The sequence below is a fragment of the Brevibacterium sediminis genome (assembly GCF_013623905.1).
Taxonomy (GTDB): domain Bacteria; phylum Actinomycetota; class Actinomycetes; order Actinomycetales; family Brevibacteriaceae; genus Brevibacterium; species Brevibacterium sediminis.
The window spans coordinates 1-113,054 of record NZ_JABKDD010000011.1 but is presented as its reverse complement, the minus strand read 5'-3'; the positions used below and the strand labels follow the sequence as shown (position 1 = coordinate 113,054).

Annotated in this window: 93 protein-coding genes and 1 pseudogene; 33 read left to right on the top strand and 61 right to left on the bottom strand. The window is 63.5% G+C overall.

All coding sequences use genetic code 11. The features are described from left to right. Window positions 1–193: 193 nt before the first annotated feature. Window positions 194–2,014, bottom strand: a complete 1,821-nt coding sequence (locus tag HK108_RS14225; RefSeq protein ID WP_181271993.1) for an NAD(P)/FAD-dependent oxidoreductase — start codon at window positions 2,012–2,014, stop codon at window positions 194–196. A gap of 156 nt (window positions 2,015–2,170) precedes the next feature. Between HK108_RS14225 and HK108_RS14220 the strand changes: the two genes are divergently transcribed. Then, window positions 2,171–3,331 carry a GAF domain-containing protein gene (locus HK108_RS14220; RefSeq protein ID WP_229664161.1) on the top strand — a complete coding sequence of 387 codons (1,161 nt, stop codon included), beginning with the start codon at window positions 2,171–2,173 and terminating at the stop codon, window positions 3,329–3,331. A gap of 3 nt (window positions 3,332–3,334) precedes the next feature. Here HK108_RS14220 and HK108_RS14215 read toward each other — a convergent pair whose 3' ends face one another. Together HK108_RS14215 and HK108_RS14210 are read right to left on the bottom strand one after the other, a co-directional pair. Beyond that, a complete protein-coding gene (locus tag HK108_RS14215; RefSeq protein ID WP_181271991.1) occupies window positions 3,335–4,381 on the bottom strand; it encodes an NAD(P)-dependent alcohol dehydrogenase in 1,047 nt (348 codons plus the stop codon). A 152-nt stretch (window positions 4,382–4,533) separates the two neighbouring features. Then, window positions 4,534–5,187 (bottom strand): hypothetical protein, encoded by a 654-nt coding sequence (locus HK108_RS14210; RefSeq protein WP_181271990.1) that lies wholly within the window; start codon window positions 5,185–5,187, stop codon window positions 4,534–4,536. A gap of 128 nt (window positions 5,188–5,315) precedes the next feature. Between HK108_RS14210 and HK108_RS14205 the strand changes: the two genes are divergently transcribed. Next, window positions 5,316–5,918 carry a TetR/AcrR family transcriptional regulator gene (locus HK108_RS14205; RefSeq protein ID WP_181271989.1) on the top strand — a complete coding sequence of 201 codons (603 nt, stop codon included), beginning with the start codon at window positions 5,316–5,318 and terminating at the stop codon, window positions 5,916–5,918. Window positions 5,919–5,938: 20 nt separating this feature from the next. Here the strand turns inward: HK108_RS14205 and HK108_RS14200 are convergent, their stop codons facing one another. The 4 genes from HK108_RS14200 to HK108_RS14185 form a co-directional block, all read right to left on the bottom strand. Then, window positions 5,939–6,346: a VOC family protein gene (locus HK108_RS14200; RefSeq protein WP_181271988.1), complete on the bottom strand. Its 408-nt coding sequence runs from the start codon at window positions 6,344–6,346 to the stop codon at window positions 5,939–5,941. A gap of 80 nt (window positions 6,347–6,426) precedes the next feature. Next, window positions 6,427–7,278: a helix-turn-helix domain-containing protein gene (locus HK108_RS14195; RefSeq protein ID WP_181271987.1), complete on the bottom strand. Its 852-nt coding sequence runs from the start codon at window positions 7,276–7,278 to the stop codon at window positions 6,427–6,429. 115 nt (window positions 7,279–7,393) lie between these two features. Further along, on the bottom strand, window positions 7,394–8,803 hold the full coding sequence (locus HK108_RS14190) for an amidase (protein ID WP_181271986.1): 1,410 nt from the start codon (window positions 8,801–8,803) through the stop codon (window positions 7,394–7,396). Continuing rightward, window positions 8,793–10,250, bottom strand: a complete 1,458-nt coding sequence (locus tag HK108_RS14185) for a purine-cytosine permease family protein (protein WP_181271985.1) — start codon at window positions 10,248–10,250, stop codon at window positions 8,793–8,795. The genes HK108_RS14190 and HK108_RS14185 overlap by 11 nt, the downstream gene beginning before the upstream one ends. Window positions 10,251–10,696: 446 nt before the next feature. Between HK108_RS14185 and HK108_RS14180 the strand changes: the two genes are divergently transcribed. Continuing rightward, a complete protein-coding gene (locus HK108_RS14180; RefSeq protein ID WP_181271984.1) occupies window positions 10,697–10,975 on the top strand; it encodes a hypothetical protein in 279 nt (92 codons plus the stop codon). Window positions 10,976–11,061: 86 nt separating this feature from the next. Here the strand turns inward: HK108_RS14180 and HK108_RS14175 are convergent, their stop codons facing one another. The 6 genes from HK108_RS14175 to HK108_RS14150 form a co-directional block, all read right to left on the bottom strand. Further along, window positions 11,062–12,348, bottom strand: a complete 1,287-nt coding sequence (locus HK108_RS14175) for an adenylosuccinate synthase (RefSeq protein WP_181271983.1) — start codon at window positions 12,346–12,348, stop codon at window positions 11,062–11,064. Window positions 12,349–12,509: 161 nt separating this feature from the next. Further along, entirely contained in the window at window positions 12,510–15,056 is a 2,547-nt protein-coding gene (locus tag HK108_RS14170) for an ABC transporter permease (protein WP_181271982.1), read from the bottom strand. After that, complete coding sequence (locus HK108_RS14165) at window positions 15,053–15,979, bottom strand: ABC transporter ATP-binding protein (protein ID WP_181271981.1); 927 nt, start codon at window positions 15,977–15,979, stop codon at window positions 15,053–15,055. The genes HK108_RS14170 and HK108_RS14165 overlap by 4 nt, the downstream gene beginning before the upstream one ends. A 191-nt stretch (window positions 15,980–16,170) precedes the next feature. Beyond that, on the bottom strand, window positions 16,171–17,097 hold the full coding sequence (locus HK108_RS14160) for a response regulator transcription factor (protein ID WP_181271980.1): 927 nt from the start codon (window positions 17,095–17,097) through the stop codon (window positions 16,171–16,173). Continuing rightward, window positions 17,094–18,710, bottom strand: coding sequence for a sensor histidine kinase (locus tag HK108_RS14155; protein ID WP_181271979.1), 1,617 nt, complete (start codon window positions 18,708–18,710; stop codon window positions 17,094–17,096). Before HK108_RS14155 ends, HK108_RS14160 begins: the two co-directional genes overlap by 4 nt. Before the next feature lie 171 nt (window positions 18,711–18,881). Further along, window positions 18,882–19,421, bottom strand: a complete 540-nt coding sequence (locus HK108_RS14150; RefSeq protein WP_229664162.1) for a DinB family protein — start codon at window positions 19,419–19,421, stop codon at window positions 18,882–18,884. Between the two features lie 204 nt (window positions 19,422–19,625). Between HK108_RS14150 and HK108_RS14145 the strand changes: the two genes are divergently transcribed. Beyond that, window positions 19,626–20,906, top strand: a complete 1,281-nt coding sequence (locus HK108_RS14145) for an aminotransferase-like domain-containing protein (RefSeq protein ID WP_229664163.1) — start codon at window positions 19,626–19,628, stop codon at window positions 20,904–20,906. Window positions 20,907–21,032: 126 nt separating this feature from the next. On the opposite strand, the gene HK108_RS14140 is transcribed toward HK108_RS14145, so the two are convergent. Continuing rightward, window positions 21,033–21,719, bottom strand: a complete 687-nt coding sequence (locus tag HK108_RS14140) for a TetR/AcrR family transcriptional regulator (protein ID WP_181271978.1) — start codon at window positions 21,717–21,719, stop codon at window positions 21,033–21,035. A gap of 63 nt (window positions 21,720–21,782) precedes the next feature. Here HK108_RS14140 and HK108_RS14135 point away from each other — a divergent pair, with 63 nt between their 5' ends. The 5 genes from HK108_RS14135 (at window position 21,783) to crcB (ending at window position 24,570) form a co-directional block, all read left to right on the top strand. Next, window positions 21,783–22,538: an SDR family oxidoreductase gene (locus tag HK108_RS14135; protein WP_181271977.1), complete on the top strand. Its 756-nt coding sequence runs from the start codon at window positions 21,783–21,785 to the stop codon at window positions 22,536–22,538. 69 nt (window positions 22,539–22,607) lie between these two features. Then, entirely contained in the window at window positions 22,608–22,937 is a 330-nt protein-coding gene (locus tag HK108_RS14130) for a nuclear transport factor 2 family protein (protein WP_181271976.1), read from the top strand. 234 nt (window positions 22,938–23,171) lie between these two features. Further along, entirely contained in the window at window positions 23,172–23,765 is a 594-nt protein-coding gene (locus tag HK108_RS14125) for a universal stress protein (protein ID WP_181271975.1), read from the top strand. Further along, entirely contained in the window at window positions 23,762–24,196 is a 435-nt protein-coding gene (locus tag HK108_RS14120) for a fluoride efflux transporter FluC (RefSeq protein ID WP_181271974.1), read from the top strand. Before HK108_RS14125 ends, HK108_RS14120 begins: the two co-directional genes overlap by 4 nt. Continuing rightward, complete coding sequence (gene crcB, locus HK108_RS14115) at window positions 24,193–24,570, top strand: fluoride efflux transporter CrcB (RefSeq protein WP_181271973.1); 378 nt, start codon at window positions 24,193–24,195, stop codon at window positions 24,568–24,570. Before HK108_RS14120 ends, crcB begins: the two co-directional genes overlap by 4 nt. A 183-nt stretch (window positions 24,571–24,753) precedes the next feature. On the opposite strand, the gene HK108_RS14110 is transcribed toward crcB, so the two are convergent. After that, the gene (locus HK108_RS14110) at window positions 24,754–25,830 is read right to left on the bottom strand and encodes an NADH:flavin oxidoreductase/NADH oxidase (protein WP_181271972.1); all 1,077 of its coding nucleotides are present in this window, start codon (window positions 25,828–25,830) and stop codon (window positions 24,754–24,756) included. A 199-nt stretch (window positions 25,831–26,029) separates the two neighbouring features. On the opposite strand from HK108_RS14110, the gene HK108_RS14105 reads away from it, so the two are divergent. Then, window positions 26,030–26,374 carry an ArsR/SmtB family transcription factor gene (locus HK108_RS14105; RefSeq protein WP_139469891.1) on the top strand — a complete coding sequence of 115 codons (345 nt, stop codon included), beginning with the start codon at window positions 26,030–26,032 and terminating at the stop codon, window positions 26,372–26,374. Window positions 26,375–26,629: 255 nt separating this feature from the next. On the opposite strand, the gene HK108_RS14100 is transcribed toward HK108_RS14105, so the two are convergent. From HK108_RS14100 to HK108_RS14080, 5 genes are all read right to left on the bottom strand, one after another. Further along, a complete protein-coding gene (locus tag HK108_RS14100; RefSeq protein ID WP_181271971.1) occupies window positions 26,630–28,099 on the bottom strand; it encodes an MFS transporter in 1,470 nt (489 codons plus the stop codon). Window positions 28,100–28,202: 103 nt separating this feature from the next. After that, window positions 28,203–28,664 (bottom strand): DUF3151 domain-containing protein, encoded by a 462-nt coding sequence (locus HK108_RS14095; protein WP_139469889.1) that lies wholly within the window; start codon window positions 28,662–28,664, stop codon window positions 28,203–28,205. Window positions 28,665–28,753: 89 nt separating this feature from the next. After that, a complete protein-coding gene (locus HK108_RS14090) occupies window positions 28,754–29,671 on the bottom strand; it encodes a hypothetical protein (RefSeq protein WP_229664164.1) in 918 nt (305 codons plus the stop codon). Then, the gene (locus HK108_RS14085; RefSeq protein WP_229664165.1) at window positions 29,668–30,747 is read right to left on the bottom strand and encodes a glycosyltransferase family 2 protein; all 1,080 of its coding nucleotides are present in this window, start codon (window positions 30,745–30,747) and stop codon (window positions 29,668–29,670) included. Before HK108_RS14085 ends, HK108_RS14090 begins: the two co-directional genes overlap by 4 nt. 141 nt (window positions 30,748–30,888) lie before the next feature. Next, window positions 30,889–31,776 (bottom strand): CoA transferase, encoded by an 888-nt coding sequence (locus HK108_RS14080; RefSeq protein WP_229664166.1) that lies wholly within the window; start codon window positions 31,774–31,776, stop codon window positions 30,889–30,891. Between the two features lie 320 nt (window positions 31,777–32,096). Between HK108_RS14080 and HK108_RS14075 the strand changes: the two genes are divergently transcribed. The 4 genes from HK108_RS14075 to HK108_RS14060 are packed head-to-tail and all read left to right on the top strand — an operon-like array spanning window position 32,097 to window position 36,589. Further along, window positions 32,097–33,761, top strand: coding sequence for a sodium:solute symporter family protein (locus tag HK108_RS14075; RefSeq protein WP_181271968.1), 1,665 nt, complete (start codon window positions 32,097–32,099; stop codon window positions 33,759–33,761). A gap of 10 nt (window positions 33,762–33,771) precedes the next feature. Beyond that, entirely contained in the window at window positions 33,772–34,689 is a 918-nt protein-coding gene (locus HK108_RS14070; RefSeq protein ID WP_181271967.1) for a dihydrodipicolinate synthase family protein, read from the top strand. After that, window positions 34,686–35,903, top strand: a complete 1,218-nt coding sequence (locus HK108_RS14065) for an ROK family protein (RefSeq protein ID WP_181271966.1) — start codon at window positions 34,686–34,688, stop codon at window positions 35,901–35,903. The genes HK108_RS14070 and HK108_RS14065 overlap by 4 nt, the downstream gene beginning before the upstream one ends. Then, window positions 35,903–36,589 (top strand): N-acetylmannosamine-6-phosphate 2-epimerase, encoded by a 687-nt coding sequence (locus HK108_RS14060; RefSeq protein ID WP_181271965.1) that lies wholly within the window; start codon window positions 35,903–35,905, stop codon window positions 36,587–36,589. The genes HK108_RS14065 and HK108_RS14060 overlap by 1 nt, the downstream gene beginning before the upstream one ends. A 123-nt stretch (window positions 36,590–36,712) precedes the next feature. Here the strand turns inward: HK108_RS14060 and nagB are convergent, their stop codons facing one another. Both nagB and HK108_RS14050 read right to left on the bottom strand, forming a co-directional pair. After that, window positions 36,713–37,495, bottom strand: coding sequence for a glucosamine-6-phosphate deaminase (gene nagB, locus HK108_RS14055; protein ID WP_181271964.1), 783 nt, complete (start codon window positions 37,493–37,495; stop codon window positions 36,713–36,715). A 76-nt stretch (window positions 37,496–37,571) separates the two neighbouring features. Continuing rightward, entirely contained in the window at window positions 37,572–38,270 is a 699-nt protein-coding gene (locus HK108_RS14050) for a FadR/GntR family transcriptional regulator (RefSeq protein WP_181271963.1), read from the bottom strand. A gap of 364 nt (window positions 38,271–38,634) precedes the next feature. Between HK108_RS14050 and HK108_RS14045 the strand changes: the two genes are divergently transcribed. From HK108_RS14045 to HK108_RS14035, 3 genes are all read left to right on the top strand, one after another. Beyond that, a complete protein-coding gene (locus tag HK108_RS14045) occupies window positions 38,635–39,804 on the top strand; it encodes an SPFH domain-containing protein (RefSeq protein ID WP_229664167.1) in 1,170 nt (389 codons plus the stop codon). A gap of 243 nt (window positions 39,805–40,047) precedes the next feature. After that, complete coding sequence (locus HK108_RS14040) at window positions 40,048–40,521, top strand: MarR family winged helix-turn-helix transcriptional regulator (protein ID WP_181271962.1); 474 nt, start codon at window positions 40,048–40,050, stop codon at window positions 40,519–40,521. Window positions 40,522–40,639: 118 nt separating this feature from the next. Next, the gene (locus HK108_RS14035) at window positions 40,640–41,062 is read left to right on the top strand and encodes an organic hydroperoxide resistance protein (protein WP_181271961.1); all 423 of its coding nucleotides are present in this window, start codon (window positions 40,640–40,642) and stop codon (window positions 41,060–41,062) included. Window positions 41,063–41,251: 189 nt separating this feature from the next. Here HK108_RS14035 and HK108_RS14030 read toward each other — a convergent pair whose 3' ends face one another. Continuing rightward, window positions 41,252–42,457, bottom strand: a complete 1,206-nt coding sequence (locus tag HK108_RS14030) for an NAD(P)-dependent malic enzyme (RefSeq protein ID WP_181271960.1) — start codon at window positions 42,455–42,457, stop codon at window positions 41,252–41,254. Between the two features lie 651 nt (window positions 42,458–43,108). On the opposite strand from HK108_RS14030, the gene HK108_RS14025 reads away from it, so the two are divergent. After that, window positions 43,109–45,628 (top strand): HNH endonuclease signature motif containing protein, encoded by a 2,520-nt coding sequence (locus HK108_RS14025; protein WP_181271959.1) that lies wholly within the window; start codon window positions 43,109–43,111, stop codon window positions 45,626–45,628. A 212-nt stretch (window positions 45,629–45,840) separates the two neighbouring features. Here the strand turns inward: HK108_RS14025 and HK108_RS14020 are convergent, their stop codons facing one another. From HK108_RS14020 to HK108_RS14010, 3 genes are all read right to left on the bottom strand, one after another. Beyond that, the gene (locus HK108_RS14020; RefSeq protein ID WP_229664168.1) at window positions 45,841–47,172 is read right to left on the bottom strand and encodes an MFS transporter; all 1,332 of its coding nucleotides are present in this window, start codon (window positions 47,170–47,172) and stop codon (window positions 45,841–45,843) included. A 158-nt stretch (window positions 47,173–47,330) separates the two neighbouring features. Continuing rightward, on the bottom strand, window positions 47,331–48,167 hold the full coding sequence (locus tag HK108_RS14015) for a CoA-transferase subunit beta (protein WP_181271957.1): 837 nt from the start codon (window positions 48,165–48,167) through the stop codon (window positions 47,331–47,333). Next, window positions 48,164–49,078: a CoA transferase subunit A gene (locus HK108_RS14010; protein WP_181271956.1), complete on the bottom strand. Its 915-nt coding sequence runs from the start codon at window positions 49,076–49,078 to the stop codon at window positions 48,164–48,166. The genes HK108_RS14015 and HK108_RS14010 overlap by 4 nt, the downstream gene beginning before the upstream one ends. Window positions 49,079–49,236: 158 nt before the next feature. Between HK108_RS14010 and HK108_RS14005 the strand changes: the two genes are divergently transcribed. Continuing rightward, window positions 49,237–50,136 (top strand): LysR substrate-binding domain-containing protein, encoded by a 900-nt coding sequence (locus HK108_RS14005; RefSeq protein WP_181271955.1) that lies wholly within the window; start codon window positions 49,237–49,239, stop codon window positions 50,134–50,136. A gap of 63 nt (window positions 50,137–50,199) precedes the next feature. After that, entirely contained in the window at window positions 50,200–50,853 is a 654-nt protein-coding gene (locus tag HK108_RS14000; RefSeq protein ID WP_181271954.1) for a histidine phosphatase family protein, read from the top strand. A 74-nt stretch (window positions 50,854–50,927) separates the two neighbouring features. Here HK108_RS14000 and HK108_RS13995 read toward each other — a convergent pair whose 3' ends face one another. Genes HK108_RS13995 through arsB form a run of 3 tightly spaced genes read right to left on the bottom strand, consistent with a single transcriptional unit; the run spans window position 50,928 to window position 53,936 of the window. Then, window positions 50,928–52,367 (bottom strand): NAD(P)-binding domain-containing protein, encoded by a 1,440-nt coding sequence (locus HK108_RS13995; RefSeq protein WP_181271953.1) that lies wholly within the window; start codon window positions 52,365–52,367, stop codon window positions 50,928–50,930. After that, window positions 52,360–52,827, bottom strand: a complete 468-nt coding sequence (locus tag HK108_RS13990) for an arsenate reductase ArsC (RefSeq protein WP_139469932.1) — start codon at window positions 52,825–52,827, stop codon at window positions 52,360–52,362. The genes HK108_RS13995 and HK108_RS13990 overlap by 8 nt, the downstream gene beginning before the upstream one ends. A gap of 11 nt (window positions 52,828–52,838) precedes the next feature. Further along, window positions 52,839–53,936, bottom strand: coding sequence for an ACR3 family arsenite efflux transporter (gene arsB, locus HK108_RS13985; RefSeq protein ID WP_181271952.1), 1,098 nt, complete (start codon window positions 53,934–53,936; stop codon window positions 52,839–52,841). 99 nt (window positions 53,937–54,035) lie between these two features. Between arsB and HK108_RS13980 the strand changes: the two genes are divergently transcribed. Continuing rightward, complete coding sequence (locus HK108_RS13980; RefSeq protein WP_181271951.1) at window positions 54,036–54,407, top strand: ArsR/SmtB family transcription factor; 372 nt, start codon at window positions 54,036–54,038, stop codon at window positions 54,405–54,407. 34 nt (window positions 54,408–54,441) lie between these two features. Here HK108_RS13980 and HK108_RS13975 read toward each other — a convergent pair whose 3' ends face one another. After that, complete coding sequence (locus HK108_RS13975; RefSeq protein WP_181271950.1) at window positions 54,442–54,993, bottom strand: DUF2000 domain-containing protein; 552 nt, start codon at window positions 54,991–54,993, stop codon at window positions 54,442–54,444. Between the two features lie 49 nt (window positions 54,994–55,042). Between HK108_RS13975 and HK108_RS13970 the strand changes: the two genes are divergently transcribed. Continuing rightward, window positions 55,043–55,822, top strand: coding sequence for an AraC family transcriptional regulator (locus tag HK108_RS13970; protein WP_181271949.1), 780 nt, complete (start codon window positions 55,043–55,045; stop codon window positions 55,820–55,822). Window positions 55,823–55,881: 59 nt separating this feature from the next. Here the strand turns inward: HK108_RS13970 and HK108_RS13965 are convergent, their stop codons facing one another. Beyond that, window positions 55,882–58,014, bottom strand: coding sequence for a SpaA isopeptide-forming pilin-related protein (locus HK108_RS13965; protein ID WP_181271948.1), 2,133 nt, complete (start codon window positions 58,012–58,014; stop codon window positions 55,882–55,884). A gap of 533 nt (window positions 58,015–58,547) precedes the next feature. On the opposite strand from HK108_RS13965, the pseudogene HK108_RS19210 reads away from it, so the two are divergent. After that, window positions 58,548–59,090: pseudogene (locus HK108_RS19210) on the top strand (RNA polymerase sigma factor); the annotation flags it as partial. Between the two features lie 132 nt (window positions 59,091–59,222). Then, window positions 59,223–60,293 carry a hypothetical protein gene (locus HK108_RS19250; RefSeq protein WP_507134176.1) on the top strand — a complete coding sequence of 357 codons (1,071 nt, stop codon included), beginning with the start codon at window positions 59,223–59,225 and terminating at the stop codon, window positions 60,291–60,293. Window positions 60,294–60,404: 111 nt separating this feature from the next. On the opposite strand, the gene HK108_RS19135 is transcribed toward HK108_RS19250, so the two are convergent. From HK108_RS19135 to HK108_RS13895, 13 genes are all read right to left on the bottom strand, one after another. Then, a complete protein-coding gene (locus HK108_RS19135; protein WP_219922446.1) occupies window positions 60,405–62,696 on the bottom strand; it encodes a helix-turn-helix transcriptional regulator in 2,292 nt (763 codons plus the stop codon). Between the two features lie 179 nt (window positions 62,697–62,875). Beyond that, window positions 62,876–63,577 (bottom strand): response regulator, encoded by a 702-nt coding sequence (locus tag HK108_RS13950; RefSeq protein ID WP_268236681.1) that lies wholly within the window; start codon window positions 63,575–63,577, stop codon window positions 62,876–62,878. A 242-nt stretch (window positions 63,578–63,819) separates the two neighbouring features. Then, the gene (locus tag HK108_RS13945) at window positions 63,820–66,300 is read right to left on the bottom strand and encodes a helix-turn-helix transcriptional regulator (protein WP_181271945.1); all 2,481 of its coding nucleotides are present in this window, start codon (window positions 66,298–66,300) and stop codon (window positions 63,820–63,822) included. Window positions 66,301–66,436: 136 nt separating this feature from the next. Beyond that, window positions 66,437–68,059, bottom strand: a complete 1,623-nt coding sequence (locus HK108_RS13940; RefSeq protein ID WP_181271944.1) for a sigma factor-like helix-turn-helix DNA-binding protein — start codon at window positions 68,057–68,059, stop codon at window positions 66,437–66,439. 523 nt (window positions 68,060–68,582) lie between these two features. Next, window positions 68,583–70,007 carry a copper amine oxidase gene (locus HK108_RS13935; RefSeq protein ID WP_181271943.1) on the bottom strand — a complete coding sequence of 475 codons (1,425 nt, stop codon included), beginning with the start codon at window positions 70,005–70,007 and terminating at the stop codon, window positions 68,583–68,585. 50 nt (window positions 70,008–70,057) lie between these two features. Next, window positions 70,058–73,591 carry a choice-of-anchor G family protein gene (locus tag HK108_RS13930; protein ID WP_181271942.1) on the bottom strand — a complete coding sequence of 1,178 codons (3,534 nt, stop codon included), beginning with the start codon at window positions 73,589–73,591 and terminating at the stop codon, window positions 70,058–70,060. Window positions 73,592–74,141: 550 nt separating this feature from the next. Next, a complete protein-coding gene (locus tag HK108_RS13925) occupies window positions 74,142–75,137 on the bottom strand; it encodes an HTTM domain-containing protein (protein ID WP_258233354.1) in 996 nt (331 codons plus the stop codon). A gap of 241 nt (window positions 75,138–75,378) precedes the next feature. Then, a complete protein-coding gene (locus HK108_RS13920) occupies window positions 75,379–76,095 on the bottom strand; it encodes a DUF5819 family protein (RefSeq protein WP_258233357.1) in 717 nt (238 codons plus the stop codon). Between the two features lie 213 nt (window positions 76,096–76,308). Next, window positions 76,309–78,795 (bottom strand): choice-of-anchor G family protein, encoded by a 2,487-nt coding sequence (locus tag HK108_RS13915; RefSeq protein WP_181271941.1) that lies wholly within the window; start codon window positions 78,793–78,795, stop codon window positions 76,309–76,311. 436 nt (window positions 78,796–79,231) lie between these two features. Further along, window positions 79,232–79,975, bottom strand: a complete 744-nt coding sequence (locus HK108_RS13910; RefSeq protein WP_181271940.1) for a response regulator — start codon at window positions 79,973–79,975, stop codon at window positions 79,232–79,234. Continuing rightward, window positions 79,923–81,656 carry a sensor histidine kinase gene (locus tag HK108_RS13905; RefSeq protein ID WP_181271939.1) on the bottom strand — a complete coding sequence of 578 codons (1,734 nt, stop codon included), beginning with the start codon at window positions 81,654–81,656 and terminating at the stop codon, window positions 79,923–79,925. The genes HK108_RS13910 and HK108_RS13905 overlap by 53 nt, the downstream gene beginning before the upstream one ends. Further along, window positions 81,656–82,084, bottom strand: a complete 429-nt coding sequence (locus HK108_RS13900) for a hypothetical protein (protein WP_181271938.1) — start codon at window positions 82,082–82,084, stop codon at window positions 81,656–81,658. The genes HK108_RS13905 and HK108_RS13900 overlap by 1 nt, the downstream gene beginning before the upstream one ends. Window positions 82,085–82,186: 102 nt before the next feature. Further along, a complete protein-coding gene (locus tag HK108_RS13895) occupies window positions 82,187–82,843 on the bottom strand; it encodes a TetR/AcrR family transcriptional regulator (protein ID WP_181271937.1) in 657 nt (218 codons plus the stop codon). A 338-nt stretch (window positions 82,844–83,181) separates the two neighbouring features. On the opposite strand from HK108_RS13895, the gene HK108_RS13890 reads away from it, so the two are divergent. The 4 genes from HK108_RS13890 to HK108_RS13875 all read left to right on the top strand — a co-directional run bounded on the left by HK108_RS13890 (window position 83,182) and on the right by HK108_RS13875 (window position 86,880). Beyond that, window positions 83,182–83,397, top strand: a complete 216-nt coding sequence (locus HK108_RS13890) for a CsbD family protein (protein WP_181271936.1) — start codon at window positions 83,182–83,184, stop codon at window positions 83,395–83,397. A 122-nt stretch (window positions 83,398–83,519) separates the two neighbouring features. After that, window positions 83,520–84,911 carry an alpha,alpha-trehalose-phosphate synthase (UDP-forming) gene (locus HK108_RS13885; RefSeq protein ID WP_258233353.1) on the top strand — a complete coding sequence of 464 codons (1,392 nt, stop codon included), beginning with the start codon at window positions 83,520–83,522 and terminating at the stop codon, window positions 84,909–84,911. A gap of 38 nt (window positions 84,912–84,949) precedes the next feature. Beyond that, window positions 84,950–85,255, top strand: a complete 306-nt coding sequence (locus tag HK108_RS13880) for a hypothetical protein (protein WP_181271935.1) — start codon at window positions 84,950–84,952, stop codon at window positions 85,253–85,255. 311 nt (window positions 85,256–85,566) lie between these two features. Further along, window positions 85,567–86,880 (top strand): cation:dicarboxylate symporter family transporter, encoded by a 1,314-nt coding sequence (locus HK108_RS13875; RefSeq protein WP_229664176.1) that lies wholly within the window; start codon window positions 85,567–85,569, stop codon window positions 86,878–86,880. 142 nt (window positions 86,881–87,022) lie between these two features. Here HK108_RS13875 and HK108_RS13870 read toward each other — a convergent pair whose 3' ends face one another. The 8 genes from HK108_RS13870 to HK108_RS13835 form a co-directional block, all read right to left on the bottom strand. Further along, window positions 87,023–88,276 (bottom strand): glycoside hydrolase family 1 protein, encoded by a 1,254-nt coding sequence (locus HK108_RS13870; RefSeq protein ID WP_181271933.1) that lies wholly within the window; start codon window positions 88,274–88,276, stop codon window positions 87,023–87,025. Window positions 88,277–88,362: 86 nt separating this feature from the next. Continuing rightward, window positions 88,363–89,655: an MFS transporter gene (locus HK108_RS13865; protein WP_139469857.1), complete on the bottom strand. Its 1,293-nt coding sequence runs from the start codon at window positions 89,653–89,655 to the stop codon at window positions 88,363–88,365. 33 nt (window positions 89,656–89,688) lie between these two features. Continuing rightward, the gene (locus HK108_RS13860; RefSeq protein WP_180345681.1) at window positions 89,689–92,406 is read right to left on the bottom strand and encodes an alpha-L-rhamnosidase; all 2,718 of its coding nucleotides are present in this window, start codon (window positions 92,404–92,406) and stop codon (window positions 89,689–89,691) included. A gap of 70 nt (window positions 92,407–92,476) precedes the next feature. Next, on the bottom strand, window positions 92,477–93,541 hold the full coding sequence (locus HK108_RS13855) for a cupin domain-containing protein (protein ID WP_181271931.1): 1,065 nt from the start codon (window positions 93,539–93,541) through the stop codon (window positions 92,477–92,479). 48 nt (window positions 93,542–93,589) lie between these two features. Further along, window positions 93,590–94,567, bottom strand: a complete 978-nt coding sequence (locus HK108_RS13850) for an alpha/beta hydrolase (RefSeq protein WP_139469854.1) — start codon at window positions 94,565–94,567, stop codon at window positions 93,590–93,592. Next, entirely contained in the window at window positions 94,564–96,312 is a 1,749-nt protein-coding gene (locus HK108_RS13845) for an FAD-dependent monooxygenase (RefSeq protein WP_181271930.1), read from the bottom strand. Before HK108_RS13845 ends, HK108_RS13850 begins: the two co-directional genes overlap by 4 nt. Then, window positions 96,309–97,559, bottom strand: coding sequence for an MFS transporter (locus HK108_RS13840; protein WP_139469852.1), 1,251 nt, complete (start codon window positions 97,557–97,559; stop codon window positions 96,309–96,311). Before HK108_RS13840 ends, HK108_RS13845 begins: the two co-directional genes overlap by 4 nt. Before the next feature lie 36 nt (window positions 97,560–97,595). Then, window positions 97,596–98,450, bottom strand: a complete 855-nt coding sequence (locus tag HK108_RS13835) for a fumarylacetoacetate hydrolase family protein (protein WP_139469929.1) — start codon at window positions 98,448–98,450, stop codon at window positions 97,596–97,598. 62 nt (window positions 98,451–98,512) lie between these two features. Between HK108_RS13835 and HK108_RS13830 the strand changes: the two genes are divergently transcribed. Together HK108_RS13830 and HK108_RS13825 are read left to right on the top strand one after the other, a co-directional pair. After that, the gene (locus HK108_RS13830; RefSeq protein ID WP_139469851.1) at window positions 98,513–99,244 is read left to right on the top strand and encodes a FadR/GntR family transcriptional regulator; all 732 of its coding nucleotides are present in this window, start codon (window positions 98,513–98,515) and stop codon (window positions 99,242–99,244) included. A gap of 20 nt (window positions 99,245–99,264) precedes the next feature. Then, window positions 99,265–100,512, top strand: a complete 1,248-nt coding sequence (locus HK108_RS13825; RefSeq protein WP_139469850.1) for a DUF3500 domain-containing protein — start codon at window positions 99,265–99,267, stop codon at window positions 100,510–100,512. A 98-nt stretch (window positions 100,513–100,610) separates the two neighbouring features. On the opposite strand, the gene HK108_RS13820 is transcribed toward HK108_RS13825, so the two are convergent. The 8 genes from HK108_RS13820 to HK108_RS13785 form a co-directional block, all read right to left on the bottom strand. Then, entirely contained in the window at window positions 100,611–101,054 is a 444-nt protein-coding gene (locus tag HK108_RS13820) for a hypothetical protein (protein ID WP_139469849.1), read from the bottom strand. Between the two features lie 240 nt (window positions 101,055–101,294). After that, complete coding sequence (locus HK108_RS13815; protein ID WP_139469848.1) at window positions 101,295–102,251, bottom strand: alpha/beta fold hydrolase; 957 nt, start codon at window positions 102,249–102,251, stop codon at window positions 101,295–101,297. 109 nt (window positions 102,252–102,360) lie between these two features. After that, window positions 102,361–103,047 carry a TetR/AcrR family transcriptional regulator gene (locus tag HK108_RS13810; protein ID WP_139469847.1) on the bottom strand — a complete coding sequence of 229 codons (687 nt, stop codon included), beginning with the start codon at window positions 103,045–103,047 and terminating at the stop codon, window positions 102,361–102,363. Between the two features lie 48 nt (window positions 103,048–103,095). Next, window positions 103,096–104,118 carry a phosphotransferase family protein gene (locus HK108_RS13805; protein WP_139469846.1) on the bottom strand — a complete coding sequence of 341 codons (1,023 nt, stop codon included), beginning with the start codon at window positions 104,116–104,118 and terminating at the stop codon, window positions 103,096–103,098. Further along, window positions 104,115–105,338, bottom strand: coding sequence for an acyl-CoA dehydrogenase family protein (locus tag HK108_RS13800; RefSeq protein ID WP_181271929.1), 1,224 nt, complete (start codon window positions 105,336–105,338; stop codon window positions 104,115–104,117). Before HK108_RS13800 ends, HK108_RS13805 begins: the two co-directional genes overlap by 4 nt. A gap of 36 nt (window positions 105,339–105,374) precedes the next feature. Next, entirely contained in the window at window positions 105,375–106,382 is a 1,008-nt protein-coding gene (locus tag HK108_RS13795) for an NADPH:quinone oxidoreductase family protein (protein WP_139469844.1), read from the bottom strand. 131 nt (window positions 106,383–106,513) lie between these two features. Continuing rightward, entirely contained in the window at window positions 106,514–107,296 is a 783-nt protein-coding gene (locus tag HK108_RS13790) for an SDR family oxidoreductase (RefSeq protein ID WP_139469843.1), read from the bottom strand. Window positions 107,297–107,310: 14 nt separating this feature from the next. Continuing rightward, entirely contained in the window at window positions 107,311–107,790 is a 480-nt protein-coding gene (locus HK108_RS13785) for a MaoC family dehydratase (RefSeq protein ID WP_098730299.1), read from the bottom strand. Window positions 107,791–107,970: 180 nt separating this feature from the next. Between HK108_RS13785 and HK108_RS13780 the strand changes: the two genes are divergently transcribed. Further along, entirely contained in the window at window positions 107,971–108,930 is a 960-nt protein-coding gene (locus tag HK108_RS13780; RefSeq protein WP_139469842.1) for a phosphotriesterase family protein, read from the top strand. 69 nt (window positions 108,931–108,999) lie between these two features. After that, entirely contained in the window at window positions 109,000–110,385 is a 1,386-nt protein-coding gene (locus HK108_RS13775; RefSeq protein ID WP_139469841.1) for an MFS transporter, read from the top strand. 23 nt (window positions 110,386–110,408) lie between these two features. On the opposite strand, the gene HK108_RS13770 is transcribed toward HK108_RS13775, so the two are convergent. Beyond that, window positions 110,409–111,215, bottom strand: a complete 807-nt coding sequence (locus HK108_RS13770) for an SDR family oxidoreductase (RefSeq protein WP_139469840.1) — start codon at window positions 111,213–111,215, stop codon at window positions 110,409–110,411. A 147-nt stretch (window positions 111,216–111,362) separates the two neighbouring features. On the opposite strand from HK108_RS13770, the gene HK108_RS13765 reads away from it, so the two are divergent. Beyond that, a complete protein-coding gene (locus tag HK108_RS13765) occupies window positions 111,363–112,910 on the top strand; it encodes an AMP-binding protein (protein ID WP_181271928.1) in 1,548 nt (515 codons plus the stop codon). Window positions 112,911–113,054 lie beyond the last annotated feature (144 nt).

Genomic DNA, 113,054 nt, shown 5'->3' with positions numbered 1-113,054 from the left:
CTCAACCGCAGGCCGCGGAAGGTCCTCGGGTTCGCGACCCCGGCCGAGGTCCTGGCTGATCTGTTGCATGAGCAGGTAGCCTGAGACCAGCCCAATGTTGCACTAGAACCCTGAGACGGCCGCAACAGAACGTGACCATTTCGCCCACCTATGAGCGTCCACCCGACCTCAAAGAGCCGGGTTCACCCCGAGCTCAGCTCAGGTGATGAACCTCCTGCAGCCCATACACCGGAGTCTCGATGCCTTCGTGCCGGGCCTTGAGCTGCAGCGCCAGGTACAGCGAGTAGTGCCTGGCCTGGTGCAGATTGCCGCCCATGAACCACAGGTTCTCCTGCTGGGTGGGCTTCCACATATTGCGCTGCTCGCCTTCCCACGGGCCCGGGTCCTTCGTCGTCTCCGACCCCAGTCCCCAGCATTTGCCGACCTTGTCTGCGGTCTCCTGGTCGACGAGGTCCGCGACCCAGCCGTTCATCGAACCGTAGCCGGTGGCGTAGACGACGAGGTCGGCCGGCAGCTCAGTCCCGTCGGAGAGGACGACGGCATCCTCGGTGAGGTGGTCGACCTGGCCTTTGGCCAGCTTCACTTTGCCGTCGGCGACGAGCTCGGCGGATCCGACGTCGATGTAGTAGCCCGAACCCCGGCGCAGATACTTGAGGAACAAGCCGGACTCGTCGTCGCCGAAGTCGAGGTCGAACCCGGCGGCCTCCATCCGCTGGTAGAAGTCCTTGTCCGCTTCCTTGATCTGGTCGTAGAGCGGGATCTGGAACTCGTGCATGATCCGGTACGGCAGTGACGCGAAGATGAGATCTGCCTTCTCCGTCGTCACGCCGTTCTCCAGCGCGCGTTCGGAGTACAGGTCGCCCATCGCGATCTCCACGAGCGAATCGCTCTTGACGATGTGCGTGCTCGATCGCTGCACCATCGTGACATCGGCGCCGTTCTCGTACAGAGCACCGCAGATATCGAAGGCGGAGTTGTTGCTGCCGATGACGACGACTTTCTTGCCCGCATAAGCGTCGGGGCCCGGGTGCTGAGAGGAGTGCTGCTGCTCGCCCTTGAAGATGTCCGAACCCGGGAACGTGGGGATGCTCGGCTTGCCCGACATGCCCGTGGCCATCACCAGATGGGTCGGCCGCAGAGTGACCTTCTCCCCGTTCCGGTCGACCTCGACCGTCCACCGGCCTTCCGCTTCGTCATATTTCGCCGAGGCGGCTGTGGTCGATGACCAGTACGGAATCTCCATCACCTTCGTGTAGAACTCCAACCAGTCCGCGATCTTGTCCTTCGGCGCGAACACCGGCCAATTGTCGGGGAACTTCAGGTACGGAAGGTGGTCGTACCAGACTGGGTCATGCAGGCACAGCGACTTGTACCGCGACCGCCACTGGTCACCCGGCCGCTCCCACCGGTCGATGACGAGGGACGGCACCCCGAGTTGGCGGAGGCGAGCGCCGAGGGCGATCCCGCCCTGCCCCCCACCGACGACGAGGATGTAAGGGTCGGCGGTCGCGCCCCAGGCGGCGTCCTCCTCGGCGAGCTTCTCCGACCAGCTCTTCCGTTCGGGATCGACGCCGTGTTCGGCGCCCTTGACCCGGCGGGTGCCCCGCGGCTCTTCGTGTCCGGTGATCTCCTGCAGCGAGGTGAGCACGGTCCAGGCCTTGATGCCGTCTTCATCGATGAGGCGGACGAGTCCCTTGCCGCGCCCCACCGAGGTGGTGAAGGTGAACCATGCTTCCGTCACTCCGTCGGCGGTTGCCGCCGGTTCGCTGAGTTCGAATTCCTCCGGTGAGACCCGGTCGAGATTGTGGGTAAGCAGGTCGGTGACTCCGTCGGGGTTCTCCACCGTTTTGAGATTCCAGGTGAAGGACACGAGGTCCCTCCAATAGCTGTCGGTGGCGAACAGTCCGGCTGCGGCCGGGATGTCCCGGCGACTGAGCGCCGATTCGAAGTCCTGCAGCCACCTCATCGCGATGTCATCGGCGGTCAGCTGGGGACGGTCGAGCGTCGTTGTCATGTCACTCCTCCTCATTGAGTTCAGTGACTCCAAACTAGGCCGGGCTCTTACGGCTCGGAAGAGTTGCATCGGATTGCATGACCCTCGCTGTGCCGGGATTCTCACCAACGCTTCGACCCCATGGTCAGGGGTGCGTTCCCGGCTTATACTCAAGGCATGCTTCAGCCGGATCTGGCGCATCTCGCCAGAGATCTGACACGCATTCACGATGCTGTGATCACCGGGGCTTCGCCGCCGGTGCAACCGCGCGCGCTGGTCAGGCGCTCGTGGGATCGGATGCTGCGCTTGGGGCTGGACCCGGATGGTGCGAATGCACGGATCGTCGCCGATGAGGCCGAGCTGGAGACTCGACGCCGGAAGTCCCGGCTGCGACTGGTCGTCGATGAGATGCGCTCAGTGCTGTTGCGGGCTCCCGACGCCGCGCCGTTCATCCTCGTCGTCACGGATGCCGATGGAGTGATTCTGTGGCGAGATGGTGCGGCTTCCGCCAGACGGCAAGCCGATGAGCTCGGATTCGTCGAGGGAGCGCATTGGTCCGAAGCCAAGGTCGGCACGAACGCCATCGGCACGGCTCTGACCGAGGAGGCACCCGTCCAGCTCTTCTCCGCCGAACATTTTGAGGCGTCTCAGCACCCTTGGTACTGCAGTGCCGTGCCCGTCCACGACCCGCATGACGGGACCCTCTTGGGAGTCGTCGACATCAGCGGCCCGGCGATGACTCTTCATCCTGCGGTGCAGTCGTTGGTGACGACGGCGGTGCGTCTGGCCGAGGCCCGGCTGATGATCGCTCAGCAGGAAGCGTTGAACACTCTCCGCGATCGGATGTCGGCGATGCTCGCCGGCACGTCCGGTCCGGCCCTCGTCGTCGATGATGCAGGATGGGTGGCGTACCAGCAGGGAGTGCGCAGCCGCGACCGCATCGAGGCGCCGGCCGCCGACCGCTCGATCCTCATCCCCGGTGCCGGTCTGTGCCTGCCGGAGAAGATCACCGGTGGATGGCTGCTGCGACCCACCGGCGATCGTCGAGCTTCTGTGACTCTGCGGACGAAGCAAGATCCGCCCGTTCTGGATATCCATTCCGGCACCGAGCCTCTGGTCGTTCCGCTCACGCCACGGCGGGCGCAGATTCTGGCGGCGGTCACCTCGGCGGGAGTGGCCGGCATCAGTGCCACCGAACTCAGCCAGCGCCTCTACGGGGACGGCGACCATGTGGTCACCGTCCGCGCAGAGGTCTCGCGTCTGCGCCGATCGGTCGGAGCCCTCCTCGCCACCCGGCCCTATCGGTGGGCCGAAGGCGTCGACGCTCGAGTGGAGTGAGGGTCAGTTGCCGTGGGGGACGACGACCGCTCGACCGGAGAGCTCACCTGCCTGCAGCTTGCGATAGGCTTCCAGACCGTCGTCGAGGCTGTAGCGTTCGATTTCCGGCTTGATCTGACCTGCCCGGTACATGTCGACGACCTCGTGGAGGTCCTCAATCGTTCCCCAGTAGGTGTTCGTCAGCGTTGCCTCGTAGGGGTTGGTGAAGAACGACCATTCATACGCACCCCCGGCAATGCCGACGATTGTACAGCGGCCCATGCGGGCCATTGACTGCGCGGCGACCTTGACTGTCGAGGCGGCACCGACGAAGTCAAACGCGGCATCGACGCCCTTGCCGCCGGTTATCTCACGGATTCGTTCGACCTGGTCATCTCCTCCACCCACGGTGATGGCCCCGGCTGCTTGGGCCTTCTCCATCGCCTCAGGCTTCATATCTGTGGCGATGACCGTCGCGCCGGTGAGGGCCTTCAGGATCTGCACGCCGATTTGGCCCAATCCGCCGAGACCGATGACCAGGGCGTAGCGTCCGCCTCCCGCAAGATTCGGCAGCGAGTGCTTGATTGCGTGATAGGGAGTCAGCCCCGCGTCGGAGAGCGGTGCTGCGGCGACAGGGTCGGCGTCGCCGAGCGGGACGAGATTGCGCGCGGGAACCGTGACGTACTCGGCCATGCCGCCGTCACGCCCCAACCCGACGCCGAGGTAGGGATTGGTCGCGGCGTTCTCACAGTAGGTGTCCTGTCCACGCGAACATGCTCGGCAGCGGCCGCAGCCGATCGGGCCGTAGACGAGGTAGGCGTCACCCTTGTTGAATCCAGATACTCCGGGGCCGAGGTCTTCGACCCAGCCCGAATTCTCGTGTCCGAGGATGAATGGCGGCGGCACTGCGCCGGGGCCGCCCTCTTCGAATTCGTTGTACACGGCAACGTCTGAGTGGCAGGCTCCTGCTCCGGCAACCTTGAGCAGAACTTCACCTGGTCCTGGTGTGGGCTTCTCGACGTCTTTGAGCGTGGGAAAGGTCTTGAAGTCTTCGAATACGATCGCCTTCATGGTGCGAGTTCCTTTCGAATGAGTTGGGGCGGCGATCACCGCTCCGAGGCCCACGTTAGGCTCGCGCAACAGATAATTGAACCCTTATATCACCTGGTGAAACCCTATTTTCCACAACCGCGCGGCCCTGAAGGACTACTCCTACACGACAGTCAGTTCCCTGCCGCATCGAGCCACCAGCGATAGCGCATTCGCAGCGCCCGCTCGGTACTCGCCAGCGCTGTCACGACGCCGATGCCGATTGTGACCCACAGAGGCATCGTGAACAGAGGCTCGACAGGACCGATCCGCTCTGCGATCGGCGGAATTCGCAGCACCGGCACGGCGATCTCCTGCAGCAGCAGCGCAACCCCGACCAGCAGCACCAGAGCTGAAATGACGCCCATGGCGCGACTGAGGCGGGGTCGATGCTCATCGAGCCGTGCCCGGCGGCCCTCTGCGGATCGGTCGTTGGGCCGCAGCTGTTCCTCGGTCCCGTCGGCGGAGACGAAATGACATCGTTTCAACCCGAAATTGCTCGCGGCGACTTCGATATTGCCGCCTTCGACAGGGAAGACGGCGGGCACACGCGAGACCGCATATTGCCGGTCATTGCGATAGAGAAAGACCTTGAGGTAGCCGTTCTCATCGGTTCTCCATTGGCGCACGTCGATCGCGTAGCTGACGCGGCGGCCCTCGGCGTCGACCCGCTCGAGGTGGAACAGCGACCGCCCGAGCAGCTGCCACCATCGGAACGCCGGCAGAATCCTCCCGTCACCGTGCCCGATCCGCTCGATTGCTCGCCGACGCCTCCATTGTCGAAACATCTGGGTGCCCCCTCGGCACTCGACATAGGTCCAACACAGCGTGTTGGAATGGACACGAGTAGACTAACACGGTGTATTGGTCAGTGACAGAGGATCACGGAAGCACAAGAAGTGGAGATGACCGAAGCATGAGTGGTACCGAACGCAAGGACACCCGAGAGCGCATCCTTGCCGCCGCGGCGGACATCATCGCCGAAGAGGGAGTGACGGCCAGGTTGAGCGTGCGGGCGGTCGCTGCCCGAGTGGGCGTGAGCACCGGTTCGCTGCGGCACCACTTCCCCACCCAGCAGCTGCTTCGGGATGAAGTCATGCGACGTGTCTACGACTGGTATCTGCCGAGCACAGACATCCGCGACACTGCGGTTCCGCCCCGTGATCGCTTGGTCGAATGCCTCCGTCAGGTTCTGTCCATGACGGGGATCGGCGCCGAATCACGGGCAGCGATGACCACTGTCACCGAAAGCTTCATCTCCGCCGAACAGACCGACGATGTCCGTGAGACGTACTTGGCCATCCAGCGCGACGGACAGCGCCGGGTCGAAGCCTGGCTCCAGGTCCTCGCCGACGAGGGAGCCCTGACCGATACCGGCAGCATCCCTCGGTCGGCTCGTTTCCTCAACACCGTCCTCGATGGCCTCGCCCTCGAACGTGCTCTGCCGTCTGAGGACTCGCTGGCTCAGCTGGAGTCCGAAACGCTCAATATGGCCGCTGACGCCGTCCTCGGGAGCTGACTACGACCGGACAGCACATCCTACGCGGACGCCCCTCGGTAGCTCCCGACCGACCACAGCACGCCCTCGGGGTCTTGGATGGCGAAGTCGAGCGACCCGTAGTCCTGTTCGGTCAGTCCCATCACCTCGGTGGCACCGGCGGCGAGCGCACGCGCGTGGAGTTCGCGGACGTTGCCGGAGGCCAGATACACCGACCCCGAGGCGACTCCGGTTTTCGTCATGACCCCGCCGTCATCGCGGACGGACCCGAGCATCACTCCCCCGCCCTCTGGCCAGGCCAATTCGGCGTGATCGACGCGGTTCGGATCGTCTGCGTTCGTGTACTCGGCGACGATTTCGAAGCCGAGCGCCTCCTGAAGGAAGGCGATCGCGGCTTTGGCGTCGCGGTAGCGGAAGGTGGGCCAGACGTTGGCATGGTTCTCGGACATGGTCACTCCTGAGTTCGTCGAAGATGGAACTCCATCGTCGCGGAGCACCTCCCTCCACGTCTTGGACAAATGGGAACGGTTCATCCCCTCGCCGAGGCGACCCCCGCCGAATCTGTTCCCACCGTCCGTGACCGGGCCACGTCATCGGCGGCCAACCACCGCCTCGGGCTGAGACCGACGAAATCCCGGAAATCCCGGTTGAGGTGCGCCTGATCGGCATAACCGCAGCTCACAGCGATCTCCGCCAAACTGCCCCGACCGGCGGGGATGAGTCGCCGAGCTCGATCGAAGCGGACGATTCGTGCGGCATCCTTCGGCCCGATCCCGTATTCGGATCGGAACTGACTGCCTAGATAGCGTCGGCTCCATCCGACGTCGTCGGCGATGAGGGAGACGGGCAGACCGCCATGGCTGTCAGCGATCCGATGCCAGGCGGCGGCCACCTCGGCGCGGGGGCGATTCGCATCATCGACCGTGCGCATGAGCACGTCGTCGATGGCGGCGAAGCGGGCGGACCATTCGGTCTCGAGGTTGACCCGCTCTTGCAGTTCCGCGGCCAGCGGCCGGGAGATCCGAGCGACATCGACGCTGTGATGGGCGAACTCGGCGGCGGGGATTCCGAAGAACGCGCGCGGGGCCGACGGATTGAAGTTGATCTGGATTCCTGTCATCGCGCCAGGGTGCGCGATGAGCGTCGAGCGCAGGTGGAGGCCGGCTAGCAGCACATCGAAATGTTCGCGTCTGCCGGTGACCGCATCGACCTGGCACAGTGGTTCGTCGATCGAGACGATGAAGGTCAGCGTACCCGAGGGCAACCCGAGATGCGTCCCCGCGGGGACGCCGGAGATGTCATAGCCGGCGTAATCGCCCACGAATGATCGCAGTCTCGGGTGAGGCCGGCGGATCAGCTCGTCAGTGCGCGACGCGGACATGGCGCCAGTGTAGACCCGCAGGTGCAGGCAAAATAGATACAACTACATATGACCAGGCGGAGGAGACCAGCAAAGTCGCGTGGCCTCCTCCGCAGTGCTCAATCGGCATTGCTACTTAGAGGCCTTTTCCGACTTCAGGGTGCTTCCGGTGAAAATCGGTCACCTGCTGGAACGCATCGGCGATTCTCACCAGCTTCTTTTCGCTCAAAGCACCGCCGACTAATTGTCCAGCCACAGGAAGTCCTTCGGCCTCAGTAAAGCCGGTCGGGAACGTAATAGTCGGCATCTGACTCATTGTGAACGGAACGGTGTAGCGATGCACCTCAGCCAGCTGGTCGGCCCCCATCTTCATCATCTCTGCGGCCGGAGGCGCCTCAAAGGGCAGCCCTGGGATCAGCATGGCGTCGACAGTGGAAAGCACATGCGCGACATTGCCTTTGAAATCGTCGCGCCTCCTAAGCACCTCTTGATATTCAACTGCTGTGACGTTCCGCCCAATCTGGATCACCTCGGCGAGTGCGTCCCCGTACTGGTCGAGATGGGAGTCAAACCATCCGCCATGCGCACGAGCAGTCTGGACTCCGCAGACGGTAAACCAGTCTTCGTTGATCTCCTCGGGATCTGGAAAGCTGATTGGAACGATCAATGCACCTAATGCTTCGAAAGTGTCGATGGCAGACAGCAGGCTGCGATGAACACTGGGAGACACGTCGGTGAGCGCCCATGAATAGTCGACGCCGATCCTCAATCCACTCAGATCACGGCTGGCATGGAGACCGAAGTCGTCCACGGGTGCTGATAACGAAGTCGGATCCTTTGGGTCGAATCCGGCGATAGCTTCCAGCATTAGTCCCGCATCACGTGCCGATCGTGCCATCGGTCCAACGTGGTCGAGGGTGGCCGCAAGTTCAAAGACGCCATAGCGGCTGCAGCGGCCCCAGGTGGGCTTCAGGCCCGTCACGCCATTTGCCGAAGATGGCATGCGGATCGACCCGCCAGTGTCTGACCCCAAAGTAGCAATGGCCAGTCCTCCTGCAGTTGAGGATCCGCTACCGCTCGAGGAGACCCCAACCCACCGGTCAAGCCCCCAGGGATTGCGTGGAGGTTCGAAAGGCAGCGTATGTTCGCCATACACACCCTCAGTGGTGTGAACACGACCGAGGATGACCGCGCCCGCTTCCCTAAGACGGTCCACCACGGTTGCAGTGACCGGCGCGGTGAGACCTTGCCGACTCGGCATCCCGATCTCGAATGGGCGTCCCGCGTCTCCGTAGATATCTTTGACCGCTACGGGCACTCCATGCAACGGCCCTCTCCATCTGCCGTCCGCGTAGTCGCGATCCAACTGATCAGCTTCAACTCGGGCAGAATCGGAATTGATCGATGAGTAGGCGCCGAGGATTGGGTCTACTTCGCTGATGCGGGTGAACATGTGTTCAACAACTTCTCGCGAAGAGATTTCGCGCCGAGCAATTCGGCTCGAGATTCCTTCGATAGACTCGAAATGTAGCTGGTCAGTTGGCATTGGTTTCTCCTTCTAGAACCTGGTCACTTCTGCGTGAGGTCTTTGGGGAATAGAACCTGCCCCTAGTCAGAGCGGTCAAGAGAACGTGGATTATGGGTCCTGAAATCATTGCAATGAATGACGCGTAATAGATCGGGTAGAGACCAGCGAGTCCACAGGCTCCAAGAGCTACAGCAATCGCCATTGCAATCATCCCGCAAGGATTCCAATCGCGGATGACACGCTCGTCGTACTCAATCTTTTCCGCAGGTGCCAGCTTGAGACCCTTTCGGCAGATGAAGTAGTCCGCCAGGAGTATGAAGATCCACGTATTAGTCATGATCCCGGTAACAGCCAAGAAGGTGTCGGTGTACTGAAGGACGTTGACCGGGTAGAGGACGATGCCAAGCGCTAGCAGACCGACCATCCACCAATTCCGCCGAATCGGCTTCCTCGCAAAAGCGTCCCAGGTGTTCGAGAACGCCAGGGAGCCAGAGTAGAGGTTCATGACGTTAATTCTGATCTGAGTGATGATAGCGAAAATCACGCCAAGTAGACCCATAATGAGGGCGAATACGAAACCTGGGTCCGTCGAGTAAAGCACCGGGTCACCTTCTGTGATGCTCGGGTAGATGGTGAACGCAAGGAAGGAACCAAGCACCAGCACTACCGCGATCATCATCATTTCTCCGAACATGATCCCGGCGGTGCCTTTGTAGCCGATCTGCGGTCGCGAAAACCTTCCATAGTCGGTCGCAAGTAGGGCTTGGAAGACGATTTGCCCGTTCACAAGCGAGAAGGCCTGCCACATAACGGTCGGGTCACTGGGAGTCAGGGACTCCCACTGGCCGGGGCCGACCAGTGCGTGCCCCTGGGAGAGCATGAAAATGCCGACAGCAAACAGCATCAGAAAGATCGGCATCCCAAATCTCTGAAGAATGTTCATGGAATGCATTCCTCGCCAGGCGAAGAACAATGCAGCAGCTCCGACTAAAGCAAATATTGCGCTAGCAGTAATCGAGTTTTGCCCTACACCGAAGTATTGACTCAAAGCATGCGATACGATGCTTCCCTCAAAAATGAAGTAGAAAATGTAATTGATCCCGTAGATAAACGAGGCTACGGCAGAACCTTTCGCTCCGAACCCGAGACCTCGAGTCAGAAGCACAAGACTCAGGCCTTCCCTGGACGCAATTCTCATGATCAGCGATCCGAGGACAGTCGATACGATCACCAGGTATCCGATCGGAATGAGCATCAGGGGCCAGCCAACCAGGAACCCGATTTGCCCACCGAGAGTAAACCAGAACATTGCAGTGACGTTTCCGGTCAATATCAGCAGGATTGCAAAGGCAGGCCACCTTTGCGATCGGGGAACCCTTTCCGTTGCGTAACTTTCCATCTGGTCATCCAGCGACGTTGCTGGACTCCTAAAGGCATCTTTGAGCGCCAATTGGACCTCTTTCATAGAAGGTACCTGTCAGCCTCACATCACCACATTCTTCCCACAAGAGAAACAAAAGAATATCTCGCTTTCCAAGACTGCATTTTTACACACCAATTGTGCGCCGGCTTACATTACTGATGGGTAGACCACTCCAAGGCTTCTCGGACTGTCGAGCAGTTTACAATTCGAGTACCATCTCAAATCGATGGTCCACAGGGACACATGACACATTTCTTGGCAGAGCCACCATGATCGCCCAACTGAGGGCATTCTCGTCGTCTTCGGCCCTCAAACTCGACACGTGCCTGGCGAGAATCGGTGGCGTGCTCCGTTATTGGCCCCACTTCTGCCCGTCTGCCCAAGGGGTCGTAAGTCAGGTCTATGCTGAAATGTAGGAATCGACGCGTCCGAACTGGCCGCGCCGTCGGATGCGCCCGACCGCGCGCACCGAGCAGTGGGAGGTAGGAATGGCTGAAGAGAAGATCGACGTCGAGATGCAGGACACGGGCGAATTCCTGGCCCGAATGCACACGGCGACGGGAACCGACGAGATCGTTCTGATGTTCGACGATGCCGAAGACGTCTCCGACGGGGTCTTGGACAACGACGAGGCCACTGTCCGCGCGACCGTGGAATTCCTCCTCAGCCATCAGCCCTCCGGGGACTTGCCGGACCGGATCGACCTCGTCGACATCGCCGCCGCCTACGACGGCGCCATCGAGTCCATCAGCAAACTGCGGGGCTAGCGTCCCGCATCATTGTGCAGACAGCGAAGGGCGGGGCCGACATGATCTGTCAGTCCCGCCCTCAACTATTCAGTTCTGTCGCGTTCTCAGTCCAGGAGGTCGTGACGCACGATCGACTGTTCGCGATCGGGGCCGACGCCGATGACCGACATCCGGCAGCCCGAGAGCTCCTCGAGTGCGAGCACGTACTTCTGCGCGTTCTCCGGCAGGTCGTCGAAGGTCCGAGCCTTCGTGATGTCCTCGGTCCAGCCGTCGAAGTACTCGAAGATCGGCTTCGCATGGTGGAACTCGGTCTGCGACACCGGCATCTCGTCATGACGCTCGCCATCGACTTCGTAGGCCACGCACACGGGGATCCGCTCGATGCCGGTGAGCACGTCGAGCTTGGTCAGCACATAGTCGGTGAAGCCGTTGGTGCGGGCGGCGTAGCGGGCGATGACCGCGTCGTACCAGCCGCAGCGGCGTGGACGACCGGTATTCACGCCGAACTCTCCACCGACCTTCTGCAGGTATTCGCCCATCTCGTCGAAGAGCTCGGTCGGGAACGGTCCGGCGCCCACACGCGTGGTGTATGCCTTGACGATGCCGACGACGCGGTTGATCCGGGTCGGGCCGATGCCGGTGCCCACGCAGGATCCGCCGGCGGTCGGGTTCGACGAGGTGACGAACGGGTACGTGCCGTGGTCGACGTCGAGCATGGTCGCCTGACCACCCTCCATGACGACGACCTCACCGCGGTCGAGCGCCTCGTTGAGCATGAGCTCGGTCTCGGCGACGTAGGGGCGCAGGCGTTCGATGAAGGGTTCGAAGTATTCGACGATCTCTTCGACCGACACCGCCCGACGGTTGTAGACCTTGACGAGCAGTTCGTTCTTCTGCCGCAGCGACCCTTCGATCTTCTGACGCAGGATGGACTCGTCGAAGACGTCTTGGACGCGGATGCCCAGGCGACCGATCTTGTCCATATAGGCCGGTCCGATGCCGCGGCCGGTGGTGCCGATGGCCCGCTTGCCGAGGAACCGCTCGGTCACCTTGTCCAGCGTCTGGTGGTACGGAGCCACGAGGTGGGCATTCGCCGAGATCCGCAGCTTTGACGTGTCCGCGCCACGGGACTCGAGGGCATCGATCTCCTCGAAGAGCGCTTCGAGGTTGACGACGACGCCGTTGCCGATGACCGGGGTGACATTCGGCGAGAGGATGCCCGCCGGCAGAAGCTTGAGTTCGTACTTCTCTCCTCCGACGACAACCGTGTGGCCGGCGTTGTTCCCACCATTGGGCTTGACCACGTAGTCGACGCTGGTGCCGAGGATGTCGGTGGTCTTACCTTTACCTTCGTCGCCCCACTGAGCGCCGACGACAACGATTGCTGGCATGAGAGTGCTTCACCTCGAAGTGAAAAGGGGATGTCATTACTCCCCAAGTCTACTGGGTCACACCGACACAGCCGCCATCGGGAGCATTCCCTCACCGAGGCGGCCGCGGGCAGGAGACCCAAAGCTCCCACCCGCGGCCGCACCGAGACCCGACCCCGGTCTCACTCCATGCTCATCCCCTTGGCCGGGGCGATCCGCGACATCGACCTCGCCGGTATCGCCGAGGCGAGAACGGCGGCGAGCACTGCAGCGACGACGATCAGCCCGATCTGCGTCCACGGCACGAACAGCACCGGATTCGCCGAGGCAGGCATTATCGATGCCGTTCCGACCCAGCCGAAGAACGTCCCGACCCCGGCTCCGACGATCAGTGCGATGAGCGTCATGAGCAGCGATTCGATCGTGATCATCCGCGACATCGCAGCTCGGGTGAATCCCAGCGCCCGCAGCAGGGCACCCTCTCGGCGTCGTTCGATGACCGAGAGCGTAAGTGTGTTGCTCACTCCGATCACGGCGATGACCACCGCGGCCGCCAGCAGTCCGAGCACCACGCTCAGAGCGACCTGGAATATCGAGGCGAAATCTGCCCGATATTGTGCCGCAGTCGCATCGGCTGAGGCACCGACGGCGTCGAGTTCGGAGGTCAGGGCCTCGATCTGCGAGCTCGATGCGTCATCGGCGATCTTCGCCCACGTCTGTTCGGTAGCCGTGTCGCCGGCCGCACTGCCGCCAGGCCCCTCGAGGGTCTTCGCGTCGGCACCGCTGACCAGGGCCGTCCCCGCGGGGACGTCGTAGGAGGTCTCGATCGTCAGATCGAGATTCTGATCGCCGAGGCGGACGGTCGCGCTCTGACCGTCGACATCAGAATCCTCCTCGTCGAGTCCCACCGACGTCGGGTCGAGGAGGATCGTGCCCTCATCGACGTCATAGCCGTCGCTGCGCAGGACCGGGGAGTCGGCGGCCGCCTCGGCGCTGGTGATCGCCACATCACCTGAGCCGTCGGTCCCGCCGACGCTCACCGAGGCGGTGGGCGCCGAAACGTTCTCGCGTTCCTCGACGATCGGCGAATCATCGAGCACGGAGGCGATCTTCGCGTCGTCGGCACCGTCCTGCCCTGCCGTGGAGACCACGAGGTCGACCGGGGTGTCCTCGGCAGTGGCGAGTTCGAGGGTTCGCTGCAGGCTCGAGGAACCGACGACCACGGCTGTTACGAGGGTGATTCCGATGAGAAGGGCACCCGTCGTCGAGGCGGTGCGTCCTCCCGCTGTGCTCGCCGACCGTCCGGCCAGCTTCACCGCCGGCGAGCGCCGGGTGAGGAGGCCGACTGCGGCGGCGAACAGCGCCACCAATGGCGGCACGAAGATCTTCGCACCGACGAGGAGAGCGACGAAGAGCGCGAAGCAGCCGACGATGCCGAACAGTACGGACTGGCTCGTAGTCCCGAGCAGGCACAGACCGATTCCGCCGATGCCGAGCACAAGCGACAGGCTCAGTCGCACCCACCGGATGCGCGGGGCAGCCGCAGGCACATCGACCGGTCGGAGTGCCTCGATCGGGGACACCCGGGAGGCCCGGATCGCGGGGATCAACCCTGCCGCGAGGGTGACGAGGATGCCGACGACGGGCCCGACGACGAACGCCGAGACGGACGGTGACATCTGGGCGAATTCCGGCATCCAGAACGCTCGGACCACGGTTGAGAGTCCCCAACCGATGAGGAGACCGAGTCCGACGCCCAGCACGGATCCGACGATCCCGAGGCTGAGGCTCTCCACCACCGCGGCCGCGCGCACCTGCCTGCGTGAGGCACCGATTGCGCGGAAGAGCGCGAGGACTCTTGTGCGGGAGGCGACGAGGACGTTGAACGTGTTCGAGATGACGAGTGCCGCGACCCCCGCGGCCAGCAGGCCGAAGGCGATGCCGATGGTCGAGAGCATGTCGGAGGTCTTCGACAGCGACTCGATCTGCTCCTCGACGACCTGGTCAACGGTCCGGACCGACACGTCGGCGCCGGCATCGGCGAGAGCGGATTCGACCGCCTCGGCGAGCCCTGCGCGATCGCTCCCATCGTCGGCGACGACGCGGATGGAGTCGGGCACGAGCTCGCCCGGAGCCGTGGCCAGCCCGTCGTCGGTGAGGTAGAGGTTCATCCCCGCCGAGGAGGAGCCGGGCATGACGCCCGAGACGGTGTAGCTCGGGCCGTCGGCGGCGGAATGTCCCGGCCCGTCGAATTCGCCGAGGGTGATGGTGTCACCGACGCCGACCCCAAGGGTCTTCGCATCGGCTTCGCGGAGCATGAGTTCGTCATCCGAGTCCGGGACGGAGCCGTCCACGGTGTCGACCTGTCCCTGTGGGAGGTTCGTGGCCGACCCCGTCACCGAGGTGGACCCGGCCTCGACAGCGACGAAAGCGGACTGGGTGAGCTGGGCGGACTCGACCCCTTCGACGTCGGCCACCGTCTGACGCATGGTCTCGGTGAGCGGTGAAGCCTCATCGGCTGCAGCGGCCGGGTCCTCGGATGCGGCCGCGGTGATGGCGACGTCGGCACCGGCCCATTCGGCGCGGACCTGATTGCGCAGGGTGTCGCCGAACGCCTGGGAGAACAGGAGCGCCGCGACGATGAAGGCCACGGACACGGCGATCGCGATCATCGCCGCACTCAGACGACCGGAGGCGCTGCGGAGGTTGGACCAGGCGATGCGGATCATCGCGCACCTCCGTCCGTCGGCACTGTTGCGGCTGCAGACCCGGGCCCGGCCGAACCGCCGGCCGACTGGCCGGCAGGTGCTGCTCCCGAAGCTGCCGAGCCTGCCGTGACATTCATGAGCGCTGCGGCCACGGACTCCGGATCCGGTTGGGCGAGCTCACCGGCCAGCCGTCCGTCGGCGAGCAGCACGACACGGTCGGCACGGGCTGCAGCCCGGGGATCGTGGGTGACCATGACGACGGTCTGACCGAGTTCATCGACCGAGGCGCGCAGGATGTTCAGCACCTCTTCACCGGAGTTCGAGTCGAGGTTGCCGGTGGGCTCGTCGGCTACGAGCACATCGGGCTGGGCGACGAGTGCCCGAGCGACGGCGACTCTCTGCTGCTGTCCGCCGGAGAGCTCGTGCGGCCGGTGTCCCAGGCGCTCGCGCAGACCGAGCAGGTCGACCATGCGGTCGAAGATGCGGCGGTCGGTCTTCTGCCCCGACAGCTGGGAGGGCAGCAAGATGTTCTCCTCGGCACTCATCGCGGGCACGAGGTTGAAGGACTGGAAGACGAAGCCGATGCGGTCGCGGCGCAGCGCCGTGAGCTTGCGGTCGTTCAGCCGTGAGATCGCCGTGCGTCCGATGAAGACCTCTCCCGAGTCCGGGATGTCGAGGCCGGCGAGCATGTTGAGCAGCGTCGATTTGCCTGAGCCGGACGGTCCCATGATGGCGGTGAAGCGTTCGGCTTCGATGTCGAGGCTGAGGTCGTCGAGCGGCCTGACCTGCGCGTCCCCTTTTCCGTAGGTCTTGCGCAGTCCGATGGCTTGGATGGCCAGCCTCGGTGCGGAATTCGCACCCTGACCCGGGGTCGGGCCCTGTGCTGGGTTCGGAGGCGGAGTCTGGGACGGATGGGCATCGGTGTATGTCGCTGATGTGTTCATGCCTCCAGCTTCGTCGCCGACCCCACCCGCCCACATCGGACCTGAGGATGGTCTTCGCTGCAGGTCGCCGAGGCGGCCGTGGCCCGACCGTCATACCTGAGGATGATCTCGGATTCCCTAGAGCGACCTTGCTCGCCGACGATGAACCGGTCTCGAGCGGTCAGCCCGGGCGCGTGCGAGATGCTTCCGGCTCAGTCCCCTGCCCCGACGAGACCGGCTTCGTAGGCGAACACGACGGCCTGCACACGGTCGCGGGCCTCGAGCTTCATGAGGATCCGACCGACGTGGGTCTTCACGGTCGGCTGGGCGAGAAAGAGCCGCTCGCCGATCTCGGTGTTGCTCAGCCCGGTGGCAATGAGCACGAGAACCTCGGTCTCGCGCTGAGTCAGTGACTCCAACCGACGCATATCGGCCGCGTCGAGACGGCTCGCACCGGCCCGTCGGGACGCATCCGCGCTACCGTTGCTCTGCATCCCCCGTTCGCTCAGTGCAGAGGCGCTGCCCTCGGATGATGCAGACTCACCGTCCCCGGGCAGGGTGGGCGCAACGCCCCCGGCCGATGTCGCATCGGTTTCCGAGGCCTCCGACTGCGGAGCCGAATGGGGCGGATCCCCCGCGCCGAGGTGGGGCAGGAGTCGTGTCTCGAGCAGTCGCCTGGTGGTGGTGGGAGCGATGACGGCACCGCCGTCGACGACGGTGCGGATCGACTCGAGGAGCACCTCGGGCAGGGTGTCTTTGAGCAGAAAGCCTGACGCACCGGCCCGCAGCGCACGCAGGGCGTAATCGTCATCGTCGAAGGTGGTCAGCACGATGATCTTCGGGGGACGGATCGCCCCATCGTCGGCGAGAGCGAGGATCCGCTGGGTCGCTTCGATGCCGTCGATACGGGGCATCCGAACGTCCATGAGCACGACATCGGGTTGATCTTGCACGACGATGTCGAGACCTGCCGCACCGTCGCCGGCCTGTCCGACGACGGTGAGGTCCGGCTGGGAATCGATGACCATGGCGAAGCCCGCCCTCACGAGGGCCTGATCATCGACGAGGACGACGCGCAGCGGCCCGCTCGCCCGAGCATCGGTCCGACCGTGCACGGTCGCCTCGCCATCGGCGCTCATCGGCTGCTCTCCTCGATTTCGGCGATCTGATTCTCTCCCGCCTCGGCGGTCTGCCCTGCTGCGGCCATCTGCCCGGTTCCGGCAGACCCATTCTCCCCATGGTCGGACGGATCATGGGGGCTGGCGCCCGGAGTGACGCTGGGATCGGCTTCGGGTTCGGGACTGGGCACGGGAGCGGACAGCGGCAACCTGGCCTCGACGAGGAATCCCGTGGTCGTTCCGAAGGCGCTTATCATGACCGCGCCGGAGGAGAACCCGGGCTTCGCATCGGTGTGCCCTTCGGACCGGTCCTTCACTCCGGTCGAACGGATCGGCCGGGCCATGAGCGTTCCGCCGTAGAGCGCAGCGCGTTCCTGCATGCCGACGATTCCGTATCCACGGCCGTGGGTCGCATTCCGTGCCGGATCGTCGGCTCCGTGGCTGTCGGCTTCTCCGCTCCTGCGGCCTGTCGCGTTTCCGGTTCCGTTGTCGCTGATCCGGGCGACGAGCTCTGCGTCCTCGGTCAGCAGCTCGACATGTGCCCGGGCACCGTCCCCGGCATGTTTGAGCACATTCGTCAGCGCCTCCTGAACGATGCGGTAGACGGCGAGCGACGCTCCTTCGGCCAAGCGGCCGCGGTCGACGTCATCCAGTTCGGTCACCGAGACCGGAAGCCCCGCCGATCGCACATCGGCGATGAGGGAGCCGATGTCGGCGACGCCGGGCAGCGGCGACGAAGAGCGCTCGTCGTCCTCCTCGGCGCGGAGGAAGCCGAGCAGCGACCGCGTCTGTGCCAAGGCTTCCCGTCCGGTCTGTGCGATGGTCTCGAGGGCTCCGACCGCGACGGCCGGATCGGTCTTCGCCGCATAGCGTCCTCCGTCGGCTTGGGCGATGACGACGGACAGGGAATGGGCGATGACATCATGCATTTCGCGGGCGATGCGCATGCGTTCGGCATCGGCGGCCAGCCGGGTCTCGGATTCGCGTTCGCGCTCCAGCAGGCGGTTGCGCTCGCGGATGTCCTCGATCTCGCGGCGGCGACGGAATCCGACTCCGCCCAACAGCCAGGCGATGAGCACGATCGACGCGCACAGTGCCACGAGGACGACCAGCAGCACGTACTCACCGAATGCCAGGGGTCGCGGGTTCGCCCCGATCGTCGCCTGCAGGGACACGAGGTAGAGCCACCCGCCCAGGAAGAGTGCGCCGAGGAGGCCCAGGACGAGCACGATGCGACCGTGGTTGCGCGTCCCCCACGCTGTAGTCGAATACACGGTGATCGGCACGGCGACGATGCCGAAGGTCGGTCCCATCATCGTGAGCACGGTCAGCAGGCAGCCGACGGCGATGAGCGAAGAGCTCAGCAGCGGGGCAGTGCGTCGCAGTCCCAGCGGCAGCGTCTGGAGCAGAACGATGCCGACCTGCACTGCCACGGGCACCAAGGCGATCTCGCTCCGCTCGGCCTGGGAGGAGGTGAAGACGACAGTCAGATAAGTGATCGGCAGAGCCCAGAGCAGTGAGTCGACGATCCAAGGATGAGCGGTGAGGGTGCGACGGATGCGGTCGACGCGGTCGGGGGTGCGCTGCTGCGGCTCCGGGCGGTGGCCCTCGGTCCGGATCGATCGATTGCTCATGTCGGCCATGGTAGTTCTGCGCCGCCGGACTCACATCATACTCAGGGCTGATCCGCGCAGACGATGCCCGCCGCGGCGCTCGCCCACGGGACCGTACTCACTCGGGAGCGTCAGATCGCCGAGGCGGCTCCGCCGTCACGCACCACCCCGACTCGCCGAGGAGGTCCTTCCCTAGCGCGCGATCCCGGACCAGCCGCCGCGTCTCCCCCGTTCAGCGAGGATCTGCTCGCGGAGGATATCCGCGTGACCGCAGTGCTGGGCGAGCTCCCGCAGGACATGGAGAAGCACCCATCGCAGCGGCATCGGCCCGGCCCGATGACCGGTGAGCACGGAATCGAGGTCCATCCCCTCGATCGCCGAATGCGAGCGCTCCACGGCGGCCTGGTAGTCAGCCGAGACGCTGGCGATCGTGTCCGAGGAGTCGAGGAGGAAGGAGTCTTTTGAGTCGTGAGGCAGCCCGTAGTCGACCCGGCTCCGACCGGTGACTGCTTCACCGAACCAGACTGTTTCGACGAACACCGCATGTTTGAGCAGAGACAGCAGGCGGGTTCTGCTCGGTACCAGGGATCGCCTCGCTTCGTCTTCGCTCAGGTCGTCGAGGGTCCCGAGCAGATGCTGTCGGTGTTCGTCGATGAACGCTGTGAACTGTGCGGCCAGGTCGGCCTCTCGCATGGCGAAAGTGCTGTTGGCGTCGACTCCGTTGCCTGTCATGTCCCCACTGTAGAGCCGCCTCGGCGAGGGAGGACCGACCTGATCGACGACTCGCCCGAAATCGCAGGGGATCAGCATCCTTGTCCGCCACGTCCCCCACCCCTATGCTGAAGTGACCCACGTACACCGTCGTTCGGGCAGGAGCCTTGGCATTGTCGCCGGAGCCGTCGACTTCAGGGCATCACCGCTCAGAGGAGGTCGCTCATGTCCACCACGTCAATGCATCCGGCCACGAGTGCTTCGCAGAACCAGCCCGAGAACCAGTCGCAGTCCCCCGCGCTGCCCTACGCCCGCCGCCGCGATCAGCTCGTCGGCTCCGTCATCGATGCCTCCACCACGGTGCTCGCCCAATATCACCATGACATCGTCAAGTTCGGCATGGGTGCGCCGGCACCGGACATGCTCCCGGCCGCGGACTTCGCCCGCATCGCCTCGGACGTCTTCTCTCCGGAGAACTTCACCTACGGGGAGACGAAGGGCGAGCCCATCCTCATCGAAGCCCTCCACGACTACCTCGCCGCCACCGAACAGATCCCGCCCGAACAGCAGGGGAACCGCGACCGTCTCCTCATCACCTCCGGCGGCATGCAGGGACTCGATCTCGGGTTCAAACTCTTCGTCACCCCCGGTGACCTCGTCGCCTGTGAGTCGCCGACCTATACGAACGGTTCGGCGACGGCCATGAGCTATGAGGCGGAGATCCTCGAGATCCCCGTCGACGAAGAAGGCATGCAGATCGACGTCCTCGAGGAGCGCACACAGCGCACCGGGCGCGCCCCGAAGGTCATCTACACCGTCCCGACCTTCCAGAACCCCGCTGGCGTGACCATGTCGCTGCCGCGTCGCGAGCGCCTCCTCGAATTCGCCCACCGCCACCGGTCGGTGATCATCGAGGACAATCCGTACGGGATGCTGCGCTTCGAAGGTCAGTCCCTGCCCGCGCTGAGCGACCTCAGCCCGAACGATCCCCTCATCTTCGGGGTGCGTACGTTCTCGAAATTCGTCGCCCCGGGTCTGCGGGTCGGCTGGATCGACGTCGATCCCGAGGTCCGCGAGCTCGCTGTCAACGCCAAGCAGACGATGGACTCCTGCGCCCCCGTCCCCAACCAGCACCTCATCGCCCGGTGGCTGGCCGAAGGCGGCGCCGACTCGCACGTCGAGGTCCTGCGCACGGCCTACCGCGAGCGGAAGATTGCGATGTCAGAAGGACTGGAGAGGCTCTTCCCCGGAGAGATCCGAGCCACCGATCCCGACGGCGGATTCTTCCTGTGGGTGACCTTCGAGGACGAATCCATCAACACCGAAGACCTCATGACCACCGCGCTCGAGGAAGGTGTGGCCTACATTCCCGGTCCTGCGTTCTCGCCGGCCGGGAACTTCTCGAACGCGTTGCGCCTGTGCTTCGCCTCGGCGGCTCCAGACCGCATCGACGATGGCCTGCAGCGCCTCCGCCGTGCCGTCGACCGCTACCGCGCAGAGCGCTGATCACCAGGACGACACCTTCGCCGAGGCGGCTCCGACCTCGCCCGACCACGACGTCCGAGCGCTCCCGAACCGACGACCCCGCCTCGGCCGAACAGGCGGGCGCGGCCGCCTGTTCGGCGACCGTTTTCAGACCTCGCCGAGGCGGCCGATCCATTGGATGAGGAGCTGAGTCTCCGTTTCGCCCAGGATGTCCGGATTCGCCGCAGCACGTTCGATGACAGCATGACCCAGACGACCGTCGCCCGGTTCGCTCTGTCCGGTTCCGGTGATGGCGGCGAGGACGCCTTCACGGACGCCTGCCGAAAGTTCGGGATCGTTTTTGCCTTGAATGACCAGTCGCAGGGTGACGCCGATATTCGTGGCGAGCACATGAGCGGCCGCCTGCTCGTGGCCAACGACGAGCCGTCCATCCTGTTCCGCTTTGAGCGTCAGACCGCGCAGAATCTCGCTCGGCTTCGACTGCGCCTCAGGTGAATAGCCTGGCCTGACCTTGCCGTACATGAGGGTGTAGAAACCCGGATTCTCCAGGCCGAAGGCGACGTGAGCATCCCAGCCCAGACGCAGATCCTGAATCGGGTCGCCACTGGATTCGGTTGAGGATTTGGCCGAGAGATACATGTCGAAGCCACGCTCCACGACGGCCTCGACCAGTCCCTGCTTGTTGCCGAAGAAATGGTACAGAGTGGGCATCTTGACCCCCGCCGCGTCGCAGACAGCGCGCAGAGAGAAGTCCTCTCCGGGCGTCGCGGCAATGAGGTCGGCGGCCGCTTCGAGCAGGCGGGTCCGTGTATCCGTTCCCTCAACTTCTGTCATATCGCTATATTATAGTGTACCGTCGATATAGTCCGATGTAACAACGATACGGAGGTTGAGACCATGACTGAACAGACTCTGCAAGGCAAGACCATCCTCATCGCAGGAGGCGGGAAGAACCTCGGCGGACTCATCGCTCGACAGGCCGCCGCAGCCGGAGCCGATATCGCCGTCCACTACAACTCGGAACCAACGCGCCCGGAGGCCGAAGGGACACTCGCGGCCGTCGAGGCCAGCGGATCGAAGGGCGTTCTGCTCACCGGAGATCTCACCAAGCCCGCCAACGTCGAGAGGCTCTTCGACGATGCCGTCTCGGCGCTGGGGCCCATCGATATCGCGGTGAACACGACTGGCAAGGTTCTGCGCAAGCCCATTGCGGAGACCACCGAAGACGAGTACGACGCGATGTTCGACATCAACGCGAAGGCCGCGTACTTCTTCATCAAGGAAGCAGGCAAACACCTTGCCGACAATGGGAAGATCGTCACCATCGTCACCGCCCTGCTCGCCGCGTTCACCGACGGCTACTCGACCTACGCCGGCGGCAAGAGTCCGGTCGAGCACTTCACCCGAGCCGCGGCGAAGGAGTATGCCGACCGCGGCATCTCCGTCACCGCCATCGCGCCCGGGCCCATGGACACTCCCTTCTTCTACGGTCAGGAGACCCCGGAACGAGTGGAGTTCCACAAATCGCAGGGCATGGGCAACCGTCTGACCCGAATCGAAGACATCGCACCGATCGTGCGATTCCTCGCCACGGAAGGCAGCTGGATCACCGGCCAGACGATCTTCGCCAACGGCGGCTACACCACTCGCTGAGGCGGACACGACACTTCCGTCCCCTGAGCACCCATCCAACAACCACCTCTCGAAACCACAGGAGCACACGTGTCAGATCTGCAGATTCCCGAACCCGTCGCCGGCTTCATCGACACCGTCAACGCTCACGATGACCAGGGTTTCCTCGACGCATTCACCTCTGACGGAGTCGTGGATGACTGGGGCCGCGAGTTCCAGGGCCGAGAGGCCATCAAGGCGTGGAGCGACAAGGAGTTCATCGGCGCAACCGGCATCCTCACGCCAGAAGAGGTCACCGTCGACGGAAACGACGTCATCGTCGTCGGCGATTGGCGTTCGACGCATGCCAACGGTCGATCATCATTCGCCTTCATCATCGACGGCGACAGACTGAGCCGGATGACGATCCGCGAAGGCTGAGGCTCGGCGAGCGCTGATACCCCAGCGGGGGCCGTCGGATGCCGGCCATCTTCGGATGCCGGCCATCCGACGGCCCTTTCGCTATGGCCCTGTGGCACAATATTGGTGTCGCGACTGCGCGGCACGGCGGTGGGGCTCGCCGTACCCAACCTCGGAGGCGGAACCTCGGTGTTCGCCTTCGACAACAGTCCCTACCTCGACCGGCTTCAGCAAGCCCGAAAGGTAGGAGAGACCATGACCGCCAGCCCCGATCCGATATACGACGGGCCGCCACACGCCCGCATCATCCTCGGCGTCGTCCCCGATCAGCCCGCCGAGGTGATCGTCGCCGCTGCGGACTACGCCGCCCATTTCGACGCCGAGCTCGTCTGTGCCCATGTCGACGCCTCCCGCTACACCGTTGAGACTCGTCCCGACGGCTCCGTGCTCTCGATGCCCATCGATCCGGACACCACCGACGAGGCGGCCACCGAGTTCGACCCAGAACTCCAGGACCGCATCGCTGCCGCCCTGGAAGGCACGAATGTCGCCTGGTCGACCCGCGCGCTGGCCGGGTCACCGGCACAGGAACTCGACCGGCTCGCCGAGGCGCTCGATGCCCGCATGATCATCCTCGGCGTCCGTCGCGCAGGTGTTCGCGGCTCACTGCATGAGTTCTTCAACGGCTCGGTCGCAATCCAGTTGTCGAGGCGCCAGCATCGCCCCCTCGTCGTCGTTCCGCTGGCGACAGGCACCGACGACATGGGCAACCCCGAAGCCCCTGCGACGTCGCCGACCCCTGGCGCCTCCCCCGCTGCCGAGACTCAAGCCGGCGAGGGCGAGCAGTGACCCGGCCGGTCCACCTCCGCCTGCCCTATTTGGGGCTCGCGTTCATCGGCGGCGCAGTCGGAACTGCGGCACGCGAGGCGATCAGCCTGAGCCTGCCGCCCCTCGGCGATGTGCCGTGGGCAATCCTCACGGTGAACATCCTTGGGGCGTTCCTGCTCGGCCTGCTGTTGGATTCCCTGGCGCGCAGCGGTCCAGATGAAGGGTGGCGTCGCCGAGCGCGGATCCTGGTCGGCACCGGTTTCATGGGCGGGTTCACCACGTACAGCGCGCTGGCCGCGGATACCGCTGGTCTCCTCGGCGCGGATCCGGGCGGTGCGAGCAACCCCGGCATCGGCCTTGCCTACGCGGTGGGAACGGTACTCATCGGCGGCCTCGCCACGTTCGCCGGCATCGCCACGGCGACGACGCTGCGTCGAGGAGGTGCCCGATGACGCCGCTGGTCTTCGTCGCCCTTGCAGCCGCCGGCGGGCTCGGCGCCTCATCACGAATGCTGATCGACGGTCTCATCAAGTCCCGCATGAGCACGGCTCTGCCGTGGGGAACGATCATCATCAATGTCTCGGGATCGCTCATGCTCGGACTGCTGACCGGGCTGGCCGGGGCGAACCTGCTGCCGCAAGCCTGGCACCTGGTGCTCGGCACGGGATTCCTCGGCGGCTATACGACGTTTTCGACGGCGAGCTTCGAAACGGTCCGACTTCTCCAGGAACGTCGCTGGGCCGCCGGCCTGGTCAACGCGCTCGGCACCCTCGTCTTCGCCACGACGGCCGCGGCGATCGGAATGTGGCTCGGAGGCCTGGCCTAGCTGCAACTGACCGTTCTGAGCTCAGCCACATCTCCACACGCTCACCCTCAGCGAGGCGCTGTCCGCGCAGACGCCCAACGGCCCATTTGAAGGTGAAGAGCCCATATTCAAATCTGAGCTTTTCACCTTCAACTGGGCCGTCAGCGTATAAGCATTGAGCCGCTCCAGCGACTCTGCCTCAACTCACTTATACGCGCGGTGGTACTGAGCCGGGCGGTAGTCGATGTCGAAGCGCAGGGCGTCGGCGGCGCGCAACGCGAAGTTCGGATCGCGGAGGTACTCACGGCCCACGAGGATCACATCGGCCTGGCCGGTGGCCAGAATGTGCTCGCCCTGGAACGGTTCGCTGATGAGGCCGACGGCCGCGGTCGGCAGCCCCGATCCCTGACGCACGCCGGCGGCCAGGTTCGTCTGGTAGCCGGGGCCGACGGGAATCGACGCCATCACATTGCCGCCGGAGGAGACGTCGATGAGGTCGACGCCGTGTTCCTTGAGCCATCCGGCGACCTCCACTGTGTCGTCGAGCGTGAGCCCGCCGTCGGTCCAGTCCGTCGCGGAGAGGCGCACGAACACGGGAACGTCCTCGCCCACCTCGGTGCGGGTGGCATCGACGATGTCGAGCAGCAGTCGGGCCCGGTTCTCCAAGGATCCGCCGTAGGAGTCGGTGCGCGTATTGCTCAGGGGCGACAGGAACTCATGGAAGAGGTAACCGTGTGCGGCGTGGATCTCGACGAAGTCGAACCCGGCCTCGATCGCCCGGCGGGCCGAGGACCGGAAGGCCGCGACCACCTCGGCGATCTCTGTTTCGGTCAGTGCTCGCGGTTCGGCGAGGCCGTCGAAGGCCAGTGCGGACGGAGCCACGGTCTGCCAACCGCCTTCGTCGACGGGCAGGCTGCCGTCGCGGTCGGTTCCCCATTCCGGATACGTCGAGGCCTTGCGGCCGGCGTGGGCGAGCTGGATGCCGGCGGCGGTGCCCTGCGAGTGGAGGAAGTCGACGACGGGAACGAAGGCATCGCGCTGCTCGTCGTTCCACAGCCCCAGATCCTTGGCCGAGATCCGCGCCTCCGGTGTGACTCCGGTGGCTTCGACGACGACGGCGCCGGCCCCTCCCCGGGCCATGGCGCCGTAGTGGACGGTATGCCAAGGAGCGGGGACCCCGTCAAGAGTCTCGACGGAGTACTGGCACATCGGCGGAACCCAGATCCGGTTGCGGAAGGTCAGGCCGCGCAGTGTGAGCGGTTCGAACAGCAGATGAGACATGACACCTCGTGATCTCGTCGAAAGTAGTCGGTTGGAAGTATGAGATTTTTCGTACTTCGAGTTCGCACTTTACTACGATGAATTTCGTACTACCAAATATTTCGTACAATGGAGAGATACGGCGCTACCTGTGATCGGTGGCTGTTCAGACGACATCCACCGACGCCAACCGACACGATGGCGAGATGGGAGGATCCAGATGCGCACACTCGACCACCCCAGCAGGGACGAGATGAGACTCGACACCGTCCTGGCCGCCCTCGCCGACCCGGTCCGCCGGACCGTCGCCTGCAAACTCAACGACGCTTTCGGCGATCATGCGTGTGCGACCTTCGAGCTGCCGGTGTCGAAGTCCACGGCGACCTACCACTTCCGCACACTGCGCGAAGCTGGTGTGATCCGACAGGAGTATGAGGGCACGAAGATCATGAATACCCTGCGCAAGGACGATCTCGACGCCCGTTTCCCCGGCCTCCTCGACGCCGTGTTCGCCGCCCAGGACATCGAACGCGCCGAGGCGACCGCCCCCGAATCTCGCGACTGACCCGGCCGCTCCTCCTCCAAGCCCGAATTCGCCGGTTCGCTTTTGCGCGGACCCTCGTCGACACGAGCGATCGGGCGCCTCTCCCCGCACGAACAAGCCCCCTCTCCCCCGCTGACGAAAGTTAAGTGTGGCCAGATTGCCCGCTGCTTGCGAGCAGACGAGCAATCTGGCCACACTTAAGTCGCAACCGGGACCACCTCGTCGTTCTGATTGAGCACCTCGACGCGGAAATCGACGATGTCGTCGGACCGGGGCTCAGCTCCTGACCGGCTGCCCCTCCTGCCGGGACTTGGCCCGACCGCGAGCAAGATCGACCAGTCCGATGATTCCGGCGAAGACGATGACGAGCGCAATGAACCCGAAGCCCGCGACGATGGCGGCGCCGTAGCCGGCCATCGGCTGGACGACGAAGAACACGGCGGTGACGATCGCGATGCCGATGGCCGTGCCCACCCGCTGCCCGGTCTGCATCACACCACCGGAGCTGCCCGCATACTCGACGGGCACCTCGGCCAGAGTGAGGGTCTGGTTCGGGCTGATCGCCATGCCCTGCCCGAGGCCGGTGACCCCGAGTGTGAGGAGCAGCCACCAGATGCTGATCCCCCAGGCCTCATGCGCCACCACGAGGAGCGCCGAGGCGACGACCCCGGTCAGACCGATCGCGACCCCGAAGACGACCATCTTCCGGCCGAAGGTGAGCACGACACGGCCGGCCGCCTGTGCTGCGATCGCCGAGAGCAGCGCCGAAGGCAGACCGACGAGGCCCGCGTGGAGGGCGGGGAATCCGAGACCGTTCTGCAGATAGAGCGCCACGATGACCCAGATGCCGGGCATACCGACGAAATACATGGACGTCAGCGACGCCCCGTAGGCGAAGCTGCGTGTCCGGAACAGCTGCATGTCGACCATCGGTGATCCGCCTCGCCGAGAGTATCGGTTCTCCCACCACACCCACAGCCAGACGACGGCGACGCCGACCGGGACGAGGGCATAGATCCAAGCACCTGCGCTGCGCTCGAGGAAGGGCAGCATGACCAGCAACGTGCCCACGCCGAGCAGAACGAGTCCGACGGGGTCGAAGTCGGCGCGGCGTCGGCCGTCCGAATCGGACTCGGTGCCGGTGCCGATCCAGGCGCTCTTCGGCAGCCAGAAACGGCCGAGGATGATTGCGGCCAGGGCGATCGGCACGTTGATGAGGAACGCCGAACGCCATCCCCACTCGTCGCCGAGAACAGCGATGAGTCCACCGCCGAGCACGGGGCCGATGCCCACGGAGACACCGACGATCGTGCCGAACATCCCGAAGGCGCGACCGCGCACCTGGCCATGGAAGTACTGTTGGAGCATCCCCACCCCCTGGGGGCTGAGCAGGCCGGAGCCGAGACCCATGACGACACGGGCGATGTTGAGCACGAGCGGGTCCGGGGACAGTCCCGAGATGAGGGAACCGAGGGCGAAGACACTGACGCCGATGACGAAGAGCCGACCACGGCCGAAGAGGTCACCGGCTCGGCCGGCTGCGACGAGGAGCACGCCGAACGCGAGCGTATACCCCGAGAGCACCCACTGGATCGCCGAATTCGAGGCGCCGATCGAGCGCTGCATGTCGGGGAGGATGACATTGACGATCGAGACGCTCAGCAGCGACATGAACATCGGGACGAGCATCACCGCCAGGATCTTGCGCTGCTCTGCCGTCATGACCGTCTCGGAAACATTACCCATTCATATAGTTCTACGCCGCCCTGCCGACAAGCACAATCGGCCTCCGTGGTGCGTTTGCTCACGCGCCACGCAGGCCGATGTGTCCGAAAAAGCTGCGGCGGGTCTACTCCCCGCGGCCGATGGCTTCCACTGCCTTCGGGTCAGAGGAGTGCAGGAATTCCTCGATTCGCGCGGCCTCTTCGCCTTCGCCGATCGCTCCGGCGGCACGGCCGAGCGCGTAGAGCGCACGGAGGAATCCGCGGTTGACCTCATGCGAATACGGGATCGGTCCAGCGCCGCGCCAACCGGCGGCGCGCAGGGCGTCGAGTCCACGGTGGTAGCCGACGCGGGCGTAGGCATAGGCGTCGACGAGGCGGCCTTCCTGGTGCGCTTCATCGGCGAGTTCTGCCCAGGCCAGGGACGAGGCCGGCAGTGCGGCCGCGACATCGATGGGCTCTTCACCTGCGTCGATGCGCTTGCGAGCGTCGACGTCCGGGTGGTCGTCGGGCAGGTAGGTCGGCTGTGGGCCGAGCTGGCTGGCATCCAGGTTTCCGATGTGCGACGGGTTGCCGATGGGCTGGGTCATTGCGTCTCCTTCGTAGTCGGGGTCATAGTCAACATTTTCTCGCCGAGGCGGCTGTCCGCCCCAGCGTCACGTTCAGTTCGGGGCCGCAGTCAGTTCTTCTTCACTTCGGACGGCAGCACCTTGTACGGGTTCGCACTCAGTGCTCCGGTGACCCCGGCGTCGGCGAGCTTCTCGAGCTGCTGCTTGTCTTTGACATCGGTGGCCCAGACGGCCAGGTCCGTTTCGGCCCAGGTCGACGCATCATCGGCGCGAACCGCCGTTGCCGTGTACCCGCCGGAATCGAGGTCCTCCGCCGAGCTCACCGTGTAGTCCCCGGTGAACATAGCGCCGACTCCCGCATCGGCGGCGGCACGAGCCACCTCGGGGTCATCGGTGCGCACGAGCGTCGAGTCCTCGAGCCCCGCCTCGGTGATGGTCTTCAATGCCGGGGTTGCCACATCGGCGGAGTCGATGGCGGGCATGAAAACGGTGTCCCCGCCGAACTCGTCGACGATCTGATCCCAAGTGATGGGATCGCCGGGACTCGTGTCCTTGCGGGCCGGTTTGATGGTCTGGTCGAGGAATTCGTGCGCGTCGAGCTCGTCGAGGCCCTTCTTCAGGCCCATGTCCTCGGCGACGGTCTCCGGGTTCGCGGCCACGATCGTGCCGTCGCCCAGAGCGGTGAGTGTGGGCGCGGGCAGGTAACCGAACTTCACGTTCTCGGTGAAGGCGAGCGTCGAGTTCGCCGGGTACACCGACGATCCGCCGTCGAGGGCGCCCACGGCCGGTGGGTTGAGCGAATCGACGGTCAGCTGGTCATCGGAGCCGAAGATGTTCATCGCGAACACACCCGCGACGAGGAGGACGACGATGGCGCCGGCCCACAGGGGTGCGTTGAATTTCTTCGGCTCGGGACGATCGGGCACGGGAATCCGCTCGCGGGATTCGGGATCGACGCTCGGCAGCGGATCATTGGTGCCGCGGCCGTAGCGGTCCCGGTGGGCCCAGCTCGGTTTCTTCTTGCTCATCGGCTGCTGTCCTTCGTCGTTCCGGCTCCGGTGACGAGTCCCCGGAGGAACCCGGCGCCCCAGCACAGGTGCATGGTCGGCAGGACGATACCGAACCAGAATCGCTCGCGTCGTCCGCAGTCCTTCGCCGCCGAGGCGGTGGCCAGGATTCCGGCGATGTAGCCGAAGCTGGGGACGTGGATGAGGGAGGTGAAGCGGCGGAGGAACTTCGGCCACCGCTTCGTCGATCCGGACAGTTGGAGCAGGGTCTCGATCACGGCCGCGCCCATGCCGAGCACGAGCAGCGGAGGGGCGAAGTAGCGGATGGAGTTCTGCGACCCGTAGCGGCGGATGAGTTCGGCCCGCCAGATTCCGGTGGCCCAGAACTGCTGCGCGATCTTCGACCAGGTGCCGCGCGGCCAGTACGTGACTTCCATGTCCGGGTTGAACCAGATGCGGCCGCCGGCGGAGCGGATGCGCAGGTTGAGTTCCCAGTCCTGACCGCGTTTGATGCCTTCGTCGAATCCGCCGAGGTGGTCGAACACTTCCCGACGGTAGACCCCGAGGTAGGCCGATTCGGCTTCCTGCGCCTCGTCGCCGGAGTGGTAGGCGGGACCGCCGAGGCCGACCGGGGACATGTATGCCCGTGCCACGGCCTTCTGGAAGGAGGTCTTGCCGCGGGCGAGCATGAGCCCGCCGCAGTTCGCGGCCTTCGTCTCGCGCAGGGTGTCGATGGCCTGCCTGGTGTAGTCGGCGCCGAGTCCGGAGTGCGCGTCGACGCGGATGATCACCGGGTGTCGGGTCGCAGCGATGGCGAGGTTGAGCCCGATCGGAGTCGCGGCCCGCGGATTGTCGACAGTCTGGATCCGCGGATCACGCGCGGCCATCGACTCGATGATGGCGTTCGTATCGTCGGTCGAGGGACCGAGGGCGAGGACGATCTCCTTGTCCCCGTCATACTCCTGCGCAAGAATCGTGGTGATCGCCTGCTCGATGTGTTCGGCCTCGTTGAGGACCGGCATGATGAAGGAGACACCGGGCTTTTCGGCCAGCGGCGGAAGGCCCTCCGGGGTCAGGATCTCAAGTACTTTCGACACGCCCTCAATCTTCCCACACGCGCGAATGCTCGGTCTTGAGGGGGCATACAGGTGGGATTTGTCGAGCTGAGACTTCCTCGTCGCATTCGACCGCACATCCCGACTACAGGTCACCATCGGACACCAGCACTCGAGTCTAGGTCAGCATCGGATATTCCTGTTCACCGAATGTGTCCGATAGCGACCTGGATTCTGACCGGAACCGAGCGCGACTCGTTCGATCGGCAGGTCGTGCTCTGCAGCGAAATCCACCCAGTGCGCGGTCGGCTTCTCGGCGAAGGTTCGCTCGAGCACGGCCGCCTCGGTGCCGATGTGCGCGGCCAACGCCTTCGCAAAATGGGGCTCGAGGCAGGCGACGGCGATGTGCCCATCGGACGTCGGGTAGGTCCGATAGAACGGCGATCCCCCGCCGAGGTGGCCCCCGGGTGAACTCAGACCGTGCCGTGCCGGTCCTGCCGCCCATGCGGCAGCATCATCGAGGACGATCCGCTTAACGATGCCGCCGGCGGCACCCAGCTGCTCCTTCTGGCGCAGACCGGCGAGCGCCTCGAGGGCGGCGTGTTCGCCGCCGAGGACGTCGGCGATGGGCACGGTCGGCATCGTGCCAGGTACGAGTGTGGAGTGTGCTGCCTGATAGGTGAGGTCGTGGCCGGGCATATCGGCGCGGTCTCCGGCAAAGCCGACGATCTCGACATGGACAAGTCCATGCTCTTCGACGAGCTCCGGCAGGCCGAGAGCGGCCGCCGCCCGCGGCCTCATCGCCGTCAGCAGCACCTGGGCATCGGCGGCGAGGGCCTCGAGCACTGCCCTGCCGGCAGGATCCTTGAGGTCGATTCTGCGGATGTCCTGACCGACGGTCAGTTCTCGGTAGTACTCGGGCACAGCGGCATCGAGAGGGTCGCCGGTGAGCGGTTCGACCTTGATGACCTCGGCTCCCAGTGCGCTCAATCGGGCGGCGGCCAAGGGGCCGGGCAGGTTCACGGCGAGACTGATCACCGTGACTCCGTCAAGTGGTTGCTGGTCGGGCACCGCGTCTCCTCGTATTCGGCCATGGAATCGGCTCACAGCACGACTGCTGCACGTCATCGTCTTTCACCGAATGTATTGGAAACTGAAAGAGTGTTCAATAAGCGGCGCCCGATTGTCGTCGGCCCCACATGATCCACCCACCCTCACCTGCGCAGATATCACACCCGCCGTCTGCCGGGTTGTGCCGTGCCGCACATTCCCGTACATTCACAACATAGGACATCATACGTCTTACGTGTTGGTCTTCTATGTCAGATGGGACTTCCGCTCGCACTCACGCCCGCGCCGGTCCCCTACGTTCATCCACGTGAGGAGGGAGCATGGACGCTCCGGGACTCGGCGGCCTCAACTGGGCCGTGATCATCATCTGCCTCTTGGCCACCCTCGGCATCGGAGTCTGGTTCACCAAGAGAGCAAGCGGAGGAACAGAGGAGTTCTTCAAGGCCAGCGGGCGGATCCCTGCCTGGGCGGCGGGCTTCTCCATCTACGCGACGACGCTGTCGGCGATCACGTATATGTCCACGCCCGAGCAGGCCTTCCTCGCCGACTGGTCCTATGCAGCCGGCAATATCGCGATCTTCGCGATCGTCCCGCTGCTCGTGCTCTTCTACATCCCGTTCTTCCGCAAGCTCGACGTCACCACGGCGTACGAGTACCTCGAGGAACGCTTCGGCCCGAGCATCCGCGTGCTCGGCTCGGTTCTCTTCGTCCTCTTCCACATCGGCCGCGTCGCCATCGTCATCTACCTGCCGACACTGGCCATCAGTTCGGTCACCGACATCAACCCGGCGCTCGTCGCCGGAGCCGTCGGCGTGCTCTCGGTCGTCTACACCTTCCTCGGCGGAATCGAGGGCGTCATCTGGTCCGATGTCGTCCAGGGCATCATCCTCCTCGTGGGTGCTGCGGTCATCCTCGTCTTCGGCGTCATGGCCATCGACGGAGGTCTCGTCACGGTCGCCGCCGACGCCGCGGCCGATGACAAGTTCATCTCTGCCGACAACTGGAAGTTCGGCGGAGCGGCAGCGGCCATCCCGATCGTCTTCCTCGGTTCGGTCTTCAACAACCTGCACCAGTACACGGCCAGCCAGGACGTCGTCCAGCGCTACCAGACCACGGATTCGCCGAAGTCGACGGCCTGTTCGCTCATCGTCAACGGCTTCCTCGCCCTGCTGACGATCCCGCTGTTCTATGGCATCGGCACCGTGCTCTACAGCTTCTACCAGCGCTCGGAGGCCCTGCCGGAGGGCTTCAACACCTCGGCGCTCGTGCCGTACTTTGCGGTCACCGCTCTGCCGGCCGGTGTCTCGGGTCTGCTCATCGCCGCGATCTTCGCTGCCGCGCAGTCGACGATCTCCTCGAGCCTCAACTCGATCTCGGCCTGCGTGACCGTCGACATCCGCGACCGCTTCTTCCCGCCCAAGGACGGCCGGCCCCGCACGGGAGTCGGCTTCTCCCGCGCCGTCATCGTCATCGTCGGTGCCCTGTCCGTCGGGGTTGCGCTCTACCTCTCGGCGACCGATCAGGCCCAGACCTGGGACCTGTTCCTCTCGATCACCGGACTCTTCGGCGTCCCACTGGCCGGCGTCTTCGCCCTCGGTATCTTCACGAAGCGGGCGAACACCTCGGGAGTGCTCGCCGGCCTCCTGCTCGGTGCCGCACTGGCCTGGGTCGTCCAGGAGCAGGCCGGACTCACACCGTTCGCGGTCTCCACCGTCGCGTTCATCGGCGCCATGGTCTTCGGCTACCTCATCTCCCTGCTCACCGGAGCGATGCAGCGCGGCCGCGGCGACCACGATGTGCTGCCGCTGACGATCTACGGAAAGCGCTCGGCCTACACTCGCCGAGTCCCCACCGAACCTGCCCGGGAGCCTGCCGCATCCGTGGCTTCCTCCCCCGCAATCTCCGCCGACTCTGCCCCGACGATCGGATCGGCTCCGGCCGACTCCGGGGCCGCCTCGGCGAGCAATGAGAAGTACGACAAGTAAGGACACGACCATGACTGACTTCCACGGAATCATCCCGCCGCTGCTGACTCCGCGCACGGAATCCGGCGAGATCGACCGGGCGGGCATCGCCGCCCTCGTCGACCACCTCGTCGCCGGCGGTGTGCACGGAATCTTCGTGCTCGGGTCCTCCGGCGAGGTCCCGTACCTGACGAACGCCGAGCGCGACCTCGTCCTCTCCACCGCGATCGAGGCCGCCGCCGGCCGGGTGCCCGTCCTCGTGGGCATCAGCGAGCAGACGACGACCCGGGTCCTCGAAGAGGCCGACCGTCTGCTGGCCATCGGCGGTGACGCAGCCGTCGTGACCACGCCGTTCTATGCACTGTCCGATGCCGCCGAGGTGGAGCGCCACCTCCGAGCCGTCGCCGCCCATATCAGCGTGCCCCTGTTCGCCTATGACGTGCCGGTGCGCACGCATAGGAAGATGCCGCTCGACGTCCTCGTCCGCCTCGCCGAGGAGGGTGTCATCGCCGGAGTCAAGGACTCCTCCGGCGACGATGTCGGCTTCCGCCGTCTGCTGCTCGCGACGAAGCACCTGCCGGACTTCACCGTCTTCACCGGCCACGAGGTGGTCACCGACGGTGCGATGCTCGGCGGCGCGGCGGGCATCGTCCCCGGGCTCGGCAACGTCGACCCCGCCGGATATGTGCGCATCTATGATGCCGCGAGGGCCGGCGACTGGCAGGCAGCGGCAGCCGAGCAGGACCGCGTGGCGGAGCTGTTCGACATCACCGGAGCAGCGACCCCGGGACGCGTGTCCGCTGGTGCGGCCGGCCTCGGAGGGTTCAAGACCGCCCTGCAGCTCATGGGCGTCATCGGCTCGAATCGGATGGCCGAGCCGATGGAAGCGCTCAACGCCGACGAGACCGAGCGCGTCCGCGAGATCGTCACCGCCGCAGGACTGCTGTGACCCTGCCCGCCACCGTCGCCGTCGATGTCGGAGGCACGAAGATCCGTGCCGGCTCCGTCATCGACGGCGAACTTGCGCACGTGCGTAGCGTGCCGACGCCCGCGGCAGATGGTGCCCAGGCGGTTCTTAACACCATCGCCGAGGTGGCCGCCGCCGTCATCGCGGAGACGTCGGGTTCGCGTGGCGCCGGGTCCGCTTCGCGTGGTGCTGTGACGGGTTCGCACGGTGTCGGGTCCACGTCGAGTGCCGCCGAATCCGGAGGCGGGGGCGGATCGGATTCCGACTTCGTATGGCGGATCGGCATCGGCGCGGCCGGGGTCATCGACCCTGTGACGGGGACTGTGGTCTCGGCGACGGAGTCGCTGCCCGGATGGGCCGGAACGGACGTGGTCTCCGAACTCTCCGCCCGCACCGACCTACCCGTGCGCGTCGTCAACGATGTGCACGCTCATGCCCTCGGCGAGGCGGCCGCCGGTGCCTCCAGCGGCACTCGGAGTTCGCTGCTCGTCGCGGCGGGCACTGGCATCGGCGGCGGGTTCATCACTGATGGTCACCTGCTGACGGGCCGGAATTCTGCCGCCGGTCATATCGGGCATGTGCCCTCGGCGGCAGCGGCTGGACTGGCCTGCCCGTGCGGCGGCACCGGTCACGTCGAAGCCATCGCTTCGGGCCCGGCTATTCTCGAGACCTACCGGCGACTGGCCCGTGTGTCCGGCGAGCCCGACCTCGTGCAATCGGAACGTGCAGCACAAGGGCAGCCCCACGAATCGGCATCGGAGACATCGTCCGAATCCCCCAATTCGACTCCCGCTCCGACGGCACTGTTCGGCTCCCCCTTTTCGGCTTCTTCCCCGGCGACCGCAACGTCATCAAACTTGGCGCCGGTCCCAACGAACACTCGAGAATTGGCGGCGGCCGCCTCGGCGGGAGATGAACTGGCGCTTCGCGCCTTCGACATCGGGGCGCGTGCCCTCGGCTCGGCACTCGGTGGGATCGTCAACGTGCTCTCCCCCGAGCTCGTCGTCATCGGCGGCGGACTCGCCGATATGGACGAGACCTGGTGGGCACCTCTGCGCGAGGCTTTCGCCGCGGAACTCATCCCCGCCGCCTCCGGAACCCCGCTGGTGAAGGCAGAATTGGGGCAGGACGCCGCGCTCATCGGCGCTGCCGGCCTCTGGGAAGACGCGCCTGGCCAGAAGAAGGAGACTCACTGATGCTGTCGAAGACCGAGATCCTCGAGGCGCTGCGGGGACGGCTCATCGTCTCCGCTCAGGCCTATCCGGGCGAGCCGATGCGCGATCCGAGGACGATGGCACAGGTGGCGGCCTCGGCGGTCAGCGGAGGAGCATCAGCCGTACGAGTGCAAGGTCTCGGCGACATTCAGGCAACCCGCTCGGCCGTCGACGTCCCGGTCATCGGGCTGTGGAAGGACGGCAAGGACGGAGTCGTCATCACGCCGACGTACCAGCATGCCTATGCGGTCGCTCTGGCCGGATCCCACATCGTCGCACTCGATGGGACGCGGCGGGAGCGGCCCGACGGACTGAGCCTGGCCGAGACGGTCAAACGCCTCCACGAGCAGACAAACGCCCTGGTCATGGCCGATTGCGGCAGCCTTGACGATGCAAAGGCAGCGGCAGATGCGGGAGCGGACATCGTCGGCACGACTTTGGCCGGGTACTCGGGAGAACGACCGGCCACCGAAGGCCCCGACCTCGAGCTCATCAGTGCCATCCGCGCGGCGGAACTGCCTGCGCTGCTCGTCGCCGAAGGCCGCATCCACACCCCGTTGCATGCCACCGCCGCGCGTGAAGCCGGCGCCCACTCCGTGGTCGTGGGCACCGCGATCACGCATCCCGCGACGATCACCTCGTGGTTCACCGAGGCCGTCGAGGGCTGAGTTCACGACTCAGCTGCCCGGGCTGAGTTCGCAGGTAAGCGGCCCGGGATGAGCTGACCGGCTACCCGCCCGGGTTGGTCTCGCTCCGAGGCCCCGCCAGCTGCCTGCCCAGGCCAAATGCGCTCAGAGGCTCTGCCACTCCGGCTTGTTCTCGTACGCGTGGCGGTAATAGTCGCCGAGCTGCAGCCTCGACGCCGCCGCATCATCGAGCATGACAGTGACATGCGGGTGCATCTGCAGCACGGTCGCGGGCCACATCGCCGATATCGGCCCCTCGACCATCTGATGCACTGCCTCGGCCTTGTTGCCTCCGGTCGCGACGAGCACGATATGCTTCGCCTCCATGATCGTGCCCAGCCCCTGGGTCAGGCACAGCTTCGGCACCTGCTCGACGTCGCCGTCGAAGAACCGCGCATTGTCGAGCCTGGTCTGATGCGTCAGGGATTTCACCCGTGTCCGCGAGGCCAGGGATGATCCGGGTTCGTTGAACGCGATGTGACCGTCACTGCCGATCCCGAGGATCTGCAGGTCGATCCCGCCCGCCTCGGCGATCTTCCGTTCATAGTCCGCCGAGGCAGCCGCCAGGTCATCGGCGGATCCCTCGGGACCGTGGACGGCCCCCTCGGCGAAATCGACGCGAGTGGCGATCTCGGCGTCGATGACGTTGCGATAGCGCTGCGGATGGTCGTCGGCGATTCCGACGTATTCGTCGAGCATGAACGCCTGCGCGCGGGCGAAGGACAGACCCTCGTTCTTGTGGCGGGTGGTCAGCTCATCGTAGATGCGCAGCGGGCTCGAGCCGGTCGCCAGCCCGATGACCGGTGCAGCCTCGGTGCGCAGCAGCGCCTCGATCGCGTCGGCGGCGAGCTCCGCCAGCGTGTATTCGTCGGCGATGACGACTTCCATGTGGTCTCCTTCAGCGTTCTGCGGTCTGAATTCGGCGCTGCCCCAATCGGCGGCGTGGGCGTTGTTCTTCAGTCAATCACTTCTGTTCGAGGGCGCGCATGATCGGCTCATAGTGGGCGGTGATCGCGGCGCGGAAGGCCTCGGCATCGCCGGATTCCGCCGCTTCGAGCATGAGGCCGTGGGCGCGGGCGGTCTGCTCCAGGTCGGCGGCCACGGCCACATTGAGTTTGGGCAGAACGGCAGTGTGCACGTCCCAGAACGCTGCGACGAGTTGGCCGACGAGCGAGTTTCCGAGCTTCGCGAGCAGTCCCGTGTGGAAGGCGCGATCCTGCTGCGGGAAGGTCTTGCCGTCAGCGGCGAGCGCGGTCATCTCGTCGACCAGGTCCTTGAGCTCGGAATTCTCCGTGCCGTTGAGGGCGTGGACGATCTGTTCGGACATTCCGTGGTCGAGGGCCTTGCGCACTTCGACGACATCGCGCAGTGCGTCGAGGTCGTCGCCGGGGCTGAGGACGCCTCGGAAGACGAGGGCTTCGACGAGGGCGTCGAGCGTCATCTCGCCGACGTAGGTGCCATGGCCGTGCCGGACGTCGACGATGTCGAGGGTCGAGAGTTTGCGGATGGCTTCCCGGACATTCGACCGCGAGACGCCGAGGCGGGTGCACAGTTCGCCTTCGGTCGGCAGCAGGTCTCCGGGACGCAGACCATCGGAGAGGATGAGATCCTTGATTCTGTCGGAGGTCGTCACTTTCCGTCCGGTCTCTGTCGGCTCCGCCATGATCACCTTCTGCTGGTCGTTCCACGCTGAGCCACCAGTATACGTCTGACATCAGATGTGTCGGCAGTCGTTCTTCGATGTCGAGACACTTAGGCCGCCGCGCGTCGTCGCTCGTTGCCTCAGGGCTCGCCGTTCGTTGCCCAGGACTTGTCGGTCATCGCTTCAGGGGTTGCCGTTCATCGCCCCAGGGGCTTGCGGTTCATCGTCTCAGGGACTTGCAGTCCAGAGGGGTTTGCAGTCCAGATCTCTCGAATCCGCAGTACCGTCAACCGGCCTTGGCGTATGCGGATGCCGTCCTGGCTACTAGGGTGGTAGTCACAGGCGGTCGCTCGGCGGCCGAAATCTACGACGCATTGGAGCACCCATGACTGGATTGGTGGCCACATTCGCCATAATCATCGTCATCCTCATCATCGCCGTTCTGCTTTTCGGCAAGCTGCGCACCAGCATGTTCTTCACGGTGAAGACGCAGGAGAACGTCATCGTCGAGCGATTCGGCAAGTTCAAGAAAGTGGCGAAGCCGGGATTGAACACGAAGGTGCCGTTCATCGAGACGACGAGCCGGCCGATCTCGCTGCGCGTCCAGCAGCTCGAGGTCAACATCGAGTCGAAGACGAAGGACAACGTCTTCGTCACGGTTCCCGTCGCCGTCCAGTACGTCGTCGAAGAGAACAATGTGGCCGACGCCTACTACAAGCTGGCGAACTCCGAGGAGCAGATCCGCTCCTACGTCTTCGACACCGTTCGTTCGGCGCTGTCGGGTCTGACTCTGGACACGGCGTTCGAGTCGAAGGACGATATCGCGGAGAACGTCGAGGGCCGGCTCTCGGAATCTATGAAGCGCTACGGCTTCAAGATCGTCAGCAGCCTGGTCACGGATATCACCCCGGACCCGAAGGTCCGCGATTCGATGAACTCGATCAATGCCGCACAGCGTGACCGCGTCGCCGCTCAGTCGCTCGCCGAGGCGGACAAGATCAAGCGCGTCACCCAGGCTCAGGCGGAGTCCGAGGCGATGCGCCTCCACGGCGAGGGTGTCGCCGCTCAGCGCAAGGCGATCGCGACGGGTATCGCCGAGCAGTATGCGAAACTGCAGGAGGTGGGCATCGACAAGACGGCCGAGCAGCTGCTGATGATGACCCAGTACTTCGACACCATGCAGAACGTCGCCCAGGAGGGCCGGTCGAACGTGCTGTTCATGCCCTCGAACCCGGGCGGCCTGGGCGAGATGGGCCAGGAGATCCGCAACGCCCTGTTCGCCGCCAACGCCGCCGAGGATGGGGCCACCTTCACGGCGCCCGGGAGCAGGTACACCTCGAGCCACCGCTCCGAGCAGGCCAGCGTTCCGCCGCAGCCGACCAACCCGCCGAACTCGGGCGGCTCCGATGGCTCCGACGGCTCGGGTCATGACGGTCGGTCAGGTGGCCCCGGAGGTTCCGGCCAGTCTCTCGGTCAGTCCGTTCGCTCTGCAGCCCAGTCGGCTCAAGCGGCCGCTCAGCAGTGGAAGAACTCCAAGCAGAATCCACAGCAGTAACCGAGAGCCGAGCCGGGCCGCAGCAGTGACCGAGGGCCGAGCCAGGGTGCCGACGCGACGCCGAAGCTGACCGAACGCCGACGCACGTCACCGGACGCCGGCAAACGACTGAGGCACCACACAACGGAGGGGCGGGCGAAGAGAGATCTTCGCCCGCCCCTCCGCTATGTTCACCTCGATCCCCGTTCATCCGCCTTCTGACAGTCAGTTGTGCACAATTGAATTGTTTGCAACCATTTAGACATGGATGCGCTCGACCTGGACAGACAGCTCTGCTTCGCTCTCTACTCGGCGTCGCGTGCAATGACCGCGTCATACAAGGATCTGCTGGCCGAGGTCGGCATCACCTATCCGCAGTATCTGGTGATGCTGGTGCTGTGGGAGGAGAATTCCGCGCCCGACGGCGTGACCGTCAAGCACCTCGGTGAGCGTCTGCAGCTCGATTCGGGCACGCTCTCTCCGCTGCTGTCGCGGCTGGAATCACTCGGCTACGTCACCCGTCACCGCTCCGCCGAGGACTCGCGCAGTGTGTTCATCCGCCCCACCGCCGAGGGCGCCGCAGCCAAGGAGCGCGCCGAGTGCGTTCCGGCCCGGATCGGTGAGCGCACACACCTCGACTCGGCCGCGATGCCCGAGCTGCTCGGGACCCTGCGCACTCTGACGAGGAACCTGCGCGGAGATCCCGCGGCCGTCACCGACTCGACTGCGGCCCGCTGACGGCCCCGATGCGAGACCGATCAATGCCCCGCCCCAGAGCGCACGTCCAGCCCAGATAGCTCTACCAACCCACAAAACCCTACTAACCCACAACGCACCGCCAACGGAAGGAAGAATCATGAAGGCTCTCTACACTGCAGAGGCACTGGCTACCGGCGAAGGCCGCGACGGCCACGGGCGCACGAACGACGGAAAGGTCGACGTCGATCTCGCCACACCCGCGGAGATGGGCGGCAGCGGCAACGGCACGAATCCCGAGCAGCTCTTCGCGGTCGGCTACGCGGCCTGCTATCACTCGGCGCTGCGCCTCGTGGCCGGTCAGGCCAAGGCGAACGTCGACGACTCTGCGGTCGGCTCACGAGTGAGCATCGGCAAGAACAATGAGGGCGGGTTCCAGCTCGCTGTCGAACTCGAGGTCACCCTCCCGCACCTCGACAAAGCCGAGGCACAGGCGCTGGCCGACAAGGCCCATCAGGTCTGCCCATACTCGAACGCCACCCGCGGCAACATCGACGTCACCATCACCGTCGCCGACGACTGAGTTCCGACCGCGTCTGCCTGGCATGGGCGGCAGTCCTCCGCTGGCCAACCGACGGCCGCCGGTGCCCGACCACCTGTGGCACACGGCCTGGAGCGGAACGCAATCAGCAACCGACACACAGTTGAGGGGCGGGTGAAGATCACTCTTCACCCGCCCCTCAACTGTGTGCGGACTTGCCGAACCCAAGCGTCAGCGCTTGGCCATGGCCTCGAGCGCGGACTTCTCGACCGCCTCGGCGACGGCCGGAGCGACACGCGAATCGAGCGCACCGGGCACGATGTAACCGGGCTCGAGATCATCGCCGACGAGATCGGCGATCGCACGAGCGGCGACGAGCTTCATATCGTCGGTGATCTCGTTGGCATCGGCGTCGAGCGCGCCGCGGAAGATTCCGGGGAACGCAAGGACGTTGTTGATCTGGTTCGGGAAGTCGCTGCGCCCGGTGGCCACCACGGTGGCGTACTTGGCGGCGACGTCGGGGGCCACCTCGGGGTTGGGGTTCGACAGGGCGAAGATGATCGCGTCGTCGGCCAGGTTGGCCAGGTGCGCCTCGTCGATGGTGCCGCCGGAGACGCCGATGAAGGCATCGGCACCGTCGAGGGCCTCGCCGATCCCACCGGAGATTCCGCGCGGGTTCGTCGACTCGGCGAGGAACTGCTTGGTCTCGGTCAGGTCGGAGCGGCCGGATTCGACGACTCCCTTGGAATCGAGGACGACGATGTCTTTCACTCCGGCGTCGGCGAGGATCTTCACCACGGCCACACCGGCAGCACCGGCACCGGAGACGACAACGCGGACGGACTCGAAGGACTTCTTCACCACGCGCAGAGCATTGGTCAGCGCTGCGAGGACGACGACCGCGGTGCCGTGCTGGTCATCGTGCATGACGGGGATGTCGAGGGCTTCCTTGACCCGGTCTTCGATCTCGAAGCAGCGCGGAGCCGAGATGTCCTCGAGGTTGATCGCACCGAAGGTCGGGGCCATGCGGACGATGGTTTCAACGATCTCGTCCGTGTCATTGATGTCGAGTACGATCGGAATCGCATTCAGCCCGGAGAAGGACTTGAACAGGGCGCACTTGCCCTCCATCACCGGCAGCGAGGCGGCCGGACCGATGTCACCGAGGCCGAGCACAGCCGACCCGTCAGAGATGACCGCGACGAGCCGGCCGGTCCACGTGTGCGTGCGCGCCAACTGCGGTTCGTCCTTGATCGCGGTGCAGACCTTGGCCACGCCCGGGGTGTACGCGATCGAGAGGTCGCGCTGGGTCTCGAGCGGTGAGGTGAGCTCGGCGGAGAGCTTGCCGCCTTCGTGTGCCTCGAAGATCTCGGCGTCGGTGATCGGTCCCTTCGAGCCCTGGTCGGAGGCGGCGGAGTTGTGAGCGGTGGTCGTCATGGTTGATCCTCGTGGTTGAAGCGGCGGCGATTCGCGAGCTTACGAAGCTCGTGAGCACTCGGTTGGGCGAGCACTCCGTTCGATGATCGGATCATCGGTGCAGCCGGCAGTGATCGTCTGGACGTCGGCCGGCGCGGACACGGTCGGCCGTGAGCGCAGGCGATGGTCTGGGCGAAGAACTGGTCACCAGTGAAGGATGGTGCGGTGACGTCGACGCGGCCCGCGACATGGCCCTAGGTGAAGGGCGACGCGGTTGCGCGCAGTGCGGATACGGCTCGCATGAGGCGAGTACCGACCTCATGGGTCGCATCCGACAACTCGATCATCATAACCGATGCTGTGACCCGTTTCACCCGAAAATCCGGCCCCCACCGAGGCTGTCCCGCCGTTCCGGTGGCATGTTCTCCAGACCTTTGGACCGACGCAAAACAGCCCCTGACCTGGCCGAACAAGGCCGAACGCCCTCATGTCAGCACCGAGTGCAATGATAAGTAGAGAATCAATTCACTATCAATATGTCATCGAAACTTATTCGAATCTGTTTTCTTTTTACTATTGTAAATGTCAGCTTGATCGGCTAAGATCTGATTAACAGCTTTTCAAGTCAGCACCACTTCCCCGACAACGAAGTCCGAGGCAGGTGAAAGAGCAATGAAGGGCACCACCAACCGTTCGACCCCCGACCAGGCAGACGAGCCGGGTGTGACACAGCCGTCGCCCCGATTCGCCATCCGCTTCGAATCAAGCATGTCTCGTTTCGCCGAGAACGCTGTCGCTTCCGACCGTGCCCATTTCTCCCTCCTCGAGTCCGTCTCCTCAGTTGTGTTGGAACAGGTCTTCATCGCTCTCGAACTGCACATGCCCGAGGGCTCCGAACCGTTTCGCTGCGAGACGATCTCCGCATCCTTTGATCGCCGCGCCAAAGAGTCCGAAGAGAACACCGTCTTCGGCGCTGCGGAGAAGTCGGAGACCTCACCCAAGGGCGCGTCTTCAACCAAGGACGCGTCGTCGCCCAACGTCGCGTCGTCGCCAGCTGACGACAAGACCGGCACCGGCGGCTCCCCTTCCGCGACAGTTGTGCTCTATGACGCCGACTTCGCCCGCGAACAGTTGCGCAATGCGGCTGAGTCCGAGGCGAAGGTTCTGCCCGAGTTCCCGGAGCTCGATGAGGGCATCTGCTTCTCGAAATGGGTCTATGACAATGTCGACGCTGAGGACCTCGTCGAGATCTCGACAGTGCTGGGGACCAACACTGCCCGTACCTACCGTCAGCTCACCGGCGCGATGACGGTCTTCTATGGTCTGCCGCGCTTCGCCGACCGTGTCCGCGCCGGAGAGTTCGCCCAGGCACATGTCGATGTGGTCGCTCGCCAGTGTGCTGATGTCGCGTTCGACTTCCTTCCGAAGCTCGACATCTTCCTGGCCGCGAGGCGCGCCGATATCACCTGCGAGACCCTGCGCCGGGATCTGGCGAAGATGATCGCCCTGCTCGTTCCGCCGGTCGACAACACCGAACTCGCCACTAAGCGTCGCCGCGTCGATGTCGAAGGCTATAAGGACGGCTCCGCCTGCCTGACCGTCAGCGGGCCTTCAGCGGAGATCTTCGCCTGCTACAACCGAATCCAGGGCATGGCGCTGGCCGTGCATGGAAAGAACAAGTCGGCGTTCAATCTGCCTGTGGGCGTTGAGATCAGCGATGACCGCTCCATCTCTCAGCTCGAGTACGATCTGTTCACCCGGCCAGTCCCGGAGCTCAAGGTCAAGGTCATTTCGGTCGACCCGATCACGGGTATCCAAACTGCCGAAGAGAAGTCGCTGCTCGACACCGACGGCGAGCTCATTCCGGATATGGACTCCGACGACGCCGTCGCCGACTTCGCGAAGCACGTCGCTTCGGACTCGGCCGACAGCGCCACAGGGTCGTCCGCCAGGCGCTCGTCCGACAGCAGCACAGAGTCGTCCGACGGATTCTCTGTCGCCAACCGACCGAACGGTTCGGCTTTCCGACCCGACTGCAGCGTCGAAGGTGAGGACCCTGACGGTCCCATTGAATATGTCGTCAAGCTGCGTATGCCCACAAGCGCGTGGTGGCTGTCGCATCAGGCCGCCACCGTGGTGACCGTTCCGTTCCTCTCGCTCACTGGAGACTCGGACCTGCCCGGCACTTTCGCCGACGGCTCACCGGTACCCGTCGAGGTGGCTCGCAACATCGCCGGCCGGTCGAAGAGCATCCAGCGGATCCTCACCGATCCCGCCACCGGCACTCCCATCGACGCCAAAGCGACCACTTACCAGGTCCCCAGGGATCTTCGGAAGACCTTGGTCGAGCAGTGGACAGTGTGCACCGTTCCCGGCTGTGTTCGTCGGGCTGAGAAGTCGGAGATCGACCATGTCGTTCCGTTCTTCCATTTGGATCCGCTCAAGGGCGGTCTCACTCGGTTCGGAAACCTTCATCCTCTGTGCAAGAAGCATCATGCGTTGAAGACCGCCGGCCGCCTTCGGGTCACTATGCCCAAATCCGGTGAGCTCGATTACGAGTTCAAGCACGGAATCTCGACCACTGTGTCGGCGCCGGGCCAGCCGATCAATGTTGCCCAAGCGCTCGAGTTCGATTCCCTGGGACGACTGGGTCTCAAGCGGTGGAAACTGCCCTGGTCGATGGTTCCCGCAGCACCAAGGGTGCTCGAGCTCATGCCTGGCGAGTCGACGATTCGTCAACGCGACGAAGAGAAGCGCCAACGGGAGGAACGCGCGGCCCGACAGCGTCGGCTGTCGGAGGCGTATCGGGAGCAGCAGGCAGAAATCAAGCGGCTGCGGCTGGAGCGTTGCCTCAATTGGGCGAACTCTGACCACCAGCGCAGTCTCCCTACCGGCTCCAACACTCTCACGGTGAAGCAGCTGACGGGGAACGCGAAGTACGCCCGAGTCGTCAGATGGGCGCGTCTTGCCAAGCTCGACATCGACGATATCGACTTCGACCCGAATGAGCTCGACAAGCGCAGCGCCCGTACCGCCGCTGGCCCGAACCTCACCGGTTTCGAAAGCAATTCGCAGTCTGAGGACGCTGCAGACCCCCAGGGCACTGGGGCCGACGATCCCTGGGACTACCGCTTCGTCTCCAAGACAGTGAACTGGGACCACGACCTCGAGGTCGATCCCCCACCGTTCTGATGACGCCCCACGGAGCCTGTGGCATCGCTCTCAACGCAGAGCTGCAGCGACAGCACTGGTGGCAGAGCGCCTCCGCGCCGCAACTGCGGACCGCGATTCGGCGGTAGGGCCGTCGCCTACCCCAGCGGGCTGGTCGTAGTCCACCTCACCGGGCCGGCCGTCGCGTATCGCAGGGTCCCGGCCCTCGCCCATCTCGGGGTCCCGGCCCTTGCCTATTGCAGCGGTTGCCGTTCGTCCACTGCGTCGACTTCAGTCGTGAGGTCGCGACCACGGGTCTCGGGCGCGAAGAGCGCACCGAGCAGGCCGCAGCTGGCGAACAGAATGAGAACGATCGCAACGGGCCACCATGAGTCGGTGATCACGGCGACGAGCGAGGCCGCGATCACCGGCGCCAGACCGCCGGAGACGACCGATCCGACCTCTTTGATAGTGGTCATGAACGTATACCGATGCTTCGATCCGAACAGTTCGACCAACCAGCTCGACTCGACACCGTAGAGATTCGGCAGAGGCCCGCCGACGAAGACCGCAAAGACGGCCGCGATGATGATCGGGTTGCCCGTGTCGATGAGGATCATGGCCGGAATCGCGAAGAGGATCTGGAATAGAGTGAACCCCAAGAACACGGGTCGGCGACCCAGCTTGTCACTGAGCTTGCCGAAGTACGGCACAGTCGCGAAGCCGATGACGGTGCCGATCATGATGCCGGTGGTGACGATGGAGGAGTCGATTCCCGTCGTGGTGACCACCCACCCGACCATGAAGCCTTTGACGAGGTAGACTGCGGAGTTCTCTCCCATTCGGATGCCCAAGGCGAGCAGGAACGACTTCGTCGACCGACGCGCTTCGACGAGGATGCTCGGCTGATCGCTCTTGTCCGCGGCCACCTCGGCGCGGCGCTCCTTCGCCTCTTCGAACACCGGGGACTCCCTGACCTTCGTACGAATTGCCAGAGCCACGAAAGTGGTGACGATGCTGAGCAGGAAGGGCACCCGCCAGCCCCAACTGAGGAAAGCTTCGTCCGGCAGCAGGGTGAGCAGCGTCCACAGAACAGTGGCCAGGAAGATTCCGCTGTTGGTCCCCATCGCCACGATCGCCCCGAAGAGACCACGGCGACGCACAGGCGACGATTCGACCAAGAGCACCGAAGCTCCGGCCAATTCGGCTCCGGCTCCGAACCCCTGCACGAGCCGGAGTACGACGAGCAGCATAGGCGCCCAGATGCCTATCTGCGCATAAGTCGGCAGAAGACCGATGCCCATGGTGGCAATGCCCATCATCGACAGAGTGACGATGAGGACGATCCGACGTCCGTGCTTGTCACCGACTCGTCCGAAGACGTATCCGCCGATCGGCCGGACTACGAAACCGGACCCGTAGACGCCGAGACTGGAAATCAGCGCCACCGCAGGAGTCTCATTGGGGAAGAAGAGCGGTCCGAAGACCAGAGCCGAGGCGAGCGTATACAAGGTGAAGTCCATGTACTCGAGCGAACTGCCGAGCCACGACGACCACGCGGCACGGCGCAGTTCGGGCCGAGTCACATTCGGATCAGGAGGGGAGGTAACCTGTGCGTTTGTCTTCATTGACATGATTTCAACTTTCTTCGATTCGAATTCTCGCTTGCTCAGCAGGGAGCCACAGTGGGCGACTGTCGCCTACAGCTGCCCGCGGACATCGGTCAGCGGGTGAGGGCTCCGGTTCAGCGCAGGTAGATCCGGGTGGGATCCAGCGTCTCTCGCAGCAGTGCCAGCTCATCCGGAGTCGGCGGCTGCGTCGTCTCGAGGTCGGTCGATACCTGGAGGTTCCATCCGGTCTGCCGCACCGCCTCGGCGGGGTCGACACCGGGGTGAACGGCTGTCAGAGTGAGCTCCTCATCCCGAGCGAAGCGCGTCATGATGCCCAGGTCGGTGATCACGTGGGTCACGCCGGAACCCGCCGGCATGGATCCGACCTCCGCCTCGGCGGCCTTCTTCGACCCTGGGGAGGTGACGAAGTCCAAGGATTCGACGAAGGTGCGCGGGGTGTGCCTGCGCATGACGAGGAAGATCTCTGCTGCGCCCGCCATGGCTTCGATGGCTCCTCCTGAGCCCGGAAGTCGGCTGTCTGGGTGCTCCCAGTCCTCGCCGATGAGGGTGGAGTTCAGGTTCCCGAACTTGTCGACCTGCGCGGCACCGAGGAAGCCGACATCGATTCGCTGGCCTTGCAGAACATAGTTGAACAGGTGCGTCATCGGCATCACCGAGGCGGCCCCCGGAACCAAAATCGAATCCGAGATGCTGCGCGGCATCACCGGCGGCCTGGCTCCGGTTACTCCCGACTCGTAGACGATCTCGATGTCCGGTGCGACAGTGTGCTGAGCCAGAGAGACGGCAAGAGTGGGCAGGCCGTGCCCGGCGAAGACCACGTTGCGTCCGGCCAGCGCCCGCGCCGAATGGACGGTGAGAAGTTCGCTGCTGGTGACCACGTCGCTGCTTGTGGTCTCGCTGGGCTCGTCGCGGGACCGGGTCTCAGTGGTGTCGTGAGCACTCAATGTCATGCTCGCCCTCCATAGTTCACAGGCGTCGAATATGCGTCGTGGATGGCCATCCGCTCAAAATGTTCCGATCCGAGGGTGGCAAGGAACTCATCGTGGTCGCTCGTGCCGCGGATATTGGTCTCGAGCCAGTCCTGGACCGCCGCCGCGTCGCGGGCGAGCGCGGACCACTGTCTCGAGAATTCGTCGTCGCGGTCGTAATAGCCCTGGACCGAATGAGGATGTGAGCCGCGTGGCACGGCGACGACGGCATCGACGACGTGCGCGGGAACGATTGTGCGGTTCGGGTCGGAGCGGACGACAGCCTCGTCGACGATCTCCTCAACTGTGACGATGAGTCGGTGACTGGCGAATGCGGCCTCGGTTTGAATCCCGAGCATCCCCCATGCCTGCACGTTTCCATGCATGTCCGCACGTTGGGCGTGGATGATCGTGAGGTCGGGATTGAGTGCGGGGACGACGTGGATGTCCGGTCCACCGTAGGGGTCGGGAACGGACTTGATCCGCGGATTCTTCGCCGCCAGGTCGCTGCCCCGGTAGGAGGCGATGGGCTGGAACGGAAGCTTCGAGGCACCGGCCTGATAGCGGGCGACCATTCCGCCGTGACTGTATTCGTCGAACCACAGCGGTTCCGGGTCTGACTTCTCAATGCGCCGCCGAAGCTCGTGAAGGGAACCGGCCGAACTGTTGGCGATGAACGAGGAGATGAGACCTTTCAGGCAGTTTGCTCCGAGCAGTTGATCGACAATGACATCGCAGGACATGCGGGCAAGGACTAGATCAGTGAAGCCCTGCCGGATGATCTCGTGCGCAGCGGCGACCGGCACGATGTGACCGAACCCCTCCAGAGCAACGGTGTCCCCGTTGCGCAGATAGGTGCTGATCGCTTGGGGAAGACTCATCGTCTTGTCCATCGCGTTCCTCCTCGAACCTCGGATGACTGTGACCTGGGTCATCCTTTCAAAATCATTGATACCCGTCCAATACTTATAATGGAGACGATTAATGCAGTCACTGCACTAATATCGCCCGATCCTCACTGGGCGGCCGCCTTCACGATTGAGACACCGACATGGACACAAAGCACATCCGCGCATTCCTCGTCCTCGCCGAGGAACTTCACTTCGGCAGAGCCGCCGAACGACTGCATATGACCCAACCGCCCCTCAGCCGACTCATCCGGGGCCTGGAGTCCGACATGTCGGCTCAGCTGTTCGAACGCAGCACTCGGTCCGTGCGTCTGACTCCGGCAGGACAGGCGCTCGTCGAACCTGCGCGCGATATCCTCATGAGTCATCGCCTCGCCGACTCCGCAGTGCAGGCAGCAGGGAAAGGCGAGGTCGGGCATCTGCGCCTGGGATTCACCGGCATCGCGACCCACAAACTCATCGGACGGCTGCTCAAACTGGTCCGCGGGACTCATCCTGGAATCCACCTCAGTCTGCAGAGCGCCTCCTTCGGGATGCCGGCCATCGACAGCGTCGCCGACGGCTCAGTGGACCTCGTCTTCGGCTATTGGCCATTCGTGCCACAGTCGGTCGATACTCGCGTCGTCGCCCAGGAGTCGCTTGTCGTCGCCATGCACAGAGAGCATGCCTTAGCAGGCCGCGAGTCGGTGTCGATGAGCGAGCTCGAGGGAGAGGAGTTCATCACTGTGCCGCCGAATCCGGGGTCGACGACGATTGAACGGCTCTACGAGCTGTCGCAGGCCGCAGGTTTCAACCCCACCGTCATCCAGGTGGCTCCGGACACGTGGACGATACTCTCGCTCGTCGGTGCGGAGATCGGTTGTTCAGTCACAGTGGCGTCGGTGCCGAAGAACGCCTCCTTCCCCAGTATCGCCTTCGTCCCCCTCGAAGACCCGAAGGGGCCGTTCCCGCTGCTCATGGCATGGCGCAGAGATGACGTCAGTCCTGCCCTCGCTGAGGTGCTTCGACTGGCCGAGCAGCTGTTCCCCACCGATGTCCCGTAGACTCACATCAGTAAACGATCACTCGAAAAGCAGCGTGGGCTTCACGACGAGGATGTGTGATTCATGAGTGTGCTCTATCTGGTTCGGCACGGGCAGGCGTCGTTCGGCACGGATGACTATGACAGGCTGTCTGATCTCGGCAAAGAGCAGAGCCGCATCACCGGTCGCTTCTTCGCTTCCCAGGGCATCGAGCCAGACCGGCTCGTCCACGGAGAGATGCTGCGGCAGTGTCAGACCGCCGAGGGCCTCCTCGATGGAATGGGCCTGAGCATGGACGCCCACGTCGACGCCGGCTGGAACGAATATGCCGCTTGGGAACTCACCGGAGTGCTCACGGATCTCGATCCTCGCGCCCAGCATGATTCCAAGATCTTCCAGGGCGAGCTCGAACGCGGTGCCGCGCGCTGGGCCTCGGGCGAGCACGACGAGGACTATACGGAGACCTACAAGCAGTTCACGTCACGGGTCGAACGTGCCCTCGATGATGCGGTCGCGGCCATGGAGTCAGGCCAATCAACGATCGTCGTCTCGAGCGCCGGCGCCATCGCGTGGACCGCCGCCCGCCTGATCGGCGGCGGCTTCGATCAGTGGATGGCCTTCAACCGGGTGACCATCAACACCGGCATCACGAAGATCATCACCGGCCGAGGCGGCACCAGCCTCATCTCGTTCAACGACCACGGTCACCAGGATCCGAAGAACGCCACCTACCGCTGAGGCAACGTAAGCCGAACCTGCGAATCAGCCCGCTGAGGGGCAAAGGTCGAGGCGGCGAAGGTCGGACCCGCGAGTCAGCCGTTCCCGCTCTCTCCCGATCGCCCGTGTTCTGTCCCTGTGGGTATCCCGATCACAACCGGTTCTGCAGGTCCGCAGCATCCGGCTGCGTCTGATGCGTCCGATGCGGCAGCGGTGTCGGGCAAGTCGACAAAACCCGACTTGCCGGTAGGCGCAACACACGAAGATCCGGCGTCGGTCGAACACACGCCGGTCTCCGGCAAGACGAGCTCGACTCGGTCGGCTGCCTCCTGGTCCCCGGCGATCGCTGCGACGACGGAGCGGATTTGCTCATAGCCGGTGTACATGAGGAACGTCGGGGCGCGCCCATAGGACTTCATACCCACGATGTAGAAATTCGGCTCCGGATGCCCGAGCACCCGGGCACCATGCGGAGCGACAGTTCCGCAACTATGATATTCGGGATCGATGAGCGGGCCCAACTGCCGCGGAGCTTCGACAATCGGATCGAGGTCGAGTCGGATCTCACGCAAGAACCCCAGGTCCGGCCGGAAGCCGGCGGCAGGGACGACCCTGTCGGCATGGAGCGTCACCGACTCGCCGCCACTCTCCGCAGCTAAGGTGCCACGACCGTCGGTGGAGAATCCGGTGATCGTCGTCGAGGCATGCACTTCGATGACTCCGGTCTCGACGAGGTGGCGAAGTCGCGTTCCCAAGGCCCCGCGTGCTGGCAGACCGTCCTGGTCCTCTCCGCCGTAGACAGATGCGGGATCTGATCGCCTGAGCACCCAGCCGATTCGCGTGCCCGGGGCTTCCTCACGCAGTTCGGCCAGCGCCAGGAGCGTGTTGGCCGCCGAGTGCCCTCCACCAACGACAAGAGTCCGCTGCCCGACGAACTGCTCTCGATCTCGGCCGACCACATCGGGCAGAGGCGATGTGACGAACCCGCTGCGACGGGCTTCGGCCTCGCCAGTCGCTGCGAGACCGGACTGCCCGAGCGGGTTCGGGCTCTCCCATGTCCCCGAAGCGTCAATAACTGCCCTGACCTGCAAATCCGCCGATGTTCCATCTGAGCTCCGAGTGCGGATAAGGAAAGGAGTCGATTCGCGCTGCGCGGTGCCCGTCCGATCCATTCCGACTCTGCTCACTGCCACAACCCGGGTATCGATGAGGACGGAATCTCGGAGTTCAGCTGTCTCAGCAAGCGGCTTGAGGTAGTCACGGATGAGCTCGGCACCGGTGGGCAGGCGGTCCCCGTCGGGCTCATGCCAGTCCGTGGGCGCCAGCAGGCTGCGCGCCGCCTCGTCGATGTTGTACTTCCACGGAGAGAACAAACCGATATGACCCCACTCGGCCACTGCCGCCGCGACAGTGGTTCCCGCTTCGAGAACGAGCGGTCGAACACCGCGTCGGACGAGCTGGGCCGCGGCCGCGAGGCCGACGGGACCGGAACCGATCACGGCGACCGGGAGCTGTTCGAGCGCATAATCAGTCATTGGGCGCCTCCTCGGCGATGGGGTTCGACGTGGTCGTCGACAGTGTGGATCTCGTCCCTGCATCGGGGGCGAGATCGACGACGAGGGCTTCGACTCTGGTCCTGATCTCATCCCGGATTCGGCGCACAGATTCCAGGCCCTGACCTGCGGGATCATCCAGAACCCAGTCTTCGTAACGTTTGCCGGGGAAGATCGGGCAGGTATCGCCGCAGCCCATCGTGATCACGACATCGGACGCGAGCACGGTGTCGGCGTCGAGGAGCGTGGGACTGTTTCGAGTGATGTCGATGTCGAGTTCCCTCATCGCATCGACTGCGACTGGGTTGATCGTCTCGGCCGGTGCGCTGCCGGCCGACCGCACCTCGATGCGCTCTCCGGCCAGTTCGCGGAGGAATCCAGCCGCCATCTGGGACCTGCCGGCGTTGTGCACGCAGACGAAGAGGACACTCGGCTTGCTCATCTGTGCAGGACTCATACTCGGTTCACTCCTTGATCAGCGGCCGATGGGAAGAATCGGGGTCGCACCCAGAGCGCGACGTAGACGAGGGCGACGAGGATGGGCACCTCGATGAGCGGTCCGACGACTCCGGCGAGCGCCTGCCCCGAGGCGACACCATAGGTTCCGATCGCCACTGCGATGGCGAGTTCGAAGTTGTTGCCGGCAGCGGTGAATGCCAGGGTCGTCGTCTTCTCATAACCCAGGTTCAGTGCCTTGCCGATGACCATCCCGGCAGCGAAGACGACGACAAAGTAGACGAGCAACGGCAAGGCGATGCGGGCGACGTTGCCCGGGTGAGAGGTAATTTCGTCACCCTGGAAGGCGAAGAGCACGACGATGGTGAAGAGCAGTCCGTACAGTGCCCACGGCCCGACTTTGGGGAGGAATCGATCTTCGTACCACTGACGTCCCTTTGTCTTCTCTCCCACCGTGCGTGTGAGGAAGCCGGCAAGAAGCGGGATTCCGAGGAAGACGAGGACGCTGAGGGTGATCGCCCAGAAGGAGAATTCGCTGGACGTCGTCGGCAGACCCAGCAGGCTCGGAAGCCACTGGAGGTAGAACCAACCGAGGAGCCCGAATGCGAGAACCTGGAAAACCGAGTTGATGGCCACGAGCACGACGGCAGCCTCACGGTCTCCGCAGGCCAGATCGTTCCAGATGAGGACCATGGCGATGCACCTGGCCAGACCGACGATGATCAGTCCGGTCCGGTATTCGGGCAGATCAGGAAGGAAGAGCCATGCGAGCACGAACATGAACGCCGGTGCGGCCAACCAGTTGATGGCCAAAGAGGTGATCATGAGCTTCTTGTCTGCCAGCACGTGTCCGGTCTCGTTGTACCGAACCTTGGCGAGCACAGGAAACATCATCACCAGCAGGCCGATGGCGATCGGCAGGGACACGTCGGCGACCTTGACCGCGTCCAGAGTCTCGGCGACGCCGGGCACGAGTCTGCCCAACACCAGGCCCAGGGCCATGGCGCCGATGATCCACAGCGGCAGAAATCGATCCAGTGTCGACATCTTCGCCGCCACAGGCGAATCGGTGCCGGCTGGCGCAGTGGAATGCATTGTCTCCCTCGAGGTCCTGATCGACTCGGCGCCGCGGTCACATGCTGACGCATTGAAGTTTATCGATACGATAGGACCACAATACATCGACAAGTGTCAATGTATGGGCATAATGGAAGAGTGACCACACAACCCGCGCCCCCTCCGACACAAGCGGACGACTGCTGCCCGTCGCTGACCGTCTCGCCGTTGAGCCTCGATGACGCTCAGGATTTCGCGCGCATCTTCAAGGCAGTAGCCGATCCGACTCGGTTGCGCCTGGTCTCCCTCGTCGCCGCGCACGAGCAGCAGGAAGCGTGCGTCTGCGATCTCACCGAACCCGTCGGTCTCGGCCAGCCGACCGTCTCCCACCACCTGAAGATCCTCGTCGATGCCGGAGTCCTTCACCGTGAGAAGCGCGGAGTCTGGTCGTACTACTCGCTCGAGATGGACACACTGAACCGCTTATCAGCGTTTCTCTCTACGAAGTGAGAGCACAACGGCAAAGCAGGGAGCTAGCCCCACCTCACGCGTGCATCCGCGCGCCTTTCACCACCCGATCAACACCATTCTTCGGCCCACGCAGGGCCACCCCGACTAGGTTGAGTTCCTCGGCCGGGACACCGGCCACGGCGGCCCGGTTGGCTGCATCGTGGCCGGTGGAGAACAGCTCTTCGGTGTAGATTGCTGTCGGGATTCCGCGTCCCATCGCCTTCGTCCGGATCGACCGCAGTTTATCCGCATTCGCGGTCATCACCATCACCGGCTGGCGCAGCATCGGCAGGTAGTCGTTGCCGTCGGCGTCCCGGTAGTTCTCCCCGACCAGTCCCACGTCGCTCGTGGCGATTCCGGACATGAGGAAGGCGGTGACGTTGAGTTCCTGCCATGCCTTCAGGTCATCGCGGAGGACGACGACGACCTTCGTATCGAACCGGACGGGCGCACTCGGCTCGACAGCCGGCGCGCTCCCATCGGCAGACGTTGACGGCACGACCGCCTCGGTGACGGCATTGCTCGCAACCGCCTCGGTCGACGTTGTGGTGTCGGTCTGATCTGGGGAATTTGTGTTCTCATGCATGGTCCCAGCTTCACCGACCCCGCACACCGCGGTCTTGTACATTTGTTGCATGGTCGACGTCATCCGCGCCTGGCATCCTCAGGTTCCGCAGGTCCAGGAGGTGCTCCACGCCCGCTTCGACCATCATGCCTATCCCGCGCACACGCATGATTCGTGGACGGTCCTGCTCATCGACGATGGCGCCGTGACCTATGATCTCGATTGCCACGATCACCTTGCCACGCCGACCGCGGTGACGCTGCTGCCGCCCCAGGTGCCCCACGACGGCCGCTCGGCGTCGCCGGAGAAAGGCTTCCGCAAACGAGTGCTCTACCTCGAGCCCGAATGGCTGCCGGAGTCCGCAGTCGATGCCGCGGCGGATTCGCCCACCCTGCTCGGCACGGATGCCCTCACCGAGGTCACCGACATCCACGCCGCCCTGGCGGATCCGGCCGATGCCCTCGCCGCCGAGTGCGGGGTCCTCGCACTCCGCGAGTTCGCGCTCTCACGACTCACCCCGGTCGGTGAGCCCACCTCGGATGCGCCGCTCGCCCGTCGTCTGCGCGATCTGCTCGATGATCGTCTCCTCGAATCGTTCACCATCGCCGAGGCGGCCACCGAGCTCGGCACTCACCGCAGCCATCTGGTGCGGGTCTTCACTCGAAACTTCGGAATCTCGCCCCACCGGTACGTCATCGGCCGCCGCGTCGACCGCGCCCGCAGGCTGCTGCTGTCCGGGAGCTCTCCCGCCGAGGCGGCCGTTGAGTCAGGGTTCCATGATCAGGCGCATCTCACTCGCCACTTCCGGTCGACCTTGGGAACGACACCTGGCATATTCTCCAGACGGTAGAGGGCGGAGCCGATATCGATTCGGCTCCGCCCTCTGCTCGGATCAGATACGAGGCTGCATCACAGCATGTCGGTCTTCCGTCGCCTCGATACGAGGATAGCGGCTATTCCGCCCCCAACGAGGAGTACGCCGAGGAGGCCGAACGTCATCGCTCCAGCGGCGCCAGTCCTCGGCAGATGAGAGCCGTCGCTGCCGGAGTCGGTCCCACCACTGGGGCTCCCTCCTGAGTCGGTCGCGGATCCATCTGCTGAAGTGCTCCCGGACTTCGACGTGCTCGACCCAGCGCTATCCGCGTTCGAGTTCGTCGCAGCCGAGTCATCAGCCTCTGGATCTGCTGCGGCCGAGTCGTCAGCACTCGGATCAGTTGCCGCGTCAGCACCTGGGTCGGTCGATGCCTTGGCATCGGCGTCCGTCGCTGCCGTATCCTGGCCGTCCGAATCGGCTGCGGCGTCTACGTCAATATCCATTGACCCCTCGTCCTTGCCGTCCGGGTCAGTCGAAGCATCGTCACCACCGTCAGGATCGGTCGAGGCCTCGGCATCTGAATCCTTCGACGCTTCGGACTCGGCGTTCACGTCGGACGAAGTGTCCGGGTCGGATGATGTGTCCGGGTCAGTCGATGCATCCGCATCAGGCGACGCGTTCAGATCAGCGTCTGCATCAGGATCAGTAGAAGCGCCCGGGTCTGACGATGCATCCGCGTCAGGCGACGCGTTCAGATCAGCGTCTGCATCAGGATCAGTAGAAGCGTCCGCGTCTGAGCTCGGGTCTGCAGAAGCTTCGCCCTCCGGATCGGCACCGCCTTCGACATCTTTCTTGTTGACGATGTCTGAGAACTCCATGTCCCGCTTCTCACCGGTGATCGTCACGGTCTGCGTCTCGTCCGTGAGTACATATCCGTCCGGAGCGTTGGTCTCCGTAATGGTGTAGTCGCCCCAGGCTAAGTCGGTCACTTCGAACTGCCCGGCCGCCTCGTCGGCGTCGAGCTCGCCGTTGTCGGCCACGACGAAGTCCTCGCCGTCCGGACCCGTCAGTGTGAATTCAGCACCGGCGAGCGCGTCGCCGTCTTCGTCGACCTTCTTCCAGCTCAGCCCTCCGGGGATCTGTTCGTTGACGAGCCGACAGGTGATGATCGCGTCCGTGTCGACAGATTCGGTCAATTCGAACCCGTCTGCGATGTTTCTGGTGCCGACCTTGCGTCCGTCTGCGGTGCAGAGCGCGTTTGAACCGGACTGCTGCTGCAGTCGGTAGCCTTCCTGCTGCTTCTCGGAAGCCTGTACGCCTTCGGCCGGGGTCTGCAGTTTGAAGCTCACCGTCCCGGCCGCATCGGTGGTCTTCTCCACTCCGTCCACCGAATCCGGGGACGAGATCGTCCAGCCCTCGCCCGGGTGTTTCGCGGTGTTCTTCGCGTGTTTGCCGGACCCAGGGTCGATGAGTTTGGTGACGTTGAGAGTTCCTCGGCAGCTCTTCGTGGCGATCTCACGGAGCTGTTCGGCCAATTCGGAGTAATCAGAGACCACATAGTAGTCGTCGCCTGCGGTCTGGCCCGAGACCAGCTTGATGTTGCCCTCGTTGATCTCGCTGCCCACTCCCAAACCGACCACCTTGGTACCTTGAGATTTCAGAGCATTCGCCGATTCGATGGCTTTGTCGATGTCGATCTGATCGGTTCGCGTACCGCGGTCGGTATTGCCCCGTTCGGACCCCGGCACCCCGTATGCCGTGGGCTTGCCGTCGGTGACGAACAGTACCAAGTCGTGGTTTGTACCGCCCAACTGCCCCAACCCGCGGTCCCAGTTCGTGCCTCCTGAGTTCTGCGGAACCCGCCGAAGCGCGTCGATCTGCTTATTGAGTTCGTCGACTGAGTCCGAGGTTGCGACAGACGCGCTGTTGATCGGCTCGTTGGTGCCGTCGGGTCCGAACGTTGCAAACGAGTTGACAGACACTCTGCTGGGAGTCCCCGAGAGGCCGCTGGCGACAGATTTGACCGCCGACTTCGAATCGTCGACGTCTCGATCGGACAGGGAATTCGAGAGGTCGAGGACGACTCCGATATCGAGGCCGCATTTATCGGCCAGTGAGGGGTTCGGCAGGGGTTCTGCCGCGGCCTGTGCCGGCGCGACGGATGCACCGAGGAATGCGAACGAAGCAAGAACAGACGATGCGAGGATCGCCGCTCCGTGCCTCGTCATAGGAGGTCGCTTCAGGGACAAGGGTCTTCTCCTTCAGAAGAGGCCGTCACCTGCGCATTCGACGAATGCCAGATGATCGGATGCACTGTCTATGGGGTTGTGAGGCGGCCCTGCAGCCACGTGGTTCAGCAGGACCGCCTCGGACGAGTCCGGGACTCGGAGGGGTCCCGAACCGGCTGTTGACTAACTGCCGGCTCAGGCTCGGAGCGATCGTGGATCTTGACCTCCCCATAGGCTGAGACCTCTGCGCAATCGATTTCGTTCGCGAGTTTCAGAAGTTTCTCTCCAATGCATGACGACAGGGGCCACAGCCGCGTTTCCACCCGAAACGAAATGGCTCAGCCGCGCGTGGGTATCCCTGCTCACGCGGCCGAGGATTGGTCGCCTTGTTCCCAACCCTGGGTGATTGGGAAGCTGGGTTCTGCTCCTGTAGAATTTTTACTCCCCTCTGAAATGCCCCGAACTCACAGTTGAGGTCCCCTCATGCAATTTCCCCGTCTGAATCCGCACCTTACTTTCGAGACGATGAGCCGATGACCGAAGAGTGGTCATCGTCGGCCGATAGTTCCCGCTCCCCTTTCGGACTGCCACACCCGAGCAGTGAACTCAGCGACTCCGACCTCTGTGCCTGCATCCGTGATCACCGGCCCGAATCTGCAGCTGCACGGGCCGCCTACGGTGAGCTCTATGCCCGACATCGGCTCCCTGCATTGCATGTCGCACTGCGCCTCAGCCGAAATCGTGCGCAAGCGGAAGATGCCGTCGCCGAGGCTTTCGCCAAGATCTGGCGCGCGTGGGGGCGAGGAAAAGGGCCGGATGAGTCCTTCAAGGCGTATCTCATGGCCGCTGTTCGCTCCGAATCGTACCGGCGCACGGCGATGGTTCGTGCGACGACGATCGTCGAACCCGATGTGCTGACGTTTCTTGCCGACAGCGAACCGAGCGATCTCGCCGCCGAGGTGGCAGAGCGAGATCAGCTGGGCCGCGCCTTCAAAACTCTCCCCGACGCCTGGCAGAGCGCGCTCACACTCATCGATATTGAAGGGATATCGACCGCTGATGCGGCCGCGATGCTGGGGCTGTCGTCGAATTCCATCAGTTCGCTCCTGCGTCGCGCACGAGAGGGGCTGCGGGCCGCCTATCTGCAGGAACACGTCGAACCCAGCGCCCCCGAATGCGCGAAGTACTCCTCTGCGCTTGCGCGGTTCGTGCGGCAACAGCTGGGCCCGAAACGCGCTGAAGCGATCAAGGCTCATCTCAGTCACTGCAGTCATTGCCGCCGTCAGTCCTTTGAGCTCCGCAGCATCAATGCGAAGTTCCAGGTATGGATCACGCCGGCAGCTCTCGCTGCCGCGCTCATCGAATGGGGCCATTTCCCGGAAGAAGCTATGCTGCTGACGGGCGCGGGGACGGCGAGCGTCGGGCCGAGTGAGCAGTCGGGTTCGGTCGTCGCCGAGCCGCACTCAAGTGCGGCAGCCGCAGTATCAAAGAGCAGCACGAGCACTGCGGCAGCGGGCAGCTCTGGAGGCAGCACTGCCGGAATTGCGGCCGGAGCGTCGGTGGTCAAAATTGTAATCGCAGGCATCGCTGCCAGCGCCGCCATTGCCGCCGGTGCCGCCACACTTGTGAATCTTCAGCGCGATCCTGCCCCACAGTCTGCTGCTGCGGAAGAGACCTCTTCGGCGCCATTTGATCCACCAAAAACAACGCCTTCCTCACCGTCTCCACCGCGCACGGCTGAGCCGGACGGTGGCGATGAGAGTGCTGAGGGCTCGGACGGGCACGAGCAAAACGCCACTGAGCGCTCCGCTTCACGCGAGGAAGAGCGGTCGCGGGACTCCCGGAAGAACGCTCAGGCGCCGCACCCGGAGAAGGAGGCGTCGACCCCTTCTTCGTCCGACCGGCAGCAGCCGAGGAACGATCCCGCTGAGGTTCCGCCTGTGGAACCGGATGAGCCCTCATCCGAAGCGGCCCCGGAGACCGCCGCACCCACACCGGCCGAGGAGCCGACGGACTCGAGCGAGCCCAGCCTCGAGCCGAGTAGTACTCCTTCGGCTCCACCAGAACCGAGTTCCGATTCCTCATCGGAATCGTCGGAAGACACTGACGATGCGGCTGCGAACAGCGACACGGGGACCTCGACCGCGTCCAGCGAACCGGATGCGGGGGTCAACTCAGCCTCAGACGCAGACGCTTCTGGCGTCTCAGATGCCGATGGAGAGGACCCTAACGAAGGCCCCCACTGTCATGTCGTCGGCTGGTGGGAGTTCTGCCACTGATCCACCGCCGAAGGCTGAGAGATCGGACTGCTCGTGGTGGATCGATCGCTCCAGCACTGCTGGCAACTGGCCGGCGAGTAGGCCGCCTCTCCGCGGACGATTGCCACGCAGTCAGCTCTGCTGACCGCGGTGGACGTGGGCCACAGCCTCGGCACGGCTGCGCACGCCGAGCTTGCGGTAGAGCGCGGACAGGCGGTTCTTCAGCGTTCCCGACACCACTCCGAATTCGCGGGCGATCTGCGCGATCGACTTCGATGAGTCGATCGCGAACAGCAGCGACTGTTCGGCCGGGGTGAGATCGGTCTGGAAATCCGGGGACACCGGAGAAGTCTCTGGCAGTTCGAGCAGACGCTTCTGCAACACGGCCGCCGTGAGCTCTGCAGAATTGAACGACCGCGCCACGGCCTCCCACTCGGAACAATCGGCCGAAACGGGAATGAGCGCCTCTCGAGCAGACTTCGACAACTGAGTGACGGCAAGCACCGATGCGGTGATCGCGCAGTAGTCGAGCATGTCGACGAAGGCCTCCAGCGCCTCAGCAGAACGGCCCTCGTGGTGGAGCATGTCGGCGCGCAGAGCCATGGCTGAGTTCTTGAGCCTGGGCCCCTCATCGCCGGCCAACAACTGCCCTGTGGCGGTCCACAGCGGATCATGCTGCCCGAAGACGAAGGCCTGACGCGCTTTGACGACCGAGTACCCCGGACTCGGTGGACTCATCCGCTCGGCCAAGCCCTGCAGGGCCTTCCCCTCGCCCGCAGCGGCCAGCACGAAGCTGACGATGTTGACGATGGCCGAGAACCGTGCGCTAAGTACGCCTGTCGTCGGCAGAAGCTGAACCTGCAGACTCTCCACCAGCAGCTTCGCCGCGGCCGAAGCTCGCCCTTCATACACAAAGCACAGACTTCTCAGCACGTGCGGAATGGGCCCCAGGAATTGGGTGGGCTTCGCCTGGTCAAGTGCGATGATGATCAGTCGGGCTGCATCGAGATCGAGCCGGTCCAGGCTGCGCATCAATTCGATGCACAGGGCTGTGTATTCGTCCGGCAGCGCGGCCATTCCGAATCTGCGAGCGTCCTCACGTGCCCGTTCCAGGTTGCGGTCCATGTCAGATCCGTGCCCGTGCCCCATTCCAGCCAGGGCGGCCTCGACGAGCCCCGCGAGCAGCGGGTGCGGCGAGTTCGGGGCATAGATCTCGGCGAAGTGGACGACCCGCTGGAGCACGCACATCGCTTCAGGGAAGCGACCAGCCACGATCAGATTCCGCCCGTGCTCGAGGTTGAGCTCAGCCTGCAACATCAGCGTGGGCCCGGGCTCACCCGCGCCGAGGTGGCGCAGACGTTCCCGTCCCACCTCGATGACGTTCAATGCGGCTTCGTTCTCCCGGTTGAGCCGGTGCATCCTCGCTTCGAGCATGGTCACCACGGACATCTCATCGGCGGTGAGTCGACGTTCGGACTCGGCCGCCAGGAGTCCGCGCATCTCCGGCAGCACGATGCTGGAGAAGTCGGTGGCTGAGAGCAGTGTCGGCATATCGTCGGTGCCCAGTCGCGTACGGGTCGAGTCGATGCGACGGGCGGCACTGCGAGCCAGGATGAGGATCGGATTTTGAGCCAGCACATCCTCTGGGACCCTGAGGTAGGCCTCGACGGCGCTGGGCGCATCGATGAAGACATTGACCGAACGGCGTGCCCATGTGCGTTCAAGCACGTGCCAATCACGTAGCTCGAGGACGAGATCGACGACCTCGGTCAGACCTTCGCGTCTGCCCGAACGCTGTCGGCCGATGGAATCGGAGATCGCAGCTCCGAGAGCCTCACGCGGGCTTCTGGCGGCGGAGTCGGAATCGCACGTGACTATTCGACGCATGAGCATTCGAATCATGGGCGGGACCGTGAACACCTCATCGCCGTCGGTCGGGACTGTCAGGAGTCCCTCATCGAGGAGGAGCGAAGTGAGTCCTTCAGGCGAGGAGCCCGCCGATGCTGCCAACTCTGCGGCGGCGAAGGCAGAGTGGACCAGATCGACCATGGCCGAGGTGATCCGCGGGGCCCACGCGAAGAGGGTCAGCAGGTAGAGCGCTCCGGATTCGCGCTTGGCGCCCTCGATCTTCGGCGTCAACGCTGGTGAAAGCATTGCATCGATGCGGTCGGGGTCATTATCGGTCAGCGGTATGCCGGCTTTGACACGTGCTCGTACGAGCGCGTCGGCTATGCGGGGGCGGCCACCGCTGCAGCTGAAGAGCTGTTCGAGAGCGGTCGGCGACAGCTCATCGCTGTGGCCGACCGCCTCGGCGAATTTTTCGATGGACGATGCGCGAGGACCGAACCGGGAATCGAATCCGGAGTCCTTGAGGGGAGTCGCCTCGTCATTGCTTTTGGGGTCTACAGGGGAGGTACTGGTCACGGCACGGTTCTTCTCTGCTAGTGCGGCGGTTGCCGACGGACAGTGGGGAAATGCCACAAGGAGGGGAAATGCGGCGTTGGGCAGTTGCCAGAGTACCGCATGGCCTTAGTACCGCTGGTGAACCGAGAGCATTTCACGGCTTGCCTGCGGCAAATCTCATCGTTTGCACAGCAGGCCCGTCACACCCACCGATACTCGTATTCCGGCCGCCCGGGCGTTCCGTGCCGGGGCTGCTTGATCGCCTGCTTCGTCGAGACGAGATGTTCGAGGTACCGGCGGACGGTGACGCGGGACAGGTCGAGGCCCTGCCCCACCTCGGTGGCCGAGACCGGGACTGCGGAATCGCGGACGAACGCGGACACTGCGTCCAAGGTCTCGGCGATGAGGCCCTTCGGCAGGGTCGTCGACGAGACCGACCGCAGCGCTGAGAGCGCATTGTCCACCGACGCCTGAGTCGCCAACGACCCCGAGCCCGTGAGCCCGCGCCTGAACTCGCGCTGGTTCTCCAACTTCTCCTTGAACGCCGCGAAGGTGAACGGCTTGATGAGGTACTGGGTGATGCCCGACGAGATCGCCGAACGGATGACCTGCAGGTGCCGCACCGCGGTGATCGCGATGATGTCGACGTCCTGACCGCGGGAGTTCAGCCGCCCGGCGACCTCGAGGCCGTGCGAATCCGTGAGGTTCATATCGAGCAGAACGATATCGACGGGGCTGCCTGCAGCAGCGAGTTCGTCGAAGCGTTCGATCGCCTCATGTCCGCCCAGGCAGGTTCCGGCCACCTCAAATCCCGGCACGCGGTCCACGAAGTCCGCGTGCGCCTGTGCCGTCATCGGATCGTCTTCGACGATGAGCACCCGCAGCGCGGCATCATCGCTCACGTGAGTGCCCAAGCCGTGAAGTGATGCCGTCTTAGGGGACTTGACATCGAAGACATCGACTTCGATCCCACCAACCCCTCCGCCACCGAGTCCTCTGCTGACACCACCACACCGGACCAGCACGCGACGGAGCCCGAAAGCACCGGCCCCCGACGACCAGTCCAGCCTGCCCGGCGTATTGTGGGTCATCCAGCGATCTCGCCCCTCACTTTCGACGAAATCTCCATCGCACACGATGTTCCTCAGTTCGAAGTTGCAGACCCTCCTCCGGGCACTTCAGTCGATGAGAGGTACCCGTTGCGCTTCGCGTGTTCGATCATTTCGGCACGACTGCGCACACCGAACTTCTTATACAGCGCAGACAGTCGATTCTTCAACGTCCCGGCGACGACCCCGAACTCGCGGGCGATCTGCGGGACCGGCTTCTGGGAATCGATGGCGAAAAGCAGCGAAAGCTCTGCAGAAGACAGTTCGACATCACGGTCGACGGACACGCGCAGAGTTTCCGGAAGATCCAGAAGTCGTTGCTGTAGATCCGCGCCCGAACTGTCCGCCTCATCGAATGTCTCAGCCAGATCAGACCAGGCCGAGTGTGAGGCCGTGACCGCGATGAGCGCCGACCTCGAAGACTTCGACATCTGCGCAATCGGCATCAATGTCGACCCGATGATGCAGTAGTCGAGAACGTGGCCGAAACTGTCCACGGCCGCACTTTCCTGACTTTCGTGATGCAGGAAAGCGGCACGAAGTGCCGCAGCACAGCCCTTGAGCCGGGGGCCATCGACGCTGTTGAGGACACGAGCAGTGTGCGACCACAGCTGCTCGCGCTGTCCGAAGACGAAACTCTGGCGCGCTTTGACCAATGAATACGAGGGGTCAGTCGGAGTCATCTGAACCACCAGATCCTGGATCGGCTTCGTCTCTCCCGCAGCCAGGAACACAAAGCTCGCGATATTCACGATCCCGGAGAATCTGGAATTCGACGAACTCGTCATCGGCGAATCCCGAGTGTCGACATTGTCGATGAGCTCTTTGGCTGCGATCGAGGCTCGGCCACGGTAGACACGATAGAGACTCTCGGCGATCGTGGGCAGCGATCCGAGCCCTTTCGCAGTCCCCAGCTTCTTCAGTTTCTCAAGAGCTGTGCCAGCCGCAAGCAGGTCGAGTCGGTCCAGGCTCCTCATCGCATCGAGGCATTGCCATTTATGTTCACCTGGCACGGTCTCCATGCCGAACATCTGCGCCTTGTCCCGAGTAAGGGTGAGATTCCAGCCCATCTCTTTGCCGTGACCGTGGCCGAGATTGGCCAACGCGGTCTCCAAATAGCCAGCGAGCATCGGGTGCCATGAGTTCGGCGCATAGGTTTCGGAGAACTGAATCACTCTCTGAAGGACCCGCAACGCCTCAGCGAAACGACCTGCTGAGACCAAATTCTTGCCATGCTCAAGATTGAGCCCAGCTTGCATCATGGCTGTCGGGCCGGACCCCTCGTCATGGCGCCGGCGCAGCAATTCACGTCCCGAATCGATCGTCTGCAGCGCCGTCCCGTAGTCACCGTTCGAACGGTGAAGGCGTGCCTCTGCAGCGGTGAGCGCAGCGATCTCATCCACACTTAGTTCTGTCTCATGACCTGATGACAGGATGCCGTGGAGGCTCGGTACGACAATGCTGTCGAAATCTGTCACCGGCACCAAGCGCGTGCGGTCCTCGGTTCCGAAACGACTACGCGTCGAATCGATCCTTCGTGCGGCGCTCCTGGCCAATGCGAGAATCGGCCTTTCACTGATGACGGAGGCGGGAACTGAGAGAAAAGCGTCGACCGCGTTGACCACGTCGTCGAAGACATTGATGGACCGTCGCGTCCACATCTGCTCGAGGAGTTCCCAGCCTTCGATTTCGACGACGAGGTCGAGGATCTCGTCGTATCCCGGCACATCGCTCGCCTTCGCCCTCGCATAACTGTTGTCGATGGCCATGCTGAATGCTTCGTGAGGACTTCTATGGAACTCGGCTGTCCAGGGGCCGGTGATTCGACGCATCAATGAGCGAATGAGACCCGGAACGGTCAGCGTTCCGTCTTCTCTGGATTCGACGACCAGCAGACCCTCGGCGACAAGCTCGGAAACCAACTCCGTGGACGTTGTGGGAACAGTCGTCTTGGACTCGGCCAGATCATAGGCTTCGTGAACGAGACCGATCGTCGGCGCAGTGATCTTCGGAAGCCACGAAAAGAGGGCCAGCAGAAACACAGATTGCGCCTTTGCTCCTCCGACCGAGAGGCGAGGAGTCAGCGAGGGCAGGAGCAGTGCGTCGATCTGGGGCTGGTCGATGTCAGATACCCGGAATCCAGCACGATGTGCGGATTCGATGAGAGACTGCGCAATGTCGATTCGGCCGGCGCTGCAGCGAAAGAGGTTTTCGATTCCGGCAGCGTCGAGATCATCTCGGAGGGTAAGCGCTTCCGCGAAGGAACGTTGGTCTGAGATCACGGGGCCGAAATAAGCGTCGAAAGCGCTCTCTCGGCGAGGAGGGGATGATTCTTCGCTGTTGTCTCGGCTGGGCTCTCTGATTGGCAATGCTGGAATCTTCTCTGTGCTGTCGGCGGGGAGCCGTGGCAGTGGGGCCTGCCAAGGTGAGGGGAAATGTGCGTTGCTACATAAACATGTATAGCACAGCGAGCTTACCGGTCTGTCGAGATGATATCTCGGCAGACCGTTCCTCACCGTATGTCGGTCCTGCTCCGGGAAGCTGCCGGCGCCGCTAGGCGACCGGCGAACTGCTGTCAGCTCAGTTGGGCCCAATTGCGTCGATCAGCGACTGGGGCCACGGTTGTCCGTTTTTCGACAGCCTATCGGCGTCTTAGTTCACCCCCTCTGCCCCTTCGGTCTCCGACGGGGCGGACGTCGATGTCGCGTCACTCGATTGGTCGGACTCCGATGGATTGGGGCTGTCTGGTTCGTCGGACTCCGATGGAGCGGGGTCGCCCGGTTCATCCGGTTCTGACGGTGAAGGCGTATCCGGTTCGTCAGGCTCCGATGGAGCGGGATCGCTCGGTTGGTCAGGTTCCGACGGTGGCGGGTCACTCGGCACGTCCGGTTTTGACGGCAAGGGCGCATCGGGTTCGTCGGGCTCCGACGGTGTGGGCGAGTCAGGCTTCGTCGGGTCCGGATTGCCGGGCCCACCCGGCTTCTTGCCGCTCGAGGACTTTCCAGCGGTGCGATCATCACCGTGCGAGGCAGGTGGCTCTGTTCCATCCCGGCCCACAACTTCTGAAGCCTCGGAATCGTGTGGATCATTCACGCTGGATGACGATGAGCCGCGTCCGTCGGAGGATGAGTTCCCGGACGATGCGCTGCGCTCCCCGGTACGGCCAGCCCGGCTTCCCAGTTCTTTCCCGGTGGAAGCGGACGATGACCCGACATCCGTACGATACCCCGAGGTCTCGCTGGATATCGGCGAGATCGAGAGTCCGACCAGTGAACCAAGAAGTCCGACACACGCCGCCGCCACTGGAATGAGGACGGGCTTCGGGAGGTGGAAGGCTGAGTCGTCTTTCTCGACCTCTGAGTCTTCCACGACAGCCTGCATCGCCCCCGTGGATGGATCTGAATCTTCTACAGACTGCGCCGCCTCCGTTGATGCGGCTGAGGCAGTCTCCCCTTCCGCCTCCAGTGACGGCACAAGGGCAGTTTCCTCTTCGGCCTCTATCGACGGCTCTATGTCTTGCGCAACCTGCGCCGCCTCCGTGGAACGCGCGAGGGCAGCTTCCCCACCCGACTCCGTGGGCGGTAAGGCACTTTCCCATTCCGCCGCCGACGCCGACTCGGAGTTGGTTTCCGTCGCGGCCAAGGAGGCCGATGATGTCGGGGCTGTGTGTGATCGATTATTGAGCGTGTCAGCGAATCGCTCGATCAATGTTGGCGACGTCAGCAGAGCAGGAATCAGCGCAGAGCACAGATCCGTCGCGTTCAGGGCCCGCCCGCCCTGCTCCTGCCGCCACCGCCGCTGCAGCTCCTGACGAGCACGCGACGCCAGACGGGCCGCAGTGTGCGCGGTGACATTCAGTCGCTGCGCCACAGATGCCGCCTCGAGGCCCTCGACTTCCCGCAGCCACAGAATTCGCTGCCAGTTGTCGGGAAGACTCGAAAACACGTGTGCCACATTGCTGTGTCGAGCCCAGGCTTCAGAGACGATCCTCGTCTCCTCCGTCATGTCGTGATGGGCTGCTTGCTCGTCAACAGCACGCTCGATGAGTGTCTCAAGTTCTTCTGACGTCTCAGGCGGGGAGTCGAGAACCTGTTTGAGGACCGCTAACAGCGCAGCGTCGTGGACCGCGCGGGGGCCCGCCTTCCCGTTCATGGAATCGTCGATATGGCGGCGATAGATTTCGGAGAAGGCACCGACAGTTCCGGAGCCGATGAGCTTGAGGATCTCATCATTCGTGAAATCGGCAAGATTCTCGTCAGGCTGATGTTCGTTCACGTCTATCCGGTCCTCATCGGTCTCGACAGAAGTAGGTGGAAGGAGCCGCGCTGCCCAGCAACGCCAGAGCCTCCGCTTGGCAGCGTGCTCTTATCCCGGCAGTTTATCGCATGTTTGCAAGCTCCTTTGCACATGCATGACCTTTTCCTGCCGCCACAATGACTATTTCGTGAATATTCTCTGGTTCCTTAAAGGCGATGAGTTGAGCAACGGGAGAAAGTTACTGAATACCGATCGGAAGTAGTGGCGGCCAATGGCGATCAATTCAAGAGCGAATCGCATAAATTGAATGGAGACCCTCCCGGACGCGCGCTCAACACGCCCAGGAGGGGACACGTGACTGCACTGAGGATGCCGCCACGCAAGCGCCGATGTACTCATGAGATTTACCGACAAAGACAGAATAACTTGCCTCAATGAATCATTCAAAGGTCATCTCATAAAACAAGACAAATTGGGTTGGGGTGGTTAATGACTCTTGCATGACTGCTTCATGACCCTAAGATCGGAGCGTGTTCGGTCCTCAGTTGATGGACTCTTGGTTCCACTCGGAGTCGGGTACCCCGTTGACTCCTTCGTGGCCCTTCGGCAGATCGAACCTCTGCGCAGTGAGATCTCTGGGCAGCAAGGTGAAGCCTTGCCAATGCATCTCCATGGGCGACTGCTCCTCGTCCCTAGGCACATGGTGGAATCCGACCGCAACCCATGACACGACATCATCGAGCGTCTGGTCCTTTCCGTCTTCGACGAACTCCGGCACTCCCCTTCCGCAGTCGCCCCTATTCTTCGTTGCATAGAGTTCACAGTCGTTGTGATTCGTGAATCCTACGTCGTAGCCGATGTCATCACCGTGCGTATGGGAATGCTCAGCGTCGTCGACGAACTCGAAGGAGTCAGTTTTGCCGACATCGATCTGATAGGAGATGGGATGGCCATCATCGTTGAGGAGATTTGGGTTGAGGACTCGCCACCACCGGCGATTTTGCCAACGGGCCGTCGTGGGATGATCGAGGTCCGTCAGCTTACCCGTAAGCTTGGGGGACTCCGCGCCTTTCTCGCCTGTCTCATCGGCGTCGAACTGCTGTGCGCTCATGCCTCCAGTACCACCGAGGCCCCACCGTATTCTCCAGACGGCGTTATGTGAGTGGCTGGCCGCGTGCTCGTGGTCACCGACATCCCACCCATGCTCTTCATCCGTGTAATCGACCGGAGACAGGTCTCCCGTTGCTCCGAGCTGAACGTTGATGGAGCCGTCGGCACCGAATGTGTATTGCGAGACGTATTCGTACCAGCCGACTCGAGAGACTGTCGACAGCTGCCATCCGTTCTTGCGGGCGTTTGCTGGAGCCACAAGATCGCTGGAGTGGTAGGCAAGTCCTTCATCAACGACTTCGGAGCACAGAACCTTCCTCGTCTCCGATTTGCCGTATGAACCGTCGCCGATCTTCGGGATGCTTGCCGCCTGAATGTCTCCCCTGCATGCGTCGTCAGTGAGTGTCTTCATTTTTCGTCCGCCGAATCCGGACTCAGTGATATCAGAGGTGAGTCGCTCTCCGGTGTCATAGGGAACCTCAAGCTGAGAAGTCGACATTGTGTCGATCACCCGGATCGGGTCTTCACCTGGTGGAGTGATGTAAATGTCTGAGAGTGTCAGTCCGAAGTCCGGATGAACGCCCCAGCACATCGTCCATGTGGCCCCGCTGGACAGCGACTTTGAGACCTTCTGCTTGGGACTCTTGCAGGAGACGTCGGCAACGGCCTGCTCATTATCGCCCTGCCGTCCAGAGTGCGAACTGTCGCCCTGGGTGCAGGCAGTCACGATGATCAAGAGAGACAAAGCTCCGGCAGCGATCTGAGTCAGTCGTCTTTTCACTTCGGTATCGATCCCCAGAAGAAGCCGCCCCACACGGGCGGGAAGTCGAAAATAGTGGATGGGTGTGGTGATCATGTGAGCGCATGATCACCACACCCGATCTCATCTCATCTCGAAGATGAGGGTCACACGTGAGTCTTGTTTCTGAACGTGTACCGTGCGGCAGCACCGACAGCGATAAGCGCGGCGGCAGCCAGGAAGATCGGCACGATCTCGCCACCGGTTCGTGGCAGATCGCTGCTTACACCTTCGTCGCCAGCTCCTGCGTTCACGTCGCCGCTGCCAGCGTTCGACGAAGCGTTCGCATCGTCACCACCAGCATTGGACGAAGCATTCGCATCGTCACCACCAGCGTTCGACGAAGCATTCGCATCGTCACCACCAGCATTGGACGAAGCATTCGCATCGTCACCACCAGCGTTCGACGAAGCATTCGCATCGTCACCACCAGCGTTCGACGAAGCATTCGCATCGTCACCACCAGCGTTCGACGAGGCATTTGCGTCGTCGTCGGACCCAGCGGAAGTCACCTCGATGGTCGCCGCGGCTTCGGCGCCATTGTCATCGGTGCCAACTACGGCGAAGTCTCCGCCGGCGGTCTCGGCGGGAACGGGCAGCTTCGTGTCCTCTGGCACTGCGCCCTCTTCATCGGTCGTTACAGTGATAGCCTTGCCGAGGTCATCGGAAGAGTCGTCGGGCTTCGCCGACGGCAGTGCCAGACGAATGCTGACCTCGGTTTCAGGCAGCCAGCCGCTGCTCGTCAACGTGGTCTCGTCACCGGCCGGAACCGGAGACGACGCCTCGATCGAGGGAGCATAGACCTCGAAAGTACCTTTGGCTGTCGTCTCATTCGACGCTGTGCCAGTCACCGTGAGGTCTCCGGCCTTGGTGTCTTCCGGCACCTGAATCTTCGTGCCATCGGGCAGAGCACCCTCCCCATCCGCAGTTGCGATCACAGGGCTTCCGACGACATCTCCATCAGCGTTTGCAAGCGTAAGTTCGACCGAGGTGTTGGCCTTCCAGCCCGCGCTCTTCAGCGACGCCTCTCCACCAGCTGGAACCGGCGATGAAACGTCGATCGAGGGTTCTGCAACTGTTACAGATGCTTCGACCTCAGCTTCATTGTCATCACTCGCACGCACCGTGAAATCGCCTGGTTCGGCATCTTCGGGAATCGTGAGGACCGGATCGTCAGGTACGTTTCCGTTGCCGTCAGTGGTCACATTCACGGCGTCACCAGCGTCTTTTCCGTCGGCGTCGACAAGCTGCAGCTTGATCTCGCTCGAAGGAAGCCAACCGGTGCTCTTCACTGCCGCGTCCTGGCCGGGAACCACCGGGGACGTCGTCTCGATCGTCGGGGCGTAGACGGACACTGTCGCCTTCGCGGAATTGTCGTCAGGATCGGTCGCCGTCAGTGTGTAATCACCAGCAGCTGCGTCGTCGGGAATCGGAAGAGTCGTTCCCTCCGGCACATTGCCTTCCCCGTCGGCTGTGACCGTGACATTGTCACCCACAGACTTCCCATCGGGGTCTGTCAGTTCGAACGTCACATCGGCATCCGCGGACCATCCCCGCGAAGTCACGTCGATGTCAGTGCCTGCCGGGGCCGGAGTGGTGACCGATACGATCGGGGTTCCTGCCTCGGCGACGGTGAGAGGCGAATCGATGCTCGCTCCGTTGTCATCACTGCCGACGACGGTGAAGTCACCCGGCTCGGTGCCGTCGGGAACGGTCACGCAGGTGTCGTCGGGCAGATCGCCGTTCTTGTCAGCAGTGGCCGTGACCGGGTCACCGACAGGCTTGCCCTCTGCATCGTTCAGCTGGACCGTGATCTCGGAATCAGGAGCCCATCCGCCCGACTTGATTACAGCGCAATCGCCCGGGTAAACAGGGCCCGCAACCGTCAGATCGGGTGCGTAGACCGTCACATCGCCCTCCCCGGTGTTGCCGTCCGGGTCAGTACCGACGATGGTGAAGTCACCGGGAGTGACATCGGCGGGAATCGGAAGAACCGTTCCCTTCGGAAAGTTTCCGTCTCCATCGGTCGTCACCGTGATGGGGTCGCCGACCGGCTCGCCGTCGGGACCGTTGAGCTCGACAGTGACATCCGTATCCGGTGCCCAACCTGTGGAGTCCAGCGTCGTCTCTCCACCTGCAGGTGCAGGCGACGAGGTGTCGATCGACGGTCCGTCAGCGGATTCATCGCATGAGTCGGTGCGAACGCCCGCGTTGCCGATGCCCAGACGTGCCGTGCCATCGCCGACGCCGAGGCTCAGTGCAGAGACTTCCACACCATTGACCGTAGTCGAACCGTCGGCCGCGGTGCATTCCGTCGTCTCTTGATGGTTGATCTGCAGCGAGACGAGGTTATCGGCTATCAGCTTGAGGAATGGGTCAAGTGCCGCACGGATAGGCACTGTCATCATGTCCGTCTTGATAGTGGTGAACGCTTTGTACAACAGTCCCGAAGGATCGGACAGCTCGTCGTAGACCGGGCCCATCACCGTATCCATGGACTTCATGACGGTGTTGATCGTCCCGCAGGTGACTGTTCCGGTGGCGCCCGCCGCGTCGCAGAAGTCGTTGCTGACCTTGCCCGTCAGGTCCATATCCCATCCGGCTTTCGTGCCGTCCGGGGCCGTGATGTCCACGTTCACAGTCGCGCTGCGCAGCGACTCGATGGCCGTGTCGACTGCGACATCAATGACTTTCTCGATGACATCGTGGACGCTGCTGGCGATGAACGGGTAGGTCTCATCATCGATCAGCTCAGTGTTCGGATCCTGGTTGTTCATCCCAACCGGCCGATCGATCACCCCGTCGTCGTTGCCGCCGATCCGTCCGACGTCGACTTCGATCGACCCTTCCCCGAGGTCGATCGTCGCGAGACCGTCATCAGTGGTGATCGGCTCGAGCAGAATCGCATCAAGAACGTCGTCTTTGATGCTGCTCTCGACACTGGCGTCCACAGTCATGCCCGGAAGGAGGTCGGTCAGCCCGAGTGCTTCATTGAGCGCATCATTGACTTCGCCCTCCATCTCGCCGGCAGCGTCCGAGACGCCGTCGCCGGCATCGTCGATCGCCGGAGAGTGCAGCTGCAGCTTGGCATCGCCGACTCTGTACTGCCCGTACTTCCCGACAGAATCGGGATCTTGGAATTCGCCGTCGATCGCCTCGACCCAGGCGCCGCCGAGACCGAGATTCAGATCTGCCTGGTCGATCAGGCCATCGGTGACATCGGATGACCCGCTCGCCGCCACGATGGAGAGCAGGTCGACCTGCGCAGTTCCGAAATCGCTGTCTTTGCCATCAAGGCTGAGCCCGCCATCGGCACCGACGATGCCGGAGACGGCCTTGCCGTTCTTGGCATCAGACGCCGTCGATTCGCTCTCAATGGCTCCGGCCTGGCCGAAGTCGATGAAGTCGTCGACTGGGATCTGGTACCCCGCACCGAAATCGATGACTTCGTCCCCGCCGAGCGCACCGTTGAATGCCTCACGGTTAGGACCGGGATCCGATTTCGATCCGGCTTTCGACTGTGCCGCCGCAACCAGATCCTTCGAATCGAGGCTCATCCCTGCGACGCTCGCCTCGGCTTCTGTAGGATCATCCGGATAGTTGTCGAGCCCCAGCGCCGAGGCGCTGGTCGTGCCGACCATCGCTCCGACAACGCCGAGAGCCAGTCCTGAAAGTGCCCATCGTGGAATTCTTCTTCGCCGACTCCTCTTCGCAGAATCGAAACGGCGTGAATGGACGTGTTGAGACACGTTTAACCTCCAAATTTACGCATTTGAAAGGCTCCGCTCCCTCAGATGTCGGATTTTGATCCAACGAACGTGACCCACAATCCATTCTGTCGAAACATCCAGTTAGTGTCTAGAGTTTTTCAATCCCGGATGAAGCTTACGCACAGGGCCATCGCACTTCGGCACGGCCGCGCCCTCTCGCCCAAACTGCTTCAGATCCCCTAGAACACAGTGAATAGTCGCCTATGAAGACGCTCCACGGGCTTCCACTGAAGACCCCGAATCTCATGGATCTGCCGCAAAATTTCCTGAGCATTGTCCGCATAGCGATACGTGATCGAATTTGCCAAGGCAGAAGTTATCGCACAAGCCATGTTGAGTAATATAACCTCGCGAAAGATTTACCCATAGAAGTCCACAAGAGTTTCCAAATAATCACGCTAGTTTGCCGCGTATTCAGAAATCAAGTGGTACCGGACTGTGCCAGAATTTCGGCTCTTTCGAGCAAGTCGGCTTCTCTGGTCGAAGGTACCGGCCGCGGCGCGGTCGAACGCCACCACCCGCGCAGGCAAACACTGAGGGCGGCGAAGCTGCGGTCACGGATGAAGATCGCGTCGACAGCGATCATCGTCAGCGAAAACCACGGGAGCCCCATCAGCAATGCGATCCCCAGGTGAAACGACAGAATGCCCAGAAGGCCTGCGGTCCTCGTCCATCGATTGAAGAGCATGAATGGGAACGCGCACTGGAACAGCACCGAGGCCCAGGAGATCACCACCACCATCGGACCCCACGCCGTGACGAGATCCGAGAGCACCGGCCATGTCCCGAACTGCTGGGTCTGCAGCGGGTTGTAGACAGCGAAACCGTGCTGCCAGGCAGCACCACCGGCCTTGTACAGACCGCCGGACATGTAGATCGCACACACCTGAAAGGCGAGCACTACGATGGCGAGATTGTTGGCTGTGATCAACACCCACCGCCACTGACTTCCGACAGGCGTGCCACGTGAATCGGAATCGGTGCCGACTCCATCAATTGCCGCATGATCCACGACGTGGGCCCGGCGAGATCGGCGAGTCCGGCGACGCGCGTCTAACGACCACCGGCGAGTGGTGTCGGCGAAGAGCAGGGCGATCATGAACATCCGGTAGGCGTTGTCGCCCTGATCACCGGCGCCGTCGTTGAGTTCGATGAAACTGACCCACAGGATCAGATAGAACGGCAGAACAATCCGCGTGTGCCAGCCCAGAGTGATGACGATGGCGAGGACCGCCAGACCGATCATCATTGCCGTGAACAGCGGAGGAACAGTCACTACCTGATGGAACAGGGAGAACAGCCAGATATTCGGGAAGTCGCTCTTCGGATCCGCGATCTCCCCGCTCCAGGCGTTTCCGACGCCGAAGGCGTAATGACGGGCATTGAAATTCGTGAGGATGAGGCCGAGACCGGTCAACCCGATGAGGATCCGCGTCACGGCCAAGCCATAGGTCGCGTGGTAGCGTCCGGTGAGCAGAGCCTCGAGCCGATCCCAACCTCGTGCGATTGCCGTGCACACCTGGGCCGACAGCGGCACAAACTCCGTGTTCGTCGGACCGATCGGCGCCGAGGTGGTGCTTGCGTCTTCCGGATCCGTCGAATCGATCTTCGCCGAATCGGTCTTCACCGAGGCTGCATCCGCTTCGTCCGTTCTGATCTCAGTTTTCATCGGCGCACCTCACGACGTCGGAGGCACAGAAGTACTTGGCGAACTCCTCATCAGACTGAGCGTCCTCGACCACTGAGGCTCGCCACCCGACCGGCACCGGTTGAAGCTTCGGGAGCGTGGCACTTTCGTCATTGCGCTCGGCGAACGGGACGACATTCTGCCGGGCAACCTGATACTGCACTCGCTCCACGTCGTCACCCCACACGGCTCTCGCGACCTGAGTCGCATACGCCGTGGCCATATGCTCGCTGTCGAGGTAGCCACCGACCGCACCGTCGGGATCCTCATATTCGCGGAGTTTCGTCGACAGACGTTCCACGGAGTCGCCGCCCCTGAAGTAGTCAAGCTTCACTATCGCTTTCTGATCCGCCGGCAACTCGTCCCAAGATCCTTTCAGGTCCGAGGCCAGGCCGATGCCCAACCCCGCTGATCGCGGCGGGAAGGGTCTGTAGGTCGAATGGTCCAGCTCGACATCGGTTGCCCGCACCCACTCGGTGATTTCTTCCCCGCGGCTGGTCTTGACCACCGCACGCACATCGAAGTAGTAGTCCCCGTTGATCGGTTCCGGCGCAAACACACTCCACGACTGACCCCACAGCGGAATCATGTACTTGGAGAGCAGTTCCCCCGGAACCGCCTCGCGCGGGGCGGACGATGGTGCGATCCACAGCAGAGTCGCGAACAGGTGGAATCCCGTAATCGCCATCGCGACGATCACTAGTGTTCGCTTGATCGTCGGACGAGGTCGGGGCACGACCTCAGTCGCATTATCTTCCATCACGAATCCGGATTCTGCTCGGGCATTTCGTCTGTCTTCCCCGGCGCGTCCGGGGGTCTCACGCACGAGGCCAGGCGGCGGGTGCGAAGTGACGACTTCGACCCCACCACCTGACCGGTGCGATCAGCGGCTCAATCTATTTCAGAGGCCGCCGCGGTTGCGGTGACGGCGAGCCGCGTAGACCGCTGCCGCGCCACCGGCGATCAACAGCGCCGCGAGTCCGGCCATGGCCATAGTGCCTTCGGCACCTGTCCTCGGCAGGTCTCCGCCGTCGCTGCTGCCCGAAGCGTCCGCATCTGCGCCGGCTTCGACGTCAGCCGAAGCGCTTGCAGCGGCAGAGGCGTTCTCATCGGACGAGGTGTCTGATTCGTCGCCGTCAGCCGACGCGCTGGTCTCTGCACCATCTGCGTTGTCATCGGACGATGCGGAAGCGTCTGCCTCGTCGGTCGAGTCTGCCTCAGCCGAATCGTCGGCATTGGCCGCGGCCTCAACCGAAGCCTCGTTGGACGAATCGGCAGTCGATGCCACCGATGCTGCTGCAGCCGGATCGGCATCGGCGGCAGCCGAGGAATCAGCGTTCGTCGAATCCGAGTTGTCCGCGTTTGCAGCGGCGTTCGATGCCTGCTGCGACGAGGCGTTCGGATCAGAGGTCGAATCAGCTGAGGTGTTCGATGACGCATCCTCGGTGGCAGCCGATTCGGCAGCCGCTTCCGCGCTCGCGTCGGCCTCCGCCGATGCTGAGTCGTTGGCATCGTCATCGGCGGCTGCCTCTGACGCTGCCTGTGCGGCAGGGTTCGAATCGTCGTCGGCGTCAGCGGAAGCCGAGGCCGAAGCCGCAGCGTTCACGTTGACGTTCGAGTCGGCATCATCAGCAGCCGAGGCGTCCGGGTCAGCAGCTGCGTCGGGATCAGATGAAGAATCGGCATCGGCCGAATCGTCCTGATCGGCGGCAGCGCTGTCGTCCGCGTCTGCATCGTCGTCGCCTGGGGCATCGTCAGCGGTCGCACGGACCGAGGACGAAGCGAGGTTGACATCGATCGCATCGGATTCGGGAAGCAGTTCCAGGCTCACAGCGTTGACGGTGAACCCGGGGCCGTTGTTGCCATCGACTCGGCTCGACTCCAACGAGGACTGAGCAGAGGCTCCTTCGCTCGAGGGGTTGGGCGACTGCTCATTGATCGTGAGGTCGACAACCTCGTTAAGACCGCTGAGGACAGGTTCGAGTCCGTCCAGGACAGGGTCGACGATGCCGGTGACAGCATCGGTTGTCTCTTCGGTCGTCGAGTCGAGGACTCCCCCGATGATCGGCTTCGTGACTCCGAGGACCGCCTGGACCACCGGTCCGGTGATGGCGTTGACCACAGTGCCGACAGGAACGCCGGCCAGCGAGAGGTCGGTGTCGACGACAGGCTCGGAATCGTCCGTGCCAGCCAGCTGACCCAGCGTGGCATCCACGGTGACCTTGCCGTCAGCCGCAGGGATACCCGCAGCTGTGATGTTCGCGGGCAACGCGATGTTGAGATGCACATCGTTGAGTGCATCGGTCAGAGTCTCATTGACCCGACCCGACAGTGCACCGAGGGCGTCTGCGACGGCGTCGGTGATCTTCGAGATCGTATCGCTGGTCAGCACCTGAGTGTTCGGATCCAGACCGTTGAGGTCCTCACCGTCGGCACCCTTCACGACCTTGGCGAGGTCGATCTTGATGTCGCCGTTGGCCAAGTCGATCGAGACGATGCCCGATTCGTCCTCGAGCTTCTTGTTGACGACGTTCTCGACGACGCTGTTGAGCGCATCGCCGGTGTCGACGGAGACCTTCGTGTCTTCTCCGCCGATCTTGACAGAGGCGAGCCCCGCATCGACGTCGAGTCCGAGTCCGGACAGCTCGTCCACGAGTCCCTCTTCGCCGATCGCGTCGTCGAGGGAACCGCCGACTCCGTCGACGGCTTTGGTGAGTTCATCGGAAAGGCCGCCCACAGCAGGGCTGGAGACGGTGAGCGTTCCGTCGGCGACGACATACTCGGAGTCGGTGGTCTTGCCATCGCTCTCGGCGGTCGACCCGACCGCACCCAGTTCGAGGCTGAGCTCGTCGACGATCTGGTCAGTGACACCGTCGAGGTTCAGCTGCCCCAGGAGCGATGTCAGATCGACTTTGGCATTGCCGAAATCGCCGTTGTTGACGTCATCGAGGTTGAGTGCACCGTCCTCGCCCACGGCTCCGGCACTGGCCTTGGCCGCGTTGCCGGAAGCAGCGCGTCCGTAGGAGTTGAGCGCACCGGCCTCGCCGAGTTCGAGAAGACCGTCGCCACCCTCACTGCTGATGAGCGGGAGGTCGATTCCCGGAAGTTCGAGCCCGAGGGACTGCAGCACTTCCAGGTTCAGCGGTGTGCTGTCTTCCGCTTCACTGGAAGGAGAACTGCTGTAGGCCGAGAGCGCATCGACGGCATCTTCGGACAGCAGGTCCGCATCGATCAGCTGCCCGAGAGCCTCTGAATCCTCCTTCGGGTTCTTTTCATCGGCTGCACCTGGTGACGTCGTCAACAGGGTCAGCCCCACTGCGGTCGTGGCAGCCACCGCGCCCACAGCGATCTTGCGGCCGGTCGAGGGTCGACCTCCGAGCATCTTCATAGTCCTCCATATCGGTTCATCGTTCCTGATCAATCGCAGACAGCAGCCTGGACGGAAACATGCAGTTTCCTGGCAGATCGCACACAACGATACGGAATCATCTATGAGTAATCATTCCGTCATTCACAACGTTATCGTTCCGTTATATTGCAAAATCGTCATACTCACGATGCGGACAGATGCCACAAGGAAATATGTTTGATGCAGACGGGAACCAGAGCACACACTGCCCCCTGATCTGGGGCTATATGTAGGCAGTCACCGAGCTCTTGAATAGAGTTCGGTCAGGCATCCACTTATTCATTGAAATTTCATGACAAGTCCACTGATGACAGAAATGCAATATTGCGCTTTATGACTTCGTGGAGAAATCCGTCAGCTCCGTTAAGTTCTGTGAACTCACCGACGGGTCAGTCAGCGACAGCTTGAAGTGCCCTCACACCCACCGGTACTCGTACTCCGGTCGCCCCGGAGTCCCGTGCCGAGGCTGCTTGATCGCCTGCTTCGTCGAGACAAGGTGCTCCAAGTACCGGCGCACGGTGACCCTGGACAGATCAAGCCGCCGCCCCACCTCGGTGGCGGAGACCGGAACCGTGGAATCACGAACGAAGGCGGACACGGCCTCCAAGGTCTCGGCGATGAGCCCCTTCGGCAGAGTCGTCGACGATACCGACCGCAGGGCCGAGAGCGCATTGTCCACCGAGGCCTGAGTCGCCAACGACCCCGATCCGCTGAGTCCGCGCCGAAACTCGCGCTGGTTCTCCAACTTCTCCTTGAACGCCGCGAAGGTGAACGGCTTGATGAGGTACTGGGTGATGCCCGACGAGATCGCCGAACGGATGACCTGCAGGTGCCGCACCGCGGTGATCGCGATGATATCGACGTCCTGACCGCGCGAGTTCAGCCGCCCGGCGACCTCGAGGCCGTGCGAATCCGTGAGGTTCATGTCGAGGAGGACGATATCGACTGGCGTCCCGGCCGCGGCGAGTTCGTCGAAGCGTTCGATCGCCTCGTGCCCGCCCAGGCACGTTCCGACGACCTCGAACCCGGGCACCCGGGCCACGAAGTCCGCGTGCGCCTGCGCCGTCATCGGATCGTCTTCGACGATGAGCACCCGCAGCGCGGCATCATCGCTCACGTGAGTCTCCTTCCGCCCGATCCTGACTCGAATCCTCACCATCCGTGGTGTGGCTCTCCGAAGAATCGTAATCGCCGGCCGCGTCGATGTCCCCCAGTGGAAGCGTCACCGTGAAGATCGCACCGCCATCGGAATCGACATCGATATGTCCGCCGAGGCGGCTCACCGCCTGCCGAACCAAGACGAGCCCGAATCCGTGCCGTCCCACTCCCCCGACCTCGGGTTTCGCCGAGGCGCCGAGGTGGAAGAGCGCATCGATGTCCTCCCCCGCAACTCCGGCACCGGAATCGGCGATGGTGATGATGAGCTCCCCGTCAGCGGCGACGAAGTCCGCCCACACGTGCTTCTCATCCGAGTCCGCGACCGCGTCGAAAGCATTGTCGAGAAGATTGCCGGCAACGGTGACGAGGTCGCGAGCATCGAGTCGTTCGGGAGGGAGTTCGCCGGTGGCGGTGACGGTGAGTTCGATGCCGCGCTCATTGGCCTGCGCGGCCTTGCCGATCATGAGCGCGGTGATGAATGGCTCGTCGAGTGAGGCGACGAAGGAATCCGTCAGCCGCTGCGATTCCTGCTCGTCCTTGACCGCGAAGTCCAGCGCCTCCTGCACCCGGCCGAGTTCGATAAGAGTGGAGACCGTGTGCAAACGGTTGGCATGTTCATGAGTCTGCGCACGCAGAGCCTCGGACAGAGTCGTCATCGTTGCCAGCTCACCGGTGAGCTCCTGGATGTCCGTGCGATCGCGCAGGGTCGCGACCGTTCCGCCTTCATCGCGCCCGCCGCGCGGCTGCCGGGCCTGTTTCTGACTGATGACGAGGACTCGGTCCTCGGTGAAGTGGATTTCGTCGACGGCGACCCGACCGGTCGTCAGAAGGTCGCGGACAGATTCTGGCAGGGCCACCTCGGCGAGGGAGATCGGCGTCGATTCCTCCACCTTGGGCAGGCCGAGCAGGGACGCGGCCTCGTCGTTGTAGAGGACGAGCCGACCGGAATCGTCGGCGAGGATGAGGCCCTCGCGCAGGGAATGCAGGGCCGAATCGTAGAACGCGAACAGACGGCGCAGCTCCTCCGGACCATAGCCGAGGGTGACACGGCGCAGGTAGCGGGCGAGTAGCCAGGAGCCGAGTCCGCCGAGGGCGAGCGCGGCGAGGCCGACGAGGATGATCTGCGGCAGGGAGGCCGCCTGCGCCACCGACAGGGTCTCGAGCGTCACGCCCACGGCGACCATGGCGGTGACCTCGCCATCGGCGTCTGTGATCGGCACGATCGCGCGCACCGACGGGCCGAGCGTGCCCACGTATTCCTCGGTCTCGGTCTGCCCTGAGAGGGCTTTGGCCCTGCTGCCGAGGTAGGTCTTGCCCAGCTGTTCGGGATCGGGGTGGGTGTAGCGCGTGCCGTCGCGGTCCATGATCGTCACGAAATCCACCTCGGCGAAATCGATGACGGTCAGTGCGTAGGGCTGCAGCCGGGCGGAGGGATCGTCCCCGGTCACAGCCTCGGTGACGAAGGGATCGTGGGCCAGCGTCTCGGCGATGGACAGGACCCGCTCGCCGGTGGCGTGCCGGATGTTGTTCAGCGTCGTCACGTAGCTCGTCACCGACAGCGCGGTGCAGACGAGGACGATGAGGACGAGCTGGACGAGGAAGAGGCGCCTCGCCAGGGTTCCGCCTCGGCGAACCCGGAATCGCTCCCGGCCCCGCCGTGGTGGGGCCGGGAGGGACGTCATTACTTCTTAACGCTCTTCTTTTGCTTCTTGCTGCCGCCGGAGATGAGGAGGGCCAGACCGATTGCGGCCAGCCAAGTGTCCTTGGCCACGGCGGTGCCGTCCTCGGAGGGGCGGATGCCGTCGTCCTTGGTCATCGCATCGATGGAGAAGTAGTTCGCGACGAGGCCGGCGGCGAAGGTCGTCAGCGCGGCACCGGCGATGCGGGTTGGCACGAACGGCAGCAGCAGGGCGGAGCCGACGGCGATCTCACCGTAGGAGAGGAACTTCCCGAACTGGGCAGGGGTCATGTTCTCGACCATGGGCACACCGTTGGCGGCCATCTGCTGGAGTCCGGCGGCGGATTCTTCGTCGAGGCCGAGCTTGCCGATGCCCGAGTTGAGAATGAAAGCGCCGGGGACTGCGCGCAGAAGTGCGGTGCTGAGTTTCATATCCTGCTCCTTTGTTATCGGATCGTCACTGAGCCAAGACTATCCGTGAGTGCGCAGGCACGCCACAGCAACAGATGCTGTCAACTCCGGTGGCAGTGGTTCTCAGGCCTGTGTGCTGGTGCGGATCCGCTCGATGAGATCGTCGAGGGCATCGTCGAACTCGCGCTGAGCATGGTCTTCCATCAGCAGGCCCTGCAATCGCCGCACCGTAGGATACTCGCCGAGGTCGCCGCCAACGGAGGAGTCCTCCTCGTCTCCGATGACCTCCGGGTTCAGGGAGGCCGCCTGGAGCAGAAGCGCGCCGACGAGGAAACTCGTGAAGGCCTTGTATGCGGCCACCGCCTCGGCGTCGGCGAATCCGAAGCGCTGCAACGAGGACAGGAAGTCCTCGACCCAGCGCACACTGCGCAACGGTGGACGCAGCCAGGGGGCCTGAGGCGGCTGCGTGGCGATGAGCGGGAAGATCCGCGGATGCTCGATAGCCAGATTGCGCGTGGCATTGGCGACACGCTGCAGGTATTCCTCCCACGAATGGGAGTCCTCGGTCATGAGATCGTCATCGAAGAGACCGTCGATGAGCTCATCAACCATGGCCTCGAGAAGGTCCGCGCGCCCGGAGACGTGCCGATACAGTGCCATCGCCTCTACGTCCAAGGCCGTTCCGAGGCGACGCATCGTGAGTTCGCTGAGACCGCAGGCATCGACGAAGGCGATCGCCGACTCGACGACCTGGGTACGGTCGAGTCGCTGCTGAACCACGCGCACTCCCCTTTCCTCGTCGGAGATGTCGCAGACCGGGCGGCTTTCACCGCCAGTCTACTCGCTTGTTCCGACACGTCGAGAGATCCCCTCATAATACGATTACACTGTAAACACCTCATGGATGACTAAGTTTTCACTCTCCACAGATCCCTCGCGCAAGGGCCATTCGCCAACCGTCCCGTCCTGCCGAAGCCGCATCGCTGAGCTCCGATGCGCCCGGCTCGCCTGATCTATTGCGCAGCGAAAACCCGATCTGCTAGGTTGATTACACCGTAAACATGAATAGCGCTCGACAGAGCAGTACGTCCACCCCGATCTCTGCGAAAGGACGAATCATGGATTCCGACGACAAGACCGACAAAGTCTCTGACAAGGCTGAAGAGCTCAAGGGCAAAGCGAAGACCGCTGCAGGCAAGGTCACCGACGACAAAGGCCTCGAAGTCGAAGGCAGGACGGACGCGGCCAAGGGCAAGATCAAGCAGGTCGGCGACGACACCAAGGACTCGCTGAAGGGCGTCAAGGACTCACTCAAGGACTCACCGGAGGACTGAGGGACGCGGCTGGAGGGCGGAGGCACTGTCCGCCTCCGCCCTTCGGCAATGCTTTCAGATCTCATGCCCCAGAAGTCAGCGTGCCGGTACGATCCGTCCCGGCGGCACGAGAAGAAGAGAAGATGATGGGAACTGACCGCCATGCTTTCGTCGTGGTGGCCAATCGCCTCCCCGTCGACCGCATCGACGGGGCGTGGGAAGCCTCGCCCGGCGGGCTGGTCTCAGCCGTGGCTCCCGTGGTGCGCGAGCAAGCCGGAGCCTGGGTCGGCTGGGCGAACACACATGACGACAGCCTCGAGCCCTTCGACTTCGACGGGATGAGCCTCGTCCCCGTCTCGCTCAGCCATGACGAACATCAGCAGTACTATGAGGGATTCTGCAACGCTACCCTATGGCCGCTGCACCACGACCTCATCGTCGCACCGCAGTACCACCGCTCATGGTGGCGGGCCTATCGGGAAGTCAACGCGCGATTCGCACAGGCCGCGGTCGAGGCCGCCGAGACTGGGGCGACAGTCTGGGTACACGATTACCACCTCCAGCTCGTACCGGCGATGATCCGCGCTCAACGACCGGACATCCGGATCGGATACTTCTGCCATATTCCGTTCCCTCCCGTCGAGCAGATGGCCCAGCTGCCCTGGCGTGACGAAATCCTCCGCGGCCTGCTCGGGGCCGATGTTATCGGTCTCCAGCGAGAGGCCGATGCCGCTAAGGCCCGCCAGGCTATGCAGAAGCTGCTGGGTATGGATCCCGAGGAACTTCGCGGCCGCGTCGGCTCGTACCCGATCTCGATCGACGTCGATGAGATCCGGGCCGCGGCCGAATCCCCGGCGGTACAAGAGATGGCCCGATGCTTTCGCCGTGACCTGGGCGATCCCGCCACCCTCATGATCGGGGTGGATCGCCTCGACTATTCGAAGGGAATCCTGCACCGGCTGTGGGCCTTCGAGGAGCTGATCGACGACGGAATCCTCGATGCGCAGGGAACCTGTCTCGCACAGATCGCAGTCCCCTCGCGTGAAGGCGTGCGCGCCTACCAGGACCTGCGCGATGAGGTCGAACATACGGTCGGGCGCATCAATGGGAGGTTCTCCACTCTCGGCGGCGATGTCATCCACTACTCCCACCACTCACATTCGACAGAGGAAGCCGTCGCTCTGTACCTGGCCGCCGACATCCTGCTCGTCACCTCCCTGCGGGACGGGATGAACCTCGTGGCCAAGGAATTCGCCACTGCCCGCCGAGGCAGGGGCGGTGCACTCGTCCTCTCCGAATTCGCCGGAGCCGCCGAAGAACTCGACCAGGCCATCATCGTCAATCCCCATGACAGGGCCGGCCTGAAGGCGGCCATCCATCACGCGGCCACGCTCAGTGAAGACGAGGCTCGGAGGCGCATGGATGCGATGGCCGACACCGTCGACGCCTTCGACGTCCGCCGCTGGGCGCAAGCTTTCCTCCACGACCTGCGAAACCCAGCATCTGCGGCGGCTCTGACGCCCAGCGACTGGTGACACCGACCATTCTGACCGGCCCACCCCAGGAGACCACTGTGTACACGATGCTCAACAACCAGGAATCCTCGAAGTACGACCTCTACCTTCCCGGCAGGATCGTGGCCGCGCTCCATTACAAACTCGAGCCCGACGCCAATGAAGTCATGTTCATCTACTGCGAAGCTATCGAGTCCATTCAGGCAGATCAGCACCGCTGGGAGCTCATGTGGCGGGCCGTCGAAGACGCCAAGAGCCGACGCCTCAAGCTCACCATCACCTGCCCCATCGGCCTCAAGGCCCTCGAACAGCGGGAACCGCGTGCCGACGCCGGTCACCGGCATGCGGAGGAGCCGCGGGCCTGACCCTCGCCGGCCTGTCTTCCCTGGCCATACTCCTGCCCCGGCGCGTCTCACTCCTCCTGTGAACACTATGAACGCAACCGAGACACCCGTCACATCGGCTGGCACAGTTGTCGGGTACATCACCACCGCGGCCAGTCGTCGCGCGCGTTCGCACCCACCGACGGGTGAGTTCGCGGAAATCATTTGGAGGAATCATGGCAATGTCGCCACAGCAAGAAGGCGGGCCCGCGAATACGGGCAACGCCACCGCAGCTGCCACCGATCAGGGCGCCCCGCAGCGGAAGAAGGATCGCACTCACTGGCTCTACATCATGGTCATCGTCGCCGTGTTCGCCGGTGCCGCCATCGGCCTCATCGCCCCCGAGGCAGGAATCGCCCTCGAGCCGCTCGGCAAGGCGTTCGTCGCACTCATCAAGATGATCATCGCCCCGGTCATCTTCTGCACCATCGTCCTCGGCGTCGGCTCCGTGGCGAAGGCAGCCACCGTCGGCAAGGTCGGCGGACTCGCGCTCGTCTACTTCCTGGTCATGGCGACCTTTGCCCTGGTCATCGGCCTCGTCGTCGGCAACTTCATCCACCCCGGCGACGGACTCCACCTCCAGCCGTACGAGGAGGCATCCGGCGGCGAGGAAGGCGGCATGGTCGCCTTCCTCATGAGCCTCATCCCCGGTGACATCCCGGTGCTGCCGACCCTCGTGCTCGCACTCCTCGTCGGCTTCGCCCTGCAGTCGATGGGCAAGGCCGGCGAGCCCGTGCTCACCGGAATCAAGCACATCCAGGCCGTCGTCTTCAAGCTCATGATGATGATCATGTGGGCCGCTCCCGTCGGCGCCTTCGGTGCGATCGCCGCGGTCGTCGGCAAGACCGGCTGGGCCGCGATCGGTGCCATGGCGACCCTCATGGGCGCCTTCTACCTCACCTGCGCGCTGTTCATCGTCATCGTCCTCGGCGGTCTGCTCAAGATCGTCACCGGCCTGAACATCTTCCTGCTGCTGAAGTACCTGGCCCGTGAGTTCCTGCTCATCTTCTCCACCTCGTCGTCCGAGTCGGCCCTGCCGCGCCTCATCGCGAAGATGGAGCACGCCGGAGTCTCGAAGCCGGTCGTCGGCATCACCGTGCCCACCGGCTACTCGTTCAACCTCGACGGCACCGCCATCTACCTGACCATGGCCTCGCTGTTCGTGTCCTCGGCCATGGGCATGCCGATGTCGATCCCCGAGCAGATCTCGCTGCTCGTGTTCATGATCATCGCGTCCAAGGGTGCTGCGGGAGTCACCGGTGCGGGCCTGGCCACTCTGGCCGCCGGTCTGCAGTCGCACCGTCCCGAGCTGCTCGACGGCATGGGCGTCATCGTCGGCATCGATAAGTTCATGTCCGAGTGCCGTGCGCTGACGAACTTCACCGGCAACGCCGTGGCCACCCTGCTCATCGGCAAGTGGACGAACGAGATCGACCTCGACGTCGCCCGCGCCACCCTGTCGGGTGGCAACCCGTTCGACGAGCTCTCACTCGAGCCCGATGTCCATGGTGCGCCGACGAATGCCCCCGAGGCGGACGCGGCCCTGCCCGAACCGCAGACCACCGTGGCCGCCGACAACCAGGCGAAGGCCACGATCGGGAACTGACCTTTCGAGCCATCCCGAGTCACACCACCACGGGTGCCGTCGTCCTCATCATGAGGATGCCGGCACCCGTGGTGTTTCGTCTCCCCTCGCCGAGGCGGGGCTCAGTCGCTCCTCACAGGCTAGGCGCCCAGGACCGCTGAAATCAGCGCATTCTCGGATTGGCCTCCCGCAGACGAGCAATCGTCTCGGCATAGACCTTTGCGCTGGGCTTCGGTTGACGCTCAAGGCTGGCCCGATCAACTTCGAAGAGGCCCAACTTAGGCTTGTATCCGAAGATCCATTCGAAATTGTCCATCAACGTCCAATGGCAGTATCCGAGAACAGGCACACCAACTTCCATCTCCGCCGCAAGCAGATCGAGCGAGTCCGTAATGAACCCTTGGCGCACTGCATCGTCGTCAGTCTGAATGCCGTGTTCTGTGACCAATACAGGGACGCCGGACACTTGATTAGCGTATCTGACCGCTCCAGCAAGTGATGCCGGTTCAACGACAGTTCCCATACCGTTGCGTGGCCCGTGACCGATCACTTGGCCTTCCGGCCCGTGCACGATCCGCTCATAGTTCTGAACCCCGATGAAGTCATCCTCGCTGGCCTCACGAAGCCAATGGTCATAGACGGCAGCTCGCTTGCGGTCTCGCCGCTCCTCACCGCCCTCGACAGCTGTTTCGTCACAGATTGCGATGGACACTCCGATCTGCAGATCGCTGTGCTGGGCCTTGATCGCTGCACGGGCTGCCCGATGCCCTACTGTCATCGCCTCCTGAAATTCCTCTTGTTTGTCTGCTGGAATCACGTTGGTTGCAAAGTAGCTTGCCGTTCCAGCATCGTCAGCTGCAGAAGCAAGCATCTGCACCTTGAGACGTTCGGCTGCCGGCGGCAACTTCTCTCCGGATTGGAGCAGCTGTTCGAGATTGGGCTCATTGATCGTGATTACGGCCGCGATCCGATCACCGAACCGGGACGCAATCCGCTCGCAGTAGGCGGCGAAGAGATCGGGCGCATCCGGAGCCAGCCACGATCCTGCGGCGGCAAACCAATTCGGTGATGCGAAATGGTTGAAGGTGACGATCGGGGCGAGCCCCCGTTCAAGGCACCCGTCCACAACACGCCCGTAATGGTCGAGCGCTTCCGTTCTGATCTCACCCCGTATCGGTTCGATACGTGACCATTCCACTGAGAATCGAAACGCATTCAACCCGAGGCGTGCTGCTATGTCGAGATCTTCGGGCCACCGGTTCCAACTGTCGTTGGCGGCCCCACTCGGTTCAGAGAATAGCGTCGGAACCGTATGTTCGAGTGCCCAAATATCACTGGCACTGTTTCCTCCTTCGCTTTGATGTCCGGCGGTAGCGACACCCCACAGGAATTGCTCCTCAATTTCACTTCTGACCATAACTCTCTTCCTCAGCGGTTCGGTGGTAAGTACAGGGGCCGACTCGGTATGGCTGTTGGGCGCGGCGCCTCTTGGGCGTCGATGCGTCAACGCACCTGGCGGATCGGCAAGATGAAGATTGCACCGAGGATCGCGGCAATCACCCCCGCGACAAACAGCGCGGTGAAGTTCTGCGGGTTGGATACCGAAGCTCCGAGGGCGAGGAGCGCTGGAGCGACGGTGGGTACGAGTGTCGAGGGCAGAGATTGCGCGAGGTTCATCAGTCCAAGATCTTTTGCCGGATTCTCCGGGTCTGGCAGCACTTCAGTGACAAGGGCGAAATCAACTGCGAAGTACACACCCTGGCCCGCGCCCATCACTGCGACAGCGACGAGGAACATCGGGTAACTGGGAGCGATAGCAACGAGTCCGAGGCCGAGGCCGAAAACTATGGCCGCGACGATGACGAAAGGTTTGCGTCGTCCCACACGATCGGAGATCTTGGCGACCGCGGGCGCAAGGATGACAGACACTCCGGAAAGTATCGCTGTGGCGATGAGGATTGACGTACCCACAGTTGCAGGATCAATGTGGTGGACCATGATCAGGTAGAAGGCCTGGTATGCGTTGACGGTGGCGACTCCGAAGAAGATCATCAGGCGGCTGAGCCAGGCCCACGCGAAGCTCGGGCTTCTTCGCGGGTCCACCCAGAAGGTCATGAGCAGCTCTCGGAAAGAGAATCCAGGCCGTTCGCTGCGGTCGAGTCTGCGATCCTTGATCATCACCGCCAGCGTCACCGCTGTCAGCGCAGAGACACCGGCCGGCAGCATGAACATCGCTGTCAGGTTAGGTTGGACAAGCTGCGCGAGGAAGAGTCCGATGACAGCACCGACCGGGGCTCCGAGCCCGATCATCGCCGATGGTGTTCCACGCTTTTCGGGTGGCACTTGGTCGGGGACGATCGCAGCACAGGCGACGGTGATCGCAACCATGCCGACGGTCGTTATGAAGTAGGAGATTGCCAGGAGTGCAGTGGTGGGCGCAACCGTCGCGAGAAATGCGCCCAGAACGCTGGCACCCGCCCCGAACAGCAGATACGGTCGTCTACGGCCGATCCGCGACAGAGTCCGATCGCTGAGTCGCCCGAGAAGCGGGTTACCGACGATGGCAGCGATGCTCCCGACAGCGACGACGATTGAGAGGACAGTCGTGGCACTGTCGGCGTCGAGCTCGTTCGATTTCAACGAGAGCGTGAGTACCGCCTGCGACAGCAGTGCACCGTAGGCGGTGGCCACGGCAGCACCGAGAAGTGGGAGGAAGCCCCTAGGCAGACGAGGCCAGGCAACTCCCGGTTGTTCGTAGTGCTCGGCGGATTCGGCAATCGGTTGTTGGGCAGTCATGAGAACTCCTTCGGTCTCAATGCTGAGGTGGTCTCAGCGAGTGGGTGTGGCGGTGGGAATTGAAATTGTGTGGTGGGACGTCCCCGGCTGCACGGTGATGTTGCCTTGAGCCGTGGCAAGAACCACCTCGGTGCCGTGCGGCGCAGTGACTGAAACATGCGCCGTGGCACCGTCCTTCTTCCAGTCGACGCGAAGGTGCCCCCAAGGGGTGCCGACGTGTGCGCGTACCCAGTCGACGCCGCTCTCAAAGTCGGGGGCGATCAGCGCCGTGCGGAATCCAGGCGCCGTGGCGCGGATTCCGGCCACGTACCGGTAGAGCCAGTCGTCGACGCAACCGAAGGCATAGTGATTGAGCGATTTCTCGTTCGGAGTCCCGTCCGGTGAAACGGCGTCCCAGGATTCCCAGATCGTCGTTGCCCCCTGATCGACTTGGTAGAGCCATGAGGGACTTTCCGATTGGTTGAGCAGGCGCCGTGCGACCTCCGGGTATCCGGCGTTCCACAGCACTTCAAGCAGGTACGGGACGGAAAGGAAACCGGTGTCGAGACAGTAACGATTGTCTTTGATGAGGTCGGCAAGATGAGCCGCTGTCTGTGAACGCATCCCGGTCGGCACCATGTCGAAAGCGAGCGCAAGCACGTAGAGGCCCTGCAGGTTATGTGGTAGTCGACCCCTGGAATCGAGATACTCAGCAGCAAACGCCTTACGTACTTCGGATGCTCGTCTGCGCAGCCGTCTTTCGTCTTCACTGCGTTCGAGCACCGCCGCAGCTTTTGCCGCGAGGGTCAGTGTCTGAGCTTGGAACATCGGTGCAACGATCTCGGAAGTCAACCGAGGAGCAACCAGAATCGCCTCATGCAGCGGCCCGGTGCGCAAGGTGCTGGGGGCAAGCCAGTCGCCGAATTGGTCACCAGTGTTGAACAGCAGCGATTGGCGGGCACGACGATCTGCAGAGATCTGACGGTCGGCGAGATTCACAGGCAGTTCGGAAGCGGCTGTTCGCTTCTGGAATTCGATCCAGCGGATCATCGCCTCATAGTTTTCTTCCAGGATCCGTCTGTCCCCGCTGCGCTCGTAAACCGCCCAGGGGACGAACGCAATGGCATCGCTCCACCCGGCGGAGGAGACTATTGCGGACAGGCCCTGGCCTGCCTCGGCGGCTTCGATGTCGAAGCTTGAACGCGGAGAAGTGATCGGCACTTCACCGGTCGGCAGTTGGTCAGCGCGCAGATTCGCCAGCCACCGGCGGAGGAAAGCTACAGTGTTCGCGTTGTTCGACGCAGCGGGCGCGAACACCTGGATATCACCGGTCCAGCCGACTTTCTCCCGTTGCGGACAGTCCGTCGGAACTGATAGGAAGTTGGACCGTTGGCTCCATACGACATTCTCGTGCAGCTTCGTGAGACGAGCGTCGGAACAGACGAATGTTCCAGACTGCTCAAGGTCGCTTGAAAGTGCGACGCCGACCACATCGTCGCTGTTCAGATCTTCGATCCCGGTGATTCGGGCATACCGAAAACCGTGGAAGGTGAAGCTGGGTTCGTACTCTTCTGTTTCGTCTCCTGCGCTGATAAAAACATCCGTCTGGTCTTTGTTCGCACCCACGATGTTCTGGAACCATTCACCGTCGGCTCCGAGGATCTCCGTGTGTTCGATCGTCACCCGACTCCCTGCTGACAGCCCTCGCATCCGCAGCCTGATTCGGCCCGCGAAGTTCTGACCGAAGTCGACGATCCACGATGGTCGTCGTCGCTTGAGTTCAACTGGTTCGAGCAGAGCCACACGACGGATTGGCTCGCCGATGAAAGGGACCAGGAGTTCCGCGTCGACGGGCTCGGTACGGACCGGAGCCCAGTCCTCTGCGTCGAATCCAACTTGGTCCCACCCTCGCGGAAGAGCACGAGCGTCGAAGCATTCTCCGATCGACAGATCCGCGTAATGCCACGGTCCCGCACAGGACACGGCATCTGCGCCCGAGACGACAATCAGCTGTTCTCCATCTGCGAACTCGATATGAAGCTGCCACGTTGCTGAGGTTCGGTCACCGAACTGCGCACTTGAGCCCGTGATGCCGAATCTGCCTGCCCACCAGCCGTCGGCAAGGCACAGTCCGATGACGTTGTCACCGGGACGAAGAAATGTTGTGACATCTGCGCACTGGACGCTGATGCGATGGTCGTAGCTGTCGTAGCCGGGCGCCAGTACCTGGTCGTCACTCTCGCGACCGTTGACCGTGGCTGTGTAGACACCTCGGGCGCTGGAGTACAGCCGAGCTCTTACAGGCCGTTCTGCCAGTTGGAATGTCTGCCGCACCAGCTGCACCGGTTGCAGCCTGCCCTCGGGTTCGATCTCCGGAATTGCGCCGGAGATCCAGTCGAAGAGGCTCCACCGTTCCACAGCGGTCGGTTCCTGTTCGGGTTCGACCCATACTGCCTGCCAGTCGCAGGGATCGAGCAAGGCTGTCGAAAAGGTGGATTCCGCTGATTTCTCTCCAGCTTTCCCCCGGCTGAGCACTGACCAGTGGTAGTCCGTGTTCGAGCGTAGAGTCGAGCCATCGTACTCAATGTAGGTGGTCTCGGCGGATGTGACGAGCCCTGAGTCCCACACTTGCTGATCACCGGTGGATACCTGGATTCGATAGTGTTCTTGGGCGTGCTCTGCGATCCAACTGAATCTGGGCCGCCGTGTCCCGATGGCGTTCGGGGCAGAGTGGTGTTCGACCTGGAGATCTCGGCATTGGCTTCCGCTCATGGGTGGTGGTCTCCTCTTGGTCATTCGCAGTCGTCTCCTGCAGGGTGGGGTTCTTGCGATGGCGCGTGCTTCAGGACTGAGGCGGCGGCCCAACGACGACGAGGTCAAGTTCTGCCTGTGCTTTCGCGAATCCTTCTGCCGGGAAGTGCGGTTCTCCGCCCTCAACGTGGACGTACTCCTCGGTGGGATCGTTCATGTACTCGAAGAACGGTTCGAATACCGGAGGCGTGAGCAGACCGAGCATGTGCGTATTGTTCGCAGCGAGGGAGAAGCTGTGAATCGTGCCGGCTGGCGCATGAAGGAAGTCGCCGGGAGTGAGGACCACCTCTTCGCCGTTCGCATGGAGTCGGACCCGGCCGCCGAGGCAGAGGAAGTTCTCCGAATGCTCCTTGTGAAAGTGCAGCGGAATATAGGGGGCTTTGGCACCCCTCGTATCCATAGCGAAGAACCTGCCGCCGGTGTTGCGGGCCCGAACCGGGTAGGCATTCATCTGTTCAAAGGTCTCAAACCGGTCGCCGTGTCCGGCCGCGTTCACGAACGGCACCTCGCCGTCGGGCAGGTGATTGCCAAGGCGGTCCGCATCGATCCCTCCGCCCATGGATTCGCCGCCGTCGTGGATCGTGACCCCGTACCCATCGACGAGCTCGCTGCGAAGCAGTTCGGAGGCCGCCGAGGTGGGATTCCTGGGGAAGATGTGCGATCCCGTCGATTCCCCGACCTCACTGACCAGGCGGTGCAGCCACTCCTCAGTGGAGTAGAAGAAGAGCGAGTTGTTCGTGGCCCTGCCAGCGAGTGAGAACGCCACCCCGGCAGGGATTGACGCTGAGTCCCCGCCGATGAGGCGATGCGGACGCCCTCCAAAGGTCAGAGTCACCTCACCCTCGACGACGTGGACGAACGAGTGCCCCGGAACCGACAGGTGTGGGGAACCCGACCCGCCGGGAGCAGCGATCCGGTACAGCGAGAACTCGCCACCGGTGTCCGTGTGCCGGGCCATCGTCGTCACGTGCCAATCGCCGAGGTGGTGGCGCTGGCCCTCACCCGAGGACAGTGTGTACGGGGCGAGCTCCCCGGGAAGCGAGTCTCGCAGCAGAGAAGTCTTCTGGACGCTCTCCCAGTCGAATGCAGTGGTCATTGTGGGCCTTTCGTCGGTGGCGAATGGTGTGCTCGGTGCAGCAGCGGATCAGTGCTTGGGCGCACCGAGGTGATAGGCGAAGAAGTCTCGGACGAGTGCAAACGACGGGTATCTCCCTCCCGGGTCAAAGCCCCCGCGGTTGTCGGCAGTGAAGGGAGTTTCGGGTTCGGCTTCCAGGCGGCCGTTGTCGAGTCGGACGCCAGGTCCGAGTTCGAGAACTTCTCCGGGGTTGAAGAAGCCGTGTCCGAAGCCTTCGATGAGGTAGAGAAGCGACTCGCCGCCGTTCGCACTCAGATGCTCGTGGAGCTTCCGTGACTGATCGACAGGGACTGCGGTGTCCGCGGTTCCGTGGAGGATGAAGAAGGGCGGCGGAATGTTGATGTCGAGGAACGTCGGACTCGCTTCACGGGCCCTGCTCCGCAGAGTCTCGTATGCGGTCGCGGTGGCAGGAAGTCCGCCGAGGAGGTCCTCCTCTGGAGTGGCAGTGCGCCGATCCCCCGGCCCTTGTCGTGACTCTCGTCCGGATGTTGACTCCGTCAACCCTGGCAGCAGGGCGGTGATGTCGGTGGGTCCGTAGCCGTCGACGACACAGGCCACCTCGGTGCTCAGTTTGTCGTCATCAGCGGGAATCGTCTCTCCGGGCAAACGCGGGATATGGGCGCTCAACGCCGTGAAGGCGGCGATATGAGAACCTGCCGAGGAGCCCCACAGGCCGATCGACTCGCTGTCGAGACTGTACGCGTTCGCATGTCTGCGCAGCCAGCGGAGTGCTTGACGCAGGTCGAGGACTTGAGCCGGATGCGGGTGCTCGGGTGCAAGGCGGTAGTCGATGGAGACCATCGCGAAGCCGGACTCACAGAAGTGGCGAGAGAAGTCGGGTCGTGCTGTGCGGTCCTGCAGCCTCCAGCCGCCTCCGTGGATCCAGACGATCACGGGCCATCCGGTCTTCGGCGGCTGTCCGGTGGGAGCCTCAAGGTCAAGGAGCAGCTCAGGATGAACCGGATCGAATGAGGCGGTGCGTGTCATGATGCCTCCCTGTGGTGAGTTGTGGCGTGCGGCGATTGAGTGCTCGAATGGCTGTTCGCCGTCGAACTGCCCGTCGGTCTCTTGACGGCTTTGAGGAGCGCCGACGACAAGGCCTTGTCCGGGGTCGTCCCGCCGGTGCCTGTCGAGGCAGTAGCCGCGATGTGAAGGTCCGGCCTCACGAGCACCGTATCCTCGCCCCAGCGCACACGCGCCGCGTCGGCGTCTGCCCCTGTCAAGTGGACGATCTGGAGTGGGATCGCGTGCTCTCGAGCCGTTCGCTCAAGTGACTCTGTGGCGAGGTGAACTGCAGGGCCGTCGGTGACGAACAAGGTGAATCCGTGTGCATCGGGATATACGCTCGCACCGTTCGTGAGTCGAAAATGCGGCAGCAGGCACCCTGGCAGAGCCTGAGGGCGGTATTCGACCGAATCGACGAAGGGTTTAGGACCAGCCGCGACGCGCGAAGTCCCGGCGTACTCGTATCCGAGGACCAGCCCCTCGGAGTGGAACTCACTGGTCTTGACCGCCAGCGCCTCGTGGACCCGCGCACGTACGGATTCGCCCCGAGCGTTGTCCGCATCAAGCAGCGGGTCGATGAAGTCATAGGCGAGGGCTTTGCCGTTTGCCGCGGCATCCGCGATCATTCGAGCGGCAACGGGACGTCGTTCTTCTTCGTAGCTGTCGAGGAGGCCCGGATCCGCCCACCCGTCGTGGACGGCAATGAGCTTCCACGCGAGATTCTCCGCGTCAGAGATACAGGTGTTGAAGCCATGTCCGCCCCACGGCGGATTGAGGTGGGCCGCATCGCCGATGAGGAAGACCCGTCTGTCGCTTTCCTTGCCGCCGTAGGAGTCGGCGAGCAGCATCCGCGCAGTCCACGAATCGGTAGCGAGCACCTCGATGTCAACGTCGGGACCGACCCCGGCCATTGCCCGAATCGCTGCGGCCACCTCGGCGGGGTCCTCGATGGGATCGCATCCCTGCAGAATGGCCCACCACGTGCCGTCACGGTCGAGCTCTCCGATCATGCCCGAAATGGCCTCATTGACGATCCACCATTGCACGGCCGGGTCGATGCTCACTTGTTCACGAAGCTTCGCCGAAGTGAAGACCACGTTGAAATTCGGGCGTGGAGCACTCGTTCCTCTGAAGTCGATGCCCAGCGCCTTGCGGACTCGCGATGCCCCACCATCGGCGCCGATGATCCATTCCGCCTCCAAGTCGACGCCGGCATCCTGGCTGTCATCAGCAGCGACGACGCGAACAGCCGAGGCCGACGGATCAGCTTCCTGCGCTCGCACTCCAGTGACATAGGTGATGTGTTCGCTGTGCGCCGCTGCCTCGCGCAGCACTTCTTCGACTTGCGGCTGCGGGATCTGCTGGCCGACTTCCGGAGAGAGCTCGTAGTCGCCGTCGACGAGTTGGAACGCCTGATGGAAGCGCCTCAGTTCATGCCCCTTCAAGCTCGTGCAGAAGATGACGTCCTGGGAATAGGACACAGGCAAAGATGCCTTCTCGCGGATCGCTTCCGCCAGTCCGATGCCCGCCAACAGTGACATGGTCCGAGCGTTCGTAGTCTTGGCACGCGGCCGCAGGTGATCGATCTCGGCTCGCGGTTCGAGAACGACTGAGTCGATGCCCGCTGCGGCCAGGCGAAGAGCCAGATAGGTTCCGCTCGGACCACCGCCGGCGATGGCGACAGTAGTGCAAACGGGAACCTGGTCGAGCCCGTGGACGATGGTCACGAAGAGACTCCTTCAGCGGTGGTGTTCTTTGGTGTAGGTGTCGATGCGGTCTTGTCTCGGAGCGGCATGGCGACGGCGGCGACTGCACCGAGCACCGCGGGGATTGCGAACCACATCGCCGCGGCTCCCGGTGAACCGCCGACGGTAGCGGCGACCGCACCATAGGTTGGACCGGCGATGGCGCCGAGGCGCCCGGCTGCGAGAGCCCAACCGAGCCCGGTGGCACGGACCTGGGCCGGATAGTACTGGGCGATGTGATCATTGATCATATTCTGTGTTCCCATCCCGCCGACTCCGGCGAAGAAGATCGCCACGAAGAGCAGGAGATGATTCTGTGTCATCGACACAGCCAGCAGCGACATTGCAGCGATCGAGAACCCGAGGATGACCATATACTTCGGTGCCGACTGCTGCGCTATCCATGCGATGACCACTGTTCCGATGATGCATCCCACTGAGTAGATCGAGAGGAACGCGATCGAGGACTGTGCGGCGAATCCGGCGCCCTGCATGATGACTGGAAGCCAGGTCGTGATTCCGAACATCGTCAGCATGCTGATTGCGCAGACAATCCAGAACAGCAGCGTAGGCACCAGCTGACGGGCGGTGAAGAGTCGTGAGACTGAGGCACCCCTGTGCCCACCAGACACCGGTGCTTCCTTTGCTGCGAGGAAGACTTCGGACTCCGGCATCCACCGCCACACGACTATCAGCAGGATGATTGAGAGTCCGCCGAGAGCGTAGACGGGCCGTACACCGTGGTCGACGACAAGAGCCGTGGCTGTCAACGCACCCACCAGTGAGCCGACCGGCGGTCCAGTGAGCACGGCACCGACGGCGAGGGAGACCTTGCCCTTCGGCGCCGACTCGTTCGCGATGGCCACTGCAGTGGGCAGGACCCCGCCGACCCCGATGCAGGTGATGAAGCGGAAGATTGCGAAGACCGTGAAGTTCGGCGCGACAGCGCACAGGATCATGCCGATGCTGAAGATCCCGAGCGAGGTCATGAGCAGCTTTCTCCGCCCAAGCCTGTCAGTGAGAGTGCCTGCGGCCAGAGAACCGAGCAGCATCCCGACGAGAGCGATGCTGCCGACGGTCCCCGCGAGGCTCTTCGTCACGCCCCAGCTCGGGTCACCGAGGAATCCGGGCAGAGTGGCGCCGTAGACGTAGAGGTCGTATCCGTCGCAGAGGAGCGCAACCCAGCAGATGAGGAGGATGGCCCAAGTGGGCGGTCGCAGCTTTGTCATTTGTCTTCGCCTTTGAAGTGGAGGGTGGCGCGTCACTCAGTTTGAGCGCGCGGTGATGCGATTTTTCAGGGTGCCGAGCCGATCGACCTCGACTTCGACGGTGTCGCCAGGCTGGAGCAGCCATTCGGGCTCGCGCGTGTAACCGACACCGTCGGGGGTGCCGGTAGCCAGGAGGTCACCAGGCCGCAAGGTGAAGGTACGAGAGATGAGGGCCAGAGTCGATGCCGGGGAGTAGACGATGTCGGCCGTGTTGCCGTCTTGCACGGTCTCACCGTTGACGCGGGTCTGGACGCGCAATCCTTCGGCGAGGCTGCCGACTTCAGTAGCCGGGACGATGGGACCAAGTGGGCCCGAGCCGTCACCGTTCTTCCCGAGTGTCCACTGAGAAGTGAGTTTCTGCGCGATCCGCGAAGTGACATCGTTGAAGGTCGAGTATCCGACGATCGCGGCCTGAGCTTCGTCCTCGTTGGCATCAGTGAGAGAGGCCCCGAGGTACGCCATGATCTCGCCCTCCCAATCGAGCCCTCGCTCGTTGGCCGGCACAGGAATCTCGGCACCGTCGACACTGAGACTGCGAGTCCAGCGGGCGAAGAGCGTCGGATGCTCTGGAAACGCCTCTTCCTTGAAGCTGCCTTCGGCGTGGTGAGCACGATAGTTCAGTCCGATGCAGATGACCCGAGCTTCGGGAAGAACCGGAGGAACGACACGGTAGTCAGCAATGGCGACGACATCGCCGTCAGCGCTGCTGTCAGAATCACCGGCACTCACGATGTAAGCGGCAGCATCGGTCCAGAACTCTCGGAGTTCCGCGATGACCCGCGCTTCGGTCGCAGACAACCTGTTGGCCACGACGATGGTGCGGTCCGGAGCTTCCAGCCCGATGAGCTTCATTGCATCTCCCCAAGATTTAAAGGTCTTAAACATATGTATGTTTTGTATGGTTAAATAGAAATATGGCACAGATCACTGACGATGTCCAGAACCTCTCCCGGGGACTCTTCCCGACAGCAGACGGTCATTCCCGCCCACTCTCACGTGGGGAGCACCTTGCCGAGTCGATCCGCGAATCCATCCACGAGCGCAAGCTGAGTGCCGGCGACTTCTTCGGCACCCTCGAGACCATCCGTGAGGAGACCGGCCTGGCTCGGACCACCGTCAGCGAAGCAGTCAAGCTGCTCCGGGACCGCGGAGTCCTCGTCGTCAAACCGGGCAGGGGCGGAGGACTTTTCGTAGCGAAGACAACTCCGATCGTCCGGCTCCGCCACACGCTCATGCGCGTCGACGGCGATCCCGCGTCGGCCGCGGATGCCATTGAACTGCGCGAGTCACTCGAGGAGCTCATTGCCGTCAAGGCAGCGATCCACCGCTCTGCAGCCGACTGCCGTGTGCTCGACTCTGTCCTCGACGAAATGCGAGGAGCCGAGTCCTGGGATCAATTCATGCAAAGCAACTGGAAGCTCCACGCGGCAATCGCAGCGATCTGCCCGAACTCAATGGCCCGCCCCGTCTACGAAAGCACCTTGGGATTCCTGTCCGGTGCCCATGCAGAGCAGGACGGCGAAGTCGATTCGAGCTATTGGGGCGAGCGCCTGCGAGTCCACGAGGACCTCGTCGACGCAATCACGTCAGGTGACCTCGAAGCCGTCCGCCGAGCCGTCGCCTCCCATGCTTCATCACGCATCTGACTGCCGAAGGAAAGAATTAGATGTCTGCAGAGAAGTCGACACCGTTCCGACAGTTCTTGTATCCGCCTGGCCATCCGCGTATCGACGACCTCAAGGAACTCGACGCCTACGAGTACCGTGAGGTTGCTAAGTCTCCGGGCACATTCACCGGCGGCCTCATTGCAGGGTGGGAGCCCCTCTATCTCAATGAGTTCAGAGGGATCACTGCGGATGGGCAGATCGCCGAAGGCCTCTACCCTCTGACCCCGGCCGAACCCGGCGAAGAAGCTCCCATCGCAGAAATGCTTCGCGCCGTGGAGGAATTGTTCGCTGTGTGTTCTCCGGACGAGAGGGCTAAGCTGCGTTACCCGGTTGATGCAGTCGAATGGCAGACCTGGGCCAATCCTGAGTTCATGCAGTTCGACACCGGTCTACGGCTCGAATTCGCTGCAGAGCCCGTTCGGCAGGCTGCTCTGAACCTCGTCCGTGCGAGCTTGAGTCGCGAGGGCTTCGAGCTCACCCACGCGATGATGCTCATCAACGAATTCCTCGGCGAAGTCGTTGGTCTGGAAAACATCCTCGGACGATACTCATACAACTTCGCCGTCTATGGCGACCCTGACGCCAGGGCCCCTTGGGGTTGGCAACTCTACGGTCATCACTGTGCCGTGAACTGTCTTGTCATTGAAGGCCGAATGACGATATCACCAGTGTTCCACGGGGCAGAGCCCAACGAAATCGACGATGGACCACACGCCGGTCTGCGTTCCTTCGATGACCGTGTCGATGCAGGCACCACCCTCATGACTCTGCTGAGTCAGGACCAGCGCGCCGAGGCGGTCATATACGACGAGATTATCGATCCTGAAATGCCAGAGGGCCGCATTCATCCTGGTGACGAGCGGCATCTGGCCGGGGCGTTTCAGGATAATCGTGTCATCCCCTACGAAGGGATACAGGTCGGAACACTGGATGCTCCGGCCAAGAAGGCTGTTGTCGACCTTGTCAACACCTTTCTCAACATCCTGCCTGAGGGGCCGCGTCGCGCGAAGCTGCGCGAGGTCGAAGAGCACCTGAACGAGTCATATTTCTGTTGGATCGGCGGAACCGAACCGGGCGACGTGTTCTACTACCGGTTCCAATCACCGGTGCTCATCGTCGAGCTCGACCACCATTGTGGAGTGTTTCTCGACTATGACACCCCTCAGCGCTTCCATGTTCACACACTCATGCGTGTCCCCAACGGCAACGACTACGGTCGAGCCTGGGTCCGCCAATGGCAACAGTGAACATGTCGACTGCGCATTGAGCGGCGACGTGGGTCAACAGCAGTATCCGCGCGACGAGCAGATAGGCACATCCGAATCACAACCCCACGGGTGCCGACTCATTCGTACGCCAGCTCAGCAACCAGCGAAGCCACTGTTTCGATGGCACGTCTGGCGTTCAGCCACTCGACGGGTGATCTGCCGTCCAGCTCATCGTTCGCCTCTGTCATAAACTGCTGAATAGTCAGTGGATGCGCATGCTCCGGGAAGTTTGGGATGATCGTCCGCAGCCCCGGAACCACCTGTTCGCCCACGAACTGCCAAGCTGGAAACAGTGTGGCGCGCCCATTACTCGTCGGCAGGACGTACAAGTCACCTGCCGACTTCAAGCGACGAATACTGGCACCTTGCCGTCCCAGCAGTTCGCACACCTCGCCAGTCGTCAGAGCAGAGTCACGCGCCTCTTTCTCCGCGAGCGCCCGGTCCTCAGCGATCTGGATGCGCGCAGCTTCATACGCCTGCGGAGTCAGATCCTCTTCTGTGAGATCAGTGGCCTCAAGCAAGAAGGCACGCTCGCCTGCCGATAGAGGCTCCGTGTAGTCAGATCGTGGCCTGCCCATGTACACGACGATACGGAACAAACGCTCCCAATACCACGAATGTGAAGTACTGCCGCTGTCGCCAGCATCAAAGATCTCGCGCTTCCTTTCACCGAGGCGGCCCATCCTGACCGCTCGAGCCGATGACAACCCCGATCGTGCGCCCTACATCAAATTCGAAATAGAGAATCGAATCGAACGCCGCTAATTCGCCGCGTGCTCCCGTGCCTGGCTGATCACCGTGGTAGCGATGTCGTTCGGGTGTGATTCGGGAAGCCAATGAGACGCGCCTTCGAGCGGGACGAAACGATAAGGACCCTCGACGTAGCGAGCGCTGAGCTCTGCGGTTGCGCGGGAAAAGGCAATATCCTCGCTGCCCCACACAAGACTGGTGGGTACCGTGACGGGAGTGCTCGGCGTCCGATCGCGGCCATCCATCGCCTGGTAGTACTTGAGCACGGACAGAAAAGCCCCCGGTTCACTGAATCGCGCAACATAGGAGGCTGCGAGATCTTCGGGGACGGCGCCGCCGTAGAGATCGACCAGCTTCTTTCCGTCATCGCGCAGCAATGTTCGGGCCACTCCCTCCGGGTGGTCTTGGATCGACCGCATATAGCCCATGCGTTCATACTGATCGTCGTCCGTCTTCAGCTGTTTGCCCAGCGCTCTGGGGTGCGGCGTCGACACGACGGTGCAGGTGTGCAGACGCTGCGGGTGGTTCGCGGCAAAGGGCCACGCGACCAGTCCGCCCCAATCATGACCGACGAGGTGGAAGCGTTCGAGTCCCGCCGCGCGGGAGACTTCGTCGAGGTCGGCGACCAGGCGCGCGATCGTATACTCCCCGACTGAATCCGGCCGTATTCCCGGCGAATATCCTCGTTGGTCGTAGGCGAACACACCCATTCCCTGCTCGAGGAGCAGCGCTGCGGTCTTCTCCCAGCACGACGCGTATTCCGGCCACCCGTGCAGAAGGATCGCGTCGCCGAGGTCGGGATCCGGATGCGCAGGTGTCGCCCGGAAAGCAGTGAACTCTCCCTGGTCGGTGGACACCGTCAGCGCCTCGGCGTCGGCGGTCGTCGGCAGCTCCGCCAAGCGCGCGGCTACCGATGCGTTGTCGAAAGGGGCACCGCTGTAGGGCTGGGACGTCGTCGATATTGTCATGGGTCAGTCTCCTCGTTGATCAAGGTGCATGGGTTCTCGGCCCAGCGGCCACCCGCCACCGGCCGCTGGGCCCTCGGCCGATGCTGGGCACCCGACGGCCCGGTGACTGCTATTTGCGACGTGAGCCGTCGGTGGGAATGCCCAGTGCGTTGATCCACAGTTTCGTCGCAGTCTCCACGAGCAGTTCGTCACTGCCCCAGTCCGGTTCCTCGACCGCATATTTGAAGTACGCCATCCGCCCGACCATCGCTGACAGCGCCCGGGCGGACATGAGGGGGTCGAGACTCGGGTCGACATACCCTTCGTCCTGAAGCTTTCGGATCCACCGGCAGTTGCGTCTGGAGAAGGCCCGCGCCCGGTCGAGGCGCAGTCGACGGAAGTTCGCGTCGATCGCGGCGACCTGTTCGAGCAGGAGCATCAGCTTCGCGTTGCGCTTATACGACTCGATGTATGCACGGTGTCCGGCTCGCAGCTGCTCGATGACGGTGCGCTCTTCGTCGCCGCTGTGCGGCGGGCCCGGGTGGAGCATGTCCTCCTGGGCTTCGCTGAGCACAGCAGCGAAAGCCTGCTCCTTGCTGTCGAAGTAGGTGTAGAACGTGCCCGTGGAGCACTTGGCCTCTTTGGTGATGTCGGTCAGCCGAGAATCGATGAAGCCATCACGTTCGAACACGACTCGAGCGGCGGCGACCAAGGCCGCTCGGGTGCGGGTTCCCCTCGTGGTCGTCGGGAGATCGCGCAGGAGCGCGGTATCCACGAGCGTGGGGAGATCCTCAGCTGAGCCTTCGGTCGTCGACATGACAGCCAATCCTACAATCCATTTCTCGGGCACGGGCAGAGTGCAAGCTCATGAGGTCAGCCCGCTCTCCCGCGCAACAGCCCATCCCTGATCGATGATCGCCTGGACGTCGCGGGCCGTGGGCACGCCGTGGGCAGCGGCGTTCGCAGGGTTGTCCGCGACGCGGCGACGGACGCCTTCGGCGATGATCGCGATCTTCCACAGCCCCAGTGTGTGCCAGAAGCCGAGCGTTCGCTTGTTGCGACCCGAGACAGCCAGGTATTCGGCAGAGATCTCGGCGCGGGTCGGGAATCCGTCAACTGCAGTCGGGGCGCCGTCGGGCACCTCGCCGGCCTGCGTCCAATACGCCAAGGAGCTGCCCACATCGGCCAGCGGGTCACCCAGTGTCGCCAGTTCCCAATCGAGCACTGCTCGGATGTCACCGGTGGCGCTGTCGATGATGACGTTGCGGATGTGGAAGTCACCATGGACCAGAGTGATCTCGCCAGGCTCGGGCAGGTGCTCGGTCAGCACCGTCGTGAGAGCGTCGAGATCGGGGCGGTCTTGGGTCCGGCTCTCCTCGAGTTGGCGGCTCCACCTCTTCAGCTGCCTCGGCGCATAGGGCTTCCGAGACGCCAGGTCGCCCAAGCCGACAGCGTCGATGTCGACGGCGTGGATCTTCGCCAGGGTCCGAGCGAGTTCGAGGCCGAGACGTCTGCGCGCCTCGGGGCCGAGATTTCGGGCGGCCTTCTCGTCGTCGATGACGGTTCCCTCGACGTGTTCCATGATGACCACGGGGACATCGGCGACTGCGGAATCCTCACAGACACCGAGGGTGGCTGGAACCGGCACTCCGGTTGCTTGGAGTGCGGAGATGATCCGATGCTCCCGGGCCACGTCATGGGCCGACGCGAGGAGGTGCCCCAGCGGGGGACGACGGGCGATCCACGACCGCCCCGCCTCGTCGTCGATGCGGTAGGTGAGGTTCGACTGCCCCTGCCCCACACGGGTCCCGCGGAGCGAACCGGTCACCGGCTCGCCGGCGTCCCGTATCCATCTCGCCAGGCTCGGCAGGTCGAGTTCGACGCTCATCGGGACTCCCGTGCGTTCTTCCTCCGTCGCAGTTCACGCCGCGCGATCGACCGTTTGTGCACCTCGTCGGGACCATCGGCCAATCGCAGTGTGCGCTGATGGGCGTAGAAGCTGGCCAACGGAGAATCGTCGGTGACTCCTCCGCCGCCGTGGACCTGGATCGCCCGGTCGATGATCGTCAGCGCCATGTTCGGGGCCTTGACCTTGATGGCCGCGATCTCCGTGGCCGCTTCCTTGTTGCCGACGGTGTCCATCATCCACGCAGCCTTGAGCACGAGGAGGCGGGTGGCTTCGATCTCGACGCGTGCCTCGGCGATCCAATCCTGGATGTTCGCCCGGTCTGCCAGCGGCTGACCGAAGGTGACTCGTTCCTGGGCACGGTCGATCAGAAGGTCGAGGGCGCGTTCGGCCATTCCGATCGAGCGCATGCAGTGGTGGATGCGGCCCGGTCCCAGCCGGGCTTGGCTGATGGCGAATCCGTCACCCTCGCCGGAGAGCAGCGCAGTCTTCGGCACTCGCACATCGTCGAAGATGATCTCTGCGTGGCCTTCCCGGTCGAGGTAGCCGAACACCGGCAGTCCCCGGACCACGGTGATGCCGGGGGTGTCTTTGGGGACGACGAGCATCGACTGCTGCCGGTGGGTCTCGGCGTTCGGGTCGGTCTTGCCCATGACGATGAAGACCTGGCAATTGGCGTGCAGGGCGTTCGAGGCGAACCATTTCCGCCCGTTGAGCACATAGTCGTCCCCGTCGGGAACGATGCTCATCTCGATGTTCGTCGCATCGGAGCTCGCCACCGCCGGTTCGGTCATGCAGAACGCCGAGGCGATCTCACCGTCGAGCAGCGGTTTGAGCCACTTCTCCTTGTGCTCGTCGGTCCCGAAGAGCGCAAGGACCTCCATATTCCCAGTATCGGGTGCGTTGCAGTTGATGGCCTCGGGGGCGATCTCCGCACTGCGTCCCGTGATTTCGGCAAGATGCGCGTACTGAAGGTTCGTCAGTCCTGCTCCCCATTCGTCGTACGGCAGAAACAGGTTCCACAGGCCTTGGGATCGAGCCTCCCGCTTGAGGTCTTCGAGGACGGGCGGGTGGAAGTTCGGATCCCCGGCCTCTGCCCGTTGCCGGTGGTAGACCGGTTCTGCGGGGTAGACGAAGTCGTCCATGAAGGCGTTGAGTCTGGATTGGTAGTCGCGGGTCGTCTCATCTGGTGCGAAGTCCATAGTTCCTGCTTTCTCGGTGAGGGGGTGTATGCGGTGTCAGGTCTGTTGATCATGGGCACCGGCGCCGCCGGTCTCTCCTCTGACTTCGAGGACGACCTTGCCGCGCACGGATCGGGAGTCGATGAGCTCGAGGGCCTCCTGCGCCCTTTCCAACGGGAGCACGCTGTGAATGACGGGATCGAGTGCCCCTGAACTCAGATGCGGCCACAGCGTGTCCCACTGGGTGGCGACCATCTCCGGTCGTCCGGCCAGTGCCGCGCCCCACCCCACTCCGGCCACGGAGATGTTGTTCAACAGCAGACGGTTGACCTTGACTTCGGGGATGGATCCTGCGGTGAATCCGAGGACCAGAAGAGTGCCGAAGGTCTTCAGTGTGCGCAGGGAATCGGTGAACCGATCACCGCCGACCGGGTCGGCGACGAGGTCGACACCGCCAGGGAGCAGGTCCTTGACCGTGTCTTTGAACCGTTCGGCCAAGACCACATGAGAAGCGCCGAGGCTGCGCACCGTATCCGCCTTCTCCTCGGTCGAGACCACGCCCACGACTTCTCCGCCGTAGGCGCGGGCGACCTGGACGAGGGCGCTGCCGAGTCCGCCTGCGGCGCCGTGGACGAGGACCGTCTGACCCGGTTCGAGTCTCCCGCGCACGCGCAGCGCGAAGTCCGCGGTCAGGAGGTTCATCGGCATTCCGGCTCCAGCGCTCAGCGAGACAGCCTCCGGAAGCGGGAGGACGCTGGCGGCCGGGACGACGATGGACTCCGCGTAGGCACCTATGTTCGCCGCCCCGACGACACGGTCGCCGACGCTGAGGCCGGTCACGCCTTCGCCCAGCTCACGCACGGCTCCGGAGACTTCCGACCCCACTGTGTAGGGCAGCGGCGGCTGCATCTGGTACTGCCCGCGAGATTGGAGCAGTTCGGGGAAGGTCACGCCGGCATAAGCGACGTCGATGAGGACCTCGCCGGGTCCTGGCGAGGGCGTCTCGATGTCGCGCAGTTCGAGGGAGCCGGGGCCGTCGGTGGCACTCAGCTGCATTGCTCTCATGATGGTCGGGTGTCCTTTCGTCGGGGTTCGCGAACGTTTGTGACGAGTTCGCGCACGTATGGAATGTGCTCGCCCATCAATGCGATGGGCTCAGTGCGGATGAACGGGAGTGTGCCTGAGCGGCGGGGTGGTCAGAGACGGGAGGAGGCGACGACACCGCCGTCGACGACGATCGTCTCCCCCACGACGTAGTCCCCGGCCCGAGAAGCGAGGTAGGCGGCGACGCCGGCCATGTCCTCACCGGTGCCGATCCGTCCTGCCGGGATCTGCGTCTTCACCTCGTCGCCGTGGTCGCGGGCGTCCTTGTTCATCTTCGTCCCGAAGGCTCCGGGGGCGATGCCGCTGACGATCACTCCGTCCGGGGCCAGTCGGGAGGCCAAGCGTTTGGTCAGGTGGATCACCCCGGCCTTGGACGCGTGGTAGCTGTAGGTCTCAAGCGGATTGGGTCGGATACCGTCGATGGAGGCGACGTTGATGACCTTGGCGAGGTGGCTCCCCGAGGCCGCGGCGGCCCGCAGGTCCGGCGCGAGTGCCTGCGTGAGGAAGAACATCGCCTTGAGGTTGAGGTCCATGACCTTGTCCCACCCGTCCTCCGGGAACTCGTCGAACGGCGCTCCCCAGGCGGCACCGGCGTTGTTGACGAGAATGTCCAGATTCGTCTCGTGCTCCCGGAGTCGAGCCACCACCGAGGCGAGTCCCTCCTTCGTCGAAATGTCGCCGGGCAGGGACACACAGGTTCCCTGTTCGGACAGCTCGGCCGCGGTCGCGTCACAGGCCTCGGCCTTACGGGCGGTGATATAGACGCGCACGCCCGACTGCACCAACCCCTCGGCGATCATCCTGCCGATCCCGCGCGAGCCGCCGGTGATCAGCGCGCTGCGCCCCTTCAGTGCAAACAGTGTCGACATGTCCATGGAAACTCCCTTGTTCAGATATCTGCGCCGTGTTCGGTGAAGTAGCCGATCGATTCGGCGACGCAGATCGGCTTCTCGATGCCGTCTGCTTCGAAGATCTGGGTGGTGGTCACCTGTGCGGAACCGGTTCCGCGCGGGTCGACGGCGGAGATCGTGGCCCGCATGCGCACCTTTGAGCCCACCGGTCGAGGCTGCGGGAAGCGCACCTTGTCGTAGCCGTAGTTGAGGCTGTGGGCGAACCCGTCGAAGGCCATAAGCTCCTCCATGAACGCCGGTCCCAGAGACAGGGTGAACAGACCGTGGCCGATCGTGCCGCCGAAGGGACCCTCAGCGGCACGATCCTCATCGACGTGGATCCACTGGTGGTCATTCGTCAGGTCGGCGAAGGTGTTGATGTCGTCCTGGACGAGCGTGTGCCAGCCGGTGGGACCGAGTTCTTTGCCGACGAGCGCGTCGATCTCGGCGATCGTCGTGGGCCTGATGGGAGTCGTCATTGTCTGCCTTTCGATCAGTGGAGCGAGTCGGAATCGATCAGGTGAATCCGGAATCTGAAACCACTCTTGAAATTGAGTTCAGATTCATTAGTCTGACACTAGCCGTGTATGCCGGGTCACTTCAAGGTGCAACCGAACCACACCACACGGCAGGGACGTCTACGCAAAGGAGCGGCACCCATGACAGAAGTCCAGGCCGTCACCGGCACCATCGACAGCAGCGAACTCGGCAGGACCCTCGTCCACGAGCACATCTTCGTCCTCAGCGAGGAGATGCGGCAGAACTATGACACGACATGGGACGACGAGGAGAGAATCTCCGACGCCGTGACCAAGCTCAATGACCTCAAGGCCGCAGGCATCGACACGATCTTCGATCCCACGGTCGTGGGCCTCGGACGCTACATCCCCCGAGTGCAGAAGGTGGCCGAGCAGACCGATCTCAACATCATCGTGGCCACCGGCCTCTACACTTTCACCGATCTCCCCCACCAGTTCGAACATCGCGGCCCCGGCCTCCTCATCGACGAACCGGAACCACTCGTGGGGCTGTTCGTCCGCGACCTCACGGAGGGCATCGCCGACACCGGCGTCAAAGCCGCATTCCTCAAATGCGCCATCGAATCCCCCGGACTCACCGAGGGAGTCGAGCGCACGATGCGGGCAGTCGGGCAGGCGAGCGCCCAGACCGGAGCTCCCATCACCGTCCACACCAATCCAGCCACTGGTTCCGGCCTAGTCACGCAACGCGTGCTCAAGGAAGAGGGCGCAGATTTGGAGAAGGTCATCATCGGCCACTCGGGCGACTCGACGGACCTTGACTACCTGTCCCAGATCGCCGAGGCGGGATCCTTCCTGGGCATGGACCGGTTCGGGATCGACGCCTACTTGCCGACCGAACCACGCGTGGACACCATCGTCGAACTCGTCCGTCGCGGCTATGCCGAACGCATCACCCTGGCCCACGATGCGGCGTGCTACATCGACTATTTCACTCAGGAAGAAAAGGCGCAGATCCAACCCAACTGGCACTTCCGCCACATCAGCGACGACGTCATTCCGATGCTGCTGGACAAGGGCGTGTCCGAGGACAATATCGACACGATGCTTGTGAAGAATCCGCGCCGCTACTTCGAGTGACACCCCACCGACCACATGCACTGACCACATGCACTGAGAGACCATTTTCAACGATGAAGGAAATCTCCCATGTCAGCCACCGCACAAACCACCCCACCGCAGGCGGCACCGGCCAAGCATGCCGGGCTGCGAGCCGCCGGTCTCGTCGGCTCCTCAATCGAGTGGTACGACTTCTTCCTCTACGGCACAGCGGCCGCACTGGTCTTCCCTCAGGTCTTCTTCCCTGATGCGAGCGGGGTCACCGGCACACTCCTGTCGTTCTCGACCTTCGCCACCGGCTTCATCGCACGACCGGTCGGCGGACTCGTCGCCGGCAACTTCGGCGACAAGATCGGCCGCAAACCCATGGTCGTCATCGCCCTGCTGGGCATGGCCGTCTTCACCTTCCTCATCGGCTGCCTGCCATCGGCGGGGAGCATCGGCATCATGGCCCCGGTCCTGCTCGTCACGTGCCGATTCGTCCAGGGCATCGCCTGCGGCGCACAGTGGGGCGGACTGGCACTGCTGCTCAGCGAGTCCGCCGGGCCCAAGCATCGGGCCTTCTCCGGGTCGTTCATGCAGGTCGGCGTACCCACCGGCGCCCTGCTGGGCAATCTGGCCTTCGTCATCGTCTCGTCCACGGTCAATGAGGCGGCATTCGTCTCCTGGGGCTGGCGAATCCCGTTCTGGGCCACGGCACTGCTCGTGCCGATCGTCATGTACATCCAGCTCAAAGTCGAGGACTCCCCCGAGTTCAGGAAGCTCGAGAACGATGTGTCCGCGGCCAAGCCGAAGGTCGTGCAGGCACCGCTGTGGCAGGCGATCAAGTCTCATTGGAAGACGATCCTGCTGGCAGCGGGCACACTGTCGGGAACGAACTGCGTCTTCTACATCACGATCGCCGGTGCCCTGTCCTACGGCACGAGTTATCTGGGCATGGACTACGGACAGATGCTCATCGCCGCCATGTTCTCGTGTGTGGTCGGCATCGCCACCATCCTCATCGGCGGCAGGCTCGCCGATAAGATCGGTCGCCGTCCGGTCATCATCATCGGCGGCGTCGGCCTGCTGGTGTGGGCTTTCCCCTATTTCGCCCTGATCAACACGACGAGCATCGTCCTCTTCGCGGTCTCGATCAGTGTGGCCAGCGTGTTCCAGTCACTCATCTACGCCCCGATCGCTGCGTACTTCGGTGAGCTGTTCGCCCCGCAGATCCGCTTCTCCGCGGTCTCTCTGGCCTATCAGCTCAGCGCGATCGTCGTGTCGGGCTCGACGCCCATCGTCATGACGTGGCTGATCGCGAAGATGGACGGGTCGACGCTGGGGATCACGCTGTTCGTGTGTGCGATGGCGCTGATCACCGTCGTGTCGACGTTGGCCTTGAAGGAGACGAACCCGAAATCCGTCAGGCAGTCCCCGACGGCCGTGCCAGGTGAGCACCTGCGCACGGAGACCGTCGCGGCCCAGCCTGCTTAATCGGCCCAGTCTGCGTAGTCGGCTCAGTCCGCAGCGCCGCTGCCACGCAGCTTTGCCTGGTAGCGGCGCATCCCGCGGATCCAGCGGTCATAATCCGAGCCCTTCATCCGGTACATATCGAGGACTTCGGGGTGGGGCAGGATGAGGAAGGTCTCGGATTCGACGGCGGCCATGACCGCCTCGGCGACCTCTGCCGGTTCGAGGACGTTGCCGGCTTCGGACACGGCCCGTTGGGCGGCGAGTTCCTCTGCACTCAGAGAGTCGGGGTCCTCTCCCCACAGGATCTTCGTGTTCACTCCCATCGGGGCGAGCACGGAGACACCCACTCCCTCGTCGCCGTAGGTCACCGACAGCCATTCGGCGAAGGCGAGCGCGGCGTGCTTGGTCACCGAGTAGCCGGCCTGCCCGATCTGCGTGAGCAGTCCCGCCGCCGAGGCGGTGGCCACGAAGTATCCTTCCCCGCGAGTCTGCCACCGGGGTACGAGCCGTTCTGCGGCGCGGATGTGCGCCCGCAAGTTGATGTCGAGGATGCGGTCCCAGTCGTGTTCGCCGCCGATGCCGGGGGCTCCGGCAATCCCGGCATTAGCGAAGTAGAGATCGACGTCGCCGAGTTCGCGGTCGGCGGCGGCCAGCAGATCGTCGACGCCTGTTGCCGTGGAGACGTCCCCGGTCCAGTGCGGCTGGCCCAGTTGTGCCGCGGTGTCCGTGACCGCCTCGGCGAGGTCGGCAAGCAGCACCCGGGCTCCACGCTCATGCAGTGCCCTGGCCAGTGCCGCCCCGATTCCTGATGCGGCCCCGGTGACGACGGCAGTGCGTCCCTCGATCTCCATAGTCCTCTTCCTCTCCGGCGCACCCGTTGTGTCCGAAACGCGGCCGACCTATAGTTGAACCTGTACTCAGTTTCAAGTATTTCAGCATCCACATATTGCTGTCGAGCCCCGCGCGGGCCCGTCCACGTCGTGATCCGAAGGAGTTTCATGACCACGAAGTCGCGCACATCGATCATTGATCTGCTCACCCCTTGGGCGGAGAAGGACCCGGAGTCTGTCGCAGCGGCCACGCCGCCGGGACCAGATCGGGTGACGCTGTCGAAGGTGCGCCTCCTCGGCGAAATCGGTGCCGCCCGTGACCGGTACCTCACTGCGGATGTCCGCCCCGGCGATCGGATCGTGCTCATTGCGCCCAGCTGTCCGGAGTTCCTCATCGAGTTCTTCGGTGCGCACGCTGCCGGGCTGGTGGTCGTCGCCGTCAATCCGCTCTCGACAGTCAGGGAGCTCGACTACATCCTCACCGATTCCGAAGCCCGCGTACTCGTGGCTCATCCAGCCTCGGCCGAGGCGGGGAAGGCTGCGGCCGCACAGCATGACGTCGAGTTCCGCACCCTGGCCATCGTCGGCAATGAGGGCCCCCGCGCCGAGGTGGGTGCCGAGTCCGATGTCACCGTCGACCGTGCCGATTTCGCCTGGGACGATATCGCCGCACTCCTCTACACCTCGGGCACGACGGGCAAGCCGAAGGGGACGATGCTGACCTTGGGCAATTTCATTTCGGCGACCGACATCGTCCGGGAGATGATCGAGGCCAACCCGTCGGACCGGTCCGCGACCGGCCTGCCGCTCTTCCATGTGTTCGGCCTGGCAGCCGTCACCCTGCCGGCGATGAGTGCCGGCGCACCGGTGACGCTCTTCCCCCGCTGGGACCCGCAGGCATTCATCGCCTCACTCGCCGAGGATGAGACGACCATCGTCTCCGGCGTACCGACGATGTGGATGTCCGTACTGGCGAAGGCCCCCGAGGGCGAAGCACCGGACCTGCGCATCATCAGCTCGGGTGGCGCTTCGATCGCCGCCGAGGTGGTCCGTCGGGTCGAAGATCGCTTCACGGCACCGCTGGCGGAGGGCTACGGGCTCACTGAGACGTCCGGACTGGGCACGTTCAACCCGCTGCACGGGACGAGGAAGCCCACGAGCGTCGGTCCGGCCGTCCCCGGATTCGAGGTCAAGACCGTCGACCCCGCCAGCGGCGAAGAGCTGCCTGCCGATGAGGTGGGTGAGGTGCTGCTGCGTGGGCCCGCAGTCATGGCCGGCTACTGGAAGAAACCCGAAGCCACCGCCGAGGTGCTCGACGCCGAGGGGTGGTTCCGCACGGGCGACCTCGGCCGGGTGGATGAGGACGGGTATCTCTTCATCGTCGACCGTATCAAGGACCTCATCATCCACGGCGGATACAACGTCTACCCGCGCGAGATCGAGGAGGTCATCTATGAGATCCCGGAGGTCGATCAGGTCAGCGTCGTGGGCACTCCGGATGAGAAGTATGGTCAGCAGGTGACCGCTGTCATCGCCCGCACTCCAGGTTCCGACCTCGGCGCAGATGAGGTCGAGCGGTTCTGTCGGGAGAATCTCGCCGCCTATAAGATCCCGCGGATCATCGAATTCCTCGACGAGCTGCCCAAAGGACCCAGCGGCAAGATCCTCAAACGCGAGATCGTGCGCATGTTCACCCCGAGCACCGAGGCACGCTGACACAGGCGGGCATCATCGTCGGCAGGCGGTTGCGGGCGGAACGGTTCGCATTCGAACGCCGGCAAGGCCGATGGAAGAAGCACAGCAACTTCCCCCTATAGCCCGATAGGCCGCCATCAGATCAGCGCGGCTTCTCACCCGTCT

What these genes read in the sequence shown, in the direction of transcription:
- HK108_RS13825 (WP_139469850.1), top strand. Translation starts at nt 99,265, where the DNA reads ATGTCTGCAGAGAAGTCGACACCGTTCCGACAGTTCTTGTATCCGCCT.
- HK108_RS14000 (WP_181271954.1), top strand. Translation starts at nt 50,200, where the DNA reads ATGAGTGTGCTCTATCTGGTTCGGCACGGGCAGGCGTCGTTCGGCACG.
- HK108_RS13780 (WP_139469842.1), top strand. Translation starts at nt 107,971, where the DNA reads ATGACAGAAGTCCAGGCCGTCACCGGCACCATCGACAGCAGCGAACTC.
- HK108_RS13965 (WP_181271948.1), bottom strand. Translation starts at nt 58,014, where the DNA reads ATGACGAGGCACGGAGCGGCGATCCTCGCATCGTCTGTTCTTGCTTCG.
- HK108_RS14200 (WP_181271988.1), bottom strand. Translation starts at nt 6,346, where the DNA reads ATGTCCGAGAACCATGCCAACGTCTGGCCCACCTTCCGCTACCGCGAC.
- HK108_RS14075 (WP_181271968.1), top strand. Translation starts at nt 32,097, where the DNA reads ATGGACGCTCCGGGACTCGGCGGCCTCAACTGGGCCGTGATCATCATC.
- HK108_RS14140 (WP_181271978.1), bottom strand. Translation starts at nt 21,719, where the DNA reads ATGACAGAAGTTGAGGGAACGGATACACGGACCCGCCTGCTCGAAGCG.
- HK108_RS14180 (WP_181271984.1), top strand. Translation starts at nt 10,697, where the DNA reads ATGGCTGAAGAGAAGATCGACGTCGAGATGCAGGACACGGGCGAATTC.
- HK108_RS14040 (WP_181271962.1), top strand. Translation starts at nt 40,048, where the DNA reads ATGGATGCGCTCGACCTGGACAGACAGCTCTGCTTCGCTCTCTACTCG.
- HK108_RS13970 (WP_181271949.1), top strand. Translation starts at nt 55,043, where the DNA reads ATGGTCGACGTCATCCGCGCCTGGCATCCTCAGGTTCCGCAGGTCCAG.
- HK108_RS14205 (WP_181271989.1), top strand. Translation starts at nt 5,316, where the DNA reads ATGAGTGGTACCGAACGCAAGGACACCCGAGAGCGCATCCTTGCCGCC.
- HK108_RS13800 (WP_181271929.1), bottom strand. Translation starts at nt 105,338, where the DNA reads ATGGACTTCGCACCAGATGAGACGACCCGCGACTACCAATCCAGACTC.
- HK108_RS14070 (WP_181271967.1), top strand. Translation starts at nt 33,772, where the DNA reads ATGACTGACTTCCACGGAATCATCCCGCCGCTGCTGACTCCGCGCACG.
- HK108_RS13930 (WP_181271942.1), bottom strand. Translation starts at nt 73,591, where the DNA reads ATGGTCGGCACGACCAGCGCCTCGGCGCTGGGGCTCGACAACTATCCG.
- HK108_RS13765 (WP_181271928.1), top strand. Translation starts at nt 111,363, where the DNA reads ATGACCACGAAGTCGCGCACATCGATCATTGATCTGCTCACCCCTTGG.
- HK108_RS14035 (WP_181271961.1), top strand. Translation starts at nt 40,640, where the DNA reads ATGAAGGCTCTCTACACTGCAGAGGCACTGGCTACCGGCGAAGGCCGC.
- HK108_RS13915 (WP_181271941.1), bottom strand. Translation starts at nt 78,795, where the DNA reads ATGAAGATGCTCGGAGGTCGACCCTCGACCGGCCGCAAGATCGCTGTG.
- HK108_RS13770 (WP_139469840.1), bottom strand. Translation starts at nt 111,215, where the DNA reads ATGGAGATCGAGGGACGCACTGCCGTCGTCACCGGGGCCGCATCAGGA.
- HK108_RS13790 (WP_139469843.1), bottom strand. Translation starts at nt 107,296, where the DNA reads ATGGACATGTCGACACTGTTTGCACTGAAGGGGCGCAGCGCGCTGATC.
- HK108_RS14150 (WP_229664162.1), bottom strand. Translation starts at nt 19,421, where the DNA reads ATGACAGGCAACGGAGTCGACGCCAACAGCACTTTCGCCATGCGAGAG.
- HK108_RS14165 (WP_181271981.1), bottom strand. Translation starts at nt 15,979, where the DNA reads ATGAACACATCAGCGACATACACCGATGCCCATCCGTCCCAGACTCCG.
- HK108_RS13810 (WP_139469847.1), bottom strand. Translation starts at nt 103,047, where the DNA reads ATGTCGACGACCGAAGGCTCAGCTGAGGATCTCCCCACGCTCGTGGAT.
- HK108_RS14170 (WP_181271982.1), bottom strand. Translation starts at nt 15,056, where the DNA reads ATGATCCGCATCGCCTGGTCCAACCTCCGCAGCGCCTCCGGTCGTCTG.
- HK108_RS13865 (WP_139469857.1), bottom strand. Translation starts at nt 89,655, where the DNA reads ATGACTGCCCAACAACCGATTGCCGAATCCGCCGAGCACTACGAACAA.
- HK108_RS14090 (WP_229664164.1), bottom strand. Translation starts at nt 29,671, where the DNA reads ATGAGCAAGAAGAAACCGAGCTGGGCCCACCGGGACCGCTACGGCCGC.
- HK108_RS13870 (WP_181271933.1), bottom strand. Translation starts at nt 88,276, where the DNA reads ATGGTCAGAAGTGAAATTGAGGAGCAATTCCTGTGGGGTGTCGCTACC.
- HK108_RS13885 (WP_258233353.1), top strand. Translation starts at nt 83,520, where the DNA reads ATGATGGGAACTGACCGCCATGCTTTCGTCGTGGTGGCCAATCGCCTC.
- HK108_RS14215 (WP_181271991.1), bottom strand. Translation starts at nt 4,381, where the DNA reads ATGAAGGCGATCGTATTCGAAGACTTCAAGACCTTTCCCACGCTCAAA.
- arsB (WP_181271952.1), bottom strand. Translation starts at nt 53,936, where the DNA reads ATGCATTCCACTGCGCCAGCCGGCACCGATTCGCCTGTGGCGGCGAAG.
- HK108_RS13795 (WP_139469844.1), bottom strand. Translation starts at nt 106,382, where the DNA reads ATGAGAGCAATGCAGCTGAGTGCCACCGACGGCCCCGGCTCCCTCGAA.
- HK108_RS14190 (WP_181271986.1), bottom strand. Translation starts at nt 8,803, where the DNA reads ATGCCAACTGACCAGCTACATTTCGAGTCTATCGAAGGAATCTCGAGC.
- HK108_RS14175 (WP_181271983.1), bottom strand. Translation starts at nt 12,348, where the DNA reads ATGCCAGCAATCGTTGTCGTCGGCGCTCAGTGGGGCGACGAAGGTAAA.
- HK108_RS14005 (WP_181271955.1), top strand. Translation starts at nt 49,237, where the DNA reads ATGGACACAAAGCACATCCGCGCATTCCTCGTCCTCGCCGAGGAACTT.
- HK108_RS14025 (WP_181271959.1), top strand. Translation starts at nt 43,109, where the DNA reads ATGAAGGGCACCACCAACCGTTCGACCCCCGACCAGGCAGACGAGCCG.
- HK108_RS14135 (WP_181271977.1), top strand. Translation starts at nt 21,783, where the DNA reads ATGACTGAACAGACTCTGCAAGGCAAGACCATCCTCATCGCAGGAGGC.
- HK108_RS14105 (WP_139469891.1), top strand. Translation starts at nt 26,030, where the DNA reads ATGCGCACACTCGACCACCCCAGCAGGGACGAGATGAGACTCGACACC.
- HK108_RS14160 (WP_181271980.1), bottom strand. Translation starts at nt 17,097, where the DNA reads ATGAGCGCCGATGGCGAGGCGACCGTGCACGGTCGGACCGATGCTCGG.
- HK108_RS14030 (WP_181271960.1), bottom strand. Translation starts at nt 42,457, where the DNA reads ATGACGACCACCGCTCACAACTCCGCCGCCTCCGACCAGGGCTCGAAG.
- HK108_RS14100 (WP_181271971.1), bottom strand. Translation starts at nt 28,099, where the DNA reads ATGGGTAATGTTTCCGAGACGGTCATGACGGCAGAGCAGCGCAAGATC.
- HK108_RS14145 (WP_229664163.1), top strand. Translation starts at nt 19,626, where the DNA reads ATGTCCACCACGTCAATGCATCCGGCCACGAGTGCTTCGCAGAACCAG.
- HK108_RS13855 (WP_181271931.1), bottom strand. Translation starts at nt 93,541, where the DNA reads ATGACCACTGCATTCGACTGGGAGAGCGTCCAGAAGACTTCTCTGCTG.
- HK108_RS13990 (WP_139469932.1), bottom strand. Translation starts at nt 52,827, where the DNA reads ATGAGCAAGCCGAGTGTCCTCTTCGTCTGCGTGCACAACGCCGGCAGG.
- HK108_RS13975 (WP_181271950.1), bottom strand. Translation starts at nt 54,993, where the DNA reads ATGCATGAGAACACAAATTCCCCAGATCAGACCGACACCACAACGTCG.
- HK108_RS14015 (WP_181271957.1), bottom strand. Translation starts at nt 48,167, where the DNA reads ATGACATTGAGTGCTCACGACACCACTGAGACCCGGTCCCGCGACGAG.
- HK108_RS14045 (WP_229664167.1), top strand. Translation starts at nt 38,635, where the DNA reads ATGACTGGATTGGTGGCCACATTCGCCATAATCATCGTCATCCTCATC.
- HK108_RS13830 (WP_139469851.1), top strand. Translation starts at nt 98,513, where the DNA reads ATGGCACAGATCACTGACGATGTCCAGAACCTCTCCCGGGGACTCTTC.
- HK108_RS13875 (WP_229664176.1), top strand. Translation starts at nt 85,567, where the DNA reads ATGGTCATCGTCGCCGTGTTCGCCGGTGCCGCCATCGGCCTCATCGCC.
- HK108_RS13840 (WP_139469852.1), bottom strand. Translation starts at nt 97,559, where the DNA reads ATGACAAAGCTGCGACCGCCCACTTGGGCCATCCTCCTCATCTGCTGG.
- HK108_RS13775 (WP_139469841.1), top strand. Translation starts at nt 109,000, where the DNA reads ATGTCAGCCACCGCACAAACCACCCCACCGCAGGCGGCACCGGCCAAG.
- HK108_RS13905 (WP_181271939.1), bottom strand. Translation starts at nt 81,656, where the DNA reads ATGACGTCCCTCCCGGCCCCACCACGGCGGGGCCGGGAGCGATTCCGG.
- HK108_RS13835 (WP_139469929.1), bottom strand. Translation starts at nt 98,450, where the DNA reads ATGAAGCTCATCGGGCTGGAAGCTCCGGACCGCACCATCGTCGTGGCC.
- HK108_RS14195 (WP_181271987.1), bottom strand. Translation starts at nt 7,278, where the DNA reads ATGTCCGCGTCGCGCACTGACGAGCTGATCCGCCGGCCTCACCCGAGA.
- HK108_RS14010 (WP_181271956.1), bottom strand. Translation starts at nt 49,078, where the DNA reads ATGGACAAGACGATGAGTCTTCCCCAAGCGATCAGCACCTATCTGCGC.
- HK108_RS13910 (WP_181271940.1), bottom strand. Translation starts at nt 79,975, where the DNA reads ATGGTGAGGATTCGAGTCAGGATCGGGCGGAAGGAGACTCACGTGAGC.
- HK108_RS14125 (WP_181271975.1), top strand. Translation starts at nt 23,172, where the DNA reads ATGACCGCCAGCCCCGATCCGATATACGACGGGCCGCCACACGCCCGC.
- nagB (WP_181271964.1), bottom strand. Translation starts at nt 37,495, where the DNA reads ATGGAAGTCGTCATCGCCGACGAATACACGCTGGCGGAGCTCGCCGCC.
- HK108_RS14185 (WP_181271985.1), bottom strand. Translation starts at nt 10,250, where the DNA reads ATGAAAGAGGTCCAATTGGCGCTCAAAGATGCCTTTAGGAGTCCAGCA.
- HK108_RS14225 (WP_181271993.1), bottom strand. Translation starts at nt 2,014, where the DNA reads ATGACAACGACGCTCGACCGTCCCCAGCTGACCGCCGATGACATCGCG.
- HK108_RS13815 (WP_139469848.1), bottom strand. Translation starts at nt 102,251, where the DNA reads ATGACAATATCGACGACGTCCCAGCCCTACAGCGGTGCCCCTTTCGAC.
- HK108_RS13850 (WP_139469854.1), bottom strand. Translation starts at nt 94,567, where the DNA reads ATGACACGCACCGCCTCATTCGATCCGGTTCATCCTGAGCTGCTCCTT.
- crcB (WP_181271973.1), top strand. Translation starts at nt 24,193, where the DNA reads ATGACGCCGCTGGTCTTCGTCGCCCTTGCAGCCGCCGGCGGGCTCGGC.
- HK108_RS14110 (WP_181271972.1), bottom strand. Translation starts at nt 25,830, where the DNA reads ATGTCTCATCTGCTGTTCGAACCGCTCACACTGCGCGGCCTGACCTTC.
- HK108_RS13805 (WP_139469846.1), bottom strand. Translation starts at nt 104,118, where the DNA reads ATGAGCGTCGAACTCGACCTGCCGAGCCTGGCGAGATGGATACGGGAC.
- HK108_RS14060 (WP_181271965.1), top strand. Translation starts at nt 35,903, where the DNA reads ATGCTGTCGAAGACCGAGATCCTCGAGGCGCTGCGGGGACGGCTCATC.
- HK108_RS14155 (WP_181271979.1), bottom strand. Translation starts at nt 18,710, where the DNA reads ATGAGCAATCGATCGATCCGGACCGAGGGCCACCGCCCGGAGCCGCAG.
- HK108_RS14210 (WP_181271990.1), bottom strand. Translation starts at nt 5,187, where the DNA reads ATGTTTCGACAATGGAGGCGTCGGCGAGCAATCGAGCGGATCGGGCAC.
- HK108_RS13860 (WP_180345681.1), bottom strand. Translation starts at nt 92,406, where the DNA reads ATGAGCGGAAGCCAATGCCGAGATCTCCAGGTCGAACACCACTCTGCC.
- HK108_RS13980 (WP_181271951.1), top strand. Translation starts at nt 54,036, where the DNA reads ATGTATGGGCATAATGGAAGAGTGACCACACAACCCGCGCCCCCTCCG.
- HK108_RS13920 (WP_258233357.1), bottom strand. Translation starts at nt 76,095, where the DNA reads ATGGCGATTACGGGATTCCACCTGTTCGCGACTCTGCTGTGGATCGCA.
- HK108_RS13900 (WP_181271938.1), bottom strand. Translation starts at nt 82,084, where the DNA reads ATGAAACTCAGCACCGCACTTCTGCGCGCAGTCCCCGGCGCTTTCATT.
- HK108_RS13935 (WP_181271943.1), bottom strand. Translation starts at nt 70,007, where the DNA reads ATGATCACCACACCCATCCACTATTTTCGACTTCCCGCCCGTGTGGGG.
- HK108_RS14220 (WP_229664161.1), top strand. Translation starts at nt 2,171, where the DNA reads ATGCTTCAGCCGGATCTGGCGCATCTCGCCAGAGATCTGACACGCATT.
- HK108_RS14050 (WP_181271963.1), bottom strand. Translation starts at nt 38,270, where the DNA reads ATGGCGGAGCCGACAGAGACCGGACGGAAAGTGACGACCTCCGACAGA.
- HK108_RS13785 (WP_098730299.1), bottom strand. Translation starts at nt 107,790, where the DNA reads ATGACGACTCCCATCAGGCCCACGACGATCGCCGAGATCGACGCGCTC.
- HK108_RS14095 (WP_139469889.1), bottom strand. Translation starts at nt 28,664, where the DNA reads ATGACCCAGCCCATCGGCAACCCGTCGCACATCGGAAACCTGGATGCC.
- HK108_RS13890 (WP_181271936.1), top strand. Translation starts at nt 83,182, where the DNA reads ATGGATTCCGACGACAAGACCGACAAAGTCTCTGACAAGGCTGAAGAG.
- HK108_RS13995 (WP_181271953.1), bottom strand. Translation starts at nt 52,367, where the DNA reads ATGACTGATTATGCGCTCGAACAGCTCCCGGTCGCCGTGATCGGTTCC.